We start from the raw sequence: 109078 nt of genomic DNA, 5'->3' as shown, positions 1-109078 counted from the left end.
TAGGTGTCCCGAGCCGCAAGGCTCCTAAAGACCCCTCGTAGACTACGAGGTTGATAGGCCGGGTGTGGAAGCGGAGCAATCCGCGGAGCTAACCGGTACTAATCGGTCGTGCGGCTTGACCATACCTTTGAGGCAAACGTCGAGAGGCGTGCCCAGAGCTCGGGTGACGAGCCGGCGCGCGAACGCAGCGATAAGACGCTCTACATTCCGTTGTCCGGAGTCTTCAAAGCCCGCGTGAGGTTTTTCTCACGCGGGCTTTTTTCATTCCATCCCCCCGGCGTCAGGCGCCCGGCGTCAGTCGCCCGGCGTCAGTCGCCCGCGGCGGCCTCGTGCTCGAGGATCCCGGCGAGCAGCGTCCGGTGGCACCGGGCCGGATCGACGCAGGACGACGAGCAAAGCAAGGTCATCCGCTCGCCGAGGTGGAGGCGCTCGGCGAGCGAGCGGATGAGGTCGCGCTCGGCCTTCATTTCGGCTCGGTACTGGCGCGCGAAGTCCTTCCACGGGAGCGGCGGGCCGCTCTTGCCCTGGAACGCGGCGAGCAGCTCGCGGCTCGGGCCCAGGTTTTTCGCCCAGAGGTCCCAGGTCTCGTCCTCCTTGCGCACGCCACGCGGGCGGAAGCGGCACACGAGCACACGCAGCCCATCGTCACGCTCGACGGGGTCGTTCCAGCGTTTCGTCTTGAGGGGCAAGCGCGCGGCCTCGTCGTGGCCGCGCTCTTCAGAACCCGCCGTCCTCGCCGCTCGATGAGCCATGGCCATTCCCATCGTGCCGCGCCGGGCCCGGCCGACCTCCCTGATGCGTCCCCCCGGGGTTCTCGCCGGTCTCGTACCGGTGCGAGCTCTCCTCCGAGGAGATCCCGCCGTGCTGCGACTCGGCGGCGCGCCGCTGGGTCTTCTCGTCGGCGTGCTCGGGCTGGTTTCGACCGGGATCCTTGGGGCTTTTGTTCATGCGACGTCTGTGGGGCGAGGCCCGCGCGACGCCAGTGTTCCCACCGGATCCGCGGGGCCGCGCCCCGATCGAGACGTCAGGCCACGGAGAGCTTGACGTCGATGTTGCCGCGCGTGGCCTTCGAGTAAGGACAAGCCTGGTGCGCTGCGTGCATCAGCGTCTCGGCCTGCTCGCGCGGCAGGTCCGGGATGTGGCCGATGAGCTCCACCGCGAGGCGGAAACCGCCTTCCTCCGAGCCCAGCGAGACCTTCGCCGTGATCTCCACGGGCCCGGTCTGGATCTTCTGCAGGCGGGCGACGAAGGCGAGCGCGCTGCCGAAGCAGGCCGAATAGCCGAGCGCGAAGAGCTGCTCGGGGTTCGTCCCCTCCCCGCCCGGTCCGCCGACGCTCTTGGGCATGCTGAGCCCGAGATCCAGCTTGCCGTCGTCCGTCTTCACGCGCCCCTCGCGCCCGTTCGTCGCCGTCGCTGTCGCCGTATACAAAACCTTCATGACTCGCTCCTCTCCGATGCAGATGCGGGATTCCTTTTTGGCCGCGGGACCGCGGCCGCAATCGAAATCCGCGCGGCTGTCGTGCTCCCGCGGAGCGTCCGCCGCACCGCTCGGGCGCGCGGCAGGACGTCCGCAGGCCGCGGCCGCAAAAATCGCCGCGTTTCGAGCGGTCTCGAGCGCTGGCATCGGTCCTGCTTGGGCCTTTCGCATGCTTCGACGGACCTCGGCTTCGGTCGCGCTCGCCCTGCTCTCCGCTTGCTCGGGGGGCGGAACGGTGGGCCTCCCCTCCCCGACCGCCACGCCCTCATCGCCGACCGCGACCGCGACGTCGGCGCCCGCGGCGACCGACATCGTCAGCCGCATCGACGCCTTGCTCGAGGCCGAATGGAAGGCCGCGGGCGTAGCTCCGGCCAAACCCGCCCCCGACGCCCAGTTCCTCCGCCGCGCCTGGCTCGATCTCGCGGGCACGTTGCCTCCGCCCGAGGTCGTCACCACGTTCCTCGCCGATTCCGCGCCGGACAAGCGCGCCCGGGCCGTCGACGCGCTCCTCGCGAGCCCCCATTTCGCCGAGCGCTGGGCCGCGTACTGGGAGGACGTCCTCATCCGCGACGTGAAGGGAAACCTCGTCGACCGCGCCGCGTTCCGGGCCTTTTTGCACGCGCGGTTCGCCGAGAACGCGCCGTGGGATCGGGTCGTGCGCGAGCTCGTCGCCGCGACCGGGAAAAGCAGCCCCGGCGGGCCCGCGCGCGAGCGCCGCATGGCCGCGCAGAACGATGCCGCCGAGGCCGAGGCCGAGGGCGTGAACGGGGCGACGAACTGGGTCGTCCAGTACCGGGGCGGCGTCGAGGACCTGGCCGGCGCGACCGCGCGCACCTTCCTCGGCGTGCAGATCCAGTGCGCGCAATGCCACGACCACAAGACCGAGAAATGGACGACCACGGACTTCCGCCGCTTCGCCGCCTCCTTCGCGAGGACCCGCGTGAAGCCGGTCGAGGAAAAAGAAAAGGGCATGGCCCGCGCGTTCGAGGTCGAGGACGGCAAACGCGGCCGGGTCGGGAAAAAGGCCACGGACGAGGCGCGCGAGATCGCCACCCTTGCCCCGGCCGCGCTCGACGGGACCGAGCTCGAAGGTGATACGCCGCGGGCCGAGCTCGCCGCGTGGATCACCTCGAAGGCGAACCCCTGGTTCAGCAAAGCCCTCGTCAACCGCGTGTGGGGGCTCTTCTTCGGGCGTGGGTTCGTCGAGCCGGTCGATGATCTGCGCCCCTCGAATCCGCCGCGTGCGCCAGCCGTGCTCGACGCGCTCGCGGCCGATTTCGCGACGCATGGCTACGATCTGAAGCACCTTTTGCGAACGCTCTGCGCGACACGCGCGTACGGGCTCGCGGGCGGCCCGCCCGCGGCGGAGGCGACCTGGGCGGCGTTTGCCCCGCGGCCGCTGCCGGCGCCGGTGCTGCTCGACGCAGTCCTCACGGCGACGCGGCTCGATCCGTGGCTCGAGGACACGCTCGGCGAACGGGCCGACGCGCTGCGGGCGAAGATGCGCGAGCGGTTCCGGTTCGTGTTCGACGTGGACGAGGAGGGCTCGCGTGCGGAGTTCGACGGGACGATTCCGCAGGCGCTTTTGCTGCTGAATGGCCCGCTCGTCGGTTACGGGTCGAGCGCGCTCGCGGGCGCAACGCTCGCGGACGTGCTGGCGATGCAGGGCGGAGATGCGGCGAAGATCGAGGCGCTTTACCTGCGCACGCTCTCGCGCAGGCCCACGGCCGAGGAGATTTCGCGCTGGGTGCGCTTCCTCGACGAGGCCGCATCCGCCCCGGAGGAGCCCGCCGCGAAACCGACCGGCCAGGGTCCGCTCGGCAAGATCGGCAAAAAACGAGGCTGGGTCGCAAAGTCGCCACGGGACCAGGCCTACGAGGACCTCTTCTGGGCGCTGCTCGATTCGACCGAGTTCGCCTTCCAGCACTGAGACCGGAGGACGCCATGGACACCCAGGACAAACGCATGACGATGGATCGACGGCGCCTGCTCCAGGCTGGTTTCGGAGGGCTCGGGGCGTGGCTCGCAGGGCGATGGCTCGCGACGCCCGCGGCGATGGCTGCCGAGGCAAAACCGCGCGCGGACGCTTGTATCGTGCTCTGGATGAACGGCGGGCCGAGCCACGTCGATACGTTCGACCCCAAACCAAACACGAAGGAAGCCGGGCCGTTCCGCGCGATCAAGACGAGCGCGAAAGGCGTGTCGATCTGCGAGCACCTGCCGCGCGTCGCCGCCGAGGCGCACCGTTTCGCGATCCTGCGCGGCATGACGAGCCGCGAAGGCAGCCACGAGCGTGCTCGGCAGCTCGGCCATACCGGGCATATCCCGAATCCGACGGTCGACCACCCGGCCCTCGGCGCGTGGGTGAGCGCGCGACGCGGCGATCCCAACGCCGAGCTGCCCGCGTTCGTAAGCCTTGGCGGTCCGAGCGCGGGCGGCGGTTTTTTCGGGCGCGCGCATGGCCCGTTCGTGGTGCGCGAGCCCGGGCGACCGCCCGAGGACATGGCGTACGGGCCGGGCGTCTCCGCCGCGCGATTCGACCGGCGGCGCGCGGCCCTCGCGATGCTTGAGGACTCGTTCGAAAAAGAGACGCAAAGCGCGGCGGTGGCCGAGCGGCGCGCGGTGTTCGCGCAGGCGGTCAAGATGATGCGTTCGCCGGCCGCGGCCGCGTTCGACGTATCGAGCGAGCCCGCAGCCGTGCGCGAGGCCTACGGCGACACGGCCTTCGGGCGTGGTTGCCTCGCGGCGCGACGGCTTGTCGAGGCGGGCGTGCGGTTCGTCGAGGTCTCGCTCGACGGTTGGGACACGCACGAGGACAATTTCGAGCGGACGAAGCGGCTGATGGGCGTGCTCGATCCGGCCATGAGCGCGCTGATCCGTGATCTCGCCGAGCGCGGGAAGCTCGATCGCACGCTCGTCGTGTGGATGGGCGAGTTTGGCCGGACGCCGCGCCTCAATGGCCGAGGCGGGCGGGATCACCACCCCGCCGCATGGAGCGCCGTGCTCGCGGGTGGCGGCATACGTGGTGGCATCACGCTCGGCGCGACGGACGCGCAGGGTGAAAAGGTGGTCGAGCGACCGATCGCCGTGGCGGATCTGTTTGCCACGATCACCTCGGCGATGGGACTCGATCCGCTGGAGACGGTCCCGTCGCCGGGCGGACGTCCGATCACCCTGACCGACAGCGGGCAAGTGGTGCGCGAAATCGTGCTGTAGACGGCGATCGGGGTTTGTCCCCGGGGGGCGAACCTGTTACGACACGGCCCCGATGGCAGATCTCTCGTCTCCGATGAAGCACGCCGCTGGCTTCGACGTCACCCAGGCGACGGCGCGGCAGCTCGAGGAACATCGCGCCGCGCTCACCGGGCATTGCTACCGCATGCTCGGGTCGGTCTCGGAGGCCGAGGACGCGGTGCAGGAGACGATGCTGCGCGCGTGGCGGAGTTTTGCCCAGTTCGACGGCCGTTCGTCCTTGCGCACCTGGCTCTATCGCATCGCCACGAACGTCTGCCTCGACGCGCTCTCCGATCGCTCGCGCCGCATCCGCCCGATGGAGTGTGGCCCCGTCGGCACGGTCGACGACACCCTCACCACCCTGCCCGCTTCGAGCTGGATCGAGCCCATCCCCGACGCGCGCGCGCTGCCCGACGACGCGACCCCGGCCGAGCTCGTCTCGATGCGCCAGAGCATCCGCCTTGCGTTCGTGGCCGCGCTCCAGCACCTCCCGCCAAAGCAGCGCGCGATCCTGCTCCTCACCGAGGTCCTCGGCTGGGCGGCCACGGAGGTCGCCGAGAGCCTCGGCACCTCGATCGCTGCGGTGAACAGCGCCCTGCAGCGCGCCCGCGCCACGCTCTCGACGCGTGACCTCACCGAGGAGCGCGCGCCGCTCGCGGACGTCCAGACGACCTTGCTCAACCGCTACGTCGACGCGTTCGAGCGGTACGACATGGACGCCTTCGCCGCGCTGCTCCACGAGGACGCGACGCTCTCGATGCCGCCGTACTCGCTCTGGCTGAAGGGGCACGGCTCCATCCTCGCCTGGCTCGTCGGGCGTGGCGCGGGGTGTCGTGGCTCCCGGCTCGTGCCGACGGCCGCGTGTGGCTCGCCGGCCTTTGGGCAGTACCGGCCCCCACACGCGCCCGGCGAGAAGTACAAGCCGTGGGCGCTCATCGTGCTGGAGCTACGCGACGACCGGATCGTCGCGATGAACTCTTTCCTCGACACGGCGGCGTTTTTCCCGCGGTTCGGCCTGCCCATGGAGCTCGAGCCGTAGCTTGCCTGCCGAGGGCCGAAACTTTTTTTCTTGGGACCGATGAGTTTGGACCCCTCGCTGGGTCCATACGACGAACCTACCGGCACGGAGGCACACATGACCACGACCCGTTCTCGCATGCTCTTCGTCAACCTCGCCGTCAAAGACCTCAAGCGCTCGGTCGACTTCTTCACGAAGCTCGGCTTCACGTTCAACCCGCAATTCACCGACGAAACCGCGACGTGTATGATCGTGAGCGAGCAAGCGTTCGTCATGCTCCTCACCGAGCCGAAGTTCAAGCAGTTCACGACGAAGCCGATCTGCGACACGCGCACGGCCACCGAGGGCCTGTACTGCCTCTCGTGCGAGAGCCGCGAAGAGGTGGATCGGCTGGTGAAGACCGCGGTGGAGAATGGCGGGTCGCACGCGATGCCGGCGCAGGATCACGGCTTCATGTACGGCTGGAGCTTCTACGACGTCGACGGCCACCACTGGGAGGTCATGTGGATGGATCCGGCCGCGCTCCAGAAGTGAACGCGTCGCGTGATCAAGGGCAGGCCGCCCCGGTGCAGAAATAGGTCAGCTTGGCCGTCTCCCCGGGGCTGCAGTCGCCGTCGCCGATCAGGTCGAAGAGCTTGAGCCCCGCCTGCTCGCAGGCCTCGTAGGCCGCTTGCTTCAGCAGGTCGCCCGGCTGGCAGGTGACACCGTCGCCGAGCGATCCGCTCGCGCAGATGGGCGGGGGCGGCGGCGGGGGATCGACCGGCGGCGGGGGATCGACCGGCGGCGGCTCAGGCGGCGGCGGACAACATTCGTAGTACGCTTGGGTCGTCATCCAGCCGCAATCGCCGCCCTGGTAATCGAAGGCCGTGAGCCCGAGGCCGTCCTGTTGGCAGATCGCATAGGCCTGATCCTTCAAGAGCCCCGGATCCTCGCAGGTTTCGCTTTCCACGACGCCCTGCGTGCATTCGGGCGGCGGGGGCGGCGGGGGATCGACCGGCGGCGGCGGCAGCTCATTGTCCTCGCTCACCTCCCCCTCCCCGCCCCCGTTGTCCTTCCCGTCTCCTTCGAGCGCGCCCTGCTGCGCCGATTCCGCCCCGCTTCCGTCGCGCACATCGGCCGTGCAGGCGACAACCCCCGAAGCAAGAAGGGCGAACACGAGTGACTGCAATCCATTCGACCAACGCATGGGTACCTCCACGCGCCCCGGTGCGGGGCGCCGTCGTAGCATCCGTTTTCCTTCAATCGCGAGGCCGCCCTGCGTTTCCTCTTTTTTGCGTCAAGGCTCGCAGCAGGTGAAACCGACCTTCGTGGCCTGACCGACCGGACAATCCCCCGAGGCCTGGAGGTCGGCGAGGTTGAGCCCGAGCTCGCTGCAAGCCGCGTAGGCCTGTTCCTTGAGGATGGACCCATCGATGCAGGTCACGCCGTCGCCGAGCGCCCCGCTTTGACAGACGAGTGGCGGAGGCGGAGGTGGCGGCGGAGGCGGAGGCGGATCGACGATCGGCGGGCAACACGTGTAACTCGCTTGCCGCGTCATCCACCCGCAATCACCGGTCGTGTACTGGAAATCCACCAACTGCTGGCCCGCGAGCTGGCAGACCTGAAAGGCCATGTCCTTGAGCAAGGCCGGATCCTGGCACGTGGCGCCGTCGCCCACGGTATCGGTCATGCAAACGTCGACCTCGGGATCCACGCATTCGTATTCGGCGCTCCGGAAGAGGCCGTCGCCGCACGGATCGAGGCAAGTGATCTCGGCGGCGAGGACGAGGCCATTTTCGTCGCAATCGAGCTCGGCGCGTTGCTTCCACGTCTCGGGCGTCGCGCAGGACGACGTCTCTGGCGGTTCGACGGGATCGGGCGGCTTCGGCGTGCTCGTGTTCGGGCCGCGGACGCCGCCGCTCGCGCCGTAGACGGGTGCGCGGGAATCGCCAGCTGTGGCTTGTATCGGCGACCAGAAGACGAGTCCGCCTTCGTCGCCTTCGTCCGCGGTTCCGCCGGGCGTCATCAACCGAGAACGAGGCCCCGAGGGCACCTGGTTTTTCGGGCTCCGCAGATCACGATCCATCGGCCGCTCGGGGACCGATTCGAATGGAAACGATGAATCCGGCGGACGCCACGAAGGGGACGGCGCGGGCGGCCGGGAATCCGGCGCGCTCGGCATCGGGGGACGCGGCGGATGGAAGGAACGCGGGTTCGTCTCCGGCGCGCGCTCGGACGCCGGGGCCGCGTCCGGATCGGCCACGAATTCGGTTTGTTTTGGCAAAACGAGCCCGGAGCGCGCGCGCGGCGTGTCGTCGTCGAGCGAAAGGAAAAGCACGGTCGCACAGACCATCACGAGCGCCAGCGGACGCCCGAGCCTTCGAATCGACGGGGCCCCCGAAGCGCGCGGCGGCTCCGCGGCAAGGCTTCGCACGCGCGCGCCGAGCCGCGCCGCGAGCGCGGGATCCGGCGCGGCCTGCGCGTACAGCTCGTCGGCGGCGCGCAGCCGCGCGAGCAGATCGTTCGGCGCGGGCGTGGTCACGGAAACCCCCCCCAGCCGTCCTTCTTCAGCCTCTCGACGGCGCGCTGGATCAATTTGCAGACATATCCCTTGGAATGACCGAGGATCTGGCCGATCTCCTCCTGCTCCTTGCCGTCGAGCCAATACATCGAGAATGCGACCTGTTCCTTGACGGGCAGCGCCGCGATCGCCTCGATCGCGCGGCGCAGGTCGTCGCGGGCCATCACCAGCGTGTCGGGCTGCTGCGGCTCGGGCTGGTGTTCGCCGAGAAGCCAGCGGATCGGCGCGAGCGAGCGGAATCGCTCCCGCCGCAGGCGGCTCATGCAGCGGTTCGTGGTGGCGCGATAGAGCCAGCCCGCAAGATCGTCGTGGTCGTGGAGCGCGGGAAGCGCCTTCATCAGATCGATGAAGACCTCCTGGGTGATGTCCTCGGCCCAGGCGACGTTGCCCTTGCCGTAGCGCAGCGCGAGCCGATACACGAGCCCGTGGTGCTCGCGGTAAAGAGCCTCGACCGCGCTCGGCGAGGCCGTCCGGGGCAACTCCGCGGCGCGTGCTTGGGAGGCCTCGGCCGGGGGCGGACGCTCCGGGGCGAGCCTCTTTCGCGCGAGGGGCGCGAGGAGGTCGGCGACGTCCGGGGGGGCGAGGTTCGGGCTCGGCACGAAGGAGCTTCTTTCGCTCCCATCATGCGCGAGGGCCCGGCCAGTTTCCTCGGGGGTGCGTTTTTTCGAGGTGGGGGCCGGATCAGCGGATCTCGAGCCGGCGGGCGGCGCGGAGCCCGACCTCGCGCGTCGCCTCCGTCAGGGGCGCGAGCGCGGCGAGGGCCTTCGCCGTGAGCTCGGGCCCGGCGAGATCGGGGCGGCCCGTGCGGTAAGGCGGCTCCGGGGCGTATTCCATCTGGAGCTCGACTTCCCGCCCGATGTCGTCACCCACGAGGCGACCGACCAGGCGCAGCGCGAGGTCGAAGCTGCCCGAGACCGGGCCCGAGGTGATACGATTGCCGTGCTCGACCACGTTCGCCTTCGTCGGCGTCGCGCCGTAATACGCGAGCTGGTCGTGCATGTGGAAGTTCGTCGTGGCGCGATACCCTTTGAGCAGGCCCGCGGCGCCGAGCACGAGGGCGCCGGCGCAGACGCCGGACACCCATTTCGCGCGGCCCCCGTACTCCGCCACGAACGCGAGCGCCTCGGGATCCTCCATCACGTTCGGCGGAATGGCGCCGATGTGGAGGAGGTCGAGGTTCTTCGGGCACTCCGCGAACGTGGTATTGGCCCGGGTCGTGAAGCACGGGACCCCTTCGAATTCGTCCTTGTTTTTCCAGACGAGGTAGAGTTCCGTGTTCGGCAGGGTGCCGAAGACCGTCTGGATGCCGATCACGTCGGGCATGAAGTATCCGGGGCACACGAAAATGGCCACGTGAAGCTTCTGCTCGATGGGGCGGCTCGTGGGGACCTTGAAAGGGTCGCTCGGTCGAAGGCTCATGGACAGGTCCTTTCGCGCGCGCGGGGGTCATGCGCCGAGGCGCTCGCGCTGCGTGAGCGCCACTATGAGCCCGCGCGGAGGTGCCAGAAGGACAACGGACAGGCATTTCCTGCCACGTCGCGGGCAGGCGATCGTGGATCACGATGGCAGGAAATGCAGGTTCCTTGGCTTCAAAGACAAGCCCGTTTCGGGTAGGATCCGTCGCGTGCAGCGACGTCCCCCCACGAAAAAGAACGCCCCGCGCACGGCCCCCGGCACGCCGCAAAACCCGGCCCCGCGCAAAATCGTCCTCGTGATCTACGACGGGGCCAGCTCCATCGATTTCGTGGGTCCGTTCGACGTGTTCGCGTTCGCATCCGATGTGGCCAAGGAAAAACATCCCGGCGCGCCTCCAGCGTACGTGGTGGAGCTTGCCTCGACTTGCGGCGGAGCCGTGCGGAGCTGGTCCGGGATGCAGGTCGTGCCGCACCACGCGCTCGCGGATCTGCCTCGGGACCTCGACACAGTGCTCGTCTCGGGCGGCGATTACCATCGCGCAGCGGCCGACCCCCAGCTACTCAGCTGGCTCCGCGCTCGCACGCCCGAGGTGCGGCGCATGGGATCCATTTGCAGCGGCACGTTCATCCTCGCAGCCGCAGGGCTCTTGCGCGGCCACCAGGCGACCACGCACTGGGCAGGCGCAGCCCTGCTCGCGCGCCAATACCCCGATATCGAGGTCGAGCCCGACGCAATCTTCATCCGCTCCGGAAAGATGTACACCTCGGCGGGCGGCTCAGCAGGAATGGATCTCGCCCTCGCGCTCGTCGAAGAGGATCTCGGCTACGACGTGGCGCTCACAGTGGCGCGAGCGCTCGTGTTATTCCTGAAGCGGCCAGGAGGGCAATCGCAATTCAGCCGCCCTTTGCTCGCGCAGACGTCCGCCGCGGGGCCACTGCAAGGCCTCGTCGAGTGGATCGTACGCCACCTCGACGCCGATCTCCGGGTCGAGGTGCTCGCCAAGAAAGCCGGCATGAGCGCCCGCAATTTCGCACGGGCATTCACGCAATCCATGCAGACGACGCCGGCAAAATTCGTAGAAGCAGCGCGACTCGAAGAGGCGCGCTCATGCCTCGAAGGAGGACGCGCATCCCTCAAGCAGATCGCGCGGAAATGCGGTTTCGGAACGGACGAACGGATGCGGCGAGCCTTCCAGCGCAACCTCCGCGTCACGCCAGAGGCCTACCGCCGTCGATTCGCGCGCTCGTGAAAGGGGCGCGGAGCGGGGCGTTGCCCCGCACCCCAGCAGGGGGCTGTCCGCCCCCTGCACCCCGGACCAGGGCAAGCCCTGGACTCGTGGTGGAAGAACTGCGCGATGCGCAGTTCTTCCAAGAGGCCGGTGCAAGACCAGGAAGGTGCGTTGCACGCTGGCGGCGGTCACGTTGCCAGTTGAATCGTCAGTGGTGGGCAGGGTCGCCCCTGGTCTTGACCTGGCCTGTTCGATGAACTGCGCATCGCGCAGTTCATCGACCCCGAGTCCAGCGCTTGCGCTGGTCCGGGTCCAGGGGCGGACAGCCCCTGGTGGGGCCTGGGGCAACGCCCCAGCGACGCCCCAACGAGCTGGCGCGGGGCGTGCTCGAGCAGTGGCGTGGTCCGCGGGCGCGGACCGGGAGGTACACCGTGATGGTAGAACGTTTTGATTTCCTGTCGCCCTCGTTCCGGGCGGATCCGTATCCTCGTTATGCTGCGATGCGGCGGTCCTCTCCCGTGTGCCAGGTTGATCCTGGCGGCATGTGGGCCGTGAGCCGCTGGGAGGATGTCCTATTCGTGCTGAAACATCCGGGCATCTTCTCCTCGCAGGGCTTCAAGGCGGCCTGGGAGCCGCCGTGGGTTGGGTACAATCCGCTCGCGCATTCGATGCTCGCGCTCGATCCGCCGGCGCACACGCGGCTTCGCGGCCTCGTCGCCCGGGCGTTTGGCGCGGGCACGGCGAGCCGCCTTGCGCCGAAGGTCGAGCGCCTCGCGGAAGAGCTCGCTTCGAGGCTCGTGGGCGAGATCGATTTCGTCGACGCGTTCGCGAACCCGCTGCCGGCGTTCGTCATTGGCGAGATCCTTGGCCTCGATCCCGCGCTGCACGTGCATTTCAGGCGCTGGGCCGACGACATCCTCTCGGTCGCGCTCGAGCCCCGAAGCGAAGAGCACGCCGCGCAGGTGCGGACGACCATCGCCGAGCTTTGTCGTTATCTGCGGGAGGTCGTGGCCGCGCGGAGGTGCGAGCCGGCGGACGATACGGTGAGTGAGCTGATCCGCGCCGAGGTGGAGGGCCAATCCCTCACGGAGCAGGAGATCGTCGATTTCCTGGTCGTGCTCCTGCTCGGGGGCCTCGAGACCACGACGCACCTGCTCGGCAGCACGATGATCCTCCTCGCCGAGCAGCCGGCGCTCTGGGACAGGCTCCGCCGAGAGCCTGCGCTCGCTGCGCCGTTCGTCGAGGAAATGCTCCGGTACGATGGCCCGAGCCACTCGCTTCCGCGCATCACCACCGCGGAGGTGACGCTCGCGGGCGTGACGATTCCGCCGGGATCGCTGGTCCTCGCGCTCCTGGGCTCGGCCAACCGGGACGAGCGTCGGTATGCGGAGCCGGACCGGTTCGACATCGAGCGCGGCTCGCAGGGCGGTTTGCAGTTCGGACACGGCGTCCATTTCTGCATCGGCGCGCTCCTCGCGCGCATGGAGGCGCGGATCGCTTTGGAGGTCCTCACGCGGCGGTTTTGCCGGGTGGAGCTCGGCGCGGACGAGATCCGGTACAACCGGACGCTCACGGTGCGCGGGCCGCTCTCACTTTTGCTCCGGTTCTCCTGAGCTCGGGCGGCGCCCGGGGCCTCTCGCGACGCGCGCGGACGGGAACGTTTTTTGAAACGGTCTCCACGTCATGACCGCGCAAGCCCCGTCCGCCGTGAACGCCGCGATCCCCTTCCCGCTCGAACAGTCGGCCGAGATCGGCTGGGCGGATGCGCTCCTGCTCCGGCTCGCCTCGACCACGATTCGCCGGTACAACGAATCCGCGGGCGATGCGGGCCCCGCCGCGACGGGCGCGACGGAAGCGGGGGGCGGCAAGTCGATCCTTCGGGGCGGCGCGATGTTCTCCGCGCTGGCCGGCGGCGGCGTCGGCCTCGTTTCCACGGGCGGCGCACTGTTTACCGCCGGCACGCAAGGCCTGGGTGCGCTCGTCGCCGTCCCGGCGGCCGCGCTCAGCGCCGCGCTCGACGCCGCGCTCCGCCTCGTGACGCATACGTACACGGCCTGCCGCCTCGCGGACTGCGTCGGCCTGCGCTTCGATGCGGACGACCCGGCCGACGTGTGGGCGCTCTTCAAGCTCGTGCAGGGCGCCACGCAGGCGCCGGAGGAGCAGGATCGCCCGGGTGCCGACCTCGCGCGCCTCGCCCGCACCGACGTCGAAGGCGCCGCGCAGGGCCTCGCCGCGCGCCTCTTCGGCGAAAGCCTCGTCCGCGGCATCGTCCCCTTCGTCGGCATCGTCGCCTCGGCTGTCACGAATTACCAGGCCACGCACACGCTCGGACAGACCGTGCTCCGGTACGTGCGTTATCGTGCCGCCTTCGACCGCGTCCTCTCGGACGAACGCCTCGTGCCTGCGAAAGATCGGCTCTTCGAGGGCCTGTGGTTCCTCTTCGAGGCCGACGGTCGGCTCCGGCCGGAAGAGACGGCGCTCCTTTTCACGTTCCTGCGCGGCTGTGAACCCGAATCGTCGATCGGCCTCGACGAGCGGCTCGCGGATCCGATCGGCTGGTACATGCGGCTCGGCGAGATACCGACCTCGGCGCGGGCGCCTTTTTATCATGCGCTCGAAATCGGCGCGGCCGTCGACGCGCGCGCCTCGATCCGGGAGCGCAAGCTCCTCGCGCATGCGGCCGAGGCGCTGGGCGTCCGGTTCGACGAGGCCCGCCTCGAACGGATGATCCACGAGATGCACGAGCGCGGCCTGTTGCCTTCCGAGCTCTCCCCGGAAGGGCTCATGCAAAGGGAGGAGCTCGGGCGGAAGGCGGCTTAGGGGGTCTCTCCCAGAATGTCGATCGCCATCTCGACGTGCGCGTCGAGCAGCCCCGTATCCGACTCCGTCTTCACGTGGTAGGCGGCGAGCCACTCGAGGTCGAGATCGTCGAGAGCCACGAAACTCTCGGGCCGCTCGGGGCGGGCGTCGATCCATTGCATGATTTCCATGCACCGGGTTTGACCGGGGTTCGGATCGGGCAGGCGTGCCGTCCTCGGATGCAGGATGGGCGTGTGATCGAGGACCTCGCCCACGAACCCTTCCTCGGCAAGAAGCGTCCGCAGCGCGTCGACCGAGTTCCATTCCCGCCAGCTCGAGCTGACCACGACCCGCGCGCCGGTGCGCTTCACGATGGCATTGAGCCGCTCGACGGCCGGCTGGCTGAATCGCTTCCGCTGCTCACTGGGCTCGTTGAGCAGCATGAGGTAATGGTTCAGCACGCCGTCGAAGTCCAGGAACACGATCTTCATGGCGGATCGAGGACACCACGAGGCCGCGCCGATCGTCAAGGCAACACGAGCCATTCCGCGCGCCCGCCGCCCGTCACGTAGGCGATGTCCGCGCCGTCGAAGACGAGCGAGCCGAGCCCCTGCATGACGACATGCGAGGCCACCGTCTCGCCCGTTCGCATGTCGAGGACGTCGAGCTCGGCCCGTGTGGACCAGGGGGTCAGGGCATCCTGGCAGACCACGGCGACGCGCGTGCCGTGGCCCCACATCCGCGCCTCGGTCGAGCGCTGGCCTCGGAGCGCCGTGGGCGCGAGCTCCACGCGGCGCACGAGGGTTCCATCCGTGCGGAACGAGGCGACCCACGCGCCGTGCCTCTCGACGACGCCGAGCAGGCCCCCGCCGAGGAACACGGGGCTCGACGTGCCGGCGGGCAGCGCGATGATCTCGCCGGACACGACGTTCCAGACGTGCACCTGGCCGCCCGCGGCGCACGCGACGAACGCGCCCTCGGGATCCGACACGACGGATTGCACATGGGTGAGCTTCCGCGTGGCCCGTCGCTTCAAATCGTCCGCGGAGAAGAAGCCGAACGCGTCGTTTTTATCGAGGAACAGCACGCGCCCGTCGTCGAGCCACTGCACGGCGCGCTGCGGGACCTCGGGGTTTTGCCGCGACGCGACGACCTCCCACGTCTCCGTGCTCCATACCTTGATTTCGGTCCCACCCGTCGTGAGGAGCCGATCCCCCGCTCGATTCGCGGCCGCGCCCTGCACGCCCTTGTGCGGTAGTTTCGCCGCGGTCGCGAGCGTCGCTCCGTCGACGGCGAGGAGGTTGCTCCCGCCGTCGTCGAGCACCACGAATCGGCCTGCCACGACGGCGAGCTCGTAGCCGATTTTTCGACGCGCGAACCATCGATGGGCCGTCGCATCTTCGCGCCCTCGCTCCCATGCGCAGAGGTCGCGGTCGAGCGGCGGCGAGCCACGAAAACCTCCGACGGAGAAGGCGCGCCCCGGCGCGGTCCGGACCATGGGCGTCTCCCCCGGCTCGGGCCAGAAATGGTTCGTCATCGGGAATTTCGGCGCCTTCGTTTTCCCTTTCGGCGGCGGCGGCGCGTCGAGCGGCTCCCCCGCGAGATCATGATGCCAGAGACCGCCGTGCATGTCGCCGACCCAGAGCGCGTCCGCGTCGTCCGAGCCGAGGCACCAGATCTCGCAAAAGATTCCTCCGAGGCGCTTTCGCGGAGAAGGATCCGACGGCGCCAGGAGGTTCACGCGCTGGTCGACCGAGCTCGCCGCGAGCAACGTGCCGCGCCGGAGGGACGTCATGGCAACGCGATGGTGCGGCTCGGGCCCGATGCGTGTCGTCGCGATCCGGGTCGGGGGCGCGTGCGTCGACCAGAACTCCACGATTCCATCGAAGCTCCCGACCGCGAGACAATCCGACGCGGCGAGATGCACGAGGCCCTGGACGCCCTCGCGATCGTGACGCGTATTCGTCCCGGTGCCCGTCCCGAGCTCGAATCGGTTCAATTCATGGCTGTTCACCCAGAGCGTCCCGCCGTCGGGCGAGCAGGCCATCCCGTTCGTGCCCAGAAACGCCCGGAAGGGCGTCTGCCCTAGCTCGTTGCTCCCGAGATCCCACGTAAAAACGTCCCCCCAGACGACGACGTGCACGACATCGCCGCGCGGCGAGACCACGAGCAGATCCCCCGACCGGACCAACGCGCTGTCCGTGGGGAAAGGCGCCGAGCGCAAGGTCTCCCCGGATTCGATGTCGATCTGCACGATCCGGTCATCGAAGAACGTGCAAAAGACGGAGCGCTGGTCTGTGGCGAGCGCGATGTGCCGGTCGAAGGGGCCGATGGGGTTGACGCTCACGAGCTCCCGCAGGAGGCGGCCGCTTTTTCGGTCGTGAACGGTGACGGAATGCCGCCGGCCGTTCGTGTGGAGGAGGACGACGTCGCCGCAAGGGAGGATGTGCTCGATCCGGCCCTCCATGCGGGTGATCAGCGTGGGCGACGGGAAAACCTCGGGCATCGGTGGCAAGGGTATCGGTGGGGGCCTTGGGGCGTCAACTATACATGGAGACGACGCGCAGCTCGTCATCGGCCCCGTACGCGCGCAGGCCCCGGAACGCCTTTGCGCGGTTATCGCCAAGATACGCGCTCACGGACGCGACGAAGGTCACGGCGACGCGCACCTCCGGCGCGGCGGATTCGATCTCGAACCGGGCTTTTCCGTGGGTGCGGTCGATCGGATCGGTCACGATCTCGCCTTCCTGAAGGAGGCCGAGATCAAACTCGTCGTGGCCACGCGCCCGGAGCGCTTCCCGGGGAAAAGGCTGCCGCCCGTCGCCGAAGAGCGCGGCGTCGCGGCTCCTTACGTCGCATTGCAGGACGAGCCGCATCTCGTCCCAGAGGTCGACCATCAGATCGGGATACGGGATCCAAGAGATCCGGCGCTCGTTCTCCACGAAGTCGTAGTCCGGGCCGAGGTATCGGAAAAGCGCCGACCGGGCGCGGCTCTCGGGAGGGCCCGGCTTGAACGGGAAGACGGCCGAGGGGCCAAAAAAGAGCCGCGCGCAGCGGGATCGGCCGCGTAGCCAGGTGAACTCGCCGAGGGGCTCGGACAGGTACGGGGAACACGGAAACCCCTCGGGCACGGTCCAGTCGCCGGAGCGACGGGTCTCGACGTGGAAGTAATAATCGAGGCTCATCGCTTCATTCGGTGAACGGGAGGATCACGATGGCCCGGCCTTCCGGGGGCGCGAATCGCATCGGCTCGAGCACGCGAACGAGGCAATACACGAGCTCGGGGCTCGCGGGGCTCAATGCAGAGAAATCGATCGGGCCGGCGAGCTCGACGTGCCCCTCGTGGTCGATATGGAGCTTGATCTCGAGCTCCCCAATCTTGCGGTCGGGGGAGCGCTCTTTTTCTTTCAGGTAGCAAGCGTGGACGGCGGGCCTGACCTCCTGCACCGTGGCCATGAGCGCCTCCCCCCACGCCGGTGATTGATCGCGGGACCCGTCGTCCCTGCAGCGCGCCTTCGCGCTCCGATAGACGAGCTCACGCTGGCGCCCCGCGACGTCCGCCGCGCGATCGAACGGGGCAAGGTCGGACTCGCCCTTGTGCGCGAGCCCGAAGAGGTGCGCCGTCGTGAGCAGCAGATAGGCCGTGGCAAGCCTGAAGTCGTTTGCCTCGGTGGCAAGCACGGGGTCGGTGAGCGAGTCGCTGAGGCGCTCGCTGTCGTCGCAGGATTGCTCGAGCCGGTGCATCAGCGCCTCGACGCGCGGCAGGGGCGTCGTCGAGCGAATCTCTGCCGCAGGCACGTCGCGCATTTCGGCGTCGAGCACGTCCCCGAGGCGCGCGCACTCCGCGGTTCGGCCTCCCGCGACCGTTCCCGAGGGAGCCGGCTGCGCCGCCGAGGCCGGAGGGACCGGGGTCGAGCCACAGGCCGAGAGCAAGCTCGCTGCGAGCGCCGTGGTCGCGAGCGTGTGGGCGGGGCGAAACATGGGGAGAGGTTACCATCGATCGAGCGCTTGCAGGCCCGGCGCCTCCGCTTTCACGGGCCCACAGCTCCGTGAAATCGTCTCCGCCCCCTGCCCTCCCCGACCCACACCGGCGAGAACTCGCCTTCCCGCTCGCATGTCCCGGCCTCCCAGCGTCGTGAGGCGGCCTTCCTGGCCTCCCGCGTCCACCTCACGCCGCCGTGACCTGCCCGAAGCCTTGCTCCCCGGGGAATCCACGGCGCCGTGGATCCCCGATCCCGGTCAGGAGACGCCGATCCACAGCGCTGTGGATCGGCCTTCCCGGTCGGGTTCTCCCGGTCCACACCGCCGTGACCCGCCGTCCGCGCTCTGCCGGGCGCGTTTCACCCCGCTGTGAACCGGGGAAGCGGCACGCTCGCCCTCATCGGGGCACCCAACGCCGGGGGTGCGGAGAAGCGGCGCGGCTCCGTCACAAGTACGGTTCCGCGCCAGCGCGCAGGTCGCGGAGCACATCCAAGACCATGAAGGTGTCCCCCGAAGCGACCATTTCCTCCATGATCGCGCGTCCCTGCGCATCTCCGACCCGCGCAAGGGCACAGACGGCTACATCGCGGCCGGAGGGGTCGTGAAGCTGTCGTCGTCGCCTCTCGTACCAGGCCGCGAGCGCAGGCGCGCGGATGTCGCCGATACGCGTGAGCGCCAGCGCAACCACGTCGCTCACGTATAGACCCCACCACATGTCCTCGATGAGCTCGTCGTCGTCGAGCGCCTCGACCAGCGCGTCGACGGACGCAGGGGATGCCGTGCGGCACAAGGCCACCGCGGCCATGTAACGCGTGAGCGACTTCCCCGAGAGCAGTAGCGAGCATGTATGTTTGATATCGACCGGATCCAGGTCTGGGCTCAGGGCGCGCGCGGCACTCGCGCGAACCAGCGGCTTGTAGCCGCTGCCTCGCACGACGCCACGCACCACGGCGAGCCCCGGATCTCCGCGCGAGAGGAGCTTGCGGCAAAACTCCTTCGCCCCCCAGCCGCTCTCCTTCAAGATCGGATCCGTGCGAAGAGCCTCGGCGCACGCTTCGAGATCATCGGTGAGCGGATCGACCATGCTCACAAGTACGTTTCATCTCCGTTACGCAAACAGTCGAGCACATCCTCCGCCATGTCATGCCCCGTCGCGGCGAGCTCCTCCAGAATCGCGCGTCCCTGCGCATCTCCGACCCGCGCAAGGGCACAGACGGCAATACCGCGGTAGGAGGGGTCGTGAAGCTGTCGTCGTCGTCTCTCGTACCAGGCCGCGAGCGCAGGCGCGCGGATGTCGCCGATACGCGTGAGTGCCAGCGCGACCACGTCGCTCACATACAGAACCCACCACATGTCCTCGATGAGCTCGTCGTCGTCGAGCGCCTCGACCAGCGCGTCGACGGACGCAGGGGATGCCGTGCGGCACAAGGCCACCGCGGCCATGTAGCGCGTGAGCGCTTTCCCCGAGAGGAGCAGCGAGCATGTATGTTCGACATCGACCGGATCCAGGTCCGGGCTCAGGGCGCGCGCGGTACTCGCGCGAACCAGCGGCTCGTAGCTGCTGCCTCGCACGACGCCACGCACCACGGCGAGCCCCGGATCTCCGCGCGAGAGGAGCTTGTGGCAAAACTTCTTCGCCTCCCAGCCGCGCTCCTTCAAGAACGGATCCGTGCGAAGAGCCTCGGCGCACGCTTCGAGCTCATCGGTGAGCGGATCGACCATGCTCATGAGTACGTTTCCTCTCCGTCACGCAAAGCAGCGAGCACATTCATCGGCGCCCATCCGCGCTATTCGCCCCAGAGCGCCCTGCATTCGCTCATGATCGCCTCGTCCACGGGCACGTTCGGCACGTCCGGGAGCTCCTTGGCGGGGGCCGACGTGAAATCGAACACGTCCCACGGCGCGAGCGCGTTCGCGTCGCGATGACTGAGCGCCGGGATCTGGAAGCGAGCCTCGATGAAACGAACGACCGAGGTGTGATCGTAGACGTCGTGGCTCACGTAGCCTTTTTTCGCGTACGGCGAGACGACGAAGAACGGGACACGGACGCCGTACGATTCGAAGATGGCGCGATCGGTCTCGTCGAGCGTGCGATCATCGGGAGCGCAGGCCTTCGGCGGCGGCACGTGGTCATAAAGGCCGCCGTGCTCGTCGTAATTGATGAACATCGCCGAGCGGCTCCAGTGCGGGCTCGCCACGAGCGCGGCGATCGCGTTGGCGAGCCAGTTCTGCCCGAGCGTCGCTGGCGTCGGGGGGTGCTCGTCGGTGTGGTCCATCTGCCCGCTGCTGGTGCCGTCGGGATCGATGAACGCGACCTGAGGCAACTTGCCCTCCGCCGCGTCGGTGAAAAACTGGCTCATCGGCACGAAGCGGTTCTCCTCCTGCCGGAGCTCGAGATACCGCTCGATGAACATGGCGAAGGTGGGCGTGTTCTCGTAATAGAAGCGCCACGAGATCTGCCGCTTGTTCAGGTAATCGATGAGCGTCGCCTCCACGCCTTGCGGAAAATCGTTCGACTTCAGCCCGAACGAGGTCGCGGCCTGCATGAACATCCGGTTGGGCCAGGTCGCCGTGGGCGCCGACGCGAAGTACCGATCGCCGATCGCGAAGTGTTTCGCGAGCCAGTACACGAGAGGCAGATCGGCCTCGGTGTAATACCCCATCGCGCGCTTTCCGAGCAGCATGCTGAGATCGCCGTTCACCGGGAGCTCGTGCTGTCCCTCGTTCGAGGTGACGAAGCCGGTCATCGCGCCGCCAGCGATCTGCTGCTTGATGGAGCCCCAGCTATGCGCGGTGTCGACGAAGCAGTGCTGATCGAGCGGGAACGGCGCGATCGGGTTGCCCTCCGGGTCGAGGTTGGTGAAGCCATCCGGCGCCACGTCGGCGTCGATCCCGATGTCGCCAATCTTCTGGAGATAGTGATCGAACGAGCGGTTCTCCATCATCGCGACGACGATGTGATCGATCGGGATCTCCGCGCCGACGGGATGGCTCTCCCCTTGCGTCTCGGCCGGCAGCGCACCCGCGCGATAGGCGCAGCTCTCGCGCGCCGTGGCGGCCTCCTGATCCGCAGGCTCGACGACGTCGCGATTCCATTCAGCCGGGCCAGGCAGCTCCGGGGCCGGTGGTGTCGGCGAAGACGAAGAGGTGCACGCAGGAATGCACGATGCGAGCGCCACGGCGAAGAGCGGGAGGGAGATGCGCATGAGGCGGAGTATCGCCCATGCGCGGGAATAGGTCCATTCCTGGGGCCGCCGCGCCGGGGCGCAGCCCCGGGCCCCGCGGGGGCTGTTCGCCCCTCGACCCGAACCAGGGCAAGCCCTGGACCTCAGGGGGAAGAACTGCGCGGTGCGCAGTTCTTCCCACAGGCCGGTGGCAAGACCACGGAGGTCGGGTTCACGCTGTCGACGCCAGCGCCGCTCTTTCGGTTGGCAGGGTCGCTCGCCGGTCTTGACTCGGCCTGTTCGATGAACTGCGCATCGCGCAGTTCATCGACCCCGGGTCCAGCGCTTGCGCTGGTCCGGGTGCAGGGGCGGATAGCCCCTGCTGGGGCCTGGGGCAACGCCCCAGCGCAGCGGCTCCCCGATGAGACCCATGCTCAACCGCAAGACGGGCGCGCGCGTGCTACACAGCCCCCCCGATGTCCGAGCCCCAAGAGACCCCGTTCGACCGTCTGGGCGGCGAAACCGCCGTCCGGACCCTCTGCGAGCACTTCTACGATGCGATGGACCGCGACGAGCCCGCCCTCGCCAAGCTGCACGAGCTCGACGACCGGGGCCGCGTCTCCCGACGTAGCCGCGACCGCTTCGCGCTGTTCCTGATCGGCTGGCTCGGCGGCCCGCAAGACTACATCGCGCAGAACGGCCATCCGCGTCTCCGCATGCGTCACGCGCGCGTGCCCGTCGACATTGCCATGCGAGACGCCTGGATGCGGGCCATGACGACCGCCATGGATGAAGTCGCCGTCGCGCCAGACCTTCGCGCCTTCCTCCTCGGCCGCCTGGCCGACGTCGCCGACTTCATGCGCAATCGGCCAGGCTGAGCACTGAGGCGCCGCGCCGGGGCGCCGCCCCGGACCCCGCGGGGGCTGTTCGCCCCTCGACCCGAACCAGGGCAAGCCCTGGACCTTTGGTGGAAGAACTGCGCGATGCGCAGTTCTTCCAACGGGCCGGTGGGACCGCGTTGCCAGTCGAAATGTCAGCGCGGCTGTCTCGATTGGCAGCGTCGCTCGCCGGTCTTGCCTCGGCCTGTTCGATGAACTGCGCATCGCGCAGTTCATCGACCCCGGGGTCCAGCGCTTGCGCTGGTCCGGGTCCAGGGGCGGATAGCCCCTGGTGGGGCCTGGGGCAACGCCCCAGCGCAGCGGCTCCCCCTAGAACAACACCGGCAGCTCCGAAAGACCTCGCAGGAATGCTTTGCTCCAGCGGACTTGCTCCGGGGGCACGGCGAGGCGCATCGCGGGGAGCCTGCGGACCAGCGTGTCGAAGGCGATTTGCCCTTCTACACGCGCGAGTGGCGCGCCTACGCAGAGGTGGATGCCTTTGCCGAAGGCGACGTGACGCTCGGCGCCCTCGCGGGTGATGTCGTAGGTGTCGGGGTTTGGGAAACGCGCGGGGTCGCGGTTTGCCGCGGCGAGGCCGACCATGACGGGCTCGCCCTGCGGGATGCTGGCGCCGCCGAGGTCCACGTTTTCTTTTGCGATACGCGCGGCGACGAAATCGACGGGGCCCCAGTAACGCAGCGTCTCCTCGACGACGCCCTTCGCGAGGCTTGGTTGGGCCTTCAGTTTTGCGAGCTCTGCTGGATGCTGGAGCAACGCGAAGACGCCGTTGCCGATCAGGTTCACGGTGGTCACGTGGCCCGCGAGGTACAGGATGAAGACCGTCGACAGCACCTCGTCCTCGTTCAGTTTGTCGCCTTCCTCCTCGGCCCGCAAAAGCTGTGAGATCATGTCTTCCGCCGGCTGCTTCCGCTTGAGGACGAAGAGATCTCGCAGATACGAGGTGAAATGGCGCAGCTTGGCGGTCGTCTCCGCGTCGAGCCCTCCGGCGCGGCGACGGTCGGCGCGGAGCAGGTTCTCCGTCCATTGCTTCACCTGCGGGCGATCCGCCATCGGAATGCCGAGCATGTCCGAGATGACCGTGACCGGCAGCGGGTATGCGAACGCCGCGATGAGGTCCATGCGGCGATCCGGCGCGTGCTCTCCGCGGGCCTCCGCGGCGCGCTCGGCGTCGTCGATCAGGTCGTCCGCGAGCCTCTGGATGCGCGGGCGCATGGCTTCGATGATGCGGGGCGAGAAGCTCGGCTGGATCAGCTTGCGGAGGCGCGTGTGGTCCGGGGGATCCTTCGTGAGCAGGCTCTCCGAGAGGAGACGCAGATCCTCGATGAGGGGGGGCAATTTCTCGCGTTGCTCCGGGGTCATTGCCGTGCGTCGATCCGAGGAAAAGCGGCAGTCGACCAGGGCGGACAGCACCTCCTCGTAATGCGAGACGAAGAGGTGCTCGCGTGTGAGAAAGGCATCGAGCTCGGCGGAATCGGCGCCGCTCTCGTTGCCCGCGTCCTTGAACGAGACGGGGACGACGGGGCCTTGGGCCCGAGCGGCCGCGTAGTCGTCGATCGCTCGGCCCGGGTCGAGAGACAACGTCACGACGCCCGTTGCCTTTTCTTTCTCTCCATTCGATCCGTTTTGCATCACATCCTCCACCCGCGGCGTGTGGCTTTCGCCCTCGTCGCGCTGCCTTTCTAGGGGTGATGCGCGGCAAGTCCATGCAGGAGGCTCGTGATCGAAACGAATTCGTCAGGCGGGAAATCAAGGACAGGCGGGCAGTTTCATATCGAAGGCGCTGCGCTGGGGCGTCGCCCCAGACCCCACCAGGGGCTGTCCGCCCCTGGACCCGGACCAGCGCAAGCGCTGGACTCGGGGTCGATGAACTGCGCGATGCGCAGTTCATCGAACAGGTCGAGGCAAGACCAACGACGACCCTGCCAATCAAGACAGCAGCGCTGACCTTTCAACTGGTCACGCCTGCTGGGAGAACTGCGCACCGCGCAGTTCTCCCACAAAAGGTCCAGCGCTGGCGCTGGTCCGGGTCCAGGGGTGGACAACCCCTGGTCGGGCCCGGGGTGAAACCCCGGCGCGGCGCGGCCTCGGGGGCCATGCTCATCCCTCGCGCCGCGAGACGCGCGACGCTCGGATCTCGCGGTGCGCGGGCAGCGGGTCGATGGTCATCGCCTCGGCTCCCTCGGCTGCTCGTGCGACGGCCTCGTCGACGAGGACCTCGCCGTCTCGCGCTGCGCTTGCGAGCTCGGTGGCCTCCTGCACTGCGGCCCCGAGGATCATGCAATGCGAATGAAAGGGCGCGCCGAAGGTTCCCACGGTCAGGAGACCACGTGCAACGCCCACGCGCGCGCGGACGAAGGGCGCCCCGTGCCGGGCTGCGATCTCGGCGGTTTGCTCGATTTGATGAAGCGCTGCATGAAGGGAGGCGAGCTCGACTGCGCTGCGGTCCTCGCCGAGCGCGCCGAAGGCAAAGAGCATCTCGTCCCCGCGCGAGGCGTGCATCGTGCCGGACTTCGTGAACGCTGCGGTCGCCGCGGCCTCGGAGAGCTCGTCGACGAGCACCTTGAATCGGCGCGGCGGCAAGCGGTCCGCGGCCATGTCGAGCCCGGAAAAACGAAGGACGAGTGCCGTGGCGAGGCCACGGGCAGGCACGCCCCCGACGAGCTCTGCTCCCGGCGCGCCCGCCTCGCCGCGATCGGGGCCGAAACATCGCTCGAGCAGCAGACGTTTTTCGGCGTCCGCGCGCTCGCCGAGCGCGTGCAGGCGGAGCGCCGCGATTCGCAACAGGCCCGCGACGAGCGTCGCGTCGTACGATGAATACGCTTTGCCGTCGGAGCGCGCGCCCACGACGATCACGGACGCTGGCGCCGCCGCGGCCCCGGCCGCGCCCTCGGCCGCGTCGAGTGGCAGGACCAGGAAGGCATGGGCGTCGAAATGGCCGAGACGCGTGATCCGTCGGCGGATTTCGTCCGCGGGCGTGCCGTTCGCGGGTTCGCGGGTCGCGCCGCTGAAATCGCCCTCCGTGTCCGCGCGGGGCCCGGTCAGCGAGCGCGTACCCGTGCCGGAGCGCGGACCCGCCATGGATTGGGAGGGCGGCGCGCCGGGGACTCGCGCCCAGTAGATGCCGCCGTCGCCACGCTCGAGGAGGCGCGTGGTGCGCGGGGAAAAGCAGCGCCGGATCGTGTCGACGAGCAGCGTGACGACCTCGTCCTCGGTGGCGGCATTGGCCACGGCGCCGGCCATTTCGTCGAGCACGGTGGCCGCGTCGACGTCGGCGCGGCGCTCGAAGAGGCGGCGGATGCGGAGCGCGACGGGCTCGGACGCCGCGACGACCGCGGTGACGCCCGCGACGGCGCCGAGGCCGAGGTACATGCCCTCGGGGCCGGCGATGGCATACGCGAGCCCGCCGAAGGTGAACGCGGCCGCGGCGAAGATGGCGCCGAGGACGACGACCATGGCGAGGACACGCGAGATCTCGCGGAGCGCGACGTCGACGTCGAACATCTGCCGGCGCTGGATCTGATGCGCGAAGGCCGCAGGAAAGCCTGCCACGGGGAGCATCGCGAGCCAGCTCAAGCTGGCCACGGAGGCGGTCTGGAGGCCGAGGCTGATCGGCAAGAGCTGCAGGGCGATGGTCGGCAGGACGGAGAGGCCCGCGGCCCACAACATGAAGCGCGCCGATTGCCGCGCGGAGAGCGTCCGGCCCCGCAGGCGCATGTACAGGAAGGAGCCGAGCAACGCGAGGAGCCCGAGCAGCATCATGCCGATGCCGGCCCGGGTGCAAGCATTGCCAATGGCCGGATCGGCGCCGAGCGTCCGCCACGTGACGAGCAAGGCGAGCGCCGGCAGATAAGGGAGCCAGAGCAGCCACGGACGCTTGCGCGTGGCGCCGAAAAGGCCCGAGAACGCGAGCGCGAGGTGGACCTCGGCCGCGCCGGTCGCCGAGCAGCCGAGGTAATAGAGCCACGAAAAGGCGCTGTCGACGAGATCGAAGTCGATGGAGGCAATGAGGAAGAGGCCGACCGCGCTCGTGAACGCGACGAGCGCCTGCACGGGGCGCAAGGTGGGCCGTTTCCAGCCGGCGACGCCGCCGACGAGGAGGAACAGGATCGCGGCGAGGAGGCCGGAGGAGTAGATCTTGAGGAGCGATGCCCAGCCGAACGGGGTGACCGGCACCTCCACGTCGAACGTGCGATCGCCGCGGCGGAGGGTGTAATCGACGAGCGTGCCCGGGGCGAGCCGATGCACGTATTCGTGCACGTCCCTGCCGCGACGAACCGGAATGCCGTCGACGGCGAGGAGGGCGTCGTACGGCTCGATGCCCCGCTGGATCCCGGGCCAGGTCGGCTCCACGACGGCCGAGACGAGCAGGCCCGCCTCGACCGTGAACCCGGGGAACGTCGACCGCGCGACCCGGGGAAACTCGGCCAGCGCGACGAGCGTGAAGAGCAGGGTCGCGAGGATCCAGCTTCGCATGGCGAGGGCCGTGGCCCGCCCCGACATGGCCGCGGCCTTCCGCTCCGGCGCGGGCTCGCTCTGGAGCGCGCGCAGATCGTCGGCCATCTCGGCGGCCGTCGAATACCGCTCGTTCGGGTCCTTTTCGAGCGCGCGCATGATGATGCGGCCGAGCTCGATGGGAATGTCGAGATCCGGCCGGCGCTTCTCGGGCGAGACGGGCGCCTTGTGCGTGAGCGCATACGAGAGCTCGGCGACGCTCGCGCCCTCGAACGGGGGTTCGCCGGTGAGCGCGCGGTACATCATGGCCCCGAGCGAATACAGATCGCTGCGGCGATCGATGGGTTTTCCCTTGGCCTGCTCCGGGCTCATGTAGCGCGGCGTGCCCCAGATGGCGCCGGTCTCGGTGAGCTCGGTGGATTCGTGATCCTCGAGCTTCGCGATGCCGAAATCGAGGAGCTTGACCACGGGCTCGCCGTCCTTGCCCGGGGCGCGCGCGAGGAAGACGTTCTGGGGCTTGATGTCGCGGTGGACGACGCCGCGGCGATGCGCGTCCGCGAGGACGTCGAGGAGATCGAGCGCGATGCGGGTGACGCGCGCGGAGGCGAGCGGCGCTTCGCGCTCGAGGAGGCTGCCGAGGGTCTCGCCCTCGAGGTACTCCATGACGAGGTAAAGCGCGCCGTCGTCGGTTTGTCCAAAATCGTGAATGACGACGGCGTGTGGGCTCGAGAGCTCCCGCATGATGCGCGCCTCGCGGCGGAAGCGGTTCACGACCGTGAGGTTGTCCGCCATGCGGCGGTGCAGGATCTTCACGGCCACGCGGGTGTTTTTCCACGCGTCGCGAGCGAGGAAGACCTCGCCCATGCCGCCCACGCCGAGCTGACGTTCGAGGCGATACCGTCCGGCAATGGTGGCGCCGGCCAAGCTCGTGGACGCAGGCGGCGGCGCGCTCGGCCTCACGCTGCGCGGCAGCTCGACCTTCGTCGGCACGTCCTCGCTGCGGAGGACCTCGTTGCGCTCCGTGTCGCCCTTCACGTACGAGACGGTACCACGACGGACGGCGCCCGCGAAAGCGCCTCGTATTCAATACGAACCTGCGGGCCCTCCGGCCGGATGTTCGATCGCAATGGTGGACGCCCGTCATCCCCGACTTTTCGGTTCCGTTTCGAGGAAGTACGCGTGGCCTGGGAATCGACGTACGGCTCCGAGGGGACGCGGCGCGGGCGCGGGCGCCGCGTATCGCGGGGTGTCGATGCCCCGGGCATATGGGTTGCAGCGGGCGGCACCGAGGTCCGGACGCGAAGAGTTCGCGCCGCGGATTTCGATACGAGGAGGCATCCATGAACAAGGGTCGTAACGTCGGAATGGTTCTCGGAATGGCGATTCTGGTGGTGGCTTCCGTGGCGTCGGCGGGGACGCCGGGCGGGCTGTTCGGCCATCAAAAGGCGGGGCGCGGCGGACAGGTCGCGACGAAGATCGCTCGCACCGTCCAGGAGCCGCGCGGATTCCAGCAGCCGCGTGGATTCCAGGAGCCGCGCGGATTCCAGGGCGACGTCGAGCTCGAGGCGGACATCGCGTCGCAGGCGCTCGAGATCGAGGCGGATGTCGAGCTCGAGGGCGAGGGGGAGGTCGAGCTCGAGCTGGATCTCGATATCCAGGAGTAGGCGGAGGCGGATCAGGGAGGCACGGGCCTGTAGGTCTCCACGACCGGCGCGCCCGTGCTTATCCATCGGAAATGGTCGATGAGCGTGACGCTGTCGAGGATGGCGTCGCCGGAGTCGTAGACGGCGAAACGAACGGTGAAGGTCTTGCCGCCCTGCATCGGCGCGGTGGTGGTGAGCCAGCCCGTGGCGCCGGTCCCCTGCCCTGTGTCGTATCCCGTGCCCGCGAGCGCGCTCGCGCCGAGGCTGCAAGGATATACCTTGCCGCCCGCGGTGCAGGGCGGACCGTCCTGGCAGGTGCAGACCTCCAGAAAAACGTTGTTCACGCTGATGACGTTGCCCTGGCCGTCGAAGGAGATGTTGTCGTCGGTTTGACCGGGCGGCGTCGGCGAGAGCAGCGCGACGAAGGCGTCGTTGAAGGTGCTGCAAACAAAGGACGGGAATTCGGCCGTGTAATAGTTGAATGCAAACGCGAAGCCGACGGTGCCGATGGGCGCGCGTAATGTCACCTCCAGGGCCACGCCGTCATAGGGCTGGCCGGTGAGGACTCCGGGGCACGCAGGCGAGGGCTTGGGAAACCCGGTCGGTGCCGCGTGCTGGTAGCCCTTGGCATATCCGCCGAACGGCGCCTGGTAGCCCGTCTCCCCGGGGCGACGCGCGGCGCCGCTGGAGAGCGCGAGCATTCGTTTTCCAGCGCGCGGGAGCACGTTCGGGCCAAAGCCGTCGTAAAGGCCGTGGCCGAGCGCATATTGCATGTCGTATCCCGAGGGAATGGAGGTGCCGTCGGGGAGCACCCAGCGGGCCTCCAGCAAGCCCGCGCCGTCCGGGCCCTCGGCGAGCGTGCACAGCTCGATCGCCCGCGCGGCCTGGAAAGGATCCGCGTCATCGAGCGCGAGGTCGTCGTCGCACGGCGAGGTTCCGGGATTGCCGCCGTTCCCGCCCCCGCCGATGCCCGCATCGGGAACATCGCCGCCGCCCTCCCCGCCGGTGCCGCTCCCGCCGCCGCCGATGCCGGTCGTGGAACTCGTGGTCACGGAATCGCTGCTACTGCTGCTGGCAGGATCCCCCGGATCCGGGCCGCCGCCCGCTCCCCCGCTGCCGCTTCCGCCGCCGAGCGACACGAATTTGCCGCAAGCGACGAGAAGGACGGCGAGCGTCGGCAGGAGGGAGAGCGGGGCGGTTCGGGTGCGCATGCGCGAGAGGATCACTCCATCGGGCGGAACGTGCCTACGACGCTGTTCGGCTGCGTGGTCCAGCGGAAGTGATCGACGAGGGTGGCGCTGTCCAGGATCGCGTCGCCGTTGTCGTAGGTGGTGAAGCGCAAGGTGAACACGTCGCCGCCGTTGATGGGCGCGGTGGTGGTGAGCCAGCCGGTGGCGCCGTTGTTCTCGTACCCGGTGCCCGCGAGCTGCGCCGCGCCGAGCGCGCAGGTGGGCTGGTTGCAGACGTCGAGGAAGACGTTGTTCACGCTGATGATGTTGCCCAGGCTGTCGAAGGAGATGTTGCCGTCGCTCTGCCCCACGGGCGTCGGCGAGAGCAAGGCGACGAAGGCGTCATTGAAGGTCGTGCAGGTCCAGGTCGGGAACTCGGCCGTGTAGTAGTTGATGTCGAAGGCAAAGCCGAGCGCGCTGTTCGGCGCGCGGAGCGTGACTTCGAGGGCGACGCCGTCGTAGGGCTGGCCCGAGATGACCCCGGGGCAGGCCGGCGAGGGCTTGGGGAAGCCGTCCGGCGCGGCGTGCGTGTACCCCTTGGCGAAGCCGCCGCTCGGACCCGTGTAGCCGGGATCGTTCGGGCGGCGGGCGGCGCCGTTGGAGAGGCCGAGGATGCGGTCGCCTTTGCGCGGGGGCACGTTGGGGCCGAAGCTGTCGTAGATGCCGTGGCCGAGGGCGTAGTTCGCCTCGTAGCCCGCCGGGATGGCCGAGCCGTCGGGGAGCGTCCACTTGGCCTCGATGAGGCCCCAGGAGTTGGGGCCATCCGCGGTCTTGCAGATCTCGATCGCCTTGGCCGCGTTGTACGGATCCGCGTCGTCGAGGGTGAGGTTGTCGTCGCATTTCGGGGGGCCGAAATCGTCGACCGGCACGCCACCAGAGCCACCGGTACCGGGGCCCGAGCCGCCTGTCTCGCCTGTACCGCCTGTACCGCCTGTCCCCCCCGTGTCACCCGTGCCGCCTGTGGCGCCGCTGCCGCCGGTGCCCGGGGTGCCGCTGCTGCTGCTCGAGGTGTCGGGATCGGGGGCCGCGCCGGTGCCGCCGTCGCCGTCGTCGCCGCCGCCCGCGGAGACGGTGCCGCCGCAGGCAGCGAGCGCGAGCAGGGACGCAAGCGAGAGCGACAAGGTGGAAAGCGCCAATCGATTGTGCATGGGGGTCTCCTACGCCAGGTTGGTCAAGAGAGGGCCGACGCTACCGATGGCCGGCGAGGTCCGAATCGATCACGGAATCGACGGGCCCCCGGCGAGAGGGCGAAGTCGTTCGGCGTACGGGCTCTGGGGGTGGGCTTCGAGGAAGCGGCGGGCGCGGTCGGCGGCGGAGGCGTCGCCCGCGCGGGAGAGCGCTTCGATGCGGAGGACCTCGGCTTCGAGCGCGAGGTGGCCGCGAGGGAAACGCGCGGCATAGTCGTCGAGCGCGACGAGGGCGCGGGCGCCATCCCCGGACGCGAGCGCCTCACGCGCGACCCGGAGGGCCCGGAGCTCCGCGGCGAGGCGCGCGGCACGGTCGGTCGACGTGCTCGGCGCGGGCGCCGCGGGGGCGCGTTTTCCCCTGGGCGAAGGGGATGGCTCGGCGGGAGCGGTCTCGGGGGTCGGGGGTTCTGCCTCGGCGATCGTCTCGGCTTCCGGAGGCTTTTCGGCGGGGGATTCTGCGGCGACCGGGAAGGGCCGCGCCTGCAAAGCCTGTGCGAATCGATTCGCCCCGACGGGGACCTCGCCCCCGCCTTCCGTCGCCGCCACCGCGATTCCGATTCCGATGGCGGTCGCGCCGATCGTGATGGCGAGCCATTTTGCGAGCGCGCCCTGGAACATGCCCTTCGTCGTCCCGGCCGAGCCTGCTTTCGCCGCGGCGATCGCTCCGAGCCCTGCGGCGGCGCCGATCAGCGCGGCTTTCCGCTCGCGGGCGCGCTTTTCGTCGAGCGTGCGGGCCGAGCGCAAGAGCTCGGCCCCCAGGTCGTCTCCGTCGACGAGTCGCTCGGGATCCGTCATCGAATGCTCCGTTTCTTGCGCGCTTGGACCCGCGAGAGCTCTGCCTGGAAGAGCTCGCGGCCGCGGCGCAGGCGGGAAGCCGCCGTGCCGAGCGGGATCCCGAGCAGGCTCGCGATCTCCGGGACCCTCATCTCTTCGAGCTCGAACAGGACGAAGACCGCGCGCACGTCGAGCGGCAGCGTCTCCAGCACCTCGTCCAGCATCGCCCGGGCGCGCCGCTGCGCGAGCAGCTCCTCGGCGTCGGGCCCGGTGTCTGGCGGCTCGAGCGGGAGCTCCGTGGCTCCGTCCTCCGAGAGCGAGACCTCGCTCCGCCGCCGCATGGCCCTTCGCACCTGCATGGCCACGCGCATCGCCGTCCCGAACAGGAACGCCCGCTCGCTGCCGGCGGCGATCTCGTCGAGCCTCCGGCTCAGCACGATGAAGACCTGCTGCGCGGCGTCGTCGGCGTCGGCGTCTGGCACGCCGAGGCGGCGCACCGAGCGCCAGACGAACTCGAAATGCTCATCGCGAATCGCCCGGAAGCGCGCGGCGGCCGCTCCCTCGACCGGCACGACCGAGAGCGGCGACGACAGGGACCAATCGGCCCCCTCGCCACCGTCCTGCGTCGTGCCCACGGTCGTCATCTCTCCCCCGATGTCCCGCTTGCCGCGTTTCGATCACGAAAACGACTCACGCCCGGCCCGTGGTCTCGTTCACCAGAACACCCACCCCACGCCGATCGCCCCGAAGCCCCCGAGAGCGGGCGTCGCGTGGAGGATGCGCCGGGGGTCCTCGAAGCCGAAGAGCTCGCGGATGAGCGGCACGACGAGCCCGGCCTCGGCTTCGAGCGCGAGGGACGGCAGGGGCCGCGCCTGGAGCCGGCCCGAGGCGGTCAAGGCGAGCCAGGGTCGGGTCGCCTCCTGGGGGTTGACGACGGAGAGGCCCTGGCCCTGGAGTGCGCCGAGGTCGAGGCCGGCGCAGGGGCGCGCGGTGATGGGTCCAACGATCCAGGCGAACGGGCACCCGGAGAGGCGGGCGGCGAGCCAGCGGAAGCGGGCGGCGCCGCCGTCGGTCTCGGTGGTGGGGCTCTGGGCGACGGCCAGGCCGAGGCGGAAGGCTGGCGCGAGGCCTGCGTGGCCCCAGGAAGCCCGCTCGGCGAAGAGGACGAGGCCCCAGGCGGGATCGGGGGCGAGGGCGCTCCAGACGGCCCCCTGGGCGCCGACTTGGACGTGGTGCGCGGGCCGCGGAGGCGGAGGCGGAGGCGGAGGCGGCGGCGGTGGCGGTGGCGGTGGCGGCGGCGGCGGCGGCGGCGGTGGCGGCGGCGGCGGTGGCGGCGGCGGTGGCGGCGGCGGCGGCGGCGGGTCCAGCGGCTGGTTCAGCCCTCCCTCGATCGCCAGCGCCGTCACCAGGGAAAGCGCCCCCATCACCTCCTCGCAGCTCTCGCCCGACACCGCCCGCAGCGAGCTTTCCCCTTCCGGCACCTCGATCCGGAGCTCCCCGCGCAGCTTCCCTCCGTTCTCCTCGAACAGGCTCGCCGTCAGCGTCCGCGCGACCTCCCCGTCCTTGGCCACGCGCAGATCCGGCACCTCCGCCCGCACGGCCGCCAGAAACTCCTCGGCGCCGGGGCAATGCGCCGGGGCGGTGTAGACGATCCGGACCGGGGCGAGGTCGCCCTGGGAGGGCCGCGCCACGAGGAGCAGGGCGGCGAGGGCCCCGGCTCGCGCGAGCCTTCGGTCAGGACGCGTGCCGCTCATCGCCGAGGGCCGGCTCTTGCAAGTACCGCGTCTCCGGGTTCTCGCGACGCCAGATGACGGTGTCCATGAAGTAGTGGTGGATGTTCACGAACGCGTAGAGCGCCGCGAAATACGGCGTGGGCCCGAGGTCCTCGAGCGTCGCCCGGCCGCGCGGCGCGAGCGCCTCGTCGAGCGCCGTGGGCGCGCCGTGGAACAGGAGCCAGCCGAGCCCGATGGCGCTCACCGCGAGGATCCCGATCCGCGTCCGCGCCGAGCGCTCGAACCAGGGCGGGCCCTCGCGCTCCCGCGCCTCGTTTCCCTTCATCAGCCAGACGAAGTACAGGTATTGCACCGAGTGCAACGCCGGAATGACGTACCGCACGAGCGGATCGCTGCTGGAGTAGATCGACCACGACCAGATGCTGCAAAGCAGCGCGGTGAGCGGGGTCAGAATCGGCAGGCGGCCCTCGCGCCGCCACTTCTGGACGAGGACCCACGCGAGCGGGAGCAGCGTCGATAAAAACACCACGTGCGTGAGGTGTTCGAGCCAGGCCGGATGCGCGAGGGTCGTGTAGACGACGCCCTTTTCCTCGACCTCGCGGCCCGGATCGGTGGGGCTCGCCCAGGCGTAGGCCCAGCCGGAAAAGCAGTGCGCGAGGACCGCGAAGCGCTCGCGCGGGGCGAAACGGACCCCGCGCCGCGCCGCGAGCACGGTGAAGACGCCGAACCCTTGCTTCACGTAGTGCCAGCCCACCAGGAGAAACATCAGCCGGATGAGCAGGCTCAACGTGAACGCGGACTTCGTCGCGAGCCCCACGAGAGCCACGCCGCCGAGGATCAGCGGGACCCCGAAGCCCGCGACGAGGTATCGAACGCGCTGCGCCCCGCGAAAGGCGCCGCCGAACGCGCGGGCCTTCACGTCCTTGTAAAACAGGAGGTACGTGACCGCGAAGTGCGGGTCGTTGATGACGAACGCCGCGTGGAACATGAGGAAGCCGACCGCATATTCCGCGGGATCGAGCTCGAACGCGCGTCGAAGCAGAAACGAAAGAGGAAACAGGAGCGGTGTCACGCCTCCCACGAGGAAAAACTCGACCAGGCCCGAAGAACCGCGGGCGCGCGACGGTTCGAGAGGTCGCGACGGGGCCATGGGCACGCTGGTCATGGAGGTGACGCTATCATCCCTTTCGCCCGCACGGAGCCCGTAGAAACGGCCCGCTTGGCAGTTGACGGGCCCGGGGGAGTTTGGTTGCCTCCTCCTCTGGAGCGCCATTCACCATGAGCGATCGCACGGAAAGCGCGTACCTCACGTTCCTCGCGAGCCAGGAGCGCGAGCTCTGCGCCGCGATCTCGAGGGACGTCGCCGCAGAGATCCCGTTCCTCGGGAAGGCCGGTGCGGCCGAGGCCACAACGTGGGTCGAAGGGGTCGTGGCAGGCGTGATCCGCGTGCTCGCCGGCGAGGCGGAGACCGGGGAGCTCGTGGCCCATTTCGTGGACCTCGCGGGGCGGGGCGCCGCGGCCGAGGAGGTTGTCCGCGCGGTCACCGTCTGCCGGCGGCATGGCCTGCGCGTCTCGCTCCGCGCCCTGCCCGAGGTGTCGGGCGCGGCCGAGGGCACCTTGCGCCTCTCGGCCTGCTTCGACGCGGCCGCCGAGGGAATCGGCCGACACTACGCCAAGGTCGCCGAGGCGCGCTGTCGCGACGGCGCGGCGCGCTTTCGCAGCCTGGTCAGCGCGATCGGCAATGTCATCGTGATCGTCGACGAGGACGGTCGCATTTCCGACTGGAATGGCGAAGCCGAGCGCGTTTATGGTTGCCCCCGCGAGGAGGCGCTCGGCAAGGATTATTTCGAGACGTTCCTGCCGCCCGAGGTCCACGCGGCCATCCGGGCCGACATGCGCAAGGTGCTCGCGGGCGAACCCTCGCGGAGCTACGAGAACCCGGTCCTCTCGCGCGACGGCGCGATCCGGATCATCGAATGGAACGTCGATCGCGTGGTCGACGGCGAGGGCCGCCCCGTGGCCATCGTCGGGAGCGGCTACGACGTCACCGAGCATCGGCAGATCCGCGACAGGCTCGAACGGAGCCGGGCCGAGGTCCAGGCCATTCTCGACAACGCGCCCATCGTGGTCTTCGTCAAGGACCTCGAGGGCCGCTTCACCTTCGTGAACCGCCAGTTCGACGAGCTCTTCAACTTCGATCGCGGGTGGGCCGTCGGCAAGTTCGACGCGGATTTCCTCCCGCCCGAGGCCGTGAAGCAGAATCGCGACAACGACCTGGAGGCCCTCGCGGCGGGGCGCCCGCTGAGCAGCGAGGAGACCATCCCGGGCAAGGACGGCATCCACATCTACATGGTCTCGAAGTTCCCGATCTTCGACGAGGGCGGGGTTCCGTACGCGGTCTGCGGGATCGCCCTCGACATCACCACGCACAAGCGCGCCGAGGAGGAGCGAGCCGAGCTCGCCCAGAAGATCATCGACGCGCAACACGCGGCGCTGCGGGCGCTGTCGACGCCGCTCTTGCCGATCGCGAGCGGGGTCGTGCTCATGCCGCTCGTCGGGGCGATCGACGCGGGGCGCGCCGCGCTCGTGCTGGAGACGTTGCTCGACGGCGTGGGCACGCATCGGGCCGAGGTTGCGATCCTCGACATCACGGGCCTCAAGGACATCGACGCCGAGGTCGCGAGTGGCCTCGTGCAGGCGGCGCAGGCGGCGGCGCTGCTCGGCGCGGAGGTCGTGCTCACGGGCGTGCGGCCGGCGGCGGCGCGCGCGCTCATCGAGCTCGGCGTCGACATGCGCGGGATCAAGACGCTGAGCAGCTTGCAGCAGGGCGTGACGCACGCGATCATGCGATCCCGCGGCCGCGCCCTCTCCCGCTGAATCAACCACGCGGCGAGGCGAGCCACTTCCTCCAGGCCGCATCGTCGCGCCCGCCGAAATCCTTTCCGCTCACCTTCTTCAGGATCTTGTACGCGAAATCGTGGTTGTTCGGCTGCTCGAGCTCGAGCAGCGCGATCAGCGTGGGGCCGGCCTCCTTGATCACCTGCGCGTAGAGCTTCGCGCCGTCCGGCCGATCGACGAGGCCAAAGGTCACGGCGGCGGCCTTGTTGCGGTCGCTCATCGTGGGGCCGTTCAGATTCTTCAGCACCGGCGTCAGCGGCACGGCCACGTCGTGGTGGAACATGGCCACGTTCACGAGCACGCGCGTCGCGTTGTTGCGGACGAGCGCATCCGGATCGTCGAGCAGCGGCAGCATCAGGCCGACGAGCTTCTTGCCGTCCTTGATGTGGGCGAGCAGGAACGCCGCGGCGGCGCGATCCTTCGGATCCTTGTCCTCCTTCAGGATCTTGATGAGTTTGTCCTCGTTCGGCGGCACGTCCTTCACGAACTTCTCGCCATAGGGTGCGAGCTTTTCGTGCACGTACCCGCCCATGCAGTGGAATGCAGGGCACGCGACGCGCTCGGGGCCGATTTGTTTCTCGCGCATCATGCGGAAGAACGTGGACTCGTATTCCTTCCACGCCGCGAGCAGGCCCGCCGGATCCTCGAAATCGCCCTTGGGCTCGGGGCCGAACGTGAGGCGCTTCTTCATGTCCTTGCGCTCGACCACGTCCACCGTCACGTAGCCCTGCGGCACGTCGCCCATGTTGTAATAGGTGACCGGCGAGAGCTGGACCCAGCCGATGTCCTTGTGCTCGGCGAGGATGCCGTCGACCATCTCCTTCTCGAGCTTCTTCGTGAGCGCTTCGTCCTCGGTGTCGAACCAGCGCTGGAAAGTCTCGCCGAATCGTGTCCGCACCCAGGCGCCGTCGAACTTCTTCGTGCCGTAGACGTCGACGCCCTTGAGCACGGGCGCGGGCGCCGGAGGCGGCGCCGGCGGCGCGGGGGCGGCAGCCGAGGCCGTGGGCGCTGCAGTTACCGGCAGGGCCGGCGCGGGCGTCGCCGCGGGCGGCGGAGGCGGCGTCGCGGCGGCGACGTCCGGGGCCGGGGAACCGCCACACGCCGCGAGGGCAAGCAAGGCGAGGAGCACGAGGGGCGACGTGCGTCGGGAGAAAGTCAGGTTCGGCATGGGAGCCAAGCATGGGAGAGGGGCGCGGAAATGCACGTATCCCGAGGCCGCGGCGGGCGACGGGAACATGCTGCCCGGAACGCGGGGAGATGGTAGACTCCTCCGTCAGGGGAGGGCTTGCTCCTATGGATTCACCGCTTCCGATTACGGGCTCCTATGTCACCACGTTCGGCACGCTGCGGCTCGAAGCACGCGGCGACAAGGTGACGGGCAAATACACCCACGAGGACGGCTCCGTCACGGGCACACTCACGGGAAATACGATCCGCGGCACGTGGGTGCAGAAAGGCAATGCGAGCGAGGGGACGTTCGTGTTCGAATTCGATCGCGGCGCCAATGGATTCCGCGGCACCTGGGAGGGCGGCGGCAACGGTCCCTGGAACGGCGTGCGGCTCGAGCTCGCGCCCGCGGATCGCGGAGGTTTTCCCGGAGGCTGGAACAGCCTCGCCGAGGGCCCGCTCCTCGCCGGCCCGATGATCGGCGAGGTCTCCACGCAGAGCGCGTACATCTGGACGCAGGCCCGCTGCACCTCTCCCGTCACGCTCGTGGTCGCGACGGAGGGCAGCGAGGTTCGTCGTATCGTCAAGACGCCCACGTGGAACGAATGGCTCTGCCAGGTCTTCCACGTCGAGGACCTACGCCCCGGCGTCCCCTACACGTACTGGCTCGAAAGCACGCACGGAAAGACGCCGGCGCGTCCCCTCCCCCTCGCCCCTGCCCCCGACGCGCGCGCCGTGCGCATCGCATTCGGCTCGTGCCTCTGCTTCTACCACCATCCCGAGCTCCCCATCCTCGACGCCATCGAGCGCGACGCGCCGGCCTGTCTCGCGATGATCGGGGACAACACCTATTATTACCAGTTCGACTGGCAGAGCGAGCACACCATGATGCTCGCCCAGCTCCGCGCCCGCAACAATCCCTCGTTCCGGCGCCTCGTCTCGGCCTTGCCGACCGTCGGCGTCTGGGACGACCACGATTTCGGCCCCAACGACGCCGACAATCGTTTCTCCGGCAAGGACATGGCGCTGCGCACGTTCCGCCGCTCCTGGGCGAATGCCCGCTGGGGCACGAATGCCACCGCCGGCGTCTTCTCCTCGGTTCGAATGGGCCCGGCCGAGCTCTTCCTCCTCGACAGCCGCTGGTATCGCAATCAGCCCGCGCACACCCTGCTCGGCGAGGCGCAGCTCGTCTGGCTCGTCGAATCCCTCGAAAGGAGCACGGCGCCCGTCAAGATCATCGCCTCGCCGACGCAGGTCCTCGCCGACGCCGCCGTCGCGAAGGGCTGGGAATGCTTCCGCCGCGACGCGCCCCAGGAGCTCGAAGGATTGCTCGGCGAGATCGAGGCGCGCGACATCCGCGGCGTGGTCTTCGTGAGCGGCGATCTGCACATGGCGAACCTCTTCCACCAGGAAGGCCGCGATCTGCACGGCCGCCGCGGCCCCGAATGGTGGGAGCTCACCACGAGCCCGCTCGCCAATGACCCGTGGATGGAGGCGATCGCCGGCAAGGATCGATACCTCGTCGCCGAGGTCGTCGATCGCAACAATTACGGCCTTATCGACATCGACCTTGATCGCAAGGGCAAGGAGGTCTTGCTCGTCTGCAAGGACGAACAAGGCCGCGTCCTCTTCGATCAGCCGATCGCGCTCCCCACGCTCGCCGTCCGCCGTTGATCGGCCTTCTTCTTTTTCACGAACGTGCTTCGTACGAAGCCGATGAACTCCCGCAAGGCCGGGGCCGTGTCGTCGGCGCGCCATACGATGTACAGCGTCGCGCGCGGCGCGCCCACGATGGGCCGGATGGCGAGGCCTTTGCGGCCGGCGCGACGGATCGATCCGGGCATGATCGCGAGGCCGAACCCCGCGGCGACGAGGCTCACGATGTCGTCGAGCTGCGGAGCCTCCTGCACGATCCGCGGCGTGAAGCTCGCGTCGCGGCAAAACGCCATGATCTGATCAAAAAACGCCGGGCTGCGTTGCCGGGGGAAAATGACGAACGGCTCGTGCGCGAGCATCCCGAGCGGGATACGTTTGTGCTCGGCGAGCCGGTGCCCGGCCGGTAACACGGCAACCAGCGGATCCCGCGCCACGCACGCGAAGGAGAGCGACGCATCGTCGACCCGGCCACGCAGGAGGCCCACGTCGATCGTGCCTTCCTTGAGCGCGTCGATCTGCGCCTGCGGCGACATCTCGCGCAGGGCGATCTCGACCTTCGGGAATCGCTCGTGGAAGGCGCGCAAGAGATCGGTGATCCCGCTGTATGCGAGCGACGAGATGTAGCTCACGGCGACCCGCCCGATCTCGCCGACGCTCGCGCGGCGAGCCTCGTGGACGGCCAGGTCGAGCGCTTCGAGCAGGCCGCGAATACGGCCGAGGAACACCACGCCGGCGGGCGTGAGCTCCACGCGCCGCCGCGCGCGGTCGAACAGTTCGAACCCGAGCTCCGCTTCGAGCTCCTGGATCTGCCGGCTCAGCGGGGGCTGCGTCATACGCAGCCTCCGCGCTGCGCGGCCGAAGTGTTTCTCCTCGGCGACGGTCAAGAAGTAGCGCAGGTGGCGCAGTTCCATACCTGCAGGGTATCAGACGATGCCCCGGAATGCATTGGACCGTGGCGACCGGCCCCAGGAAGCTTCCTGTGCCCTCGGCTCGTCCCGTTTTTCCGGGCCTGACCTTCGAGGGCCGCAGGGAGTGGCACATGTGGCTCGTCGTCACTGCGCTCAAGCGCCCATACACCTTCATCGTGATGTCGATGCTCATCGTCCTCACGGGGGTGTTCACCATCCTCCGGATGCCGACCGACATCTTTCCGGAGATCGACATCCCGGTGATCTCCGTGATCTTCAACTACGGCGGTTTGCCGCCGGAGGAGATGGAGAAGCGGGTCGTCAACAACTACGAGCGTTTCCTCACCACCATCGTCAACGACATCGAGCACGTCGAGAGCCAATCGCTCACGGGCATCGCCATCGTAAAAGTTTACCTCCAGCCCGGCGCGAGCGTCGAAGCCGCGACGGCGCAGATCACCGCGGCCTCGCAGGTCGCGATTCGCCAGATGCCGCCGGGCATGACGCCGCCGCTCGTCATCCGCTACAGCGCCTCCAACGTGCCGATCATGCAGGCCGCGCTGGAGAGCGAATCGCTGAGCGAGCAGCAGCTCTTCGACTACGGCGTGAACTTCATCCGCGCCGACATCGCGACCATCAAGGGCGTGCAGATCCCCTGGCCCTACGGCGGCAAGCAGCGCCAGATCATGGTCGACATCGATCCGGCGCGCCTCTACGCGTGGGGCCTGTCGCCGCGTGACGTGAACGCGGCCATCGGCCTGCAGAACGTCATCCTGCCGGCCGGCTCGGCCAAGATGGGGGAAAACGAGTACCCCGTCATCATGAACTCGAGCCCCGCCGCGCTCGAGGAGCTCGGCAACCTGCCGCTCAAGACCGTCGACGGCAAGACCATCTACGTTCGGGACGTCGCGAACATCCGCGACGGCAACGCGCCGCAGCAGAGCATGGTGCACGTCGGCGGCCAGCGCAGCGTGCTCATGACCATGCTGAAGGGCGGCAACGCGAGCACGCTCGACGTCGCCTCGCGCATCCGCGACATGCTGCCGGGGACGATGGAGAAGCTGCCCAAGGACCTCCGGGCGACGCTCCTCTTCGATCAGTCCCTCTTCGTGCGCGCGGCCGTCGAGGGCGTCGTGCACGAGGCGCTCATCGCCGCGGTCCTCACGGCGCTCATGATCCTGCTCTTCCTCGGGAGCTGGCGAAGCACGCTCATCGTCGTCGTCTCGATCCCGCTCTCGATCCTGGTCTCGATCATCATCCTGAACGCCCTCGGCCACACGCTGAACACGATGACGCTCGGCGGCATGGCCCTCGCCGTCGGCATCCTCGTCGACGACGCCACGGTCGCGATCGAGAACATCCACCGGAACCTCGGCCAGAGGAAGACGTTCATCCGCGCGATCGTCGACGGCGCCCAGGAGATCGCGGTCCCCGCGCTCGTCTCCACACTGTGCATCTGCATCGTGTTCGTGCCGGTCGCGTTCATCACGGGCGCGGCGAAGTCGCTCTTCATCCCGCTCGCGCTGGCCGTCGTGTTCGCGATGCTCATGTCGTACGTCCTCTCCCGGACGCTCGTGCCCACGCTCGTCCGGCTCCTTTTGGCGCGCGAGTCCGAGGAACACGCATCTGGCCATCACGAGGCGCCGAAGAGCGTGTTCGGCCGCATCTTCGTGCGGTTCAACCACGCCTTCGATCGGCTGCGGACGTCCTACGGAAAGCTCCTCGCGTGGACGCTCGCGCACCGCGTCGCGTTCGTGGGCGGCTTCCTCGCCTTCGTCGCCGCGTCCGTCTCGCTCTTCCCGCTCCTCGGACGCGACTTCTTCCCGCGCGTCGACGCGGGCCTCATCAAGCTCCACGTCCGCGGCGCGCCGGGCACGCGACTCGAGGAGAGCGAACATCGCTTCGCGCGCATCGAGGACACGATCCGCGAGGTGATCCCCCCGCGCGAGATCGAGACGATGATCGACAACATGGGCATCCCGGCGAGCGGCATCAACCTCTCGCTGAGCGAGGGCGCCCTCATCTCCTCGGCCGACGGGCAGATCCTGATCGCGCTGAAGAAGGGCCACGCGCCGACCGAGACGTACGTCCAGAAGCTCCGCGAAAAACTCAACGCGAGCTACCCCGACACGACCTTCTTCTTCCTCCCGCCCGACATCACGACGCAGGTCCTGAACTTCGGCCTGCCCGCCCCCATCAACGTCCGCGTCGTGGGACCGATCGGCAAGGAAGAGGAGACGTACGGCGTCGCGGAGACCCTCGCCGCGCGCATGAAGCAGATCCCCGGCGCGGTCGACGTCCACCTCGCGCAGGTCATGCGCCGGCCGCAGCTCCGCATCGAGGTCGACCGCACGATGGCCGACCAGATGGGCCTTACGCAACGTGACGTCGCCAGCGACATCCTGGTCTCGCTCTCGTCGAGCGGGCAGGTCTCGCCGAGCTACTGGCTCGACAAACGCGGCGTGCAGTACCTCGTCGCCGTGCAGACGCCCCAGTACGCGGTGGGCTCGGTCGACGCCCTCAACGCGACCCCGCTCTCGACGGGCGATGGGCGGCCTCAGCTCCTCTCGAACGTCGCGCAGGTCCAGCGCGACACCGGGCCCGTGAACGTCACGCACTACAACGTGGCGCGGACCTACGACGTCCAGGCGAACGTCGAAGGCACCGACCTCGGCTCCGTCGCGAGCGCCGTCTCGAAGCTCGTCGACGGCATGCAGAGCGGGCTGCCGCGCGGCACGAAGGTGACCGTGACGGGGCAGGTCGAGAGCATGGACTCCTCGTTCCGGGGCCTCGGCTACGGCCTCTTGTTCGCGATCGTGCTCGTGTACCTGCTCATGGTCGTGAACTTCCAGTCGTGGCTCGATCCCTTCGTCATCCTGATGGCCCTGCCCGGCGCCATCGCGGGGATCGCGTGGATGCTCTTCCTCACGCGCACCACGCTGAGCGTGCCCGCGCTCATGGGGTCGATCATGTGCGTCGGCGTGGCCACGGCGAACTCGATCCTCGTCGTCACGTTCGCCAACGATCAACGAAAGCTCGGCCGCGACGCGACGGCCGCAGCCCTGGCCGCGGGCATGACGCGCCTGCGCCCGGTGCTCATGACCGCGCTCGCCATGATCATCGGCATGCTCCCCATGTCGACGGGTCTCGGCGAGGGCGGCGAGCAAAACGCGCCTCTCGGCCGCGCGGTCATCGGCGGCCTCCTCCTCGCGACAGTGACCACGCTCTTCTTCGTGCCGGTGATGTACAGCATCCTCCGCAAGAAGGCGCCCATGACGGATCCGCTGACGGAGTCGCTATGAGCCCCAACGAGTCCCCTTCCATCCCCGAGTCGCAGTCCACCCCGAAAGCCGACGACCTCGGCTTCGACCTGCCGCAGCCCGCGGCGCTCTCCCGGACGCAGGTGGTCGCCGCATGCACGGCGCTCGTCCTCGTGCTCGGGGGCGTCTTCGCCGTGACCTACTTGCCCCGCCGGAGCGCCCGCGCGGCGCTCGAGGCGGGCGTGAAGGCGGCCGAGACCACGGCGCCACGCGTCGAGGTTCTCACGCCGAAGGTCACGTCGAGTGATCGCTCGCTCGTGCTGCCGGGCAGCATCCGGCCGCTCGAGGAGACGGTCGTCTACCCGCGCGTGAGCGGCTACGTCCGCAAGTGGAACGTCGACATCGGCGACAAGGTCACGGAGGGGCAGGTCCTCGCCGAGATCGACACGCCCGAGCTCGATCGCGAGCTCATGCAGGCGAACGCCGAGCTCACGCAGGCCAAGGCCGCGCTGGTCCGGGCCGAGGCGAGCCGCGATCTGTCGAAGTCGAACCTCGCGCGGTACGAAAAGCTCGTGCCCGCGGGCGTGGCCTCGCAGGAGGACCTCGAGCAGCGGCAGGGGCAGGCGCGCGTCGACGCGGCGAGCGTGACGGTGGCGCAAGCGTCCATCACGGCCGCGTCGGCGAACATCCAGCGCACCCGTGATCTGAAGGCGTTCGCAAAGATCGTCGCGCCGTTCGCGGGCACGATCGTCTCCCGCTCGGTCGAGCGTGGGGCGCTCGTCTCGGCGGGCAACGGCACGCCGCTCTTCCGGATCGCCGCGACGGATCCCGTGCGGGTCTTCGTCGGCGTCCCGCAGGACATCGCGCCGGGCGTGAAGGTCGACGCGAAGGCCAAGGTCACGGTGCGTGAGTTCGCGGGGCAGAACTTCGAGGGCACGGTGGCGCGCACGTCGGGCGCGCTCGACGCGGCCACGCGCACGATGAACACCGAGGTGCGCGTGCCGAACCCCGACAACAAGCTCCTTTCGGGCATGTATGCCGAGGTCTCGCTCACCTTGCCCTTGCCGCACCGCGTGCTCGAGGTGCCTGCGACCGCGCTCTACAACGACGCGAAGGGCCTTCGCGTGGCGGTCGTGGACGCGGAGAACAAGATCCGCTTCGCGCCCATCACGGTCGAGCGCGACACGGGCGCGACGATCCTCATCTCGACCGGCCTCGACGGCAGCGAGCGCGTCGTGAAGCTTGCAAACGTGCAACTTGTCGAGGGGACGAAGGTCGAAATTTTGCTCCCCACGCCCCCTCAGAAGTAGCGAACTGCCCGTTCAGCGGCCGCCGCCGCCGGGCGATCCCCCCCCGTCTGCCCTCCCGAAGTCGATCCCCCGGTCCCCGGAGTCGATCCCCCGGTCCTACCGGTCGATCCCCCGGTCCCCGAAGTCGATCCCCCGGTCCCCGGAGCTGATCCCCCGGTCCCGGGAGCCGATCCCCCCGCCCCGCCCGTCGATCCCCCGGTCCCGGGAGTTGATCCCCCGGTCCTACCGGTTGATCCCCCTGGGGGATTGTGTTCCCGGACCCGGGGATTGGGTGCCTGGGCTCGGGGGCTGTGTGCCTGGGCTCGGGGGTTGTGTGCCCGTCTGCGGAGGTGTCGTACCCGGTCCGGGAGGCGCCCCGGGCAAGCCCTCCGGTGGACAAGCCAACCCCTCGCCCGTGCCCTGCTCCACGCCGGGCGGACAGACGTACGGCGTCCGCGTCCCGGGCATCTGGCCGCGTTGTGTTCCTTGGTTATCGTCCCGGTCCTGCCCCTGCCCTGCGGAGCCGTTCTGGCCCGCGCCGCCGGGTTGTTCCGGACAACTGCCGGCTCCGTTTTGCGCGTAGGCCGCGCCGACCCATCCCATCCAGATGCCGAGCGCAGCCGCTCCGCGTTTCCACCCACGAGCCATGACGTGCCTCCGTCGTTATCGGGCGGCGACCCCGCCGCCCCCCGCGTTTCGTCCCGCGTGCAAGGCGCGAGCCGCTTGCAATTCGCCAGGCCATCGGGCATTCTCATCGACCCGAAGGAGGCCCGTCATGCGACCGATTGCGACGATGAGCCTCGCCCCGACGTCTCCCTGACGCCGGCGAGGCTCCTACCCCGGACCGAACGAAGCGCGCCGCGAGGACACGCGGCAGGCACGGGTTCGTCACGCAGTCGGAGCATGGAATGACGAGAGATCGTTCGCGGGGCCGCGCTGGCTCCGCTCGGGATGCAGATTCGTTTTTCGGAACGGCGGAGGACCGGAAGGTCGAGCGCAAAGAGCGCCAGCTCTGCCGGCAGGTGCAAGAAGCGGTGAGCGAAGCGCTCGCCGGACTGGAGGACGACGTCCTCCTCGAGGTGTGGGTGGCCGACGTGGAGCCCGCACCCGACGCAGGAAGGCTCGCGGTGCTCGTGCAGGCGCCGCGGGGCACGTCGCCCGAGGAAGTGGCGGCGCGGCTCGAAAAAGTGGCCGGGTATCTGCGCGCGGAGGTGGCGAGCGCGATCACGCGGAAGCGCGTGCCGACATTGATTTTCCGCGTATTGCCACCCGAGACGGGAGGAGAATCGTGACCGCGCACGTCGCGACGTTCCTCCCCGACGGAACGAGCGCCGAGCTTCGTGCGGCGCTCGCGCGGCTCGCGCGAACCGAGGATGTCGTGCACGTCGCGGTGATGCCGGACGCGCACGTCGCCGAGGAGGTCTGCGTGGGCACGGTGACAGCCACGACGCGGCGGATCCTGCCCGCCGCGGTCGGGGGCGACATCGGCTGCGGAATGGTGGCCGTGCGTCTCCAGGCAGGCGCCGATCTGCTCGCCGATCGCGAGCAGGCGGCGCGGCTGCTCGCGGGGTTTTACCAGCACATTCCGCACGTCCTGCACTCTGCCGCCGCGGCGCCGGAGCTGCCGGACGAGCTGCGGGAGGCGCCAATCGGCGACGGTGCGTTCGAAGCGATGAAGCGGCGCGAGGGCCGGATGGAGTTCGGCACGCTCGGCCGGGGAAACCATTTCCTGGAGGTGCAACGCGACGACGAAGAATCGTTGTGGCTGCTCGTGCATTCGGGCTCCCGCGCGATGGGGCCGGCCATCCGGCACCATTTCGAGGGCCGCGCGGAGCGTGATCCCTCGGGGCTCGCGTTCCTCGAAGCGGACAGCGAGGCCGGGCGGGCCTATCTCGACGCCGCGGGATGGGCCGCGCGATATGCGCAGGCGAGCCGGGCGCGCATGCTCGACGCGGCAATCGAGCTCTTCGGCGAGCTCTTCGGCGCCGTTGCCGATTCAAGCTCACGCCTGGAAATCGACCACAACCACGTACGACGCGAATCCCACGGCGGGCGCGAGCTCTGGGTGCACCGCAAAGGCGCCATGGGGCTCCCGGCAGGCGAACCCGGCGTGGTGCCCGGCTCGATGGGCAGCGAGAGCTTTCACGTCGAAGGCCGCGGCCACCCCGAGGCGCTCGATTCCTCGGCGCACGGGGCCGGCCGCGCATACTCGCGAGCCGAAGCGCGCAAGCGCATCGGGCAGCGGCAGCTCCTCCGCGAAGCCGAGGGCGTGTGGTTCGACCACCGCATCGCCGATCGGCTGCGCGAGGAGGCGCCGAGCGCATACAAGGACATCGGCGCAGTGATGCGCGCGCAGCGAGAGCTCGTGCGCATCGTGCGGCGGCTCCGGCCGGTGCTCGTGTACAAGGCGGCGTGAGCCTCACGTCTCATCGCGAGGCGTCGCGCCGGGGCGCTGCCCCGGACCCCGCGGGGGCTGTTCGCCCCTCGACCCGAACCAGGGCAAGCCCTGGACTCGGGGTGGAAGAACTGCGCGATGCGCAGTTCTTCCAACGGGCCAGTGGCAAGACCAGGAAGGTGCGTTGCACGCTGGCGACGGGGCACGTTGCCTGTTGAAGCCTCAGCGCCGCGATCTTGATGGGCAGGGTCGTCGTTGGTCTTGAGCTGGCCTGTTCGATGAACTGCGCGATGCGCAGTTCATCGACCCCGGGTCCAGCGCTTGCGCTGGTCCAGGTCCAGGGGCGGATAGCCCCGGTGGGGCCTGGGGCAAAGCCCCAGCGCGGCGCCTCCCAGATGAGACCAATGCTCAGGGCTGGGGGTGAGGCTAGACTTGCCCCCCGCCATGTCCGAGCCCACGTGGAAAAAGCTCGTCGAGCAGCTCAAGCGGAAAGGCCACGAGAGCCCATACCTCGACCGCCTGCGGGATCGCGTGCCGACCCACCTCGGCGGCAACGATCTCGCCGCCGAGATCCTTCGCGAGATGGCCTCCTCGCTCGGCCGCTCGGAGGACAAGATCAATGCTGCCCTGCTCGAACTCGAAGTCCTCGGGCTCGCCATCGACGAGCTCGTGGCCGCTGGGGCCGAGCGCAACCAGGTCGAGATTCGCGTCCGCGTCGCCGCCTTCAACGAGGGGTGCGCGCGGGCCGAGCTGGCCCTCTGGGAGCTTCGCGTTCACCGCGAGGCGCTCGGCTTCTTGCGGAATGACGACCTCGCCACCCTGTATCCGATCCCGCCGCGTCGTCGCGCCTGAGCTGGGGCTTTGCCCCAGACCCCACGGGGGCTGTCCGCCCCTCGACCCGGACCAGCGCAAGCGCTGGACCCGGGGTCGATGAACTGCGCATCGCGCAGTTCATCGAACAGGCCGAGGCAAGATTGGCGACGACCTTGCCAGTCAAGACGGCAGCGCCGGGCATTTGAACCGGCACCGGTGTCCCCGTCGCCAGCCTGAAACGGACCTCCACAGTCTTGCCACCGGCCCGTTGGAAGAACTGCGCATCGCGCAGTTCTTCCACCCTCGGTCCAGGCCGTGCCTGGTCCGGGTCGAGGGGCGGACAGCTCCCGCGGGGTCCGGGGCAGCGCCCCGGCGCGACGGCTTCCGACGAGACCGAATGGTTCCCGCAGCGCGGGAAAGGTGATACGTCACGAGACGGCCCTGGCCGTTCGTTCCTATGCTGCTGCGCCCTTCCCTGTTGATGTCCTTTTGCCTCCTCGCTGGGTGCATCCGCGAGGACGTCCTCACGGATGGGCAAGTGACATCGGTGCCGGCGCCTCTGGCCATCGCCTCGTCCGAGCCTGCTCCGGCGGACGTCGCCCCCGCGGCGAGCGTCCCCATGCCTCGCGCTTATCGCAAGCGGCTCGATGCGGCCGTCGCGCTCAATGCGACGTGCGTCGCGTGCCATGCCGACGAGGCCAGGCAATGGCAGGGCTCGCACCACCAGCAATCGAACCTCAATCCGGCGTATCGCACGGCGTTCGCGATCGAGCCCTCGCCCTTCTGCCGCGGCTGCCACGCGCCGGAGGGGGATCCCCGGATCGAGCCGCCCAAGGCCGTGAGCGAGCTCGGCGTCGGCTGCGTGACCTGCCACGTCACTGAAGAAGGCTTTGTCCTTGCCGCGGCCTCTTCCGGCGACGACGCCACCCGCGCGCCGCACCCTTTGCGCCGCTCGACTGCCTTCAGCCAAACGGGCGGCTGCTCCGGTTGCCACGAATTTCGTTTCCCGATGGGCTTTGGCAATGACGACGGCCAGTTCATGCAGACAACGGCGCGCGAGCACCTGCGCTCGCCTGCGGCTGGGAAGGCTTGCGCCGAGTGCCACATGCCGCTCGTCGGGGGCCGCCGCTCGCACGCCTTCGCTGAGGTCCGGGATCCCGCCTGGTTACGGAAGAACCTGAAGGCCACGGCCGAACGCGCCGAGGAGAACAGCCTCCGCATCACGCTCGTCCAGCCCGCGCCGGGGCATGATTTCCCCACGGGCGACCTCTTCCGCCGCCTCGAAGTCGGCTGCGAGCTCAAAGACGAGCGCGGGACCGTCCTTCGCCGCGAGGTCCGCCACCTCGCGCGCCATTTCCAGATCATCCCCGGACAACCCGGCCGGCACCTCGCCGCCGACGACCGCGTGGGCCGGGATCCGAAGGTCGTCGACCTCGACATCACGCCTCCCTCCGGGGCGCCGCAGCGCGGGACGCTCTCCTGGTGGGTGCGTTATCAGCGTGTGGCCACGGTCGGGACCGGGACGAACCCGGCCGATGCGAAGGTCGAGTCCGAGGTTTTGCTTCATTCGGGGGACATTCCGTGGGGCACGAAATAACCGCTTTTTCCCACGCTGCTCTGTTATGAGCCCAGAAACCCTCGTCGGCTCATGATCACGCAGAACGGCAAGTGATCACGATCGGCGAAAGCCAAACCGCGCTCGAACCGACGCCTCGGCCTGCTTCGCCGCGCGCGTCGTGCAGACGAGGTCCACGATGCACGACGAAGGGACGTGGCGCACGAGCACGACGCCGTTTTGCGCCTCCCACACGCCCTGCCCTGCGCCCTGCAATCGCTCGACCGAGATCTCCAGCATGACCGGGGTCGCCGAGCGCTTGCCGACCTTGCTCTCGAGGGTCGGGGCCAGGTGCACGTGGGTGCGCTTCTGCGGATAGAGGCCTTCCCGCGCGATCGGGGCCGTCGCCTCGACCGTGGTCCCGTGCCAGAGGCTGCCGCCGGCCATGTATGGCTGCCATGACGCCTCCAGGGCCTCGAGCGTGACGGGCATGTTCTCGGTCGAATGGCCCTGGCAGGCGCGCACGCGGTCGCCTTCGAGCGTCAGGCGGCTCTTGTTGTTCGTCGCGACCACCTCTTCGAGGGCCGCGCGGCTGATACGGAGGTAACGCAGCACCTCGGGCACGGGCACCCAGCCGGCCGCATCCATCGATACGCCGGCCTCGCGCGCCCCGTGGCGGAGGAGCCAAGAGAGGGTCTTGCTAAGCTCTACGGTGTTCATGAGGCCCGAGCGTAGCGAACCGAGCCATCGGCGGAAGTCGTCTTTTCGGATGAGCTATCATCCTGACGGATAGTCATGCTGGAGACCTCCTGGCTCTACGCCTTCGCCGCCTTCGCCGAACACAAGAACTTCACGCACGCCGCCCGCGCCCTCGGCCTCTCGCAACCCGCGTTGCATGCACAGGTGCAGAAGCTCGCGGAGGTCGTCGGCACGCCGCTCTACCGCCGCGTCGGCCGCGCCCTCGTGCTCACGGACGGCGGCGAGCGGGTCGCGGCGTATGCGCGGAGGACGCTTGCGCAGCAGGTCGAGTTCGTCGAGGGCCTGCGCGTGGGGAGGCCGCGCGCGCGCGTGGTGCTTTCCGCGGGCGAAGGGGCGTACCTCTACCTCATCGGCGAGGCCGTGCAGCGCTCGGTGCGTGATGCGCGCACGCCGCTCTCGCTGCTCGTGCGGGACGCGGCGGGCACGCTCGCGGCCGTGCGCACGGGTGAGGCGCACGTGGGCGTGCTCCCGCTGGAAACGCGGCCGCCGCGGATCGTGGTGGAGCCGCTCGCCGTCGTCGGGCAGATGCTCGTGGTGCCCGAGAGCCACCCGCTCGCTTCCAAGGAGCGCGTGGAGCTCACCGATCTCGAAGGCGCCGCGCTCGTCGTGCCGCCCGAGGGCCAGCCGCAACGCGTGATGCTCGAGGAGTCGCTCCGCGCCGCGGGCGTGCGCTGGGACGTGGCCGTCGAGGTGCGCGGCTGGCCGCTCACGTTGCGGCTTGCGCGGCTCGGCGCCGGGCTCGCGATCGTCAACGATTTCTGCCGCCTGCCGTCCGGCCTCGTGGGTCGCCCGATCGCTGGGTTGCCCAGCCAAACCTACGCCGCGATCCGCCTCGCCGACGCGCCGCTCGAAGGCGGCACCGAGCGTGTCTGGCGGCGCTTGCTCTCCGCGGCGCGACGTTGATCACGCGGCCCCGATCGAGCGATACTCGCGCGCTCCCGATGCCTTGCGCCGAACCGCTCTTCCGTGCCGCCTTCCTCGCGACGATGCTCGGCGCGCTCGCGGGCTGCGCGAAGCCGCCGGAGACCGTGTATTTCGTGGCCGTGGGCGCGCGGGACGAGGTGCCCAAGGCCCGCGGCGCATGCCGCATCGCCGAGGCCCGGCCGAGCGCGCCGGTCCATTTCGATCCCGCGGGCCAGACCTACGAGGCCGTCGATCCCGGCCGCGTGCGGATCCCCTGTGAGCAAGGCGTCGTCGTGCTCGACGTGCGCCGCCCGAGCCGCGTCCGCGTCGACACGACCCAGGCCGCCAAGCGCGGCGATTTGCTCGTCATGGAGCTCCAGGCCTTCGACGACGCGGGAGCGCGCCTCTCGCTCGGACGCGCGCCCGTTGCGTGGTCGTTCACGGGCGCGCTTGGTCCGCGCCGTCCGCCTGCGTGTACGGGCGCGGAGACGGCGTGCGCGCCGGAAAATGCCGGGTATGCGGTGGCCTTCGACGAGGGCGAGGGTCAGGTCCTCGCGCGGTTCGGCGGGCTCTCGTCGCGGATCGTGGTGACGGTCTTGCCTTGAGGGCGGTTATGCCTCGGGCGGCGTCATCCACTGGACGAACTGCACGAGGATCCCGTTCGGGTCCGTGACCTGGAAAAACCGCTCGCCCCACGGCTCGGTCTGGAGCGGCGTCGTGATGGACACGCCCTCTTCGCGCAGCCGCGCCTCCTCGGCGTCCACGTCGGCCACGACGAACGCGAGGAGCAAGCCGCCGGCGTGCGCGTGCTTCAGCGTCTCCGGCTGCAGCGAGGAGAGCCCTTGGCGCAGGAAGATGAGGTTGTACCCGACGTCCTTGCGGGCCATCGACACGAAGCCGTCGGCCGCCATCGCCGGGGCAAACCCCATGTGCCGCACGAAGAAATCGCGTGAAGCCTCGACATCCTTGACGTTGAGCGAAATTGCCGACGCGGTGGTTGCTTGCATGCGTGTGTTCCTCGATCCTCGGGAAGGCCCCTGGTGAAGGTGGACATCAACTGTGTACAATGTACAGTGTACGTAGTACGTAGTTTTCGTCAAGGGGCTGGAGACCGATTTCATGCCGCCGAACAAACCCGCGACCCCGGATCCCGCGCGCACGCTTTCGCTTCTGTGGCGGCACAGCCTGGAACCCTCGCGGACGCGGGGGCCGCGGCCGTCGCTCACCGTGGACCGGGTCGTCGAGGCTGCGATCACGCTCGCCGACGAACAGGGGCTCGACGCGGTCACGGTGCGCTCGGTGGCGCAGGCCGTGGGCGCGTCCCCGATGTCCGTCTACACGTATGTGCCAGGAGGAAAAACCGAGCTGATCGAGCTGATGCTCGACGCGGTGTACCTCCGCGCCGATCGGCCGGCGTGGGACGGGCTCGGCTGGCGCGAGCGGGTGCTGTCCGTCGCGAACCAGAACCGCGCGCTCCACGCCGCGCATCCGTGGCTGATCCACGCATCCACGAGCCGCCCGCCGCTCGGTCCGGGCGTGATCACGAAGTACGAGTACGAACTCTCGGCGTTCGACGGCCTCGGTTTGTCGGACGTCGAGGTCGACGCGGCGCTCACGTTCGTCCTCGGCTTCGTGCAGGCGAACGCGCGCAGCGCGGCCGAGGCGGCGGCGCTCCCCGAGGCCACGGCGATGACCGACGCGGCGTGGTGGGAGGCGCAGGCGGAGCTCATCGGCCGGGTCGTCGATCCCACGAAGTTTCCGCGGGCCACGCGCATCGGCGAAGCGGCGGGCGCGGCCCAGGGCGGGGCTTATCAGGCCGATGCGGCGTATCGGTTTGGCATGGACCGCGTCCTCGATGGCCTCGGTCAGCTCGTCGAGCGGAGGAAAGAGGCTTGACGTCGCGCGTCAGCCGTCGGGGGCCATGTGGAACATCGGGATCACGACCGTAGAGCGCGCGCCGAAGTCCCCACGCTCGACCGCGAGGTATCCGCCGAGTTCTCGGCAAACCGAGGCCACGTCCTCCATCGACACGACATCCATCGTGTCGTCCGTGTCCGTCACCTCGAACCCCACCCATGGCGCGTCGCCGAGACGCCCCTCGCGCCCCTGTCGGACCCGGAACGCGACGCTCCCGGGGCGCGGTCGCAAGGCCCGCCCGCCGAAGACGCGGAGCAGGAGCCAGCGCACCTTCGATTCGTCGCTCTCCATGAACCCGAGCTCCTCGGGTTGCTCGATTCGCAGCGCGTCGCGTGTCCGCTCGAAGGCGGGCGCCACGGCCAGCACCACCTCGGCGACGAGCGCGCCGAGCGCGAACGGCACGACCACGACCGGCCGCCCGCGCGCTTCCGTCTCGCTCTCCGTGATCACCTCGTGGAGCAGCAGATCCGCGTGCTCCTGGCGCACGCGCTCGCCGAGCGCGTCCGTGCCCCAGCGCGAATACGCGTCGAGCGCGCCGTGCACATGGATCCGCGCGCGCGCCTCGTCGCCCCGGTCGCGGAAAAACGCCGCGGCCCTCTCGCGGGCAACGGCGACGTGAGGCGTGAGCCGCGCCGCCTCGGCCGCCTCGACGGCACGTTCATAGAGCGGGCCCGCCGCGGCGTGATCCCCCGCGATGCGCGCGCGCTCGGCGGCGAGGAGGAGGTCCTTGTGGGCGAAGTTCGCGGGACAGGCGCGCGCCCAGCCGGCGATGTGCGCGGCGTTTCGCCCGAAGGTCGCGTACGGCTCGTCCGAGGAGCTCACCCCCTCGGCGCAGAGGCGCGCGGCCGCGAGGCAGGTCAGGTACACGGCGTCGGTGGCGAAGTAAAACCACGCCCCCGCCCCGCCTTCGCCGGCGATCACGAGCACGTCCTCGTCGTCGCCGTTCAGGAAGGCCAGCGTGATGCGCGCGGCCCGGTACCACGAGAGCGCGAAATGCACGCCTCGCTCGCGCAAGGAGGCGACGAACGTGTCCTCGTCGAAGCCGTCCCCGGAGAGCGAACGCACGTCGATCGTGCGCCCCGCGAGCGCCGCGAGGATGCGCCGCACCAGCGTCTGGACCGCGATCGACGAGGCGACCTTGGTCCGCTCCATCAATGCGAGGAGCCGCTCGGCCTCCTCGTCGACGTCCTTCAGGGGATCGCCGAGCGCGAGGCGCAAGAGCACGATGTGACTGCACGCGTAGGACAGATAAATGTAATCGCCGGTCGCGAGCCCCGTGCGGTAGGCTTTCCGGAGATATCCGAGCACGTCGGGGATGGGCTCGAGGAAATGGGCGTACGAGCCGTACACGAAATTCAATCGGCAAGGCTCGCCCGCGCTGCCGCGCCGCTCGTCGAGCCGTAGCGCGAGCTTGCCGAACGCGCCCGCCTCGGCATAACGACCGAGCGACGTGGCGAGGTGCATGCCGTAGAGCATGTACCCATAAATCGACTCGTCGGCGTGCCCGTGTTCGAGCGAGATGTTCGCCTGGATCGCCGCGCAGAGGCTGAAGAGCGCGGGCCGAACCAGGTTCGCCGGCGCGAGCAGGTTCGTGAGGATCTCGAGCTTGGCGCGTTTGTCCGGGTCTTCGAGCGGCGCGCCCTCCGCCAGCACGGAAAGCCCGCGTGCCGCGAGCCGCTCGCGCACCCGGGCGTGTTCCTTCTCCGCGAGGATCTTCGCGGCCGCCTCGTCCCGCGGGATGTCGAGGCCGAGCTCTGCGAGGGCGTCGAGCCCCACCTCGATGGCAGAGGCCGCGCGCCCGCGCGTCGTGCGGACGGCCATGCGGACCCGGCATACGGCGGCCTTTTCGGTGCTCGTTCGTGGCGGGACCGGCAAGGCGACGAGCAGCGCCTCGGCCTCGTCGAGTTGTCCTCGCAGATACACGCATTCGGCTCGGCTGAGGTGGAGCGCGAAAAGGAGCGTCGGATCGTCCCCGGAGAGGGCGAGCGCCGCGCCCGTCGCATAATAACGTGCCGCCGCGTCGTACGCCGTCCGCGCCTTGGCACGCGCGCCGGCCGCGAGGTCGAGCCGGGCGAGCTCGTCACGCTCGGCCGCACAGGTGATGAGCGAGGCGCCGGCGTTCAGGTGCTCGACGAATTCGAAGAGTTTTTCGTCGATGACGCCGCGTGCGCGCGCGTCGGCGTACAGACGACGCCCGACGAGGAGCCGGATTCGCGGCAGATCGTCCTCGCCGATGAGCTCGTAGGCGGCTTGTCGCACGCGGTCGTGCAGGAATCGGAACGGAATGGGCGCGCCGTCCGCAGCGCTGATCCGCCTGCGTGGATCGGCGGGCATGACGAGATTTTTCCCCTGCGCCTGCGCAAGGGCCGCGAGGGCATCGGCCGCCGTGGTGCCGCGCGCCGCCGCGAGATCGTTCACGTCGAAGAGCGCGCCGATGCACGCGGCGATCTGCAACGTGGCCTGTGTCTCGGCCGGGAGCTTGCGCATTTCCCGGACGATCAGGGCGACCTCGTCCTCGGGGAGCGGGGCCGTCCGGATCTGCGCGAGATCCCAGGCGAGCGCGTCGGCGGCCGCGCCCTCCGCGATGAACCCCTCCTGCACGAGGAACCGGAGGAACTCCCGCACGAAAAACGGATTTCCGCGGGTGCGCCGGTGCACCTCGGCCGCGAGCGCCTGGATCTCGGGCCCCACGGAGGCATCGAGCGCGTCGGCGATCATCGCCTCCAGGTGCTCGGGCCCGAGGGGCGGGAGATCGATCTCCTCGAGGCGCGTGCCGCGCTGCCGGAGCGCGACCTTCGCCGCGGTGACCGGGTGCTCCGGGCCTACTTCCTGATCGCGGTACGCCCCGATCAGCAGGGTGTTTCGAATGCTGGGATCACCCGCGACGGCCAGAAGGAAGCGGAGCGAGGCGTCGTCGGCCCATTGCAGGTCGTCGAGGAACAGGACGAGTGGGTGCTCAGGGCACGCGAAGACCGAAAGGAACCTGAGGAGCGCATGCTCCAGCCGGGCCTGCGAATCCGCCGAGCTCGCCGAGGACGACGTCGCCGCGGACGACCGCGAGGATGGCGCTCCGATCATCGAGCGCGCGCTCGGAAGCGTCTCGACGAGGATGGCCGTGCCCTCGCCGAGCGCCTCGTACAGGCGCTCTTGCCATTCGGCCGTATCGCCCCCCTCGCCGTCGCCGAGCACGCGCTGCGCCAGATCGTCGAGCGCGCGCAGAAGCGTGGCGAACGGGACGGTGCGGTTGTACTGGTCGAATTTGCCGGCGACGAGGTGGCCGCGCCGGGCGGCGAGCGAGGCGCCGAGCTCCTCGACGAGCGTCGATTTTCCCGCGCCTGCCCAGCCCGAGACGAGCACGATCTCGCTCGCCCCGGTGGCGGCGCGCTCGAAGGCCCGGAGCAAGGCCCAGACCTCGGCCTCGCGCCCATACCGCTTGTCGGGTAGCTGGAACCTCACGCGTCGCTCACCGCTCCCGCAAAAGCTTGGCCCCGAGCACGTCGATTCGAATCAAAGACCCGGCATGGGCACGTATCCAGGCAGCGCGCGGACACGTTCGACCCAGGCAATGACGTTGCGGTAATCGTCGAGCTGTACCTTGCCCTCCCGGACGAGGCCGACGTACGGGAAGACAGCGATATCGGCGATGGTCGGCCGATCGTGCTCGAGCCAGGCGCGTTTGGCGAGGTGGGCGTCGAGGACGTCGAGGGCCGCGCGGCTCCGGTCCTGGGCGAGGCCGAGATCGAGCTGGACGCCGAGGAGGAAATGCAGCCGCGCGAGGAACGGGCCGTGATGGACCTCGTTCGCGGCGAACGAGAGCCACTGCACGACGCGGGCGAGCCCGGCCGCGTCGGAGGGCAGCCACGCCTCGCCCCCGTACTTCCGCGCGAGATAGACCAGGATGGCCTGCGAATCCCGCAGCGTCTCGTCGCCATCGACGAGCACGGGGACCTGGCCGAGCGGGTTCATCGCGAGGAACGAGGGGGTTTTGTGTTCGCCGTTCAGGAGGTCCACCACGATCTCCTCGTGCTCGAGGCGGAGCATCGAGAGCAGGAGGCGCACCTTGTGGCTATTCCCGGACAGCGGATGCGAATAAAGCTTCATATCGGTCGGTATCTTTCCAGCCGAAGCGAATCTTTCCGTGACGTCACGAAAAGCCTCGTGTTCACCCGCGATCCCCTGTGAAACAGCGGACGTCGGGCAAGGGAGGTGCGCTCGTGGCGCGTGCCGGAGTATCGACCGCCGTGCGGGCGCAGTCAAACTACGTGGAGCGCATCGGCGCCGCTGCCGTGCGTCACGGTACGCTCGGCAACGAGGCGCGCGCGCACGGCGTTTCGCACCTCCGCGCGTTGCGCCTCGTTGTCGAGCACGAATTCGACGCAGAAGCCACCATGCTCGCCTGCCGGAGAGCGCACGCGGCCTGGGATCGGGAGCACCGCGTTGAAAAGCCCGTCGATCGATACCTCGATCGTGGCGTCGAGCGGCGGCGGCCGAACCCCGGCGAGCACGAGCCCGAAGGGCCCGAGCGACGTCGCCCTCCCCGCCTGCCACGCGCCGCCCTCGTGCCTCATGCGCACGGGCAGATCGCAATGCCTGCGGCCCGCGTGGAGAGGTGCAACCGGCTCCCGGGCGAAAGCCCCGTCGATCAGCGGGCGAATGCCATCCGTTGCAGACGGGGTGAGAATCTCGGCCGGACACATCGCGTCGAACAACGACCACCACACGTGGACCCCGTAGGCCATCGCGTAAGCAATGCGACGCGCCGACGCTGGATGTTTCCAGCCCTCCTCGCAAAGCGCGAACAGGGAGACGGCGTGTTCGGCGTCGATCTCCGCGTGCAGGCGGTAATGGCGCTGGGCGTCGAGATCGCCCCAGAATCGCTCGTGGATGGTCTGGGCGAGCATCGTCGATATCTTGATGTGCGTATACTCGACGATGCCCGTGGCCGCGGCGCCCATCTCGGCAGGGTTCACGAGGCAGAAATCGAGGAGCGACTGGTAAGCGACGGCGACGCGGATCGGGCACTCCCGCGCCGCCTCCGCCACGTCGAGGCCAATGGCGCGCAGGTACCCCGCGAACGTGTCGCGGTGCGTGCCCTCGAGGGAACCGTGCCCGTGCTCCTCGACCACGTTTTCATACACGGTGGCGAGGCGCCGCTCCATCGCAGGCACGCGCGCGAGCACGGCCGTCAAGGCACGGGAAAAATGTTCAACGAAGTGCAAATAGGGCGCCTGGCTCCGGCGAAACTCCTCGAGCCTCGTCGTAGGCGCTCGCATCCATGAGAAGTACGGGTGCTTGCCGAAATCGTAGACGCGGCTCAACGCCTCGGCGCCGTCGAGGACCGAGGAACCGGCGGTGATCTCCGAAAGCGTGATGTCGGAAACGCGGTGAAGAAGAATGGGCATGGCGTCGCTCCCCGCCTTTTCCAGCTTCCGATGTGACCTGCGAAAGCTACGAAGAGAAGGAAAACACGGCTTCGACGGAGGGTCAACGACGCATTCGTGCGACGTCGCCTGTACGGTCATTGAATTGTCAGGCCCCGTGCACGAAGCTCCCGGCGAGCGCTCGGACACGCGCGCCTCGAACCCGTCGCTCGCATCACAATACATGCTTCGTACCGCGTCGACGCCTTCGCGGCAGCGCGCGCCGTTCGTCCACGATTTTTGATACCCATAGACGAATCCGTCAGAAATATGACTCCCATGCCATCGAAGAAATGCGATCGGAGCAAAAGAAAATCGCTGACGAACTGGCGTAGGCTGCGGTAATGAGCACATTGCGGGGGCTCGAGATCCATCGTGAACGACGAGATCGACCTATGTCCCCGCCGATGAACGGGTCCCACCATGGGCGCGCGCGCCTCGGCCCGGGGGAGGTCGTCGCGGGCCGTTTCCGCCTCGAAGAGCTCGCCGGAAAGGGCGGGATGGGCGAGGTCTTTCGCGCCCGCGACCTCCACACCGGCGCCCTCGTCGCGCTCAAGCTCCTCTATCCCGCCGAGAACGGCTTCGAGCAGGCCGCCCGCTTCGACCGGGAGGCGCGGCTCCTGTCCCAGCTCGGGCATCCGGGAATCGTCTCGTACCTCGCGCACGGCAAAGCCGAGGACGGCCGACCGTATCTCGTCCTCGAATGGCTCTCCGGCCACGATCTCGGCAAGCGCCTCGCCGAGGGGCCGCTCGACGTGCGTGATTGCGTGACCTTGCTCCTCACGCTGGCGAACGCGCTCGCCGCCGCCCACGCAAAGGGAATCCTCCACCGCGACATCAAGCCGAGCAACCTCTTTCTGCGGGACGGCCGCGTCGATCGCGTCACGCTGCTCGATTTCGGCATTGCGCGCAGCGCCCTTTCCGCCACGGTCCTCACGCGCCCCGGCGCTCTCCTCGGGACGCCCGGCTACATGGCCCCCGAGCAGGCGCGCGGCGAGGAGGATCTCCGGCCGAGCGCGGACGTGTTCGCACTCGGCTGCGTCGCGTTCCACGGTTTGACCGGAAAACCTCCGTTTTTCGCGCCAAGCGCGCTCGTGATGCTCGCCAAGGTCCTCTTCGAAGAGGTGCCCCGCGTCGAGCTGCTCCGGCCCGGCACCCCCCGGGCGCTCTCCGACCTCATCGCGCGGATGCTCGAAAAGGACCCGTCGCGTCGACCGGAAGACGCCGTGGCCCTCCGCGACGAGCTCGTGGCCATGGCCACGCGCCTCGCGGACGACGTCGGCGAGGAGGCTCGACGCGTCGATTTCTCGCCCGCTGCGGCGCTCAGCGGCGACGCTTTGCAATTGCTCTCCGTCGTCGTGGCCATTCCGGGGGAGGAGCCGCCTCCCCGCGGGGAAACGGCTTCCACGCGGGCCGCATGGAGCTCGCTCCGGGAAGCCCTCCGCGCGCGCCTCCTCCGCCTGGGTGCGCGCGTCGAATGGCTGGCGAGCGGCGCCCTCGTCGTCGTCGTCACGCCCGCGCAGAGCGCCGTGGACCTGGCCACGCAGGCGGCGCGTTGCGCGCTCGCCGTGCACGCGGCGTGGCCCACGGCCCGCGTCGCCCTGACCACGGGCCGCGGGGTGATGAAAGAAAAGGTCCTCGTCGGCGAGGCGATCGAGCGCGCCTTTTCGCGGGTAGCGCCCGGCGAAACCCCCCCGGTGGACGGAGAGATGGGCGGCCCTCCCGCGGTATCGCAATCGGGCATTTTCCTGGACGAACTGTCCGCCAAGCTGCTCGAGTCTCGATTCGCCATCACGTTCTCCGGGCAAACGCCGATCCTCTGCGAGGAGCGCGTGATCGAGGTGGACGAATCGCGTCTCCTCATGGGCCGTCCGACCCCATGTGTCGGGCGCGAGCGGGAGCTCGCCCTGCTCGTCGCGGCGATCGAGGGATCCATCGAGCAAGCCGAGCCGGCGGGGGCGCTCGTGGTCGCGCCGCCCGGCATGGGAAAATCCCGCCTGCGGCACGAGCTTTTGCGTCGGCTGCGTGCCCGCCCGCTCGAAATGCTGGTGCTCTTCGGGAGCGGCGCGCCGCTCAGCGCGGGGTCGCCGTATGGGGTGCTCGGCGAGGCCTTGCGTAGGCTTTGCGAGGTCGAGATCGGGGATCCGCCGGATCGAAAAGAAGAGAAGATCCGGCAGCGCGTCGGGCGTCACGTGATGCCCGCGGAGCAGAGACGGGTGAGCGAGTTTCTGGCGACGATGTGCGGCGTCGGCGTGGAGGAGCCGACCGCCCTGCTCCGCGCGGCGTTCCGGGACCCGAAGATCATGAACGAGCAGATCCAGCGGGCCTTTCTGGATCTCCTCACCGCCGAATGCGTCGAACACCCCGTCCTCCTGGTGCTCGAAGATCTCCATTGGGGGGATCCCGCGACCGTGAAGCTCGTCGACGCGGCGCTCGTGGAGCGGCGCGAATTGCCTTTTTTCGTGCTGGCCCTCGCCCGCCCCGAGATCGTCGAAATGTTCCCGAAGCTCTGGCAGGGGCGCATCGTCCACCGCGTCCGACTCGGGGGGCTGCACGACAGCGCCGCGGGCGAGCTCGTCACGGCCGTGCTCGGCCCCGAGGTGCCGGCGGCCTCGGTCAAGCGTGTCGTGGAGCAGGCCGCGGGCAATGCGTTGTTCCTGGAGGAGCTCATCCGCGCGGCCGCCGAGGGCAAAGCGGAAGGGCAGCCCGACACGGTGCTGGCGATGCTCCAGGCGAGGCTCTCGTGCCTCGATCCGGCGTGCCGGCGCGTGCTCTCCGCGGCGAGCGTCTTCGGACGAACGTTTTGGCGCGGGGGGGTGCTCACGCTCCTCGGGCGAGCACGCGAGGCGTCGTCGACGGACGAGCGGCTCTTCGAGCTCGTCGAGGCCGAGGTCCTCCAGCGTCGCACGCAAAGTCGTTTTACCGGTGAAACGGAGTACGAGTTCCGCCACGCGCTCCTGCGCGACGCCGCGTATGGACTCTTGACCGAAGCGGATCGCGTGCTCGGGCATCGACTCTCGTGCGCGTACCTGGAGCAGGTGGGCGAGACGGATCCCATGGTGCTCGCCGAGCATGCGCGTGCAGGCGGAGATCTCGCGCGGGCCGCGGACCATTACCTTCGCGCGGCGCAACAATCGTATCATCAGGACGATCTCGACGGAATGTGGACACGCGCGGAGCGGGGCCTCCAGTGCGGCGCCGCCGGCGAGCTGCGGGGCAAACTCCTCACGCTCGAGCTCGAGGCCTGCGTCTGGCGCCTCGACTGGCAAAACGGAGTTCGGATTGGCAAGGAAGCGCTGGCGCTCTTGTCCGAGGGGAGCGTCGCCTGGAACGAGGCGGCGGCGTCTTACCTGGTGATCGTGGTCAACAGGACCATGCAAAACGAGGTGGACATGCTCGTCCGCGTCCTCGAGGACGTCGATCCTCCGCCGGATGCCGTGGCCTCGTGCCTTTTGCTGCTCGGATCGATCACGGCTGGGCTCGGGATGACGGGGAGTCACGAGCGCGCGGCGCGCCTGCTTTCGCGGCTGGAAGCGCTCTCCCCGCGCCTTCCGGAAGGCGAGCTCCTGGCCGCCGGTCACATCCAGCAGGCCCGGGCGATTTTCGCCTTCTTCATCGAGGGGGATCTCTGGGCGACCCTCACGCGCGCCCGTGCCAGCATCGAGCTGTATACGTCGGCGTGCTCTTCGAATTGGTGGGGCATGAGCGTGTGCCTGTCGAGCGCGGCGCTCGCGGCGCTCGGCGACATCGCCGCGGCGGAGCGAGCGATCGAGGACGTCCTCGGGAGCGCGCTCCGCAGGAACGACGTGTTCCTCGTGTCCACGGCGCGTTTTTATCGAATGCTCGTGCTCGCGAAGCAAAACGCGCCGGATCGGCGGGCGGAGGTCGAGGGACTCGCCAGGCTGCTCATCGAGCAGGGCGCGATGGAAGACACCATCGCCGTGTCGTACGGCGCGCTCGCGCGGGTTTTCCTCGCCGAGGGGCGGGTCGTGGAAGCGCGAGAGGCCGCCGAAAAGGCCCTCGGGCTCATGGACTACGTTCGCGGCTGGCGCCCGTCGATCGAGAGGACGTTGATCCTGGCATTGCTCCGCGAAGGGCGTCCGGAGGAAGCGCGTCGTGTCGCGGACGACGTCGCTCGCTGGATGGAAGCGCGAGGCGGTATGGCGGGGTATGCGGAGATCCCGCTGCGCCTCGCGATCGCCGAGGCGCGCGCCGCGACCGGGGACATGCCGGCCGCCCGAGAGGCGCTCGCGGAGGCGATTCGTAGGCTCGAATGGCGGCTCGAAAGAATCGAGGATCCGGTGATGCGGGCGCTTCACCGCGAGCTCCCGGAGCACGTGCGTCTCCGGGAGCTCGAACGAGAATGGCTCAAAGGCTAGGCATCACGAGAGCCCTGCGGCGGCGCGCAGTGATGAGGCCGAGCGCGCAGAGGGCGACGAAGGCGAGCCCCGGGGGGCCGTCGGTCGCTCCGGGCGCCGTCCGGCAGCCGCAGCCGCCTTCGTCCGTCGGTCCGCCGCTGCCGCCGACGCCGCCGCTTCCGCCAGCGCCACCGCTTCCGCCAGCACCGCCAACGCCGCCGCTTCCGCCAGCGCCACCGCTTCCGCCGACGCCGCCGCTTCCGCCAGCGCCACCGCTTCCGCCAGCACCGCCAGCACCGCCAACGCCACCACTGCCGCCAGCGCCGCCGCTTCCGCCAGCACCGCCAGCACCGCCCTGCCCTTCCGTCGCGCAGACCGCGCTGCAGCCGTCCCCGTCCGTCGTATTGGCGTCGTCGCACTCCTCGACGCCCATCTGGACAAACCCGTCACCGCAGCTCGCCACCTTGCAGCTCGCGAGGCACGTGTCCTCGTTCGACACATTGCCGTCGTCGCAGTCCTCGACGCCCATCTGGACGAAACCGTCGCCGCACGTGGCAAGCGCGCACGTCGACGTGCACGCGTCCGTATCGATCGCGTTCCCGTCGTCGCATGCCTCGACGCCGATCTGCAAGTATGCATCCCCGCAGCTCGCGGCCACGCACGTCACGAGGCATGCGTCCTCGTTCGACGCATTGCCATCATCGCAGACCTCGGGGCCATTCGTGAGGGCGTCGCCGCAGCGCGGCCCCGGGCCCGAGCAGTCGGCGTTGCACTTGCCGTATTGCCCGTTCATGGCCGCCCCGTCGTCGCAGGCCTCGCCGAGGCCGACGAGCCCGTCGCCGCACACCGACGGCGGCGTGTACTCGTAGGCGCCCATGTCGAACGCGGGGCCATTGACGAGATCCCCGTCGAGCGGGCGCGGGTTGCCGTCGAGATCCTTGTCCGGCGCGTCCATCGCGTAGCCCTTGTCGATGCACGGGCTGAAGCTCTGGAGCCGCAGGTCCGCCGGCGCCGCGACATAAAACGGGTTCGCGTTGAGGACGCCCACGCCGGCCGTCACGTTGGAATAGTTCGTCGTGTTGTTCCAGACGTCCGAGTGCGTGAGCGTCACCGAGGCGGTGCTGAAGCCCTGGCGCCACACACCAAAGACGTTGTTCGTCACGATCGTGTTCGTGATGTCCGTGAACACCTTCTCCGACACGTCGATCGAGATGCCCGTGCCTCCGTTCTGATGGATCGTCAGGTTCCGGATCTTGAGAATCGTCGTGAATTCGGGGGTGTTGAGGACCTTCACCCCCTCGAGCTCATTGTTCCGGAGCACCGCATTCGAGAGCGAGAGCGAGCCGGCGCCGGCGAAGTAGTAGACGCCGTAACGATTCCCGTGGGATGTGAATCCTTCGAGCGTGTGCGCGCCTTTTTCGATGCTCACGCCGAAGAACGACCGCGTGATCACGAGCCCACGCACGTCGTGGGTCGCCTGCTCGCGGAGCATCACGCCCGTCCATTGATTGACGCCCGCGGCCGTCGACGTCAGCGTCACTGGCTGCGTCTTTGTGCCCTTCGAGACCAGGTTGCCGTGGAGATAGAGGGCGCATTTTGGCGTGCTCTGATCCGCCATCGCGTCGGTCGGCGTGAACTGAAGGGTCACGCCTGCCTCGAGCGTCAGGGTCACGCCCGGCGTCACGGTCAGATCACCCGTCGCCGTGTACGGCGAGCCCGCGAGGGTCAGGGTCGTGTCGGTCCAGAGATATCCGAGCAGCCCGTTCGTCGGGTCCCCCGTGAAAGGCAGCGCGCCGATGTCCTGGCCCATGTCCCCGTAGAAGCGGCTCGGCGAGTTCGAGGTGAGCCGGAGGTTCGTCGGCGCCGAGACATAGAGCGGATTGACGGACGTGACGTGATCGGACGCCGTGGTGTTTTGCCAGTTGGCCGTCGTATTCGACCACCCGTTCACGTAGGACATCGAGAGGCTCGTCGTCCCGCCCGCGGCATTACGATAGAGGCCGATCTTGTTGTTCGTGAAGATCGTGTTCTTCACGACCGCGCTCGCCGTGGCGCCCGCCGGGGCGGACACGGTCACGCCGTTGTTGGTGTTCTGGTGAATCGTCGCCTGGTTGATCGTCACGTTCGCCGTCGCGATGCCGGACGACGACACGTTCACGCCGTCGAGGGTGTTCGATTGAATCTCCGTGCCCGTGATCGAGACGTTCACGGTCCCGGTCGTGGGCGCCACGGAGACGCCGTGCCCCTGGCTCTGGCGAATCAACGCATTCGTGATCGAGCCGCCGCCCGAGCCCGTGAAGAGCACGCCGGCGGTGGTGTTGTTCTGCGTGACGAAGTCGTTCAACGTCACGGTGCCCGCGCTGATCCGGAAGCCGTAGAGCGAGTTCTGGACCGTGAGCTTCGTCGTATGGAGCGCGGCCGTGACGACGTCGACGACGACGCCGTAAAAGGTCGCCGGCGATCGAAACAGCACGGGGCTCGCCGCTGTCCCCTTCACGTCGAGCGTGCCGCGCACCGTCATCTCGACCTTCGTCGGGTCGAGCCCGGAGCTTTGCGCGTCGGTCCCGGCAAACTCGACCTCGACGCCCGCCTCGACCGTGAGCTTCGTGCCAGCCGGGATGATGATGTCGCCCTGCACGATGTAAGGGCTACCGGCCAGGGTCCAGGTCTGATTGATGACGTTGCCGCCCGAAATGGTCGTGGCGGCACGGGCCTCGCGTGGCCCGAATGCCAGGAGCACGATCGCCCAGACAAAAGCGATCCAGGGGGCACCGAGCCCCATCCGACGTTTCGACATGAATGACTCCTCAACGAACGTTTTCGGCCGGCGCACGGAGGCTCCCTCCCCCCGGTGCTCGGCAGGCGGCGCACCCTACAGGAGTCGCTCCAGCCCATCAATGGGCCGCGGCACGCCTCCCGGTCGTACAATGTCCGAGGTCGCCCGAGCGCCGAACGCGTGCGCGAGGCTCGTCGTTTGCATCACGCTCCGACGTGGGCAAACCCAGGCGCGTCGGGGTGAAGCAGGGCGCGGCGGAGCCGGAGGGGCCGCCGCCGTCGGGGATTGTCTCGTCGCCGCTCGGGCAACGGGCCGCGGAGGTCCATGCGCGGCTCGCCCGGGCGATCCCCGCGCCGCGGCTCGAGCTCGATTTTCGCAATCCCTGGGAGCTCCTCGTCGCCACCATTCTCGCGGCGCAGAGCACGGACCGGACGATCAACCTCGTCACGCCCGCCCTTTTTCAGTCGTACCCGACGCCGGCCGCGCTCGGCGCGGCGCCGCAGGACGAGGTCGAGCGGCTCGTCCACGAGACTGGGTTTTTCCGGAACAAGGCCCGCGCGATCCGCGAGGCGAGCCGCAGAATCACCGAGGCGTTCGGCGGCGAGGTCCCGCGCACGCTCGAAGCGCTGATCACCCTGCCCGGCGTGGCGCGCAAGACCGCGAACGTCGTGCTCGCTCATGCCTACCGCATCGCGGAGGGAATCGCGGTCGATAGGCACACGGCGCGGGTCTCGCGCCGGCTCGGGATCACGGAAGAGGAAGATCCAGCGGCGGTGGAGGTCGATCTGTGCCGGTTGTTCCCGACAACCGAATGGATCGATGTGGGCCTCCGCCTGCAGCTCCACGGGCGTTACGTCTGCACGGCGCGGGCGCCCGATTGTCGCCATTGCCCGCTGAACGAGCTTTGCCCGAGCAAGCGCTTTGCTCCCGAGGGCACGATCGACGCGCGCGCGGCGCTCGAAGCGGCACGGATCGCGGCCCAGGGCGAGCCCGAGACGCCGTGACTGGCTTCACTTGCAAGCCGGGCACTCGCAGAGGACGTTCTTGCCCGAGGCCTGGATGCAGGCGAACCCGTCCCCGCAGACGGACTCGGCGCAGGCGCACGAGAGCGGATCCGGTCCGCAAGGATCCGGGGCGCATACGTATTCGGACCCGAAGGCCTGCTTCGTGACGCAGACGTATCCCTCGAGGCACTGGAGCTTGTCGCCGCAGGTCACGGCGCCATTGCACAAGGACGACATGTCGCTGTGCCAGACATTATCGTCGCCGCACGTCACGGTGAACGACGCGCCGCCCGGCGCGCAGGCATAGGTGCACGGCGACGTTTGCCCACACGGACCTCCGAGGCAAGACGTGCCGTCGAGCGGCGGAGACGCGGGGCATGGCACCGGCGGCGGCGCGCACCCGACGGGGAGCTCGACCCAGCTCCCCGCCTCGCACGCGAAGATACCCGGGCAACACTCGCCGTACGAGCACTCCTCACCCGGCGGCACGTCGCACGGCGCGCCCACGGCGGGCTGCTCGGCGGGACACGTGGAATCGGAGCCGCCCGAGCCGCCGGAGCCGCCGGTACCGCCCTGACCGCCGGAGCCGCTGGTGCTCGTCGAGGTTTGATCGACGTCGACCTTCCCGCTGCAAGCCACGAGGACGGGGAGGACGAGGAGAAAAGCGCGAGGATTGGGAAAAAGCATGCGCGCGATCCTACACGAGCTCGTGCGCTCGATGCTCGTTTCTCGCAGCGGATTGGCGGGCACTGCCGTTGCAGCCCCCGCGCGCATGCCAGCGACCGTGGCCCTCGTACTCGCTTGTCTCCTCGGGCTCTGCCCTGCCCTCGCGCTCGCGTGCCCGGACTGCCCGCTCGCGTGGAGGACACGCGCATTCATCCGGGAAGATCCGAATACGTGGGCCCACCTTGCACTTCTGCTCCTCCCTTTCGTGGTCGGCTGGCTCGTGTCGCTCTGGTTTCACAAGCGCGGACCAACCGCGGGAACGGGAAAGGATGGGTGACGTCATGGGACATCGAAAGGACGGGGGCCTCCTCGCGGCGGGCATCCTGCTCGGCGTGGGGCTCGGGGGATTCGTGGACGGCATCGTGTTCCACCAGATCCTCCAATGGCACAACATGCTTTCGTCGCGGCTGCCGCCGACGAATTTGCTCCACATGAAGGTCAACATGTTCTTCGACGGCCTCTTCCACGCGGTCGCGTGGATGACGACCGCGATCGGCCTCGCCTTGCTCTGGCGTGGCTTCAAGAAGGGCACCTTGCCGCGCTCGACGCCGATGTTCGTGGGCGCGATGTCGCTCGGCTGGGGCCTCTTCAATTTCTTCGAGGGCCTCATCGACCATCAGCTCTTCGGGCTCCATCACGTGCGGCCGGGCGAGCGCGAGCTTGCATGGGACATCGCCTTCCTGGTGTCCGGCCTTTTGCTCGGCGGAATCGGGGCGGCGCTCATCCGGAAGGGGCGCGCTACGAACATTGCGACCTGACGAAAACCTTGGCCCAGGCAGCGGTGTGCAAGAAGTTGGGACCTCCACGCGGCCCCCTGTACACTCGCGAGCCGATCCCATGGCATTCAAGAGAATCGCTGCGCAAAAGGCATCGTCCTCCGTCGCGGCGAACTCCAAACCCCCCCATCCGGCGGCGGTGCTCCAGGCGAAGGCGCCCGTCCGGACGGCCGTCCCCGAACGCCCGCCTCATCCGGCCACGGTGGCGCAGGCGAAACCCGCGTTCGGCGCGACCGTCGGGCGCGTGGCGCCTCCACCGCATCCGGCGAAGGGGGGCGGAGGGGGTGGCGCGGTCCAGCGTTACACGCGGGTTGCTCCGGACGCCGAGCAATACCCCGGCAAGAAGCGATGGGGCTTCTTCGCCGACAGCGACACGCCGGACGCCGACTTCTTCGTCCGGCAAGACGAGGTGCACGACAGCTTCTTCAAGGACGAAGGGAAGACCAAGCCGAACCTCGTCACGCAATCCGTGACCGACATCCTCGTCTCCGACAACTGCGATCTCGCCATCGAGGCGACGGGGCCGGGGCAAGAAGCCAAGGTCTTCTTCGCCACGATGGATCGCGTGAAGGAGGCGAACACCGCGCTCAAGGGCAAGATCTCGCTCGTCGCGGGCAACGACTACCTGCACGTGACGCACGGCGGGCGGAACAACAAGCTCTACCGGATCGAGCCGAAGATCAAGGCCACGGGCGTGCAGGGGCTCGCGATCAAGGTGCCGCAGCGGTGCAATGACATGGCCCAGTTCGTCTCCGGCAACCTGAACGTGACCGGCTACTCGGCCCTCGACGAGGGCAACCGGATCGCGCTCGCGCTCCTGGACGAGTTCACCGACCGCACGTGGTCGGACGACTTCGCGGAGCTCAAGCGGCAGGCCAGCCGGGAGCAAAGCAAGCAGAAGGACTACCTCGCCTTCCTCGACGACATCACCACGAACTACAGACTGATCCTCGCAGACCACGGCAACAGCGCCGAATTCAAGAACGAAGTCCAGCGCCTGCATGCAAACCATTACATGGATCCGCCCCTCGGCGCCGCCATCGGCACGGTCAGCCTGGCGACCTCGGCCGAAGTGAAGAACGCGAAGGACGCCCACCAGGACATTTTCGAGTACCACTGGGGCACGGTCGTCGCGAAGAGCGGCACCGATTACGTGACCCTGGAGAACTACGCGCGGTACGAGGGGGACATGAGCAATTGTCCCTTGTATTTCTTCAGGATGCTCGAGATCGGCCCGGGGAAGAACACGTGGCACCTCGCCTCGACGAATGCCGGGTATTTCCTCCCCCCAATCATCTCCTTCACCGCGGCGTAGGCCCTCAGTACGTCGAGAACCCCGCGCAGCTCGACGTGATCTGCATCGACTGCGACCCGCTCGCCACGAAGCTCGAAATGCCCTGATCGCGGTCGTCCACGATCCACACCGTCTTCGGCCCAGCGCCCGAGTACGACGTCGTCGAGTTCGACCCGAGCGACGTCCGCGTCCCGCTGCCGAACTTCGGGTTGTCCCCGAAGAACAATTTTACGCTGCGCGAGCAGCTATTGTGCAGCCGCAGCGAATACGTGGACCCGCCGCCGCCCGAGCTCGAAGCTCCTGCCCGCGCGGCGCGCTCCTCGTCTGCGCGCCTGCGGCTCGCGTCGAAGTCCGCGCGCATCTGCGCCGAGTGCGCCTCCTGCTCGGCCCGGTACGCCGCCTTTTGCTGGACGAACTCGCTGGTCTTTTGGTTGTAAAAATCGATGTCCGCCTGCCCCGCCCACGCGAGCCCCTTCTCTGCCGGGGCCCCGTGCGAATGCTGAAGACAGCTATCGAGCAGCGTGTACCGATCCTCGTCGTCCCGCACCGCCGGGCGCGCCTTCTTGCAATGGCCGAGGACCTCCTCCGATCGCCCGGCGTCGTCGAGCTCCTTGATCAGCGGCACGCACGCGAGCACCGTGGGTCGCGCGGTCATCGAGGCCTCGAGGATCTCGATGGACTCCGCGTTGCGCTTCGCGTGGATGCGCAGGATCCCCTTCGACGAGAGCGCCTCCGCCTTCTGATCGGGATTCTTCTTCGTCGCCTCTTCGAGCGCGGCGTCCGCCTCGACGATCGCCGCCTCGCCGTCGATCTTCTTCCGATCGACGAGCCCCAGGATGAAACAGGCCCCCACGCGTTGCGCAAGCACCCGCGCCGCGTTCATGTCGCCCGGGCTCGCCTTCACGGCGGCGCGTGACTCCTCGAGCTGCGCCAGGATCTGCGCGTCGTTCTGCGCCTGCGCGTCGGCCATCGCCTGCGCCTGCTGCGCCTGCATCGCCGCGGGATCGAAGAGGCCCGCGTACGGGTTCACGCAGCCCGTGGCGGCGACGGAGGCGAGGAGCGTGGCTGTGAGGAGGCCAAAACGTTTCATTACGGACAGCCTTGTACCAGAGCCGCGCCAGGCGGGAAGTGAGAAGCTTTCTGCCGGGCAAACCGCTTCGTGGTACGATGACCTCCGCCGGAGGCCCTCCATGACGACCGAAGCCGGGACGTTCCAGAAGACCGCGTGCATCCTCTGCAGCATGAACTGCGGCATCGAGGTGCTCGTCGAAGATCGCAGGCTCACGCGCGTGCGCGGCGACCGGCAGCACCCGACGTCACGCGGGTATCTCTGCGAGAAGGCCCAGCGCCTCGACCATTACCAGAACGCCAAGGATCGCCTGCGCACGCCGCTCCGGCGGCGGCCCGACGGCTCGTTCGAGGCGATCGACTGGGACACCGCGATCCGCGAGATCGCCGCGAAGCTCATGGGGATCCGCGATACCCACGGCGGGGCCTCCATCTTTTATTACGGCGGCGGCGGCCAGGGCAATCACCTCTGCGGCACCTACGCCACGGCCACGCTCGCGACGCTCGGAGCGGTCTACCGTTCGAACGCGCTCGCGCAGGAGAAAACCGGCGAGTTCTGGGTCGACGGCAAGCTCTTCGGCCGCCCGCGTTGCCACACCGCGCCCGATTTCGAGCACGCCGAGGTGGCCGTCTTCGTCGGGAAGAACCCCTGGCACTCGCACGGCTTCCCCCGCGCCCGCCACGTGCTCAAGGAGATCGCGAGCGACCCCGGGCGCTGCCTCGTCGTCATCGACCCGCGTCGCTCCGAGACCGCGCGGCTCGCGCAATACCACCTCGCCGTCCATCCGGGCACGGACGCCTTTTGCCTCGCCGCGATCCTCGGCACGCTCGTGCAGGAAGACCTCGTCGATCGCCGCTTCCTCGCCGAGCACACGAACGACGCGGAGCCCGTGCTCGAAGCCCTCGCGGAGATCCCCGTCGCCGACTTCGCGAAGCGCTGCGGGGTCGAAGAATCCCTCGTGCGCGAGGTCGCGCGCCGCATCGCCCGCGCGAAGAGCGTCGCCATCCAGGAGGATCTCGGCATCCAGCAGGCGCCGCACTCCACGCTCGATTCGTGGCTGGAGAAGCTCGTTTACCTGCTCGTCGGCAGCTTCGCCAAGGAGGGCGGGATGAACATCCATTCGCGGATGGCGTCGCTCGGCGGGGGCAGCGGCGGGGGCAAACGCGGCAGCACCACGCCCGTCACCGGCGCGCGGATCATCACGGGGCTCGTACCCTGCAACGTGATCCCGGACGAGATCCTGACGGACCACCCGCAGCGCCTCCGGGCGATGATCGTCGAGAGCGCGAACCCCGCGCACTCGCTCGCCGATTCGAAGCGCTTCCGTGAGGCCTTCGCCGCGCTCGATTGCCTCGTCGTGATCGACGTCGCGCTCACGGAGACCGCGCGGCTCGCGCATTACGTGCTGCCGACGGCGTCGCAATTCGAGAAATGGGAAGCGACGTTCTTCACGCTGGAGTTTCCGAAAAACGCCTTCCAGCTCCGCGCGCCCCTCCTCGCGCCGCTCCCGGGGACCTTGCCCGAGTCCGAGATCCACCGCCGCCTCGTGCGCGCGATGGGCGCGCTCGACAGCGTGGATCTCGCGCCGCTCGCCGAGGCGGCGCGCCGTTCGCGGGGCGAGTATGCGATGGCCTTCATGGGGCTCATCGGCACGCGGCCCGAGCTCATGGCGCTCGCGCCGGTGATCCTCTACGAGACGCTCGGCCCGACGCTGCCCCCGGGGGCCGAGGCCACGGCCGTGCTCTGGGGCATCGCGCAATCGTGCTTCATGGCCTTCCCCGAAAGCGTGCAGCGCGCGGGTTTTCCCGGCGCCGACGCGCTCTTCGACGCCATCCTCCGCGAACGCTCCGGCATCACGTTCACCGTCGATTCGTACGAGGAGACGTGGGCGCGGCTCGACACGCCGGACAAACGCATTCGCCTGATGATCCCGGAGCTCATGCAGGAGCTCGTTGGCCTCGCGACGGAGCCCATGCCTTCCCGGGACGAGCGATATCCGTTCATCCTCGCGGCCGGCGAGCGCAGGTCCTCCTCGGCGAACACCATTTTCCGGGATCCTGCGTGGCGCAAGGTCGACCTCGAAGGCGCCCTCCGCATGAGCCCGGCGGACGCGGCGGATCTCGGCGTATCCACGGGCAGCGTCGTACGTATCGTGACCGAGGGCGGCAGCGCGACCGCGACGGTCGAGGTGAACGACGGCATGCGGGCCGGCCACGTGAGCCTGCCGAATGGCGGCGGGCTTTTGTATCCGGACGAGGCCGGCGGAGAGCGAAGGCACGGCACCGCGCCGAACGAGCTCACGCACCACGCGCAGCGGGATTGGCTCGCGGGGACGCCGTGGCACAAGCACGTGCCGGCGCGAATCGAGCGGATCGAGCTCTCGTAGCTCTTCCCGCGCGAAAAACGTCAGCGCGTTTTGCGGATCCCGTAGGCGATTCCCTGTTCCAGACTGCCGAGCGTCACGATTCCCCGGAGATCCGAGCCGAGCTCGATGAGCGTCCGCGCGACCTCGCGGCCCACGCCGGTCAGCACGAGCTCGGCCCCGAGCAGGCCGACGGCGCGCGCGGCCCGCGTGATCGCGTCGGCGGCCTCGGGATCCACCTCCGGGACGCCCGTGACGTCGAGCAGCACCACCGAGGCGCCGCGCTGCGCGACGCCGTCGAGCAAAACCTCGAGCAGCCGCTCGGCGCGCTCGGCGTTCACGCTGCCGATGAGCGGGACCGCGACGACGCGCCGGGCGATCGGCACGAGCGGGGTCGAGAGCGCGCGCAGGGCCTCGTTTTGCGCCGCGATGACCTGCTCGGCGAGCGCCCGCCGCTCCTCCTCGGCGGCGAGCGTCGCGGTCACGTCGGCGATGATGAAGGCCTCGTGGGAGGGCCCGTCTTCTTCGTGCAAGGCGAACGCCGTGAGATGCCCCTGGAACATCGACCCGTCGGTCCGCCGGAAGGCCCCGATCGCGCCCCGCACCTCATGGCCACGCCGAACGGCCTCCGCCACGGGACCCTCGGCCACAAAGGCCGTGACGTCGATGCCTGCCTCGTCGCTTCCGACGCCGAAGAGCGCGCGACAAGCGTCGTTCGCATAGATCGGCTCCCCGCCCGTTCGTGACACGGCGATGGCGCTCGGCGCATGGTCGGCGAGCGCTCGGAACAGCCGGACGGAGCGCAGCGAGTCTTCGAGCTCCACGCGGCGCCGTTGCAATGCCTCCCGATTGAGGTGATCCTCCGTCGTTTGGCGTACCAGCATGACGATCTCTTCGGCGTCCAGGGGAACGATACGCGCCTCGTACCATTCCACCGCCGGGCCCATCGGCAGCGAATACTCGGCCTGCTTCACCTTCCCGCTATCGAGGGCGTCGAGCATCACGCGCTCCAGGTAGGCGCCCACGTCGGCGGGCAACAGATCGGACATCCGTTTGCCCAGGAACACCTCGGGAGGGACGTACAGGTCGTCGGCCGCTCGGGCTCGGTAATCGATGATGATCCCGTCCTTGTCCAGCCGGAAGAAGAGGTCCGGCAGCGCGCGGAAGAGCGCGTCGACGGTCGTGACGTCCTTCCGGTGCGCAGAAAGCGCCTGCCGTGCCTCGTCGCGCTCCTGCTCGAGGCGCGCCACGCGCTGCCGGAGGGCTTCGTTCTCGATGCGGAGCTCACGAACTGCGTCGTCGACGGTCATCTGCGATGTTCTCTCTCAGGAGCGGGGCCGCGCGGAGCCCGCCTCGATCCACGACGCCACGAAATCGAGATACGCTTCGCGCAGCTCCGGGAACACGGTCACGTTCGGGATGTGGTTCAGCTCGAGCAGGTGCTTCGTCCCGTCGGGCTCCACCATGTAATCGATCGCGAACATCTCCAGGCCAAACGCCGCGCCGATCCGCCGCGCGTCCTCCACGAGCGCGGGATCCGCCTCGCCCGCGGGAAGCACCACCGATCCTGCGTGGTGGATCGACTTGAGCCACGTCTCGCCGGCCATGCGGATCTGCCACGCGCGCTCGCCGAGCACGTGGATCCGCGTCGCCTCCCCGCGCACGAACGGCTCGATCAACGTCGGCACCTCCGCGCGCCGTGTCGCCGAAAAGAGCTCCTTGTTCTCTCCACAATGCCACTCGCCCCATTTCGCCACGAGCGTCTCCCCTGCCTTCGGCGAAACGGGCGACGCCCGATCGGCATAACCGCGTCGCATCGCCCCGAACCGCGTCACCGCGAGCGCCCGCACGAGGCACGGGATCCGCGGACGCGCGTCCATCATCCCGCGCGCGAGCGGCAGACACGGCCCGCCCCAGAGCGCGAGCGCGGTCAAGAGCGGCAGATCGTCCTCGAAGATGCCGTGGAACACCACGCGCGACACCGGCACGTAGACCTCGTGCGCGTTCGGCCGCTCGACGAGGAGCTCACCGGCTTCCAGCAGGATACGCGGCAAGACGGGACAGGACACGATCGGGATCTGGGTCGAGAGGCGCGCGCGAAGATCACGCACCTCGGGCTCGTCGAGGCCCACGAGAAGGAGGCGGTTCATGAAGGTTCCCCGGTGCCCATCGGGCAACGGATCCCTTGGCGTGTCAATCACCAAACGTTCACACTGCACCCCCCTGGAGGACGGAATCCCATGCGCGAACGGACCATCGCTTTCCTCATCTTCCCCGAGATCACGCCCCTCGACCTCGTCGGGCCCCTGCAGGTGCTGAAGGCCCTCGAAGGATCGTCCGATCTCCGGACCGTCACCGTGGGCGAGCGCATCGAGCCCATCGAGACCGATCTGCCTTTTCGTATCGTCCCCGAGCGCACGCTCGACGACGTGCCCGAGCCCTACGGCATCGTCGTCCCGGGGGGCCTCATCGGGCCCTTTCACGCGATGGCCAGCGATCGCATCATGGGCTGGCTCGGCAGAGCCGCCGCGAAGGCCTCCTTCGTGAGCTCGGTGTGCACGGGCTCGCTCGTGCTCGCGGCGCTCGGCTTGCTCGAAGGCAAGAAGGCCACGACGCACTGGTCGTTCTTGCCGCACCTCGCGCGCTTCGGGGCGACGCCCGTCAAGGGGCGCTGGGTCGAGGACGGCCGGGTGATCACGGCGGCCGGCGTCTCGGCGGGCATCGACATGGCGCTCGCGCTCGGCGCTCGCCTCACGAACGAGGCCTCCGCCAAGGCGGCCCAGCTCATCCTCGAATACGAGCCCGAGCCCCCGCTTGGCCCGATCGCCTGGGAGGGCAGCGAGACCCTCGTCCAGGGCATGGGCGCCGTCGTCGCGCAGAGGCTCCCCGGAATCCTCGGCAACAAGCCGGAACTGCTCGCAAAGTTCGCGCCGTAACCCTCGTCCTCGTGGGCGTGGATGTGCAAGGATGCGGACGCATGCCGCTCCCGAACATGCTCCTCCACTTCAGCTGGAGCGAGCTCAAGCCTGGCCCGGTGCGCGACGCATTCGAGCGGCTCTTCGCGGAGGGCGTCGAGGACGACGAGCGCGTCCGGATCGCGCGGAAGATCCTGGCGCAGGACATCGTCCTCGCGCATTGCCTCCTCTTCGATGTCTACCAGCGCATGGCCATGGACTCGCGCTGGGGTGTTTCGAACCTGCTCGACGATCTCGTCGGGCCGATGCGCGTCAAGGCCATGGCGATCCTCCGCCGCCCCGACGGACACGATGGACGCAAGCACGTGGCGGCGGCCCAGATCGTCGCGCGCACCGCGAAGCCGAAGGACATCCCTCTTCTCCTCGAGCGCCTCGATCACCCCGGCCACCCGGAGCTGCCCATGTGGATGTACTGGGCGCTCCGCCATGTCGTGGAGGATCTTCCCTCCGCGGACATGACGCTCATCGCCGCCATGGAGAAACGCCTCGTGCCCGGCCGGGACCGGGAGACGTGCAACGAGCGCGTGGAGGCGAGCCGCACCCTCGGAAGGTATCGCGTGGCGGCTGCCGAGGAGGCGCTCCTCCGCGCCATGGAAAAGCTCGCGCCCGAGGAGGCGATCCCCGTCGCGACCGCCCTCCTTTGGCACGATCCCGTCCGGCACCTCGACCTCGCGCGCCGAATCCGCGATGCGCTGCCGAAAGGATTTCCGCGGGACGAGGACCAGGACAGCGGAATGGGGTACCCGTTCACCGACTTCCGCATCACGATCGAGGAGTCGGAGGAGCAGGGGGCCCTGGAGATGGAAGAGCGCGCGCGGATCGCGGCGATGCGACGCGACCTCGAAGCCGATCCCCGCGCGGCCTTGTCCAGGATCCTGCCGGACCTCGATTGCGACATGAGCTTCGAGCTCACGCCGACCTTGTGCCGGCTGCTCGCCTCTGCGGACGCGGCCTTCGCGCGTGACGTGCTCCGCGCGCTCGGGCACAGGGCGTCGCCGACGTACACCTTGTTCCACGCGATCGAGCCGTGGCTCTGGCACGAAGACCTCGAGCTCCGGGGCCTCGCGATGCGCGTGGCGCTCGCGAGCCACTCCGAGCAGGCGCGGGCCCGGCTCCTTTCCCGGCTCCGCCGCGCCTGCGTGAACGACGCGGAGGACGCGTGCACGATCCTCCGGGCGCTCGCGGCCACGAATCAGCTTTATCGGGGGGATGCCGCGCTCGCGACGTCGAGCCCTCTGCCCGAGGTGCGGGAGACCGCGGCTTTTCTCGCGGAAGACAAGGCGGGGGACACGCCCACAGCAAGCCCGAGTTTGGAGCCCGAATCATGACTGAAGACGAACGAGCGCGGACCCTCCAATTCGGTACCCACCGCGCGCGCTTCGATCCCCCCGACATCGTCCGCGTGTGGTGGATCGGCCCTTCCATCATCGGTCAGATCGACAAGCTGTACACCTGGACCGCGGAGCTGATCCCGGATGGTCGACCTTATTTCGTGGTCGCCGACATGAGCCAGCTCGAGGAGGTCGGCCCGGCGGCGCGCAAGGCCGCGGCGGGAGATGCGCGGGCGCGGAGGATCGCCGGGCTCGCCATCATCGGCGCGAGCTTTCACATGCGCGTGCTGATGGGCATGTTCTTGAAGGCCCTACGTGTCTTTTATGGCCAGAAGATGTTCCAGATGAAGTACTTCGAACGGGAAGAAGACGCCCTCGTCTGGGTCGCCGCCGAGCGCGCCCGACGCGCGGCTACTTCGGGATGATGATCGGATCGCAGTTCGTGAAGCTCAGGGTCGACTGAACCTTGAAGTTCGACCCTGTGCTGTGCCGCTCGGCGTGGAAGAAGTCGAGCGCGTACTCCTTGCCGGGCTCGATCCCGAGCTCGGCAGCCTTCGCGTCGAGGTTCAGCGTGTCGGCCTGCGGCGGATGCAGGCCGCCGAGATCGATGGCGAGCCGGTTGTTCACGAACACCCAGAGGTCGTCGTCGCCGCTGAACGCGAACGTCTCGCCGCCCTGGTACTTGAACGTCATGTGGAGCTCGTACGTAAACCCGTAGTTGTGGTCGAAGTCCTCGTTCCCGAAGAGCTGGTTGTCGATCGGGAAGAATGCGGTGCTCTCGAAGGTCGCGATGCCGGTCGCCGGGTCCTCGGTCAGCGTCACCTTGAACGGCATCGACATGTTCACGCCGTCGACGTCGCGGTACCATTGATCGAACTCCGCGGGGCCGGTCGTGTGCGCGGTGGGGCCGTCGTGCGCGTAGACGGGCTTCTTGTCGGGGCCGAGGTCGAACTTCACGATGCCCTTGAGCCCTTCGCCGCCGAAATGCTCGAAATCGGGGTGACCGTTCGGGTAGCCTTTGAAATCGCGCACGACGCCCACGAGCTCGGGCGTGCAGTTCCCGCCGCCGGCTCCGCCGGAGCCGCCCGAGCCGGCGAAGATGATGCCGCCCTCGCCGCCCTGGCCTCCTGTGCCTCCCAGACCGCCCTGGCCTCCCGAGCCGCTCTGGGAGGAGGAACTGCCGGCGCCCTGGCCGCCGGCCGCGCTGCCGCTCGAATCGGCGGTGCCGCCGCCGCAGCCTATCGCGGCGCCGGCCAGCACCAGCGAGGTGGTCATGGTCAAGGTCAAAGCCGCCTGTCGTAAAAGCATATTTTCTCCTCGGTGAAGCAGAAACGCGTCCGCGTCAGCAGACGAGCGCGAGCGTACAGCCTGAAATTCTTCCTTGCGAGCAAGAACATGGCTGCTATCTTGCTCGCGCCCTTCGGAGGATTACGCCGTTGCGCCTGTTTTCCTGAATCCAGCCGTTCGTAAACGTGCCGTGACGCCCGGCGCCGGTCCCGACGAGAGACGAACTCGGGGACGCGCGGGCCACCGATTCAGGAGAACAGAATATGTTATCGCTTCATGCGCTGCGCGTAGCGTTTTCCCATGGGGATGCCACGTCCTTGCTCGAGGACGTCGAGCTGCACCTCGGGCCGGGATGGGCCGGCATCGTGGGCGAGAACGGCGCCGGCAAGACCACGCTGCTCCGCCTGCTCGCGGGTGAATTGCGGCCCGAGCGGGGCCACGTGCGGCGTGATCCGGCGGAAGCACGCGTCGTGCTCTGCCCGCAGACCGTCGATTCGCTCTCCGATGCGATCCTGCGGTTCGCCGAGGATCTCGATGGAGAAGCGGCCGCGCTCCGCGGCAGGCTCGATCTCGCGCCGGAGGACCTCGAACGCTGGCCCACGCTCTCGCCCGGCGAGCGCAAACGCTGGCAGATCGGCGCGGCGCTTTTCGAAGCGCCCGAGATCCTCTTGCTCGACGAGCCCGCGAACCACCTCGATGTCGAGGCGCGCAAGCTGCTCGTCGGGGCGCTCCGCCGCTTCGACGGCGTCGGGCTCTTGGTTTCGCACGACAGGACCCTGCTCGACGCGCTCACCACGACGACGCTGCGCATTCATCAATGCCGCGTCCATGTCTATCGCGGCCGATATGCCGACGCGCGCGCCGCTTGGGAAGCCGAGGCGGCCCACGCGCGGGACGAGCGCGAGGCGGCCAAAGGCGAGGAGAAACGCGCGGCGCGCAGGCTCGATCAGGCGCGGCGCGAGCACGCCGCGATCGACGCGTCGCGGAGCATGAAGACGCAGATGAAAAACAAGAACGATCACGACGGCCGGGGCATGCTCCGGAAGATCGCGATCGAATCCGCGGAGAAACGCACCGGGCGCACCGTGGGCGTGGCGCGGGCCGATCTCGAGCGGGCGAGCGCCGAGGTCGCCCGGCACCACGTCGAGAAGGAGCACGGCGGCGAGATCTACGTCGGCTGGGAGCGCCCTTCGCAGCCCTGGCCCTTCCTCCTCGAGCTTTCCGTCCTTCGCGCGGGTGATACGGAGCTCCTCCACGACGTGCGCCTCTCCGTCCCGCGCGACGGCCGCATTCGCATCGAGGGTCGGAATGGCGCGGGCAAAAGCACGCTGCTCGGCGCGCTCGCGGCCGCGGCGCGGATTCCGCGCGAGCAGGTCCTCTACCTGCCGCAGGATCTGCCGGCGGAGGCGCGGCGGGCGCTGCTCGCGGAGGTCCGCGCCCTCGGACCCGAGGCGCGCGGGCGCACGCTTTCGCTCGTGGCCACGCTGGGCACGGATCCCGAGCGGATCCTGGCCTCGGCCGAGCCGTCGCCGGGCGAGGCGCGCAAGCTCGCCATTGCGCTCGGCCTCGGCAGGAAGGCCGCGGCGCTCCTGCTCGACGAGCCCGAGAACCACCTCGACCTGCCCTCGCTCGAACGCCTCGAACGCGCGCTCACGGGGTATCCGGGGGCGATCGTGATGGTCAGCCACGACGCCTCGTTCGCCCGCCGCGCGACGAGCGTGGTCTGGCGGATCGAAAATGGGCGTGTCCGCGAGCTCGACCCCGCTCAGGGCACGGCGATCTCCACCGGCGTGTGCTGAATGGGATCGCGGTCGCCCAGATCGAACACGCTCCCCCAGCAGTAGATCTCTCCCTCCCGCGTGCGGGCGCAATCGCGCGCGATCTGCACGATCGCGCCCGCGGGCAGCCCCTCGATCCGCCGGAACTTCGCGATCTCGCCTTTTTTCGTCGCCTTGCGGTCGAAGCAAAACACCTCGCCTCGCTCGGTGCGCGCGCAATCGGTGTCGACCTCCGCCACCTCGGTCTGCATGACCTTCGGCCCATCGGGCGCGCCCATGCAGACGAGGCGCGCGCCCTCGTCGACGACGCAACGCGCGGCGTCCAGCAAGGCGCGGAACTTTCCGGGGACCCGCGCCTTGTCGCCGAAGGAGTCGTCCTGGAAGATGGCCGTCCCGTCGGCGAGGACGGCCCTGCGGAAGGGGGTGAGGTACGTGGCGTTCGCCAGCTCATCCTTCGGGTCGAACCATTGCACACGGAGGGGCTTCGGGTTTGCCTCGTAATAGAACCACCCCGCGCCGCCGCCGCGCTTGGCGACCATGATGCCGACCCCGTTGTGGACCTTCACGGTGACGTCCTTGACCGCCGCGCCGCGGGTGTCGACGAGCAAGGCGAAGTCGTCCTTCAGGTTCCCCTGGATGAACCGACCGTTCCGGCAGTACCATTGCCCCGACTTCGCGCCGCGCACGCAGAGCGGCATGCCACCCACGATGGCGTCGACGGCCGGCTCGGGAAGCACGAGATCACGCCGGGGCACGTGCAACGCGTCGGCGATCGCGCCCCAGCAGGAGACGCGGGTCATGCCGAACCGCGCGCAGACGACGCCGCCCTCGGCGCTGATCTCGCTCGCGCCCGTGATTTCGGGGACCATCGCGGCGCGTTCGAGCTCGCGCGACACGCCGTCGCCGAGCAGGCCGCCATTGCGCGCACCGAAGCACCGCACGCGGTGATCCTTCCCGAGCGCGCAGACGTTTCGCGGAAGCACGGCCACCCCGAGCGACGCATCGACCGTCGGGAGCACTTCGTACGTCTTCTCGATGTCCACGCAGGGCTTCTCGAAGGAGCAGGAGCAGCGCGACACGCCGTCCTCGCGGGTCACGCACACGCTGTTCCAGAGGCCCGTGAAGAGCCGCGTCACCCGCTTGCCCTCGGCGAGCTCCTTGAGCTTCCGGTCGACGAGCGAATCGTCGCAGAAGACGGTGCCGTCGGGCCGCCGCGCGCATAGCTGATGCCCGAGGTTCCGGACATGGGCGACGACCGCTTCTTCCACGGGCCCTTTCAGGGGCATGGGCCCCACGCCGTAGCCGGGGATGGGCTTACCGAAGCGCGTCGTTTCGTGTCTCTCGAGGTTCCAGCAATAGAAGCCGCCGTCCACGCCCATGCCGCATGCCTCATCGGAGAGGGCGCGAATGGGCGGGGCCGGCACCCGCAGATACGGCCCATCCGTGTACTCCATGCGGAGCGAGCAAAAGACCTCGCCCTTGTCGGACAGCAAGCAATCGCGGCTGCCGGCGACGATCTGCGCGGTCCCGGGGGTATTCAAGCCCCACGTGTACTTCGCGATGTCCTCGGGCTTGGGCTGCACGACCCGGAAGCCCCGCACGACGCGGAAGGGTTTCGTCGCGTCGTCGCGCACCACCCGAAACAGCGTGCCGTCCGCGTCCCAGCCGACAATCTGGCCGCCCGTGAGGATGGTGAAGCCTTTCAGGTTGGGGAAACCTTCGATGCGCACGGGGCGGTCGTGCGAGCGTTGGGCCATCTCGCCGGGGAGGGCCATGCTGCCCCAGCAATAGAGGGAGCCGCGCTCGGTGCGGGCGCAAAACCCGCCCTCCCCGCCGCGGACCTCGACGAACGTGTGATCCTCCGGAGGCGGCGCGGCCGGGGCGGAGGTGGGCGTGGGTGCCGGAACGGAGATCGTGGTGGAAGGCGCGGGCGTGAGGTCACGCGCGGTGGGCGGCGGCGGCGGCGCGGCGGTCGTGCAGCCGAGGAGGACGAGGGCGGAGAGGGGGGCGAGCGCGCGGCGCATGGCGGTCACTGTACCCCAGGGGGCCGTGATCGCGGAAGCATCTGGGGGGCGCGGGATCAGCGCTGCGCGGCGGAGCCGGGGGCGCCCTCCGGCTTGGCGCCGTCCGTGGGCGCTTTGCGCTTCGACTGCGAACGCTCTTTCTCTCGCAGGAAGAACGGCTCCGCTGCGGAAGGATTCGCCTTGTAATGGTCTCGCAGCCGGCCGTAAGCGCTTTCGAGCTGCTCGCGCACCGATCGACGAACCGCGCGCTCCTCGGCGAATCGGGTTTCGAGCTCGGCCGCGGCCAGGGCCACGGTGTCGAGCGCAGCGCGATGCTGCATCTCCGCGTGGTCGAGACCCGCGATGGCATCATCCATGTCTCCCTTGCCGGCGAACGGCGCGAGCCGGACACGCAGGGCGGGCAAGACGTCGAGCTGCGCCTGACCGTCGGGCTTGATCACCGGGCTCAGACCGGCCGGGAAGATCGTGCGTCGCGCGGCAAGAGAAGGGTCCTTGCGGTCGAGCTTCTTTGCGGCAGCCTCGATCTCGCGGATCCCGTTCTCGACGTTCACCTCGGCGCGGGTGAGCTGGGCTGACGCGGTCGTCGCCGCATCCTCGGCGTCCTCTCGCGCGCGCTGGGCGTCGCGCAACTGCGTGTAGAGGACGCTCGCCTCGGCATGCAGGGTGTCGTGCAAGGGACTCACGCCCTTGCATGTGGAGAGGTGAAAACGGACGTGGCGGCGATGAAGGGAGCTCCCATCGGTCTCACGAAGGCGTCGCATGGATCCTCTCTTCCCCTACCCCCGCGAGCGGGAGCGGGGTCGTCTCGGGTTCGCGCGTTAGACGTTCGGAGCAGATCATTCATCCCGGAGCGGAAGCAACCGAGCACGAAACCGTCGGGAGCCGACCCGGAAACGGAGCAACGAACGTTCCCGAGAGTTGGAACGCGCCACGCCGCATCCGCGCGGTGTTTTTCCGAAAAAGGGAACGTGCTGCGATGCGGATCCCGGAAGCGTTGCACGGCGGGGAAACGCGCCCGGATACAGCGGCAGGGTGCGTTGCAAGAAAGGGGAATCCTACCGTAAGCGAGGACGGGAGCATTGCGACACGGCGGGAACGCCCTCGGGTGCGGCGCGAAGCGCGTTGCGAGACGGAGGAATCGACGGGGACGCGGACGCGGGGAGCGTTCCGAGAAAGAGGAACGTCCCGAGATCCGGAGCCGGGAACGTTGCGACGGCGCGGAGCTTTGGGCGCCTGCGGTTCAGCCTTGGCCGCGGGTCTGGATCGGCGAGGGAAACTTGGCTCAGGCTCGCTCCACGTCCTCGAACGTCGTCCTCGCGGCGTTGGCCGTCTCGTCCAGGTTGAGCAAGACCCGCAAGGCATCGACTTGCCAGTCGTCGCCCGCGATGCGGCGGACGGTGACGGGGCCCGGGACGCTTTCGTAAACGGCGTCCAGGATATCCATGAGGGCGTAGACGCCTGCGTCGTTGCAAAACGGCATCTGCGTGAAGTCCATCCGGATCGATGCAAAGGAGCACTTCGCCAGGATCCGGCCGAGCTCGTCGAGGAAGATCCGCAGGGAAGGATCACGGTAGTGGAGATGGAGGGGGCCTACGAACGTCAGCACGAGGCGAGCCTCGTCATCCTGGGCCGCCACGACCTCGAATGCGGCGCGTCCGCCCTCCATGACCGTTCCGCGCGAAAGGACCTTCATCGGCCCTCGATGCTACAGGAGGCGCCCCGTCCAGCCAATGGCGACCTCGGCGGCTCTCCCGGAAGGTCCGGAGCTAGGACACCGATCGGTTTGCAACCGCTCGAGGTCCTAGCTCTTTTGTCCCGAGGGGGACGCCTCGCGTCCCCCTCTCGGCCAGGCGAAGCCCGGCCGATTCACCCCCCGAGAACGGTTCTAGCACCCCTGACCCGGCGTAACCTGCTGGATCCGCGTCCTGATGACGACGGATCGGCACCGTTGGCGCGTGTTGGTGCCACTTCAGACTCCGTGGCCGCCCTTTGGGGCATCCCTGGAGCCGACCCACGCAGGACCCTTCTCGCCGTCCTCGTCCAGGGAGAGGTCACGGCCGCGGCTTTGGGCGATGTCGAAGCCGCGGCGGTGGCTCACGACGCGGCTGAAAGGCTTCTGGCACTGCTGTCGGACGCCGACGAAAGCATGGCCGCCGCGCGAGCCGCGCACGATGCCGTCGGCAAGGTGCTCCACGCCATCCAGCGCCGGTAGGTTCCTGCGCTGGCGGGGTCCCTCGGGAGCGAGGGGGCCCGCAGCGGCGGGCGCCCCTCGTCTCCGAGGGTCGAAGGGCCTCGGGACAGACCCCCGTCCTCGTTACAAGCAGGGACAAGGGCTGCTTCCAAAACACCCTGGCTCTCGATCTTCCCCCAGGGCCGCGCGGCTCTGGGCTGGCGGTTGCGCGGGTTTACGTCGACTGACGGCGAGTCACAGCTCGATCGCTTCGCTCTCGACCGCCTGCCTCCTGCTCCTGCTCCAGCTTCGTAACCGCCTCCCACCGGGTAATCTCCTCTGATAGTTCGCTGTAAGCATGCGGCAGGAGTGCGCGGCGCTCCGCCTCGTCCCAGGGGATGACGGGGTGACGGATGATGTCCTCCCACGCCTCCGCCAAAGGGCTCATAATCATGTCCTCGTCGGGTAGGTCCTCGTTGGGTCCCTCGCAATCGAACCAGATGCCGATGGGGTTCTCTATGCCCTCGGGAACGATGGTGGCAAGGCGTTCAAGGTCGAGGAGCTTGCGGTTGTCTTCACCAGTCCACTCAAGAACCCAGTGCTCGCCCACTGAAGCGTACTGGATGGTTTCGGGGCGAGGATCGATCGCGCGCCATGCTTCCCACAGAGCGCGACAGACGATGAGCAGGGTGGAGCGTGGCGTGAGGAGGCTGAAGGGGCCGAAGATATCCGGACCTCGTTCGAAGGGCTTATCATCGACGACAGCCAGTGGATCATGGAACATTACCATCCATTGGGCCATTATATTGTGTAGATCTTCGCGACTGTCGTGCTTGAACCCTTGAAGCTCGACGACACATTCAGTCTTGAGCACCTGCCAAACCCACGACACTGCGGGCATGCGATCGGTTCCTCGAAAGATAGGAGCGAAGCAGATGGGATGCATTGCGATCTGGCTCGCCATAGCGCCGTCCGCAAGCCCGATGCCGGCCTGACTCCACCACAGCCAGCTCCATCCGAACATCTTTGTTCCTATGCTCGGATGCAAGCCAGCGCGAAACCGATCTGCGATAACCAGAGGTATCATCTCGTTCGGCACAGCTGGAGTCCTGACGAGCAGAGCACCTAGGATATCCCGGCAAACGGATTGCAATACGACTGCATCAACCGGTGTATCGCCCGTTGATAGCCCAGTCCGGACAAGGTTTACTGGCATCTTGTTGGTGCGATCGAAAATGGAGATTCGTGGACGGCGTATAAATTCCGACCATCCGTATCCGTACCATAGATGTTGATAGTCGTCGCTGGTGAGGTCAGCGCTATAAGGCTCGCGAAGCACGAATCCATTGTGTACATACGTGCCGTGGCCGCCCTCGTTCCAGGTGTATTGGATGTCATCGAAGTCGGGGTGACACGTCCTTATCCAGTAGAGTGGGAGGGGAGCGCCATGCAATGGTATCAACCTGCGCTTCAATACAACCTCGCCATCCGTAGGGCCCACTGAATTGGGGTAGCTCTCGTACTCGTTGCGCAGTAGGATTTTCCTGACAAGAGTGGGCCGCTCAAGCCAGTACCAATCCCACGACTCACCCTCGGCTCGACTCAGCAGTCTATCCATGACTTCGCTATTCGAGATCCTCACGCGAACTGTCGTCCCAGGCTTCCGCTCACACCATCGCAGCTCGATCGCCGGCTCGTCCAACCGTGCTGTGAACGCGACCCCTCGGTCTTCCTCCACATGACGCGTGGTAACCTCCATCTCGTCCCCGAGCAGAAATGCCGCCAGCGCCCCCACCCCGAACCGTCCCGCTCGAAGCACGCGCGGGGTTCCACTTTCATCGTCATGCTGCCGGTGCCATGCCTCGCTGTTGCGGAAGGACGCCCCAGCCGTGAGGAAGTACTTCTGCACGACATCCGGGCTCATACCAATTCCCCGGTCCTCGACCGTCAGCCACCCCGTGCCGTCGTCGTTGTCCTCCAGCAGTACGACGACGTCTGCCTCGAGTTCCGGCAAGTCGATCCGCCTGTCCGGGTTCTGACGCTGGTAATCTTCCCTCTCCCGGCACGCATCCACCGCGTTCTGCATTAGCTCCCGCACCCCAAAAGCAGGCTCTTCCTCGTAAAGCGGTCCCACCAGAAGTTTCAAAACCTCTCCGCCCGAGACCCGAAACCTCGCATCCACGGGCAGGTAATCCACGGTCTTGCCGAAGGCTGCGACGTCATCGAGGGTGGAACGAAGACGTCGCACACGCAGCCCAAGTTCGCGCAGCCGTGTATCCGCACCGTAGACCTCACCCAGCACGGCCCAGCACGCATCCAGCTCCGCCTGGATCCCCTGGAAGAGCCGCCTGAGCCCTAGGAACGTCTTGACGTCCGTTGGTTCTGCATCGACGAAGAGCGCCTCTGGATCCGCTTCATCCTGGCGAACGTGCACCACCGCTTCGTGTTTGCGCCACTCGGCCTGCGAGATCGGGCTTTTCAGACTGCGCACGCGGAGCAACTCGCGGGGTGCGCGGGGCGCCTCGATTTCAAGGTAGTCGGCGATCCGTAGAACGGCCATCGCAAACGGAGCATGGACCTCGCGGTAGTTCCGCCGTCCGTTCTTGGGCATGAGGTCTGCACTGGCACGCAGGTCAAGGTTGTGGCTGCGCGCGACAAAGCCCGCTAAATCCCTGAGCCACTCGTCCATCTGCGCAAATCCCAGACGATCGATCCCTGGTCCAGGGATGCCGAGCAGCGCGATCTCGTGCGCGAGCCGGGCGTGGTGGCGGCGCATAAATTCGCCGATGAGGAGACGATCGCGGTAAGTCCACTTCTTCCAGTCTGTATCCGGGTTCCGCGCGGGCTCGGTGTCACCGAAAAGCGAGCGGAGCTTGCCCTCATCGAAGCGCGCAGCTTCACGCAGAAACTCCTGCCAGAGTCGCGGCCAGGGATGATCGCCCATTCTGTCTAGAAAGAGGCGCCCCCGCGGCTTCCATGGCGCTCCTGCGGACACGAGGGCGAGAAACCCATCCTCGCTCAGGTGCATGGCGCAGTCGTGGAGCAGGATGGCAAGGAGGAGCGTGGCCGCGTCCTGCGCCGTGAGGTGCGGCCAGGCTTCCTCACGGATGAGCGCCTCTGCCCCGTGCATCACGCTCTCCACATGCTCAGGGCCATGGTCGGTGTACTCCGGGAAGAAGACAACCTTGTTGTCCTTGAGCCAAAGCTCGAAGACGCCTAGCGTCTGCAACACGACGCCGTGGAGACGCTGGTCCTTGTCGAGGAGCTTTTCGAGGTGAGGCGGGATCTTCATCTGACGGTTCCAGGATACCCTCGACGGGTACGTCCAGTCACCATCTCCGAGTTGGGCACGGCTTACCGCAGGGGGAGGCCCCCCTGCCGTGGGTTCACGCCTGTCCGACGGTGAGGGTTCTGCGGCGGCTTGGGGGGCTCCGACGATGGGGCATCCTGCTCGTCGTCGCCGCGACGCTCCGGGTCCCCCTTTATTTCCGACGACGTCGAAGCGCGAAGGGCAGGAAGAATATCATGGCCAGGAGGATGACGAACGGCAGAGGGCCGGCGCCCAAGAGCCCAATCGGATCCTGCCGGGGTCGGCGAACCGGATCCTGCGCGGGTCGGCGAACCGGCCCCCGCGTACGTGATGGAGCGCCTGAGGGACTTCGGCTCGCGGGTCGAGCACCTGCGCTGAGCACGCTGAACGAGCCCGCGCGCAAGGTGCGCGCGCGTCAACCTCGACGAGCCGGTCTTATGCAATCGGCCGGGCCAGATCATCACGGTCGAGGTGACTGGCCCGACCATCGAACGTCGGCCGGTAGCTCCACGCACGTCATCTGACGGGCCCCCGGCGCCGTCGCCTCGCCTGCATACTCCCTGCAGAGCACGTGTCGCTCTTTCCAGACCAGCTCGCACGAGCCCCTGGTCGCGCTCGCGCCGGTCTCGGGGGCGGGGTCACCGCAACGGTACCGCGTGATCGACCGATCACCATAGGTATCGAGGCGCACGTCTTCGTAATAACGAACCTCGCACCCCCCCTTGTCGGCACGCGTGGTGACGACCGCTGACCAGTAAAACGGCCCGCTATCGACGCCGTCGTACGAGCCATCCACGCGCGCTGGTTGGCAGGCGCGGAACGCACGGGCGAGGCAGCGCCGGGGCTCGCTGTCGTGCTGGACGAGCTCGTCGTACGAGCTCGCGACCTCACCGCAGTCGAGCGCCGGCGACGTCACCACCCCGCCGAGATCGTCGGCCACGGTTTGTCGGAACGAGCGCAACACCTGTCCCCGTTGCGACGGCGGCCCCGCGCACGCCGCAGCCAGCGCGAGCGCCACGCCGGTGCCGGCGAGCATGGTCGCGCTGCGAGATCCGGATGCCATGACCACCTGTTACCGCACCGCCCGGCGCGGCAGTCGCGATGCTCGCACGCTCGATCACCGTACGTCAACGCTCATAACGCTTGCCGTGGAGCTCGCGGAGGCTCGGCTCACGGGCAGAAGACGACCTCGAACCCCGTATCCGAAGAGCATTGATGCAGCCCGTTTTTGTCGTCGTACGAATAGCTGTACGCGCTCGGACACATCACGCGCATCGCGGCCACGTACTTGGGTGCAGGCCCGGCTCGGCGCTCTCCGGCTGGCCGAGTCCGAAGGGGCTCGGGTAATTCCACTTCTTGCCTTCCCGGCAGACGACGAGTTGGACCGTATCGCGGATCTCGCCCGCAAGCTGCCGAAGGGCGAGCGCCGAAAGCTTCGGAAAGACCTCGAAGCGCGCAGGATGCACGAGCCCCCGACGTAATTACATCTCGCCCTCGGCATAACGCCGCGCCAGCTCCGGATCGGGCTCCTCGTCCAGTTGACGACGAGCCTTCGGTACTGCCCGAAGATCAGCGCGGCAGCCTCTTGCAAGGTCGGAACGGGCGTGAAGGGGGGCAGCACGTATCGGCTAAACCCCATGAACTTCTCACCGTGCCGCACGTGGCCGATGCGCTGGCCTTCGCCGTACGGCCGCAGTTCAACCATGAATTTACGCTGCGTCATCGTCGACCATCCGGAGCCGCAAACGGCGTGCCCGGCGTGATTCGCACCAGGCTATGCCGCGGCACGCTTGCGCGCGAAGACTTCGACGACGACATTGGATGCGATACGGTGTAGTTCCTCGGCCGCGCGGGTTGCTTCCTCGGGAGTCGCGGCGAAGCCCCGGAAGACGTCTCGCCCCTCGGCGTCGATGAGCCCCTCTCGGACGTAAATGCACCCATCGCTCCCGAGCGCGAGCGGATGCACGATTGCCCAGAGGAGCAAGCCCCCGACGCCAAACTTCTGGGCCTCGTCGGCACGCAGCGCATAGCCCACGAACACCGAACGGCCCGGCGGCGGAGCGTTCTCGAATGCGAAATATAGAATGCCATCGCTGGCGAGCGCAAACGCCGTGGCCAACTCCGCAGGTTCGTCGGTCTTATTGGTGCTGCTCGTGGTTTTCGTGCTCATGTTGCTCTCTCCTGTGCTTCAAAGGGGGACCCGGAGTTGTACGCGCTCGGGTCGGGCATGGTCGGGCAAGAGAGACACGATGCCCGCTCTCTCCAGCCGAAGCAGGGCGGGCACGAGCGCGCCCGAAAACGATATCTCTGGCAGCCTATCCCGCAGCCGCGCGACCGAAACGAAGCCGTTGTTGTCCACCCGCATCCGTAGCAGCGCGAAGTGGAGGAGCCCTTCGACATGGGCATCCGCGCCCTGCTTCCGCAGCGCACAGGCGTAATACGCGACGCGGATCGCGGCCTCCTGATAGATCGGGTCCGCCCGCACGATATCGAGGAGAAGTTGTTCGCCGCGCTGGTCGTACGGGACAACGCCCACCGCGGCCAAGGTAGACCTCGTGGAGCGCGACGGCGGAAGCGGAGGGAGCTGATCCGACAAACGGCGAGCGCGAAAGCGCTCGCGAACGCGGTAGAACAGGGCATGGGCGAGGGCCCCGAGACGACTCCGGAGCGACGGGGGATCGAAGACCGTATCGCGAGGCGGCGGCTCTGAATATGCGACGCTTGGACGAACGCCGCTTTGCGGCGGGAGCACTGGACGGTCCATCACGGTCGTCGCGGCGTCGTCGTCAGTGTCGTGTCGTGCGCTCATGTTCCTCCGTTTGGCGTCGCCGACCCGAGGCGACGGCAAATCGATGGCGTGCGCGCGTGAAGGGCGCCTCGACTCGCAGCCGCCTGAGATCGGCGACAAACGACCCCCAGGAGAGGGCGAAGGGCTGCGCTCGCCCAGAGAAGCATGCCCATCGCCCCCTTCTGCGGGTCGCTTGTGCCGAAAGGGAGCGAGATGCTCGCCCCTTCAGGAGACAAACAATGCGCGAGCGGGCACGAGGTAACTCGGGCGCTGTCGTTTTGTGGGAGAGTGTCGTACCCGAGAGGCGGGTCTACGTCCGGCCCGTGACGCAGAAAGGGGTGGACCATGGCAACCCGTAAGGCCAAAAGCGCAAGCGGGTTCAAGATTCGGTTCGGGCGCCGTGTGCAGGACCTTCGCGCCGAGGCGGGGATCGCGCTGTTCGAGGGCCAGGCTCGCGAGCGACGTCGAGCCGCTCCTTAGCAATGCAAACGCTGGTGCGCTGAACGAGCCCACGCTTCTCTTCGAGCGCGAGGCTCAGTAGAATCGGCCCATGAACACCGAGCAGGTCGTCGTCGAAGGCAAAGACTACACCCGTACCGTCTGGTTCATCGCCGGCCCCCAGGCGACCGAGCACCCGCTCTGCGTGTTCCTGGACGGAGAATACTATCTCGAGCGCGTCGGCGCCCTGCCCATCCTCCAGGAGCTGATCGCAAGTCAACGCATTCCGCAGATGTCCTTCGCCTTCGTTCCGAGCAATGGCCCCCAGTCGCGACACGAAGACTTCGTCTGCAACGATCGCTTCGCTCGATTCATCTCCGAAGACCTGGTTCGCTGGGCCAGGAACCGAGCGAGCACCATCCGCGGCGAGAGAAATCTGGTCTGCGGTCTCAGCCTAAGCGGCCTCGCCAGCGCCCACATGACCCTGACCCATCCCCACGTCTTTTCGTCCGCGCTGAGCCAATCCGGCTCCTTCTGGTGGGAACGCAAACGGTTCGCGAGCCTCGCACGCGCATTCCCGAAGATCAGCTCCCGCCACTGGCTCAGCGTCGGCGACCAGGAGCTCGAGGACAACGCCACCCATCCACCCACGGGAATGCGCCAGGAGTTCACGCAGGTCGCCGGAGTGCAATCCGCCGTCGATGCGCTCAAAGCCAGCGGCGCCAAGGTGAGGCACCACGTGTTTCACGGAGCACATGCGTTCGAACCTTGGCGGGCTGAACTGGCCGACGCGCTTCAGTGGCTGTGCAGCGCTTAGGACAAATACGCGACGAGGCGGGTATCAGTTGATGAGGTAAAACGGGTAGAGGCAGCAGAAGGTGACGGCTCTCGTCATGTCCTTCTTGGCCTCGCCCTTCGGCGCTCCGCCGGTAGCGGCGCACGTGCCGGGCACGTATTCGAGGTCCGTGATCGCCTTGCCGGCGATGGCATGCCCCGGGGGAACCGTGTCCTGACACTGGTCATCGGGGGACACCAGGCCAAACTGCTCCGATTGAGAGGAACAGAGCGGCCCCTCGTAGAGGTGAAACGACGCCGTACAGGCGCTTGCCTCTGGCGGCCCGCACGCGCACTCCTCGCAGTTGCGCTCGTCGATGACGGCATCTTCGGGGTACATCTCATAACGGGCCCAGTTGTAGTTTTCCGGGCAGGGGGCGTCGGCCCCTTCGCGAACGACACATTGGAGCCAGCCAGGGCCGGGATCGTTCACGCAATACTGCGTCCCTGCGTCGGCGCAGGCGTCGTCCACAGTATTATTCATGCACGCGAGGCCCGCGGTCTTCCACTCCCTCGTCGTGGTGAACGCAGGTGTCTCGCTCTTAGGGCTGCACCCCTCCTCGTTTGTCGGCCCGGGGAGCGGTGAAACCCACACGGACTGGGCACACGGCTCCCCGCCGCACTGCGCACCGGCCGGAAGGGCGTTTTCGCTCGTGCAGGAGCCATCCCAACCGGCCGGAGCATCAAAAGGGAGGCTGGCGGCCCCGCTTTCCCCGCACGCCCCCGCGCGGATCTGCATCTTCTCCGGCAGTGCTTTGCACGCGCCGGTCGAGGGGCCGCACTCGCAAGGCTCGCACGCGGCGGCAGGGGCGTCGAGGTCTGCGAGGAGGCGCCACTTCTCCGCGGAGGCACCCTCTGGGCATTCCGGAGGTTCTGCCATTGCATTGGTAGGGTATACGAGGAGCGAGACCGCGACCTCCGACCAGTAGCCCGCGTTTCCGCTGGGTACCGGGACGCACCGGCCGGGGCATGCGGATTGAGCCGCGTCGGGCTCATCGGGCGCGGCATCCGCGTCGCTCCCGGCATCCGTGCCCCCGTCGGGGCTACACGCGGGCGTCGGGAAAAACGAGTCTGGATCGCACTCGCCCTCAAAGAAAGAGGGAGCCGCCGTACAGGACGCACCGACCACTCCGAGGCAAAAAAACAACGAACAGGCAAGAACCGTACGCATGTCTAAAACTCCCACCCTCCGCCAATCTGCACGCCGAACATGACCGGCGGCTGATCGGAGAGGATCGTTGGTCCAACAACCACCTGGACGCCGCTCGACAATCCGAGGACGTCGGCTGCGGCTTGGATCGTAAAGGACTCTGTGACTCGAATCTTGGCGCCGATGCGCCCACCCGCTCCGGGTTTAACATCAGCGAAACTTGCCGGCTTGTAACTGCGCGACGTGAACTCGACGCGAATCACGCCTAGATGACCGAGCGCGCAGCCGAAAAACCACTTGTAGTGCCCACACAAGCTTGCCATCCCGCCCGCCGTCATAGCATTGATGGGCTCGTCTGCGACACCCGTTGTCAACCACGCCCCGCGTGCCTCTAGCCCAATCGAGAGATGCTGGTTGACCTGCAAACCACCGCCGATCATCGCCCCCACGGCGGGCATCCACGAAGCGACACCAAACACGACCACCGGCCCCACTCCCAGGAAGCCCCGCAGGCCCTTTCTTTCGGTGGCCGTTGTCGGATCCTTCGGCTGCTCCTCGTACGCGAAAGGGTCTTCCTGCTTCGTGAACTCCGGCCCGGCCACCACAGCGGACAAAGTCGCGGTCGGGTCCTTCTCCGGCACATAGACCGCCGGCTTCTCCTCCACCTTGTGCGCCGTCAGGGGGACGGGAACCTTCATGTCCTGCCCCTTCACGGCCGTGAACTTTACGACCGCCTCTTCGAAGCCGTCGAGGGTCGCGCGGATCTCGTGCTCTCCCCCGGCCACGAACGTCCAGAAGGCCGACCGCCCCGCGTCGTTCCGATCGATGCCGTCCACCGTCACACGCGCGCCAGCGTGAGAGACCATCACCTCGACCCACGAGCCATGAGCGCGCGCCACCTCATGGGCCTCGAAGAAGCGCTTGCGCTCTGCCCGCTCCGCGGGCGTGGCGGCAGGGGCCCGATGGATCGCATCGAGCAGGAGCTCGGGCGCGTCCTCGGGTCTACCGCCCTCGACCAGCACCATCCCTAGACGCCCTGCGACAAGGGAATCGTGCCGAACGTTCAGCGCCTGTCGGTAGGCCCTCGCGGCTTCACGTAACCGCCCCGCGGCGCGCTCGCGATCGCCGAGCTGCGCCAACGCCTTGAACCGGAGCTCGACCTCGGCCTCGCGATCCTCCTCGACGTCAGGGCTCGGAAGACTCTGCGCCCATGCTGAGGGCGACACGAGAAGCAGTGTCGAGACCACGATCACGGAACGCATGGCTCTGGATCCATAGCATACATGCAGCCGCGAAAGCTAGAAGGACGTGTCCCCGGACGAACCCCAACCGCCCTTGGACAAACCTGCCTTCGAACAGCCTTGCTTGTCGCTGTCGACCAGGGGACGTCGTGGCGCGTGCGTCTGCTTCGTCGGCGTGGGCGGCACCATGACGGGCACGGGTGAACCAGCGTGCTCGAACGACGGCGCCGGCTCCGCGGCCGCCGCACGCGCGACGTCCACGGCGGACGCTGCCACGGCGCGCGCCGCGCCCGTGGCCGCGGCGTGAAGCTCGCCGTCAGGCTCGCGCGGCGCGAGCGCGAGCGACGCGAACACCATGGCCATGAGCATCGCCCACAGGTGGCCGAGTCGCTGAAACCAGTCGAAGAGCAGCACGAGCAGGGGAGGCGGGACGGAGAACAGATCCTTGCCGAGACGCTCCCGCAAGGTCTCGCGCGCGCGAGAGAGCGCCATCTTCGCCGCGTCCTCGGAAATCCCGACCTTCGCCCCGGCCTCCTCATGCGATCGACCCTCGACGCACACCATCCACAAGACCGCCGCTTGGGAGGGGGGCAGGTCTCCGACAGCATCCATCACCTTGTGAAGGGCCTGCTTCAACTGCGCCGCGCGCTCGGGCGAGGGGTCCAACGTCGCGAACTTGGCCACGCGCCCAGCGTCGGATTCGAACACCTGCCGGTGCCGGCGAGTGATCCGGCGCGCTGTCCCCATCACGTTCCGCGTGATCGTCACGACCCACGGCTTCATGCCGTCAGGGTGCGGGGCGTAGTTGGGGAGGTCGCCGAGCGCGTTGGCGATCACCTGCTGTTCCTTGTCGTCCGCGGAGTCGCGCGTGCGCGCCTTGTCGCTCCGGACGATGCGCCGGACATCGAGCCGCAAGCCGAGGAGCTCGTCGCGTCGGCTGCGTGAATCGGGTTTGGACGATCCCATGCCTACAAACAATGCGCGGGGAAGCGAGAGGTAACAGAAAATCGAACGCGGCCCGTCGACGCAAACCCGGCTGGCGTTTTGACTTACAAACCTATCAGCGTTCGGCCCGTCAACGAGGACGCGCTGCTCCGCCGCCGCTAAGCTGGGTGCCGCTCAAGCAGGATGTCGCGCACCGCCAGCAGCCGCCCGTCGGCCTCGCGGTCCAGCCGGACAATCCCGTCGCCCCCGCGATTCTCCATCCGCCGGCGATAGGCAGCATCGACCAGCGCATCGTCGTCGAAAACGATGTCGTCGATCCAGTAGGGCCGCCGCCCGGGCTCGAACATGGTCAGATGGACATGCGCGGGCAGGCTTCGGTCGGGATAGGGCGCGGGCTTGATCGTCTCGAAGCGGTAGCGCCCGTCGGCTCCGGTCTTCGCCCAGCCGCGCAGCCGGCCGTGCCGGCGGCTCCACTCGGTCTCGGGCGTGCCGTTGGCATAAAAGCCCGCCGAATTGGTGTGATAGGCGTAGATCGTCACGCCGGCCGCAAGCCTGCCGTCGAGCGCGATCACCGTTCCCGCCAGCACCAGCGGTTCGCCCGGCTCGCCCGGCGGCGCGATCCGCGCGCTCGAAGCGGTCGGCTGCCGCTCGAACACGCCCTCGCAGCCCTCGCACCGGTAGAGATCGGCGCGCGCCGCCGATTGCCGCGGCTTGCCGTCCGCCGCCCGGCACGCGCCGAGCGCCACCACGCCGCCCATTCCCAAGATCAGTTGCCGACGGTCCATTGCGCTCCCCTTCGCGAGCGCGCAGCCTATCAATCCTCCGGCGTCTCCGCCACACCGGTGCCGAAACGATCTCGCGATGCGCGGGCCACGTTCGTCACGCTGGCGACCCCGGGTCAGAAGGACCAGAACTGTTCCCCGAGGGAAGATCGCTTCGCGATCTTCCGAGCATCGAACCGGTCGATGCTCTAGGGCGTCCCGTCCGTCACGGGACCCAGCTCGACGCGTGCTCGCGCGCGAATTCCTCGAAGGAGCGCGGCCGCGTGCCGGTCACTTCGAGGACCGCATCACTCGTTTTGGGTCCCCTGCCCTCCTGATGGTAGCGGAGCATCGCCGTGATCCCGTCGACGTGCTCTCGGGACACGGCATACGGCAGCATCGCCTCGCGGAATGCGTCCGGCGAGATCGATTCGAACGTGACCTTCCGGCCGGTGAGCGCGGAGATCTCGGCGACCATCGCCGAATACGAGATCGGCCGCGGCCCGCAAAGCGTGAGCGCCTGTCCCTCGAAGCGATCCGACGACAGGCATTCGGCCGCCACCCGCGCAATGTCGCGCGCATCGATGACGTTCTCCGCGAAGTCGTCGCAAGGCAGGCGAAGGACACCCTCCGTTCGGATCGCGTGGCCGTAGTAGTGGACGAAGTTCTGCATGAAGCCGCCAGGCCGGAGGAGCGTGTATGCGATCCCTGAGGCTAGAAGGCCGCGCTCGATCGCGCGATGAACGCGCGCATAAAAAAACGCTTCGCTCTCCGCGCTCATGATCGAGAGTTTTACGATCCGGCCCACGCCGGCACGCCGCGCGGCTTCGATCACGCGGAGCTCGGCGGAGACCTGATCGATCATGTCTCCCGTCGCCAGGAAGACCGTCGTCGCCCCGACGAGGCTCGCGTCGAGCCCGTCACCCGTTTCGAGATCAACACGCGCGACCTCGCTCGCGTGAGGTCCCGGCTTCCTCGAACGATAGATACCACGCGTGGGTAAGCCCTTCTGGTGAAGCTCCGCAAGGACCGCGCTTCCCACGACGCCACTGGAACCAAAGATGACATGCATGCGCGGGAGCTTGGATCAGGCGCCGGGTCAACGAATAGGAAGCATTTGACCCCTCTCGGCCGGCGGAACAGCGCTCGCGCCTCGTTGCTTTTCGAGGAGCTCACGCGGCGACAGCCCCGCGTGCTTGCGGCACTCGAGGAGCCAGTGCGATTGGTCGGCGTACCCAGCCTCGTAGGCGAGGTCGGCCCCGGCGCGTCCGCTCCGCGCGGCGATGCCGAGCGCCCGCTGGAACCGCTGGACGCGAAGGAAATCACGAGGCGTCAAGCCAACCTCGCGGCGAAACAGCTCGATGAACCTGCGGTGGCTCAACCCAGACGCCGCGACCTCGGTCGCAATCGCAACGTCCGAGGAGCCACGCTCGGCCCGTCGAATCATGGCCGTCACAGCAGGGTGCGAGGCGCGGCTCGCTCGTGCACGCTGGAGGAAAAAAGCGCTCAGCATCGCGAGTCGTTCCGCGTCCGATGCCGCATCGTCAATGCGCTCCGCGAGCTCGCGCGCGGATGCGCCCAAAAGGTCTTCGAGCGGGTGGTGCCGGTCGGCGAGGGCATCCATGGGAATCGCGAGGAGCGGCCACGCGCCGCCCGGATGAAAGTGCACGCCGACGAGCCGCCCCTGCGGCGCCGTGGGCACATCGAACGCAATACGCCGCGGGCCCGACACGAGGGCGGTGCGGCAAGTCCCGTCGCGGCCCGAGAGCTCCCGCCAGGCAAGTCGTTTGCCGCCGATGGGGACGACGATCTCGAGCGTGCCGGTGGGCAGGACCCGATCGAGAAGGTGCGCCGGATGGTACCCGTCGTACACCCAGAAGCTGCGGATGAACGGACGCAGCGCATCGGGCGGCGGTATCGTGCGGTAGAAGGAGGTTCGGTCCGTCACGGCGAAAGGCCAGCGTATCTTAGCGCCTCGCAGAGGAGACCGGCGCTGCTAGCATCCTCCCCATGTCCGGCGGCCTGATCCACCACGACGACGGCCCTCCCGTCGCCCGCTGCGTCCGTTGCAGCGCCGTGGCCGCCGGTCCCTGCGCGCGTTGCCAGTCCCCCGTCTGCGGCGACTGCTGCGTCCTCACGGAAGGCGGCGCCCGCGTCTGGGCCATCTGCCTCGCCTGCGAGGACCGCGGCGGCCGCTCCCTGCGCCGCGGCTGGATCACCTTCCTCGGCTGGATCGCCGTCCCCATCGCCGGGCTCGCCGTCCTCGTCGCCCTCCTGGAGTGGCTGGCCCGGAAGTAACCCGCCTCCCACGATCACGTCGCGTCGATTCCGCGTAACCTTTCCGGACCCCTGGACGTGCCTCCTCTGAGAGGTGCGATCATGACGACGAACACGGCGGCTCGGGTGGTGGTCATCGGCGGCGGACTTGCGGGGCTTTCGGCGGCGGCGTATGCGGCGCGGGCTGGCCGGCGGGTGACTGTGCTGGAGAAGGCTTCGGAGCTCGGGGGGCGCGCGGCGACCCACGAGAAGAAGGGGTTTTCGTTGAACATCGGTCCGCATGCGCTCTACCGGGGCGGCGAGGCAGAGCGCGTGCTCGGCGAGCTCGGCGTGCAGACGAAAGGCGCGCCGCCGCCGACCAGCAACGGGGCGTACGCTCTGCATGGGGGCATTCTCCGGGCTCTGCCGACTGGGCCTGTGTCGCTCTTGACGTCGTCGGTCTTGCCGCTCGTCGGGAAGATCGAGGTCGCGCGCCTGCTCGCTGGCCTCGACGCGCTGGACCTTGCGTCGCTCGCGGAGACGAGCTTCGAGGCGTTCCTCACGAAGAGGGTCCGCACGCCCGAGGCGCGCGACGTGATCCGGGCACTCATTCGGGTCTCGACGTACTGCTCGGATCTGGAGCGGCTCTCGGCGGAGGCCGCCATCTCCCAGTTCCAGCTCGGGACGACGCGCGGCGTGCTCTACCTGCACGACGGCTGGCAGACGATGGTGAACGGGCTCGCCGACGTCGCGCGGGCCGCGGGGGCGGAGATCCTTGCGGGCGCGAAGGCCGTGTCCGTGGTGCGGGAGGATGGGCGCGTGAAGGCGGTGCGGCTCGCGGATGGGGCGGAGATCCCCGCGGACGCTGTGATCATCGCGGCGAGCCCTTCCCTCGCCTCCTCGCTCCTGCCCGACGTGCCGGCCCTCGCGGCGTGGTCCGCGGCGGCGATTCCGGTGACGGCCGCGTGCCTCGACGTCGCGCTCTCGCGCCTGCCGCAGCCGCGGAACACGTTCGCGCTGGGGATCGATCGGCCGCTCTACTTCTCGGTGCACTCGGCGTCCGCGCGCCTCGCGCCCGAGGGAGGCGCCATGATCCACGTGGCGCGGTACGGCGCGCTGGAGGATTCTCGGGCGGTGGAGCGAGAGCTCGAAGAGGTGCTCGAACTTCTGCAACCGGGCGCGAAACACCTCGTGGTCGAGCGGCGGTTCTTGCCTTCGATCACGGTGACGCACGATTTCCCGCAGGCAGCGCGCGGCGGCACGCGTGGCAGGCCCGGCCCCGCGGTGCCAGGCGCGCCCGGGGTGTTCGTGGCGGGCGACTGGGTGGGGCACGCGGGCATGCTCGCGGACGCGAGCTTTGCGAGCGGGCGGGCCGCGGCGCAGGCCGCGACGCGGCGGGAGGTGAATGTGCTTGGCGACGTGGGCCGAAAGAGCTTCGATGCGAGGGCGTGAACGTGATGGCGGACGGGGACGGGCTCGCGCGGGAGCATCGGCGGTATCTGTGGGGTCTTTGCTACCGATTGACGGGATCGGCGGCGGACGCGGACGATCTCGTGCAGGAGACGCTCCTCCGCGCGATCGAGCGTCCACCGGCCCGCACGGATGAACCCGTGCGGCCGTGGCTGACGCGCGTGGCGGTGAACCTCGGAATCGACCGGCTACGCGCGCGGCGGCGGCGCGCATACGACGGGCCGTGGCTGCCGTCGCCGGTCGAGACAGACGGAGACGGCGTGCTGGAGATCGGGATCGAGCCGGTCGAGACCGAGGGGCGTTACGATCTCCTGGAGAGCGTGTCGATGGCGTTCCTCGTGGCGCTGGAGGCGCTGACGCCGCGGCAGCGGGCGATCGTGCTTCTGTGCGATGTGTTCGACTGGTCGGTAAAGGAGGCGGCCGACGCGCTGGGGATGACGGAAACAGCCGTGAAGACGATGCACCACAGGGCGCGTCGGGCGCTTTCAACCTACGAGTCGAGCCGGACGCGGCGGACGCCCGAGCTCGTGGAAAAGACACGCGAGGCGCTGGGGCGGTTTCTCATGGCGCTCGGGACCACGGATGGAAAAGCACTCGAATCGATGCTGGACGCCGAGGTCCGGCACCTGAGCGACGGCGGAGGCGAGTTCTTCGCAGCGCGCTTGCCAATCCTGGGGCGAGATCGGGTCGGACGCTTGTTCGTGGGGCTCGGCAAACGGCACAACATGGGCGCGCAGTTCGCATTTCGAATGGTGAACGGGATGCCCGCCGTGGTGCTGGAGCACGCGCCGGGGCGGAAGCTCGCGCCGCGCTCCGTGCTGCAATGCGAGATCGGCGAGGATGGGTCGATCCGAGCGATCTATTGGGTGCTGGCGACGAAGAAGCTTTCAGCGGTGGGGCCTATTGTTAGCTGAAGCCGCTTCGCTGGGGCTTTGCCCCAGGCCCCAGCAGGGGCTATCCGCCCCTGCACCCGGACCAGCGCAAGCGCTGGACCCAGGGTCGATGAACTGCGCAACGCGCAGTTCATCGAACAGGCCAGGTCAAGACCAACGACGACCCTGCCAGCCGAGACCGCCGCGCTGCCATTTCGACCGGCAACGCCTTCCAACGGGCCCGTTGGAAGAACTGCGCGGAGCGCAGTTCTTCCACCTTCGGTCCAGGCCGTGCCTGGTCCGGGTCGAGGGGCGGATAGCCCCCGCGGGGTCCGGGGCAGCGCCCCGGCGCGACGCCTCCCCTCAGAAATCCGCCCCATTCGCCCGTGTGCCAGGCGAGCTTGCGGCTGCGACGAGGGCAGTGTGTAGAACGAACGTTGCGCTCTCGGCGGCGTCGGGACTGCGGTTCATGCTGACGCCGTCGACTGCGGCGAGGGAGGCGGGGTAGCTGAAGGAGTCCTTTGTCGTGCCTGCGGCGTCGCGCAGGTAGACGGCGTCGCCGCCGTTGGCGAGACCCAGGTTGCTCGTGCTGCTCGCGATTGCGTTTGGTGTGCCTGCGGGAATGCCGGCGGCTGTGCCGAAGACGACGATGCTCTTGCCCGCGGCGAGTGTCGTGCCTGCGGCGAACGTGTGCCGTACCGACGAGGCGTCCGAGAGCGTCCAGCCGTCGAGCGTCGCGGGGGCGCCGCCGATGTTGACGACTTCTATGAACTCGCCTGTCACGCTGCTCCCGGGCTCGTTTGCGCAGATCTCGTTGATCACGATCTGGGCGGGCTTGGCGGCGGCCCAGGTGTAGCGGCTCAGGATGGGGAAGTGATCGCTCGTCGTGGAGGCGTAGCTTGGGATGAATTCGGAGACACGGTAGGCCTCGACGGAGCCGGGCACGAGGGACAGGGCGAGCTCGTTCGTGACGAGGTGGTGATCCAGGGTCGCGCCGCCGCTCGATGTCGACGAGATGTTCGCGTCCGTGAGGACCTTCGTTGCGAAATGGTAGTCCGCGCTGTCGGCGAGGTAATTCGCGTAGGGCGTGGCGCTGCCCGAGATCGACTTGTCGAGGTCGTCGTTGAAATCGCCGACGACGAACACCTTTTGCGTCGGGTAGTTCGTGTCGAGGTAGGATTTTAGCGCGGCGGATGCGTCGAGCCGACGCTGGTAGCTCGCGGAATCGGAGAGCGCCTTCATGTGGAGCACGATGACGACCACGTTGTCGGTCGTCCCGTTCAGCGTGACCGAGAGCTTCACCTCGAGCGGAGGCCGGCCGGCGAACTCGTAGTCGTAGGCCGTCAGGATCACGCGCGCGCTTTGCACTGTGGCGATCGAGGTCTTGTAGAGGAAACCGAGTTTTTGTTCGGACGTGGTGTAGTACGAGGACCCGCTCGTCACGATCGGGTCGTTCGAGAGGAACCCGGCGTAGCCCGTGAGCTGCGATTTGAGCGTGTTCCACTGCGACACGCTCACGATCTCCTCGACGCCCCAGAGATCCATGTCCGCGCCGGTGATCACGTCGTACGCGTTCTGCCGCTGGAGCGTGTCGTTCGTGGGCCCGCGGCTCGTGTCGCCGAACCACTCCAGGTTCCAGGCGGCGACGTCGAGCGTCGTCGCCGTCCCCTTCGCCGGGACCGTGTATGCGAACGTCGCCGTCTCGACGGACGGTTCGTCCACCTCGGGCGCGACGCACGCGGGCGCCGCGATGATCACGAGCGATGAAGCGAAAACGACGAGCGATGCAGAAGCGCTCGTGCTGGATCCAGACCTCGGCCGACCGTGCGCGTATTCCATGGTTTCCATGGTACGCGAGGAGCCTTCGAGGGGGCGAGGAAGTTCCGATCAGGGACGCGCTGGGGCGTTGCCCCAGGCCCCACCGGGGCTATCCGCCCCTGGGCCCGGACCAGCGCAAGCGCTGGACCGTTCGTCGATGAACTGCGCGATGCGCAGTTCATCGAACAAGCCCGAGGCAAGACCGCAAGCAGCCCTGCCCATCAAGAAAGCCGCGCTGCCCTTTCGACGGGCAAGGCTCTCTCACGGGCCCGTTGGAAGAACTGCGCATCGCGCAGTTCTTCCACCCTCGGTCCAGGCCGTGCCTGGTCCGGGTCGAGGGGCGGACAGCCCCCGCGGGGTCCGGGGCAGAGCCCCGGCGAAGCGCCTCCCAGATGAGACCAATGCTCAGCAGGGACGCGCCATCGGGTACGAGCCGAGGACCTTGAGGTAGCCCGCGCGTGCTTCGAGGTCGACGAGGGCGCGGTGGACGGCGGTGTCTTCTGCGTGGCCCTCGATGTCGACGAAAAAGAGGTAATCCCAGAGACCTCGCCGCGAGGGGCGTGATTCGAGCTTGGTCATGCTGACTCCGTGCCGCGAGAAAGGGCGGAGGAGCGCGACCATCGAGCCCGGGCGGTTCGGCGCTGACATGACGAGCGAGGTCTTGTCGTGGCCCGAGGGGGCGGCGCTGGTTTCGCCGATCACCAGGAAGCGCGTGGTGTTCGTGGGATCGTCCTCGACCCCCTCGGCGAGGATGGCGAGCGCGTGGATCGCGGCCGCGCGCTTGCCCGCGAGGGCGGCGCAGCCGGGCTCGAGCGCGGCGAGGCGCGCCGCCTCGGCGTTGCTGGAGACCGCGACGCGCTCGGCCAGCGGGAGCGTCTTTTTCAAGAATCGCTGACATTGCGCGAGGGATTGCGCGTGCCCGTAGACACGCGTGAGCCCGTGGAGATGCCCGTCGCGCCGGAGAAGGTGTTGCCGGATGGGGAGCGCGACTTCGCCGGAGATGCGGAGCGGCGAGGCGACGAGGCGGTCGAGGGTATGTCCGATCGCGCCTTCGAGGGAGTTTTCCACGGGCACGACGCCGAATGGGGCCGCGCGCGCCTCCACCACGTCGAAGACGTCGTCAATCGAGGTGCAGAAAAAGGGCTGGGCGTCCTGCCCGAAATGACGCGAGGCCGCCTCCTCGCTGAACGTGCCCGAGGGACCGAGGCAAGCGACCGAGATCCCCTCCACGGCGCCTCGGGCCTCGATCAAGCGGCGCTCGGCTCCGACGACGATGCGGGCGGCGGCGCCGTGGCCGCCCCGAACTCGCGGACGATTCCTGCGTATGCGAGCCGCACGCTCTCCACGTACCGCGCGAAACGCGGCAAGGCCGAAAGCTCGAGGGCCTGCGGGCCGTCGCAGAGCGCTTCGTCGGGCCGCGGGTGGAAATCGATGAGCACCATGGACGCGCCCGCGATGATCCCCTGCCCCACCACGTGGAAGATGTCGGGCAGGCCGTCGGGCGCGTTGTCCATGCGGCCGACCGCGTGCGAGGGATCGATGCACACGGGCAGGCGCGTCTGCCGGCGGACGACGGGCACGTGCGAGAAGTCGACCAGGTTCCTGTGCGGATCGCCGAGGTGCGTCTTCACGCCGCGCAGGCAAAACACGATGTTCGGGTTGCCCTCGCTCGCCACGTATTCGCAGGCATTCAAGGATTCTTCGAGCGAGATGCCCATGCCGCGCTTGAAGAGCACCGGAAAGCGCTTCTGCTGGCCCACTTGCTTCAAGAGCTCGAAGTTCTGGGTGTTGCGCGTGCCGATCTGGAGCATGACGCCGGTCGGATCCCCCGCCGCGGCGAGCGCCGTGTTGATCTCGTCGATGTGCCGCGCGTCGGTGACCTCCATGGCGATCACCTTGATGCCGTGCTTGCCCGCGAGCTCGAAGACCCAGGGCAAACAGGCTTTGCCGAGGCCCTGGAAATCGTAGGGGCTCGTGCGCGGCTTGTACGCGCCCATGCGCGTCGTCCGGATGCCCGCTTGTTCGAGCGCGGCCATCATCTGCCCGACGTGCTCGCGCGTGTCGACGGCGCAGAGGCCGGCGAAGACGTGGACGCGTTTCTCGTCGAAATGGACGCCGTTGTACTCGAACCCGTGCGTCTCGGCGTCCGGATGGTGCCGGCCGATGAGCCGGTATTTCCGGGAGACGCGGACGACCTTGCGCACGCCGGGCAAACTTTCGAAGGGCTCCGTCGGCACGGCGCGCGTCGAGCCGATGAGGTGCACCTCCGTGATGGAAATGGATTCGCCGCGGAAGACGAATTTCTGGACCGAGACCCCCGGATACCGTGCCGCGAGGCGAATGACCGCCTCGGCGCGCGATTCGGGCGCGTCGGGCTCGAGTGTGACAATCATGTAAGTTCCCCCTACAGTCCGTGTCCTGTTGGATGCCGCGACGGCCGCGACAGGGCTACAAAAAGATCAGTCCGCTTCCTCGGTGGGCTCCTCGTGCTGCAAGCGCCTGGAGAATCGGAGAATGGCGTCGAAGATCTCGTGCACCGAGGCCGGATCGAGCTCCCGCTCGGCCGCCCAGCGCCTGCGCGCATCGAGGAGCTCCGCCTCGCGCTCGGGATCCCGCACGGGACGGCCGAGCTTCGCTTTCTCCCGCGCCGCGCGTCGCGCGAGCTGGGCCCGCCGCCCGAGGAGCTCCATGAGGTCCCGATCGAGGTCGTCGATGAGATCCCGCGTCTCTCGCAAGGCTTGCGTGCCCGCCTTGGAGGGCAGGACGAGCGCGGAGGATGGCGGCGGAGCCATCCCGTCCGATCCGGAGAGGTTTTGATCGGCGGCGAGGAGCGCATCGACGAGCTTCCGGCGGGCCTCGGCGGCATAGGGATTTTCGCGATGGAGCGCGGCATAGAGGTGCCCCGCGTCCGAGCGCGCGGCCTCCACGGTCCGCGCGAGCGCCTGGAACGAGGGCGGCGCGTACGGAATGTCGAGGGGCACGGCCGCGTCGAGCATACCCTTGGCCACGAAGAATGCGAGGGCATGTGTCCAGGCCATGTTGCGATCGTGCGTGGCCTCGTCCTCCAGGACGACCGTGCAGCCGATTCGCTCGTAGAGTTTTACCACGCGGTCGACGGCGGCCGGGTGGGTCGCATTGGGACAGACGACCGCGACGAGCGGTCGCTCGCCTCGCGAGAGGCTGATCGGTCCGAACAAGGGATGCGTGGCGACCCAGGGGATCTCGGCGCCGAAGCATTCGTTCATGGCGGCCGAGGGGCCGAGCTTGACGCTGCCCACGTCCACGACGATCTGCGAGGGCGACAGCAGCGGCCGCATCGCCCCGAACGCGCGGCGCATGGCGGTGACGGGGACGGCGACGACCACGAAATCACGGCCGCGGACGAGATCCGGGAGCGACGTGGCGCGCATGTCCTCCGGCACATGGGAGCGATCGTCGAGAGCTCGCACGTCGACGTTCGCGTCCCGGAGGAGCGAGGCCATCGCCGCGCCGAAGCGGCCGTATCCGAGCAGTGCGACGTTCGTCATGACACGTGTATGGGGCCGATACCCACACGTAGCATAGCGGATGAACGGCCGCGTGGGCGAGGAGGCGATACGGGAGAAAATCGTTCCGTCGGGGACGAGATCAATTGCGTTTTCTACGTGTTTTGTCGATTCCGACGGAAATGCCGTTCAGGGGGCGCGGGGCGACTCGGACTTCGTCACGACGAAGGTCCGGATCGCGGCGATGGCGTCGTCGCGCCGCGGCTCGATCCAGTACATCCGGAACGGCGCGGCCGATCCGATGCGCCGCGCGAGGACGCTTGCGACGCGATCACACACGCGGAGCGGCATCTTCGTGTTCGAGGGCGCGGCGCCGGGATCCCGCGGATCGACCTGCTCGTGCTCGCGATCGAATTCCCGAGCGCCGTCGAGGCCCCATTCGGCTTCTCCAAATTCGTCGATCTCGATGGTGCCGACCGCGGCCCTGTCCTCCAGCGCCGGGAGGACGAGCTCGCGCATGCCGGGGATTCGCAGCAAGGAGGGATCGAGCAAATCGTCACGCTCGCCATGCCGGAAGCGACTTACCCATGGCGAGGTTTTGGTCGCGAACATCGCGCGGCCTGCGGCGACGATGGAAGGGCGCGTGGGCCGGAGGGCCAGGGGCGCGAGGAGCGTGCCTGATCTCGGGGGCACGGTCGCGGGATCGATCTCGCGGATGAAGGACGCGTATTCGTCGAATGCCTTTTCGTCCCCCGAGGCCGATCGCGCCACGTAAAACACGGCGAGGCACTGGCGCAGCTCGTCCGCGCCTTCGGGGTCCTTGATTTCTTGAAAGCTCTTGCGCAAGGGTTCCGTCCCCTCGCGGAGCGCGCGCGTGGCGCCCTTGGGATCCCAGAGCGCGAGGAGGAGGCCCATCTCGCACGAGGCCCGCAGGTATCCGTGCCCCTTCATGTCGGCGAGTTGCTTCATGCGCCGCGCGAGGAGCTCGGTGACCGATGGATTTTTCCGAGACGAAAGGCCCGCGAAGCGAGGTTTGAGCGGCCCGTCGACGCGCAGGAAAAGCGCGAGGAAATCCGAGGCGTCGGGGCTCCGGCGGGGCGCGTCCGTGGGTCCGACGATACGCGTGGCCGCCTGCACCCACCGCAGAGGTCCCGCGGTTTCGTCCGCGAGAGCGCGGAACCAGCGCTCGTCCACGGGGACCGATTTGAACGTTTCCGCGGCCTTCCGGAATCGTTCGGCCTTCTGCTCCTTCGTCTCGTCGGGCGGCGCGGGCGCGAGCGGGAGATCCGCGGCGAGCGTGTCGAGGGCGAGCTCGGCGACGTCGCGGACCGTGAGCAGCACGATGCCGTGCGCCTCGTACCATATCGATCGCGTGTATCGTTCGTCGTTCGCGAGCGCCTCCGCGAGCGGCAGGACCGCCGCTTCGCCTTCCGCGAGGAGCGCCTGCAAGATCGGGTCTGCGAGGACTTGCGTCTGCGCGCCATACCGCCCGAACGCGGGCTCGCGCACCTCACCGAGCGCCGCGACGAGCGCTGCCACGCGCGCCGTCGGATCCGCGGGCAAGGGAGAAGGCAAATCTTTCGGTGCCGGCCGCGCGGCACGTTTTTCCTGGTCCGCGAGCAAAGGCCCCGGCGGCTCGGCGAGGAGGTTTACGGTTTGCTCGCCGGCCCCGAGCGCGGCCGCGCGCGCGGAGAGCGCGGGCGAAAGCCGGGCGAGGCCACGCAGGCTCGCGAGCGCGAGCGCGTCGTCGCCGCGCACGTGGGCCCAGAGCCCGCGGTCGCGCAGCACATGCAAAAAATGCTCGGCGAGGCACGCGAAAATGTCCCGCTCGCGTCCGGAGATCTCGGGGGTGGTCTCGAGATCCCCGCCCGCGATCCAGATCTCCCAGAGCGTTCGCGCGAGGGTGTCCTCGCCGAGCTGCACGAGCATCGCGACCTGCATCGGCAGGATCTGTTCGAGCTTGTGGGACTGGAGCTCCGGCCGGGGCCCCCGCGTCCGGATGCAAGGCATTCCGGGGAAATGGGCCAATTGCTGGTCGCAGATGCGCTTGTCGCTGGCCCGGAGCGATTCGATATCGGCACGCAGGTCCGCCGGCGGGCCGACGGCGACGAGCGGAACCACGAGTCCATTCCACAGGATCCCGAACCGCGGCCCGCTTTCGGGCCCCGGGAGCACGAACGCCTTCGTTGCGACGGTCTCACCCGGGCCTTCCGGCTGCGTCGTGAGCGTGATGGCGGCCTCGTGATACGGCAGTCCACGCGGATCGGCGAGCCCGCTCCGGAAGAGCGTCTCCACGGCGCGCACGAGCCCCTCGGGCAAACCGGGGCGCGGGCCGGGCTCGGTCGGCGTTCCCTGGGCCGGCGGCGCGGGCAGGATGGTATCCGCGAAGGGCCACGGCGGGGGCGCTGTGTTTTCGGGCGCGTTTTGTGGTGTCTCCGTGGGTCGCGGCGGAGGCACGCTCGCGGGGCCGCAGGCGGCGAGGGCCAGGAAGACGAGGCGAAACGCGCGGCGACGCATCACGGAACGAACGTACCGCAGCGCTCGGGGTGCAGGCAATCACGAGCACCTGGATCCTGCCGGCGTCGCGGGATACCGTGGGCGGGATGGAGAAAACGGGGGACGTCGCGGCGCGGGTGCTCCTGGGGATCACGGCATTCAGTCATGCCGCGGGAGGTTTCGCGTACGCGCTCTCGCAACCGCGGGGTTTTCCTGTTCCATCGGCGGCCTTCTTCGAGCATCAGGTCCTCGGGCCACTCATCGTCGTGCTCGCGCTCGTCCTCGGCTTTGCACTCGTCACGCGCCGGGAAAAGCTGGCCGCCGCGGGGACCGCCGTGCTCGCAGGGTTCTGGTTCATCGCGGCGGGGTTTGGTTTGTTCACGGGCACGACCTCGTACGCGCGTCTCCTCGTGCTCCCGTTTGCAGGGGCATTCGTGCTCGCCGCGCTTGCTCATCGAATGCATCGGCGCGTGGTCCCCGTTGCGATCCCAGCACTCGCGGGCGCGCTGATCGGAGCTGGGTTCTGGGCCTCTGCGCATGCCCCGAGGGCCTCGACATCTCCTTCGAACCATTCCCCGAAGGCCGGCCCGCTCCCCGAAGGCGAGCCGGCGCTACAGAAGGGCGGGCTCCGCGCGCGGGTCGACGGGACGTCGATCGTCGTGGACGCCGGGATTCATCGAGCGCAGATCGTCCCCTCATTCGATTACGACGCCGTGGCAGACGGCTGCGGGCTCACGGTCCTCGACTTCCGATCAGCAAGGCCCCCAGCGTTCCAAGCCGGCAGCGACGGCGATCGAATCATGTTCGCCGCAGAAAACACCGATTTCGAGGTGTTCGGCGTGGTCGAGATCCAGGGCGCGTCCACCGTACGAATCGAGGTCTCCACGACCGTGCGGCGCGAGCTCTGCGCGCACCTCGGGTCGATCGTCACCATACGGCTGTCGCAGCTCCGCGGCTCCGCCGACGGGACGCAGCATCAAGACGCCTCGATCAACGGAATTCCCTGGCCCTCGGGCAGCGCGGGAGAGCCGGCCCATTTCGTGGCCTACCGGGGAGACGAGCTAGGTTTCTTCCAGGCGACGAGCGACGAAAAAGGCCCCTTCATTCAGCTCGGCAAGATCGACGAGCCCGTGATCACGGCCAACGGCTTCCGAATCCGCGTGCCCTCCTGGAAGGATCAAGCCTCACGCGAGCCCTCCCCCACAGCCGGCTGGGGTATCTCGCAAGGCGCCATCGAGCATTACGGCGAATGGTTCTCCTGGGAAATCGCCGCCACCTCGATCGGCCGCGGCTGGCACACCGTACGGACCGCCCCCGGCACGTACATGACGACGATCCTCGTCGAGAAGCTCTGAGCAGGGAGCGCAGCGCCGGGGTTTCACCCCGGACCCCGACCAGGGGTTGTCCACCCCTGGACCCGGACCAGCGCAAGCGCTGGACCCGGGGTCGATGAACTGCGCGATGCGCAGTTCATCGAACAGGCCGAATGGTCTTGCCACGGGCCCGTCCGAGAAACCGCGCATCGCGCGGTTTCTCGGCCCTCGGTCCAG

General features: G+C 68.5%; 91 protein-coding genes and 1 rRNA gene. 37 read left to right on the top strand and 55 right to left on the bottom strand.

Going from position 1 to position 109078, the window contains the following annotated elements:
* Window positions 1-123 (top strand): 23S ribosomal RNA (locus tag KEG57_RS38125); the annotation flags it as partial.
* Between the two features lie 185 nt (window positions 124-308).
* Here the strand turns inward: KEG57_RS38125 and KEG57_RS38120 are convergent.
* From KEG57_RS38120 to KEG57_RS38110, 3 genes are all read right to left on the bottom strand, one after another.
* On the bottom strand, window positions 309-752 hold the full coding sequence (locus KEG57_RS38120) for a DUF488 domain-containing protein (RefSeq protein ID WP_272425523.1): 444 nt from the start codon (window positions 750-752) through the stop codon (window positions 309-311).
* Window positions 718-948 (bottom strand): hypothetical protein, encoded by a 231-nt coding sequence (locus KEG57_RS38115; protein WP_272425522.1) that lies wholly within the window; start codon window positions 946-948, stop codon window positions 718-720. Before KEG57_RS38115 ends, KEG57_RS38120 begins: the two co-directional genes overlap by 35 nt.
* A 76-nt stretch (window positions 949-1024) precedes the next feature.
* Window positions 1025-1438 (bottom strand): organic hydroperoxide resistance protein, encoded by a 414-nt coding sequence (locus KEG57_RS38110; RefSeq protein WP_272425521.1) that lies wholly within the window; start codon window positions 1436-1438, stop codon window positions 1025-1027.
* A 208-nt stretch (window positions 1439-1646) separates the two neighbouring features.
* Between KEG57_RS38110 and KEG57_RS38105 the strand changes: the two genes are divergently transcribed.
* The 4 genes from KEG57_RS38105 (at window position 1647) to KEG57_RS38090 (ending at window position 6263) form a co-directional block, all read left to right on the top strand.
* Window positions 1647-3407, top strand: a complete 1761-nt coding sequence (locus KEG57_RS38105; RefSeq protein WP_272459413.1) for a DUF1549 and DUF1553 domain-containing protein — start codon at window positions 1647-1649, stop codon at window positions 3405-3407.
* A gap of 14 nt (window positions 3408-3421) precedes the next feature.
* Window positions 3422-4693, top strand: coding sequence for a DUF1501 domain-containing protein (locus KEG57_RS38100; protein WP_272425519.1), 1272 nt, complete (start codon window positions 3422-3424; stop codon window positions 4691-4693).
* Window positions 4694-4766: 73 nt separating this feature from the next.
* Entirely contained in the window at window positions 4767-5750 is a 984-nt protein-coding gene (locus tag KEG57_RS38095; RefSeq protein WP_272459412.1) for a sigma-70 family RNA polymerase sigma factor, read from the top strand.
* Window positions 5751-5846: 96 nt separating this feature from the next.
* Window positions 5847-6263: a VOC family protein gene (locus KEG57_RS38090; protein ID WP_272459410.1), complete on the top strand. Its 417-nt coding sequence runs from the start codon at window positions 5847-5849 to the stop codon at window positions 6261-6263.
* Window positions 6264-6276: 13 nt separating this feature from the next.
* On the opposite strand, the gene KEG57_RS38085 is transcribed toward KEG57_RS38090, so the two are convergent.
* From KEG57_RS38085 to KEG57_RS38070, 4 genes are all read right to left on the bottom strand, one after another.
* Entirely contained in the window at window positions 6277-6915 is a 639-nt protein-coding gene (locus tag KEG57_RS38085) for a hypothetical protein (RefSeq protein WP_272459409.1), read from the bottom strand.
* Window positions 6916-7005: 90 nt separating this feature from the next.
* On the bottom strand, window positions 7006-8250 hold the full coding sequence (locus tag KEG57_RS38080) for a hypothetical protein (protein WP_272425515.1): 1245 nt from the start codon (window positions 8248-8250) through the stop codon (window positions 7006-7008).
* Window positions 8247-8888 carry an RNA polymerase sigma factor gene (locus tag KEG57_RS38075; RefSeq protein WP_272425514.1) on the bottom strand — a complete coding sequence of 214 codons (642 nt, stop codon included), beginning with the start codon at window positions 8886-8888 and terminating at the stop codon, window positions 8247-8249. Before KEG57_RS38075 ends, KEG57_RS38080 begins: the two co-directional genes overlap by 4 nt.
* 82 nt (window positions 8889-8970) lie before the next feature.
* Window positions 8971-9708, bottom strand: coding sequence for a DJ-1/PfpI family protein (locus KEG57_RS38070; protein ID WP_272425513.1), 738 nt, complete (start codon window positions 9706-9708; stop codon window positions 8971-8973).
* A gap of 205 nt (window positions 9709-9913) precedes the next feature.
* Between KEG57_RS38070 and KEG57_RS38065 the strand changes: the two genes are divergently transcribed.
* From KEG57_RS38065 to KEG57_RS38055, 3 genes are all read left to right on the top strand, one after another.
* The gene (locus tag KEG57_RS38065) at window positions 9914-10954 is read left to right on the top strand and encodes a GlxA family transcriptional regulator (protein ID WP_272425512.1); all 1041 of its coding nucleotides are present in this window, start codon (window positions 9914-9916) and stop codon (window positions 10952-10954) included.
* Window positions 10955-11367: 413 nt separating this feature from the next.
* Window positions 11368-12546: a cytochrome P450 gene (locus tag KEG57_RS38060; protein ID WP_272425525.1), complete on the top strand. Its 1179-nt coding sequence runs from the start codon at window positions 11368-11370 to the stop codon at window positions 12544-12546.
* Between the two features lie 70 nt (window positions 12547-12616).
* Window positions 12617-13753 carry a hypothetical protein gene (locus KEG57_RS38055; RefSeq protein ID WP_272425511.1) on the top strand — a complete coding sequence of 379 codons (1137 nt, stop codon included), beginning with the start codon at window positions 12617-12619 and terminating at the stop codon, window positions 13751-13753.
* On the opposite strand, the gene KEG57_RS38050 is transcribed toward KEG57_RS38055, so the two are convergent.
* The 7 genes from KEG57_RS38050 to KEG57_RS38020 all read right to left on the bottom strand — a co-directional run bounded on the left by KEG57_RS38050 (window position 13750) and on the right by KEG57_RS38020 (window position 20919).
* Window positions 13750-14223: an HAD domain-containing protein gene (locus KEG57_RS38050; RefSeq protein WP_272425510.1), complete on the bottom strand. Its 474-nt coding sequence runs from the start codon at window positions 14221-14223 to the stop codon at window positions 13750-13752. The two genes, KEG57_RS38055 and KEG57_RS38050, sit on opposite strands and share 4 nt — an antisense overlap.
* Window positions 14224-14258: 35 nt before the next feature.
* Window positions 14259-16238, bottom strand: coding sequence for a hypothetical protein (locus KEG57_RS38045; RefSeq protein ID WP_272425509.1), 1980 nt, complete (start codon window positions 16236-16238; stop codon window positions 14259-14261).
* Window positions 16239-16272: 34 nt separating this feature from the next.
* On the bottom strand, window positions 16273-16917 hold the full coding sequence (locus KEG57_RS38040; protein WP_272425508.1) for a hypothetical protein: 645 nt from the start codon (window positions 16915-16917) through the stop codon (window positions 16273-16275).
* Window positions 16918-16921: 4 nt separating this feature from the next.
* Entirely contained in the window at window positions 16922-17713 is a 792-nt protein-coding gene (locus KEG57_RS38035) for a hypothetical protein (protein ID WP_272425507.1), read from the bottom strand.
* 445 nt (window positions 17714-18158) lie between these two features.
* The gene (locus tag KEG57_RS38030; RefSeq protein ID WP_272425506.1) at window positions 18159-18797 is read right to left on the bottom strand and encodes a HEAT repeat domain-containing protein; all 639 of its coding nucleotides are present in this window, start codon (window positions 18795-18797) and stop codon (window positions 18159-18161) included.
* A 2-nt stretch (window positions 18798-18799) separates the two neighbouring features.
* On the bottom strand, window positions 18800-19441 hold the full coding sequence (locus KEG57_RS38025; RefSeq protein WP_272425505.1) for a HEAT repeat domain-containing protein: 642 nt from the start codon (window positions 19439-19441) through the stop codon (window positions 18800-18802).
* Window positions 19442-19500: 59 nt separating this feature from the next.
* Window positions 19501-20919: a phospholipase C gene (locus KEG57_RS38020; RefSeq protein WP_272425504.1), complete on the bottom strand. Its 1419-nt coding sequence runs from the start codon at window positions 20917-20919 to the stop codon at window positions 19501-19503.
* 434 nt (window positions 20920-21353) lie between these two features.
* On the opposite strand from KEG57_RS38020, the gene KEG57_RS38015 reads away from it, so the two are divergent.
* Window positions 21354-21755 carry a group II truncated hemoglobin gene (locus tag KEG57_RS38015; RefSeq protein ID WP_272425503.1) on the top strand — a complete coding sequence of 134 codons (402 nt, stop codon included), beginning with the start codon at window positions 21354-21356 and terminating at the stop codon, window positions 21753-21755.
* Between the two features lie 330 nt (window positions 21756-22085).
* On the opposite strand, the gene KEG57_RS38010 is transcribed toward KEG57_RS38015, so the two are convergent.
* The gene (locus KEG57_RS38010) at window positions 22086-23405 is read right to left on the bottom strand and encodes a cytochrome P450 family protein (protein ID WP_272425502.1); all 1320 of its coding nucleotides are present in this window, start codon (window positions 23403-23405) and stop codon (window positions 22086-22088) included.
* Window positions 23406-23873: 468 nt separating this feature from the next.
* Window positions 23874-27263, bottom strand: a complete 3390-nt coding sequence (locus tag KEG57_RS38005; RefSeq protein WP_272425501.1) for a protein kinase domain-containing protein — start codon at window positions 27261-27263, stop codon at window positions 23874-23876.
* A gap of 305 nt (window positions 27264-27568) precedes the next feature.
* Between KEG57_RS38005 and KEG57_RS38000 the strand changes: the two genes are divergently transcribed.
* Window positions 27569-27892: a hypothetical protein gene (locus KEG57_RS38000; protein WP_272425500.1), complete on the top strand. Its 324-nt coding sequence runs from the start codon at window positions 27569-27571 to the stop codon at window positions 27890-27892.
* An 11-nt stretch (window positions 27893-27903) separates the two neighbouring features.
* Here the strand turns inward: KEG57_RS38000 and KEG57_RS37995 are convergent, their stop codons facing one another.
* The 6 genes from KEG57_RS37995 to KEG57_RS37970 form a co-directional block, all read right to left on the bottom strand.
* Window positions 27904-29082: a choice-of-anchor L domain-containing protein gene (locus KEG57_RS37995; protein ID WP_272425499.1), complete on the bottom strand. Its 1179-nt coding sequence runs from the start codon at window positions 29080-29082 to the stop codon at window positions 27904-27906.
* 11 nt (window positions 29083-29093) lie between these two features.
* Entirely contained in the window at window positions 29094-30248 is a 1155-nt protein-coding gene (locus KEG57_RS37990; protein ID WP_272425498.1) for a choice-of-anchor L domain-containing protein, read from the bottom strand.
* A 69-nt stretch (window positions 30249-30317) separates the two neighbouring features.
* Entirely contained in the window at window positions 30318-31082 is a 765-nt protein-coding gene (locus KEG57_RS37985) for an outer membrane protein assembly factor BamD (RefSeq protein ID WP_272425497.1), read from the bottom strand.
* A complete protein-coding gene (locus KEG57_RS37980) occupies window positions 31079-31705 on the bottom strand; it encodes an RNA polymerase sigma factor (RefSeq protein WP_272425496.1) in 627 nt (208 codons plus the stop codon). The genes KEG57_RS37985 and KEG57_RS37980 overlap by 4 nt, the downstream gene beginning before the upstream one ends.
* 69 nt (window positions 31706-31774) lie before the next feature.
* A complete protein-coding gene (locus KEG57_RS37975) occupies window positions 31775-32815 on the bottom strand; it encodes a hypothetical protein (protein WP_272425495.1) in 1041 nt (346 codons plus the stop codon).
* The gene (locus KEG57_RS37970) at window positions 32796-33959 is read right to left on the bottom strand and encodes a hypothetical protein (protein WP_272425494.1); all 1164 of its coding nucleotides are present in this window, start codon (window positions 33957-33959) and stop codon (window positions 32796-32798) included. The genes KEG57_RS37975 and KEG57_RS37970 overlap by 20 nt, the downstream gene beginning before the upstream one ends.
* Window positions 33960-34072: 113 nt before the next feature.
* Between KEG57_RS37970 and KEG57_RS37965 the strand changes: the two genes are divergently transcribed.
* Window positions 34073-35671: a PAS domain-containing protein gene (locus KEG57_RS37965; RefSeq protein ID WP_272425493.1), complete on the top strand. Its 1599-nt coding sequence runs from the start codon at window positions 34073-34075 to the stop codon at window positions 35669-35671.
* A gap of 1 nt (window position 35672) precedes the next feature.
* Here the strand turns inward: KEG57_RS37965 and KEG57_RS37960 are convergent, their stop codons facing one another.
* On the bottom strand, window positions 35673-36860 hold the full coding sequence (locus tag KEG57_RS37960) for a HEAT repeat domain-containing protein (RefSeq protein WP_272425492.1): 1188 nt from the start codon (window positions 36858-36860) through the stop codon (window positions 35673-35675).
* A gap of 125 nt (window positions 36861-36985) precedes the next feature.
* Between KEG57_RS37960 and KEG57_RS37955 the strand changes: the two genes are divergently transcribed.
* Entirely contained in the window at window positions 36986-38533 is a 1548-nt protein-coding gene (locus tag KEG57_RS37955) for an alkaline phosphatase D family protein (RefSeq protein ID WP_272425491.1), read from the top strand.
* Here KEG57_RS37955 and KEG57_RS37950 read toward each other — a convergent pair.
* Entirely contained in the window at window positions 38494-39426 is a 933-nt protein-coding gene (locus KEG57_RS37950) for a LysR family transcriptional regulator (RefSeq protein ID WP_272425490.1), read from the bottom strand. The two genes, KEG57_RS37955 and KEG57_RS37950, sit on opposite strands and share 40 nt — an antisense overlap.
* Before the next feature lie 128 nt (window positions 39427-39554).
* On the opposite strand from KEG57_RS37950, the gene KEG57_RS37945 reads away from it, so the two are divergent.
* From KEG57_RS37945 to KEG57_RS37920, 6 genes are all read left to right on the top strand, one after another.
* On the top strand, window positions 39555-42725 hold the full coding sequence (locus KEG57_RS37945) for an efflux RND transporter permease subunit (RefSeq protein ID WP_272425489.1): 3171 nt from the start codon (window positions 39555-39557) through the stop codon (window positions 42723-42725).
* Entirely contained in the window at window positions 42722-43993 is a 1272-nt protein-coding gene (locus KEG57_RS37940) for an efflux RND transporter periplasmic adaptor subunit (RefSeq protein ID WP_272425488.1), read from the top strand. Before KEG57_RS37945 ends, KEG57_RS37940 begins: the two co-directional genes overlap by 4 nt.
* An 887-nt stretch (window positions 43994-44880) precedes the next feature.
* Window positions 44881-45264 (top strand): ribosome-binding factor A, encoded by a 384-nt coding sequence (locus tag KEG57_RS37935; protein ID WP_272425487.1) that lies wholly within the window; start codon window positions 44881-44883, stop codon window positions 45262-45264.
* Window positions 45261-46388 carry an RtcB family protein gene (locus tag KEG57_RS37930; RefSeq protein WP_272425486.1) on the top strand — a complete coding sequence of 376 codons (1128 nt, stop codon included), beginning with the start codon at window positions 45261-45263 and terminating at the stop codon, window positions 46386-46388. The genes KEG57_RS37935 and KEG57_RS37930 overlap by 4 nt, the downstream gene beginning before the upstream one ends.
* Window positions 46389-46811: 423 nt before the next feature.
* Entirely contained in the window at window positions 46812-47219 is a 408-nt protein-coding gene (locus KEG57_RS37925; protein WP_272425485.1) for a hypothetical protein, read from the top strand.
* A 442-nt stretch (window positions 47220-47661) separates the two neighbouring features.
* Window positions 47662-48777, top strand: coding sequence for a multiheme c-type cytochrome (locus tag KEG57_RS37920; RefSeq protein WP_272425484.1), 1116 nt, complete (start codon window positions 47662-47664; stop codon window positions 48775-48777).
* Window positions 48778-48852: 75 nt separating this feature from the next.
* Here the strand turns inward: KEG57_RS37920 and KEG57_RS37915 are convergent, their stop codons facing one another.
* Complete coding sequence (locus KEG57_RS37915) at window positions 48853-49455, bottom strand: RNA 2'-phosphotransferase (RefSeq protein WP_272425483.1); 603 nt, start codon at window positions 49453-49455, stop codon at window positions 48853-48855.
* 75 nt (window positions 49456-49530) lie between these two features.
* Here KEG57_RS37915 and KEG57_RS37910 point away from each other — a divergent pair, with 75 nt between their 5' ends.
* A complete protein-coding gene (locus KEG57_RS37910) occupies window positions 49531-50397 on the top strand; it encodes a LysR family transcriptional regulator (RefSeq protein WP_272425482.1) in 867 nt (288 codons plus the stop codon).
* A 38-nt stretch (window positions 50398-50435) separates the two neighbouring features.
* A complete protein-coding gene (locus tag KEG57_RS37905) occupies window positions 50436-51002 on the top strand; it encodes a hypothetical protein (RefSeq protein WP_272425481.1) in 567 nt (188 codons plus the stop codon).
* A gap of 6 nt (window positions 51003-51008) precedes the next feature.
* On the opposite strand, the gene KEG57_RS37900 is transcribed toward KEG57_RS37905, so the two are convergent.
* Window positions 51009-51404, bottom strand: coding sequence for a VOC family protein (locus tag KEG57_RS37900; protein WP_272425480.1), 396 nt, complete (start codon window positions 51402-51404; stop codon window positions 51009-51011).
* A gap of 112 nt (window positions 51405-51516) precedes the next feature.
* On the opposite strand from KEG57_RS37900, the gene KEG57_RS37895 reads away from it, so the two are divergent.
* Window positions 51517-52293, top strand: a complete 777-nt coding sequence (locus KEG57_RS37895) for a TetR/AcrR family transcriptional regulator (RefSeq protein ID WP_272459408.1) — start codon at window positions 51517-51519, stop codon at window positions 52291-52293.
* Between the two features lie 9 nt (window positions 52294-52302).
* Here the strand turns inward: KEG57_RS37895 and KEG57_RS37890 are convergent, their stop codons facing one another.
* The 3 genes from KEG57_RS37890 to KEG57_RS37880 all read right to left on the bottom strand — a co-directional run bounded on the left by KEG57_RS37890 (window position 52303) and on the right by KEG57_RS37880 (window position 57716).
* Window positions 52303-55770, bottom strand: coding sequence for an ATP-binding protein (locus tag KEG57_RS37890; protein WP_272459407.1), 3468 nt, complete (start codon window positions 55768-55770; stop codon window positions 52303-52305).
* Between the two features lie 51 nt (window positions 55771-55821).
* Entirely contained in the window at window positions 55822-56415 is a 594-nt protein-coding gene (locus tag KEG57_RS37885; protein ID WP_272425477.1) for a glutathione S-transferase family protein, read from the bottom strand.
* Between the two features lie 152 nt (window positions 56416-56567).
* Entirely contained in the window at window positions 56568-57716 is a 1149-nt protein-coding gene (locus KEG57_RS37880) for an iron-containing redox enzyme family protein (RefSeq protein ID WP_272425476.1), read from the bottom strand.
* A gap of 425 nt (window positions 57717-58141) precedes the next feature.
* Between KEG57_RS37880 and KEG57_RS37875 the strand changes: the two genes are divergently transcribed.
* Window positions 58142-62113, top strand: a complete 3972-nt coding sequence (locus tag KEG57_RS37875) for a protein kinase domain-containing protein (protein WP_272425475.1) — start codon at window positions 58142-58144, stop codon at window positions 62111-62113.
* Here KEG57_RS37875 and KEG57_RS37870 read toward each other — a convergent pair.
* Window positions 62103-64889: a DUF4215 domain-containing protein gene (locus KEG57_RS37870; RefSeq protein WP_272425474.1), complete on the bottom strand. Its 2787-nt coding sequence runs from the start codon at window positions 64887-64889 to the stop codon at window positions 62103-62105. The two genes, KEG57_RS37875 and KEG57_RS37870, sit on opposite strands and share 11 nt — an antisense overlap.
* Before the next feature lie 194 nt (window positions 64890-65083).
* Here KEG57_RS37870 and nth point away from each other — a divergent pair, with 194 nt between their 5' ends.
* The gene (nth, locus tag KEG57_RS37865) at window positions 65084-65872 is read left to right on the top strand and encodes an endonuclease III (protein ID WP_272425473.1); all 789 of its coding nucleotides are present in this window, start codon (window positions 65084-65086) and stop codon (window positions 65870-65872) included.
* A 6-nt stretch (window positions 65873-65878) separates the two neighbouring features.
* Here nth and KEG57_RS37860 read toward each other — a convergent pair whose 3' ends face one another.
* Window positions 65879-66559 carry a hypothetical protein gene (locus tag KEG57_RS37860; protein WP_272425472.1) on the bottom strand — a complete coding sequence of 227 codons (681 nt, stop codon included), beginning with the start codon at window positions 66557-66559 and terminating at the stop codon, window positions 65879-65881.
* Between KEG57_RS37860 and KEG57_RS37855 the strand changes: the two genes are divergently transcribed.
* From KEG57_RS37855 to KEG57_RS37845, 3 genes are all read left to right on the top strand, one after another.
* On the top strand, window positions 66558-66875 hold the full coding sequence (locus KEG57_RS37855) for a hypothetical protein (protein ID WP_272425471.1): 318 nt from the start codon (window positions 66558-66560) through the stop codon (window positions 66873-66875). The genes KEG57_RS37860 and KEG57_RS37855 overlap by 2 nt on opposite strands.
* Window positions 66876-66879: 4 nt before the next feature.
* Window positions 66880-67356 (top strand): DUF2243 domain-containing protein, encoded by a 477-nt coding sequence (locus tag KEG57_RS37850; protein WP_272425470.1) that lies wholly within the window; start codon window positions 66880-66882, stop codon window positions 67354-67356.
* A gap of 79 nt (window positions 67357-67435) precedes the next feature.
* Window positions 67436-68689, top strand: coding sequence for a hypothetical protein (locus tag KEG57_RS37845; RefSeq protein WP_272425469.1), 1254 nt, complete (start codon window positions 67436-67438; stop codon window positions 68687-68689).
* A gap of 4 nt (window positions 68690-68693) precedes the next feature.
* On the opposite strand, the gene KEG57_RS37840 is transcribed toward KEG57_RS37845, so the two are convergent.
* Window positions 68694-69758: a hypothetical protein gene (locus KEG57_RS37840; protein ID WP_272425468.1), complete on the bottom strand. Its 1065-nt coding sequence runs from the start codon at window positions 69756-69758 to the stop codon at window positions 68694-68696.
* A 100-nt stretch (window positions 69759-69858) separates the two neighbouring features.
* Between KEG57_RS37840 and KEG57_RS37835 the strand changes: the two genes are divergently transcribed.
* Window positions 69859-72123 carry a molybdopterin-dependent oxidoreductase gene (locus KEG57_RS37835; protein WP_272425467.1) on the top strand — a complete coding sequence of 755 codons (2265 nt, stop codon included), beginning with the start codon at window positions 69859-69861 and terminating at the stop codon, window positions 72121-72123.
* A 20-nt stretch (window positions 72124-72143) separates the two neighbouring features.
* On the opposite strand, the gene KEG57_RS37830 is transcribed toward KEG57_RS37835, so the two are convergent.
* Both KEG57_RS37830 and KEG57_RS37825 read right to left on the bottom strand, forming a co-directional pair.
* Window positions 72144-73409: a PAS domain-containing protein gene (locus KEG57_RS37830; RefSeq protein WP_272425466.1), complete on the bottom strand. Its 1266-nt coding sequence runs from the start codon at window positions 73407-73409 to the stop codon at window positions 72144-72146.
* Between the two features lie 15 nt (window positions 73410-73424).
* Window positions 73425-74249 carry an ATP-grasp domain-containing protein gene (locus KEG57_RS37825; protein WP_272425465.1) on the bottom strand — a complete coding sequence of 275 codons (825 nt, stop codon included), beginning with the start codon at window positions 74247-74249 and terminating at the stop codon, window positions 73425-73427.
* Window positions 74250-74339: 90 nt separating this feature from the next.
* Here KEG57_RS37825 and KEG57_RS37820 point away from each other — a divergent pair, with 90 nt between their 5' ends.
* From KEG57_RS37820 to KEG57_RS37810, 3 genes are read left to right on the top strand one after another with little or no spacing between them, the layout of a single operon-like run.
* Entirely contained in the window at window positions 74340-75035 is a 696-nt protein-coding gene (locus KEG57_RS37820; RefSeq protein WP_272425464.1) for a DJ-1/PfpI family protein, read from the top strand.
* A 41-nt stretch (window positions 75036-75076) separates the two neighbouring features.
* A complete protein-coding gene (locus KEG57_RS37815; RefSeq protein ID WP_272425463.1) occupies window positions 75077-76402 on the top strand; it encodes a hypothetical protein in 1326 nt (441 codons plus the stop codon).
* Window positions 76399-76830 carry an STAS/SEC14 domain-containing protein gene (locus tag KEG57_RS37810; RefSeq protein ID WP_272425462.1) on the top strand — a complete coding sequence of 144 codons (432 nt, stop codon included), beginning with the start codon at window positions 76399-76401 and terminating at the stop codon, window positions 76828-76830. Before KEG57_RS37815 ends, KEG57_RS37810 begins: the two co-directional genes overlap by 4 nt.
* Here the strand turns inward: KEG57_RS37810 and KEG57_RS37805 are convergent.
* On the bottom strand, window positions 76817-77680 hold the full coding sequence (locus KEG57_RS37805) for a fibro-slime domain-containing protein (protein ID WP_272425461.1): 864 nt from the start codon (window positions 77678-77680) through the stop codon (window positions 76817-76819). The genes KEG57_RS37810 and KEG57_RS37805 overlap by 14 nt on opposite strands.
* 275 nt (window positions 77681-77955) lie before the next feature.
* On the opposite strand from KEG57_RS37805, the gene KEG57_RS37800 reads away from it, so the two are divergent.
* Window positions 77956-79491 (top strand): ATP-binding cassette domain-containing protein, encoded by a 1536-nt coding sequence (locus tag KEG57_RS37800; protein ID WP_272425460.1) that lies wholly within the window; start codon window positions 77956-77958, stop codon window positions 79489-79491.
* Here the strand turns inward: KEG57_RS37800 and KEG57_RS37795 are convergent.
* The 3 genes from KEG57_RS37795 to KEG57_RS37785 all read right to left on the bottom strand — a co-directional run bounded on the left by KEG57_RS37795 (window position 79458) and on the right by KEG57_RS37785 (window position 83187).
* Complete coding sequence (locus KEG57_RS37795) at window positions 79458-81494, bottom strand: RCC1 domain-containing protein (RefSeq protein WP_272425459.1); 2037 nt, start codon at window positions 81492-81494, stop codon at window positions 79458-79460. The two genes, KEG57_RS37800 and KEG57_RS37795, sit on opposite strands and share 34 nt — an antisense overlap.
* Window positions 81495-81550: 56 nt before the next feature.
* Complete coding sequence (locus tag KEG57_RS37790) at window positions 81551-82255, bottom strand: hypothetical protein (protein WP_272425458.1); 705 nt, start codon at window positions 82253-82255, stop codon at window positions 81551-81553.
* A 521-nt stretch (window positions 82256-82776) separates the two neighbouring features.
* The gene (locus KEG57_RS37785) at window positions 82777-83187 is read right to left on the bottom strand and encodes a hypothetical protein (RefSeq protein WP_272425457.1); all 411 of its coding nucleotides are present in this window, start codon (window positions 83185-83187) and stop codon (window positions 82777-82779) included.
* Between the two features lie 285 nt (window positions 83188-83472).
* On the opposite strand from KEG57_RS37785, the gene KEG57_RS37780 reads away from it, so the two are divergent.
* Window positions 83473-83706 carry a hypothetical protein gene (locus tag KEG57_RS37780; RefSeq protein WP_272425456.1) on the top strand — a complete coding sequence of 78 codons (234 nt, stop codon included), beginning with the start codon at window positions 83473-83475 and terminating at the stop codon, window positions 83704-83706.
* A 193-nt stretch (window positions 83707-83899) separates the two neighbouring features.
* Here the strand turns inward: KEG57_RS37780 and KEG57_RS37775 are convergent, their stop codons facing one another.
* The 6 genes from KEG57_RS37775 to KEG57_RS37750 all read right to left on the bottom strand — a co-directional run bounded on the left by KEG57_RS37775 (window position 83900) and on the right by KEG57_RS37750 (window position 89519).
* The gene (locus KEG57_RS37775; protein ID WP_272425455.1) at window positions 83900-86956 is read right to left on the bottom strand and encodes an HD domain-containing protein; all 3057 of its coding nucleotides are present in this window, start codon (window positions 86954-86956) and stop codon (window positions 83900-83902) included.
* 478 nt (window positions 86957-87434) lie between these two features.
* Window positions 87435-88037 carry a hypothetical protein gene (locus KEG57_RS37770; RefSeq protein WP_272425454.1) on the bottom strand — a complete coding sequence of 201 codons (603 nt, stop codon included), beginning with the start codon at window positions 88035-88037 and terminating at the stop codon, window positions 87435-87437.
* Between the two features lie 107 nt (window positions 88038-88144).
* Window positions 88145-88249, bottom strand: coding sequence for a thaumatin family protein (locus tag KEG57_RS37765; RefSeq protein ID WP_272425453.1), 105 nt, complete (start codon window positions 88247-88249; stop codon window positions 88145-88147).
* Entirely contained in the window at window positions 88240-88440 is a 201-nt protein-coding gene (locus KEG57_RS37760; protein WP_272425452.1) for a hypothetical protein, read from the bottom strand. The genes KEG57_RS37765 and KEG57_RS37760 overlap by 10 nt, the downstream gene beginning before the upstream one ends.
* Before the next feature lie 308 nt (window positions 88441-88748).
* Complete coding sequence (locus KEG57_RS37755; RefSeq protein WP_272425451.1) at window positions 88749-89144, bottom strand: hypothetical protein; 396 nt, start codon at window positions 89142-89144, stop codon at window positions 88749-88751.
* An 18-nt stretch (window positions 89145-89162) separates the two neighbouring features.
* On the bottom strand, window positions 89163-89519 hold the full coding sequence (locus KEG57_RS37750) for a hypothetical protein (RefSeq protein ID WP_272425450.1): 357 nt from the start codon (window positions 89517-89519) through the stop codon (window positions 89163-89165).
* Window positions 89520-90312: 793 nt separating this feature from the next.
* Here KEG57_RS37750 and KEG57_RS37745 point away from each other — a divergent pair.
* Complete coding sequence (locus KEG57_RS37745; protein ID WP_272425449.1) at window positions 90313-91017, top strand: alpha/beta hydrolase; 705 nt, start codon at window positions 90313-90315, stop codon at window positions 91015-91017.
* A 24-nt stretch (window positions 91018-91041) separates the two neighbouring features.
* On the opposite strand, the gene KEG57_RS37740 is transcribed toward KEG57_RS37745, so the two are convergent.
* From KEG57_RS37740 to KEG57_RS37715, 6 genes are all read right to left on the bottom strand, one after another.
* Window positions 91042-91518, bottom strand: a complete 477-nt coding sequence (locus tag KEG57_RS37740; protein WP_272425448.1) for a hypothetical protein — start codon at window positions 91516-91518, stop codon at window positions 91042-91044.
* A gap of 689 nt (window positions 91519-92207) precedes the next feature.
* Window positions 92208-93446, bottom strand: coding sequence for a peptidase associated/transthyretin-like domain-containing protein (locus tag KEG57_RS37735; protein WP_272425447.1), 1239 nt, complete (start codon window positions 93444-93446; stop codon window positions 92208-92210).
* Window positions 93447-93482: 36 nt separating this feature from the next.
* The gene (locus KEG57_RS37730; RefSeq protein ID WP_272425446.1) at window positions 93483-94391 is read right to left on the bottom strand and encodes an RNA polymerase sigma factor; all 909 of its coding nucleotides are present in this window, start codon (window positions 94389-94391) and stop codon (window positions 93483-93485) included.
* A 137-nt stretch (window positions 94392-94528) separates the two neighbouring features.
* The gene (locus KEG57_RS37725) at window positions 94529-95155 is read right to left on the bottom strand and encodes a dioxygenase family protein (protein WP_272425445.1); all 627 of its coding nucleotides are present in this window, start codon (window positions 95153-95155) and stop codon (window positions 94529-94531) included.
* 202 nt (window positions 95156-95357) lie between these two features.
* Entirely contained in the window at window positions 95358-96203 is an 846-nt protein-coding gene (locus tag KEG57_RS37720) for an NmrA family NAD(P)-binding protein (RefSeq protein ID WP_272425444.1), read from the bottom strand.
* Between the two features lie 27 nt (window positions 96204-96230).
* The gene (locus KEG57_RS37715; RefSeq protein ID WP_272425443.1) at window positions 96231-97079 is read right to left on the bottom strand and encodes a helix-turn-helix domain-containing protein; all 849 of its coding nucleotides are present in this window, start codon (window positions 97077-97079) and stop codon (window positions 96231-96233) included.
* Window positions 97080-97141: 62 nt separating this feature from the next.
* Between KEG57_RS37715 and KEG57_RS37710 the strand changes: the two genes are divergently transcribed.
* The 3 genes from KEG57_RS37710 (at window position 97142) to KEG57_RS37700 (ending at window position 99771) form a co-directional block, all read left to right on the top strand.
* Window positions 97142-97429, top strand: coding sequence for a hypothetical protein (locus KEG57_RS37710; protein WP_272425442.1), 288 nt, complete (start codon window positions 97142-97144; stop codon window positions 97427-97429).
* A gap of 81 nt (window positions 97430-97510) precedes the next feature.
* Complete coding sequence (locus KEG57_RS37705) at window positions 97511-98839, top strand: protoporphyrinogen/coproporphyrinogen oxidase (RefSeq protein ID WP_272459406.1); 1329 nt, start codon at window positions 97511-97513, stop codon at window positions 98837-98839.
* A 5-nt stretch (window positions 98840-98844) separates the two neighbouring features.
* Window positions 98845-99771: a sigma-70 family RNA polymerase sigma factor gene (locus KEG57_RS37700; RefSeq protein ID WP_272459414.1), complete on the top strand. Its 927-nt coding sequence runs from the start codon at window positions 98845-98847 to the stop codon at window positions 99769-99771.
* 321 nt (window positions 99772-100092) lie between these two features.
* On the opposite strand, the gene KEG57_RS37695 is transcribed toward KEG57_RS37700, so the two are convergent.
* The 5 genes from KEG57_RS37695 to KEG57_RS37675 all read right to left on the bottom strand — a co-directional run bounded on the left by KEG57_RS37695 (window position 100093) and on the right by KEG57_RS37675 (window position 107552).
* Entirely contained in the window at window positions 100093-101568 is a 1476-nt protein-coding gene (locus tag KEG57_RS37695) for a lamin tail domain-containing protein (RefSeq protein ID WP_272459404.1), read from the bottom strand.
* Between the two features lie 384 nt (window positions 101569-101952).
* On the bottom strand, window positions 101953-102798 hold the full coding sequence (gene pheA, locus KEG57_RS37690; RefSeq protein ID WP_272425439.1) for a prephenate dehydratase: 846 nt from the start codon (window positions 102796-102798) through the stop codon (window positions 101953-101955).
* Complete coding sequence (locus tag KEG57_RS37685) at window positions 102795-103940, bottom strand: 3-deoxy-7-phosphoheptulonate synthase (RefSeq protein ID WP_272459403.1); 1146 nt, start codon at window positions 103938-103940, stop codon at window positions 102795-102797. The genes pheA and KEG57_RS37685 overlap by 4 nt, the downstream gene beginning before the upstream one ends.
* Before the next feature lie 66 nt (window positions 103941-104006).
* A complete protein-coding gene (locus tag KEG57_RS37680) occupies window positions 104007-105074 on the bottom strand; it encodes a prephenate dehydrogenase/arogenate dehydrogenase family protein (protein WP_272459402.1) in 1068 nt (355 codons plus the stop codon).
* Between the two features lie 147 nt (window positions 105075-105221).
* Window positions 105222-107552 (bottom strand): hypothetical protein, encoded by a 2331-nt coding sequence (locus KEG57_RS37675; RefSeq protein ID WP_272459401.1) that lies wholly within the window; start codon window positions 107550-107552, stop codon window positions 105222-105224.
* A gap of 26 nt (window positions 107553-107578) precedes the next feature.
* On the opposite strand from KEG57_RS37675, the gene KEG57_RS37670 reads away from it, so the two are divergent.
* Window positions 107579-108883, top strand: coding sequence for a hypothetical protein (locus KEG57_RS37670; RefSeq protein ID WP_272425435.1), 1305 nt, complete (start codon window positions 107579-107581; stop codon window positions 108881-108883).
* The last annotated feature ends 195 nt before the right edge of the window (window positions 108884-109078 follow it).

Source organism: Polyangium jinanense, from assembly GCF_028435365.1.
The sequence above is the reverse complement of the archived record's forward strand: the minus strand, read 5'-3'. Positions and strand labels throughout refer to the sequence as shown.

Coding starts and splice junctions, on each gene's coding strand:
- KEG57_RS37855 (WP_272425471.1), top strand. CDS start 66,558: ATGCGCGCGATCCTACACGAGCTCGTGCGCTCGATGCTCGTTTCTCGC.
- KEG57_RS38045 (WP_272425509.1), bottom strand. CDS start 16,238: ATGCCCGAGGTTTTCCCGTCGCCCACGCTGATCACCCGCATGGAGGGC.
- KEG57_RS37925 (WP_272425485.1), top strand. CDS start 46,812: ATGTCCGAGCCCACGTGGAAAAAGCTCGTCGAGCAGCTCAAGCGGAAA.
- KEG57_RS37685 (WP_272459403.1), bottom strand. CDS start 103,940: ATGATTGTCACACTCGAGCCCGACGCGCCCGAATCGCGCGCCGAGGCG.
- KEG57_RS37695 (WP_272459404.1), bottom strand. CDS start 101,568: ATGGAATACGCGCACGGTCGGCCGAGGTCTGGATCCAGCACGAGCGCT.
- KEG57_RS38070 (WP_272425513.1), bottom strand. CDS start 9,708: ATGAGCCTTCGACCGAGCGACCCTTTCAAGGTCCCCACGAGCCGCCCC.
- KEG57_RS37700 (WP_272459414.1), top strand. CDS start 98,845: ATGGCGGACGGGGACGGGCTCGCGCGGGAGCATCGGCGGTATCTGTGG.
- KEG57_RS37980 (WP_272425496.1), bottom strand. CDS start 31,705: ATGACGACCGTGGGCACGACGCAGGACGGTGGCGAGGGGGCCGATTGG.
- KEG57_RS37735 (WP_272425447.1), bottom strand. CDS start 93,446: ATGCGTTCCGTGATCGTGGTCTCGACACTGCTTCTCGTGTCGCCCTCA.
- KEG57_RS37765 (WP_272425453.1), bottom strand. CDS start 88,249: ATGCGCGTGATGTGTCCGAGCGCGTACAGCTATTCGTACGACGACAAA.
- KEG57_RS37825 (WP_272425465.1), bottom strand. CDS start 74,249: ATGAACCGCCTCCTTCTCGTGGGCCTCGACGAGCCCGAGGTGCGTGAT.
- KEG57_RS38100 (WP_272425519.1), top strand. CDS start 3,422: ATGGACACCCAGGACAAACGCATGACGATGGATCGACGGCGCCTGCTC.
- KEG57_RS38050 (WP_272425510.1), bottom strand. CDS start 14,223: ATGAAGATCGTGTTCCTGGACTTCGACGGCGTGCTGAACCATTACCTC.
- KEG57_RS37880 (WP_272425476.1), bottom strand. CDS start 57,716: ATGCCCATTCTTCTTCACCGCGTTTCCGACATCACGCTTTCGGAGATC.
- KEG57_RS38085 (WP_272459409.1), bottom strand. CDS start 6,915: ATGCGTTGGTCGAATGGATTGCAGTCACTCGTGTTCGCCCTTCTTGCT.
- KEG57_RS37960 (WP_272425492.1), bottom strand. CDS start 36,860: ATGCCGAACCTGACTTTCTCCCGACGCACGTCGCCCCTCGTGCTCCTC.
- KEG57_RS38110 (WP_272425521.1), bottom strand. CDS start 1,438: ATGAAGGTTTTGTATACGGCGACAGCGACGGCGACGAACGGGCGCGAG.
- KEG57_RS38120 (WP_272425523.1), bottom strand. CDS start 752: ATGGCTCATCGAGCGGCGAGGACGGCGGGTTCTGAAGAGCGCGGCCAC.
- KEG57_RS37810 (WP_272425462.1), top strand. CDS start 76,399: ATGACTGAAGACGAACGAGCGCGGACCCTCCAATTCGGTACCCACCGC.
- KEG57_RS37720 (WP_272425444.1), bottom strand. CDS start 96,203: ATGCATGTCATCTTTGGTTCCAGTGGCGTCGTGGGAAGCGCGGTCCTT.
- KEG57_RS37745 (WP_272425449.1), top strand. CDS start 90,313: ATGAACACCGAGCAGGTCGTCGTCGAAGGCAAAGACTACACCCGTACC.
- KEG57_RS38020 (WP_272425504.1), bottom strand. CDS start 20,919: ATGCGCATCTCCCTCCCGCTCTTCGCCGTGGCGCTCGCATCGTGCATT.
- KEG57_RS37870 (WP_272425474.1), bottom strand. CDS start 64,889: ATGTCGAAACGTCGGATGGGGCTCGGTGCCCCCTGGATCGCTTTTGTC.
- KEG57_RS37935 (WP_272425487.1), top strand. CDS start 44,881: ATGACGAGAGATCGTTCGCGGGGCCGCGCTGGCTCCGCTCGGGATGCA.
- KEG57_RS38025 (WP_272425505.1), bottom strand. CDS start 19,441: ATGAGCATGGTCGATCCGCTCACCGATGAGCTCGAAGCGTGCGCCGAG.
- KEG57_RS37795 (WP_272425459.1), bottom strand. CDS start 81,494: ATGCGCCGCGCGCTCGCCCCCCTCTCCGCCCTCGTCCTCCTCGGCTGC.
- KEG57_RS37790 (WP_272425458.1), bottom strand. CDS start 82,255: ATGCGACGCCTTCGTGAGACCGATGGGAGCTCCCTTCATCGCCGCCAC.
- KEG57_RS38010 (WP_272425502.1), bottom strand. CDS start 23,405: ATGCAAAACGGATCGAATGGAGAGAAAGAAAAGGCAACGGGCGTCGTG.
- KEG57_RS37805 (WP_272425461.1), bottom strand. CDS start 77,680: ATGACCACCTCGCTGGTGCTGGCCGGCGCCGCGATAGGCTGCGGCGGC.
- KEG57_RS38055 (WP_272425511.1), top strand. CDS start 12,617: ATGACCGCGCAAGCCCCGTCCGCCGTGAACGCCGCGATCCCCTTCCCG.
- KEG57_RS37730 (WP_272425446.1), bottom strand. CDS start 94,391: ATGGGATCGTCCAAACCCGATTCACGCAGCCGACGCGACGAGCTCCTC.
- KEG57_RS37915 (WP_272425483.1), bottom strand. CDS start 49,455: ATGAACACCGTAGAGCTTAGCAAGACCCTCTCTTGGCTCCTCCGCCAC.
- KEG57_RS37845 (WP_272425469.1), top strand. CDS start 67,436: ATGGCATTCAAGAGAATCGCTGCGCAAAAGGCATCGTCCTCCGTCGCG.
- KEG57_RS37995 (WP_272425499.1), bottom strand. CDS start 29,082: ATGCGCACCCGAACCGCCCCGCTCTCCCTCCTGCCGACGCTCGCCGTC.
- KEG57_RS37885 (WP_272425477.1), bottom strand. CDS start 56,415: ATGAAGCTTTATTCGCATCCGCTGTCCGGGAATAGCCACAAGGTGCGC.
- KEG57_RS38040 (WP_272425508.1), bottom strand. CDS start 16,917: ATGAGCCTCGATTATTACTTCCACGTCGAGACCCGTCGCTCCGGCGAC.
- KEG57_RS37740 (WP_272425448.1), bottom strand. CDS start 91,518: ATGAATAATACTGTGGACGACGCCTGCGCCGACGCAGGGACGCAGTAT.
- KEG57_RS37875 (WP_272425475.1), top strand. CDS start 58,142: ATGAACGGGTCCCACCATGGGCGCGCGCGCCTCGGCCCGGGGGAGGTC.
- KEG57_RS37835 (WP_272425467.1), top strand. CDS start 69,859: ATGACGACCGAAGCCGGGACGTTCCAGAAGACCGCGTGCATCCTCTGC.
- KEG57_RS37680 (WP_272459402.1), bottom strand. CDS start 105,074: ATGACGAACGTCGCACTGCTCGGATACGGCCGCTTCGGCGCGGCGATG.
- KEG57_RS38115 (WP_272425522.1), bottom strand. CDS start 948: ATGAACAAAAGCCCCAAGGATCCCGGTCGAAACCAGCCCGAGCACGCC.
- KEG57_RS38015 (WP_272425503.1), top strand. CDS start 21,354: ATGTCCGAGCCCCAAGAGACCCCGTTCGACCGTCTGGGCGGCGAAACC.
- KEG57_RS37770 (WP_272425454.1), bottom strand. CDS start 88,037: ATGGCATCCGGATCTCGCAGCGCGACCATGCTCGCCGGCACCGGCGTG.
- KEG57_RS37820 (WP_272425464.1), top strand. CDS start 74,340: ATGCGCGAACGGACCATCGCTTTCCTCATCTTCCCCGAGATCACGCCC.
- KEG57_RS37990 (WP_272425498.1), bottom strand. CDS start 30,248: ATGCACAATCGATTGGCGCTTTCCACCTTGTCGCTCTCGCTTGCGTCC.
- KEG57_RS37910 (WP_272425482.1), top strand. CDS start 49,531: ATGCTGGAGACCTCCTGGCTCTACGCCTTCGCCGCCTTCGCCGAACAC.
- KEG57_RS37975 (WP_272425495.1), bottom strand. CDS start 32,815: ATGAGCGGCACGCGTCCTGACCGAAGGCTCGCGCGAGCCGGGGCCCTC.
- KEG57_RS37920 (WP_272425484.1), top strand. CDS start 47,662: ATGTCCTTTTGCCTCCTCGCTGGGTGCATCCGCGAGGACGTCCTCACG.
- KEG57_RS37755 (WP_272425451.1), bottom strand. CDS start 89,144: ATGAGCACGAAAACCACGAGCAGCACCAATAAGACCGACGAACCTGCG.
- KEG57_RS37970 (WP_272425494.1), bottom strand. CDS start 33,959: ATGACCAGCGTGCCCATGGCCCCGTCGCGACCTCTCGAACCGTCGCGC.
- KEG57_RS37775 (WP_272425455.1), bottom strand. CDS start 86,956: ATGAAGATCCCGCCTCACCTCGAAAAGCTCCTCGACAAGGACCAGCGT.
- KEG57_RS38000 (WP_272425500.1), top strand. CDS start 27,569: ATGAACAAGGGTCGTAACGTCGGAATGGTTCTCGGAATGGCGATTCTG.
- KEG57_RS38030 (WP_272425506.1), bottom strand. CDS start 18,797: ATGGTCGATCCGCTCACCGATGATCTCGAAGCGTGCGCCGAGGCTCTT.
- KEG57_RS37800 (WP_272425460.1), top strand. CDS start 77,956: ATGTTATCGCTTCATGCGCTGCGCGTAGCGTTTTCCCATGGGGATGCC.
- KEG57_RS37945 (WP_272425489.1), top strand. CDS start 39,555: ATGTGGCTCGTCGTCACTGCGCTCAAGCGCCCATACACCTTCATCGTG.
- KEG57_RS38060 (WP_272425525.1), top strand. CDS start 11,368: ATGGTAGAACGTTTTGATTTCCTGTCGCCCTCGTTCCGGGCGGATCCG.
- KEG57_RS38090 (WP_272459410.1), top strand. CDS start 5,847: ATGACCACGACCCGTTCTCGCATGCTCTTCGTCAACCTCGCCGTCAAA.
- KEG57_RS37725 (WP_272425445.1), bottom strand. CDS start 95,155: ATGGACCGTCGGCAACTGATCTTGGGAATGGGCGGCGTGGTGGCGCTC.
- KEG57_RS37860 (WP_272425472.1), bottom strand. CDS start 66,559: ATGCTTTTTCCCAATCCTCGCGCTTTTCTCCTCGTCCTCCCCGTCCTC.
- KEG57_RS37785 (WP_272425457.1), bottom strand. CDS start 83,187: ATGAAGGTCCTTTCGCGCGGAACGGTCATGGAGGGCGGACGCGCCGCA.
- KEG57_RS37965 (WP_272425493.1), top strand. CDS start 34,073: ATGAGCGATCGCACGGAAAGCGCGTACCTCACGTTCCTCGCGAGCCAG.
- KEG57_RS37830 (WP_272425466.1), bottom strand. CDS start 73,409: ATGACCGTCGACGACGCAGTTCGTGAGCTCCGCATCGAGAACGAAGCC.
- KEG57_RS37895 (WP_272459408.1), top strand. CDS start 51,517: ATGCCGCCGAACAAACCCGCGACCCCGGATCCCGCGCGCACGCTTTCG.
- KEG57_RS38035 (WP_272425507.1), bottom strand. CDS start 17,713: ATGTTTCGCCCCGCCCACACGCTCGCGACCACGGCGCTCGCAGCGAGC.
- KEG57_RS38105 (WP_272459413.1), top strand. CDS start 1,647: ATGCTTCGACGGACCTCGGCTTCGGTCGCGCTCGCCCTGCTCTCCGCT.
- KEG57_RS37940 (WP_272425488.1), top strand. CDS start 42,722: ATGAGCCCCAACGAGTCCCCTTCCATCCCCGAGTCGCAGTCCACCCCG.
- KEG57_RS37840 (WP_272425468.1), bottom strand. CDS start 69,758: ATGAAACGTTTTGGCCTCCTCACAGCCACGCTCCTCGCCTCCGTCGCC.
- KEG57_RS37850 (WP_272425470.1), top strand. CDS start 66,880: ATGGGACATCGAAAGGACGGGGGCCTCCTCGCGGCGGGCATCCTGCTC.
- KEG57_RS37955 (WP_272425491.1), top strand. CDS start 36,986: ATGGATTCACCGCTTCCGATTACGGGCTCCTATGTCACCACGTTCGGC.
- KEG57_RS37705 (WP_272459406.1), top strand. CDS start 97,511: ATGACGACGAACACGGCGGCTCGGGTGGTGGTCATCGGCGGCGGACTT.
- KEG57_RS37985 (WP_272425497.1), bottom strand. CDS start 31,082: ATGACGGATCCCGAGCGACTCGTCGACGGAGACGACCTGGGGGCCGAG.
- KEG57_RS37905 (WP_272425481.1), top strand. CDS start 50,436: ATGCCTTGCGCCGAACCGCTCTTCCGTGCCGCCTTCCTCGCGACGATG.
- KEG57_RS38095 (WP_272459412.1), top strand. CDS start 4,767: ATGAAGCACGCCGCTGGCTTCGACGTCACCCAGGCGACGGCGCGGCAG.
- KEG57_RS37710 (WP_272425442.1), top strand. CDS start 97,142: ATGTCCGGCGGCCTGATCCACCACGACGACGGCCCTCCCGTCGCCCGC.
- KEG57_RS37950 (WP_272425490.1), bottom strand. CDS start 39,426: ATGGAACTGCGCCACCTGCGCTACTTCTTGACCGTCGCCGAGGAGAAA.
- KEG57_RS37815 (WP_272425463.1), top strand. CDS start 75,077: ATGCCGCTCCCGAACATGCTCCTCCACTTCAGCTGGAGCGAGCTCAAG.
- KEG57_RS37900 (WP_272425480.1), bottom strand. CDS start 51,404: ATGCAAGCAACCACCGCGTCGGCAATTTCGCTCAACGTCAAGGATGTC.